Raw genomic sequence first — 111610 nt, 5'->3', positions numbered from 1 at the left:
AGATGCTCGCGCACCAGGGCCAGCACGCGGGCGTAGGCGGCGTCGATCAGCGAGCGCACCTCCTCGTCCACCACGCGCGAGGTGTGTTCGCTGGTGGGCAGCGGCTGCGGGCCGCCCCCCAGGTAGCTGCCCTCGTCGGTGGCCAGCGCTACCTTGCCGATGCGCCCGGACATGCCCCACTCGGTCACCATGCGCCGGGCGAGGCCAGTCGCCTGTTGAAAGTCGTTCTGGGCGCCCGTCGTCACCTCGCCGTAGACCACTTCCTCGGCGGCGCGGCCCGCGAGCGCCACCGCAATCATGTCCTCCAGCGCGGCGCGGGTGACGTGCAGCCGGTCGTCGGCGTCGGGGAGCATGTACCCGGCCGCGCGGCCACGCGGCACCACCGTCAATTTGGCGACCCGGTGCGCGTGGGGCAGCAGTTGGGCAGCCAGCGCATGCCCGACCTCGTGGTAGGCGGTCACCTTGCGGTCGGCTTCGCGCACCACCAGCGAGCGCCGCTCCGGTCCCATCAGCACCCGGTCCCGTGCCTCGTCCACGTCCCGCCCGGTAATCCGGTTGCGGCCTTCCCGCGCCGCCAGGAGTGCGGCCTCGTTCAGCAGGTTTTCCAGGTCGGCCCCCACCATCCCGGCGGTCCGGCGGGCAATCACGCCCAGGTCCACCGACACGTCGAGCGGTTTCTTGCGGGCGTGAATGCGCAGAATCTGTTCGCGCCCCCGCACGTCGGGGGCGTCCACCACCACCTGTCTGTCGAATCTGCCGGGACGCAGCAGCGCGGCGTCCAGCACGTCGGGGCGGTTGGTGGCCGCGAGGACAATCACGTCCTGCCCGCTGCCGAAGCCGTCCATTTCCACGAGCAGCTGGTTGAGCGTCTGTTCGCGCTCGTCGTTGCCGCCTTGCAGGTTCATGCCGCGTTTGCGGCCCACGGCGTCGATTTCGTCGATGAAAACGATGCAGGGCGAGGCTTTCCTCGCCTGCTCGAACAGGTCACGGACGCGGGCGGCACCGACGCCGACGAACATTTCCACGAAGTCGGAGCCGGAGATGGAGAAGTAGGGAACCCGGGCTTCACCGGCGACGGCTTTGGCGAGGAGGGTCTTGCCGGAGCCGGGGGGACCGACGAGGAGGACGCCGTGGGGGATGCGGGCGCCGAGGAGGTGGTATTTGTCGGGCTGGCGCAGGAAGTCGACGACTTCCTGCAGGTCCTGCTTGGCCTCGTCGCAGCCCGCGACATCGGTGAAGTTGAGCTTGATCTGGCCTTCGCTGACGACCGCCGCCTTCGACTTGGCGAAGGTGCCCGCGCCGCTCCCGGTTCCGCTGGCCCGCAGGGAGCGCCACAGCACCGCCAGAATCAGCCCGGTGAGCAGCAGCGGCAGCACCTGTCCCACCCAGGCGAAGCGTGAGCCACCCGGCGTGACCTGCACGGGCACGCCGCTCTCACGCAGCCGGGCCAGGGTGTTCGCGTCCGGGGGGAGCAGCAGCCAGCGCGGGTTCGGCTCGCCGGGAAGGTTATTCAAAAACACCTGGGTGTTGCCGCTCCCGTCGAGCTTGACCCGCTGGACCTTGCCGGCCCGCAGGTCCGCAAAAAAGCGGTTGACGGTGTAGGGTTCGTTCGTCGGGCGCGGATTGCCCGCAGGGGCAGAGGCCGCCGGACCCGACGGCTGGGCAGGCGAAGCGGTGCCCGCACGTTCGCCCACGTTCTGTGCCAGAGCAGGCGGCGACAGGGGCGGCAACGTCAGCAGGCCCAGAGCCAGTAGAGCAGGGGTCAGCAGGGCGGGGGACAGCAGGCGGGCGGTCCAGAGGCCACCTCTCCGGTCGCTCCTGACCTCGAAAAACCAGCGGCGGGCGGGGGCGCGGCGGTTCATGGCCGTCATGCTAGCGCCGCGCTCGCCGGGCAAATGGGAACCCGTGCGGGCTGCCGGGACAGGCGACTGAGCGGTGCATGGCCGAAGTGTGAAGTTTTTGGCCCTGACGCGGCGCACCTGCGCTGTTTACACTGCCTTCATGCGTCCCACTCCTTTGTCGGCCCTACTGCTCGGCGGCCTCGCTCTCGGCCTGAGCGCCTGCACGGTGACGGTGCGTCCCAACACCGGTCTGGCGGGCAGCTCGAACAACCTGATTTCGACCTTCGTTCCCACCAAGGGCGAGGGCGCGACCTACGTGGTCGGGGAAGCCGTGCAGTTTCGCCTGACCACCCGCGACGCGGGCTACGCGACCTTGCTGGCCCTCAACCCCGACGGCTCGGCCAACGTGCTCACCCGCAACGCTTATGTCAGCGCGGGCACCACCGTGTTCCCCCGGCCCCAGGACGGCGTGACCTACAACGTGGCGCCGCAACGCGGGTTGCAGAAGGTCCGCGCCATTTTCCTGCGTGTGCGTCCGACCACCGACCTGGTGCTGGGCGGCGTCTACGACGACGGGCGCTGGAACACCGTGACCACCGAGTACCTGACCCCCTACGCCTACGCCGACCGCGACGTGCAGGAAACCTACCTGTACATTCGCTGAGCGCCCCGCCCGGGCGACCCGGCCCGTCCCTGACCTCGCCGCAGCTTGCGGGGTCGGGGCTTTTTCACGGGCGCTTTCGCCTATCCTGGGCGGCAGGAGACATCATGACCACCCCAACCTTCTCGCGGCAGGCCTTTGAAGACGTCGCCTCGTTCCTGCCCATCTTTGAGGCCAGCGGGTTCGATTTCGGCACCTGGGTCGTGCGCCAGGGGTCTTTTCCCTTCGTGACCTATCACCCCGAGGTGGGGCGGTTCGTGCGGACCCTGGAGCGGCACGGCTGGGTCTACGAATCGCCCGATTTTCTGTGGGGACCGTGGCTGCGCACCCCCGAAGCGGCGAAGCTCCTCAGCGGCGAAACCCTGCCTGCGGCCACGCCCGAGCAGCTTGCCCGGCTGCTGACCGTCTTTGCCCGTCAGGAACGGATCGTGGACGGCTCGCGGCTGGAGACGTACCAGTCGGGGCTGCTGCTCGCCGCGCTGCGCCGGGTCCAGAGCTGGCTGGAGTGGCTGCCGGCGGGCGACCCCGACCCCACCGTCCTGGCTGCCGACTCCGCCGTGCCCCTGCCTCCCAGCGTGCGCCAGGACTGGGCGCTGCCGGGAACGCCCCTGGGCCTACAGGCGGGGCCTTCTCCGAGGCAGTCGCGGCCTTTCGGTGAATCGGCCCGTTCGCGCCCCGCCGCGCCCTTTCAGCCGCCGCACCCGAGTTCCAGCCTCACCTTTTCCGAGGCCGCCCAGCGCGTACACGCCTTTATCTCGCAGTTCGAGGAAGGCTATTTCCCGCCGCTGCTGATGCTCGCCCGCCTGACCGAGGAAACCGGCGAAATCGCCCGTGTGCTGGCCCACCAGAACGGCAAAACGCCCAAGCCCGGCGAGGACGTGGGCGACCTGGAAATGGAACTGGCCGACCTGCTGTTCGTCACCCTCTGCCTCGCCAACGAGCAGGGGCTGAGCCTGGAACGCGGCTTTGCCCGCATGATGGACAAAATCGAGCGCCGTGACCGTGACCGCTGGACCCGCAAGGTGGACCTGTCCTGGGACGTGGCCGAGCCTATGGGCGCCGACCCTGTGAGTGCTGACCCTGTGAGCGCCGACCCTGTAAGCGCAGACGGGGAGGCGGCGAACACCGCACCCGTTCCCGCCGGGGCGCCCGAAGTCATCGGGAACGCGCCGCCGGAGCAGGAGGCAGAGGCTTTCCCGGTCGACCTACCGCCGGGCGACACGTTGGTCATCTCGGCCCACACGGGCGAGGTGCAGGTGCCGCAGGAGGAGTCGCAGGAAGACGAGAGCGGGTTGATGCTGTCCCCCGACGACGGGCTGACGGTGGCGCACGCCCCAGCGCAACCGGTCCCGGCGGAGCAGGCCCTCACCGCTCAGCCGACCCTGCCCGCCGACGCTGACCCGGCTGCCGAGTTGTCTGCCCGTACGCGCAGGGGCAAGGCGGGCGGCGAGATCGCCAAGCCGGTCAAGGCCCTGGCCCGCAAGAGGAACCCCCGCAAATGACCGACCCGCGCTATCCGCTGGGGCCGATGCCGCAGCCCCTCGCCCTGAGTGCAGCGGAACGGGCGGCGGCCCTGAGCGCCATTCGCGCCCTGCCCGCCGAGTTGCGCCTCGCCGTCGCCGGGCTGACCGACACGCAACTGGACACCCCGTACCGCGAGGGCGGCTGGACGGTGCGGCAGGTCGTCCACCATGTCGCCGACAGTCACCTCAACGCCTACGCCCGCACCAAGCTGGCGCTGACCGAAGACAACCCGACCGTCAAGCCCTACCACGAACAACTCTGGGCCGAGCTGCCCGATTCGGCGCTGGCGACCGAACTCAGCCTGTTGATGCTCGAACAGCTGCACGGCCGCTGGGACGCGGTGCTGTCGAACGTAAACGCGTGGGACCGGCCCTGGACCCACCCCCAGACCGGACAGTGGACGCTCGACACCCTGCTGGGCATGTACGCCTGGCACGGCCAGCACCATGCGGCCCACATCACCGGCCTGCGGAAGCGCGAAGGCTGGTAGCGCGTGCAGTGGGACGAGACGTTCCATGTGCCTGTCGCGCAGCGGGCGGCGGGCGTGGTCATTCTGAATGGGCAGGGCGACATTCTGCTGGTCCGGGAAAAGGGCGATGGCAAACAGCGAAAAGCTGGCTTGTGGCACATCCCCTCGGGCACTGTGGAAGAAGGCGAGAACCCGCAAGACACCGCCCTGCGCGAAGCCTACGAGGAAACGGGGCTGCGGGTGCGGCTCCTCAAGTTTCTGGGCGCGTATCTGGGCCGTTTCCCCGACGGCGACTTGATTCTGCGCCACGTCTGGCTGGCCGAGCCGGAGCCGGGGCAAAGTATCGCCCCAATCCTGACCGACGAAATTGCCGAGGCCCGTTATGTCACTCAAACCGAATTCGACGCCCTGTACGCGGCGGGCCAGATTCGTATGTACCACACCCGTCTCTGCTACGAAGACGCCCGGCGTGAAGTGGCTGCCCAGGCTGCCCGGAGAGACCATCGCCGCGCCCAGGAAAGCTAAAATTTCTCCCATCTGATACGGATTCCGATTGAATCTGGTCGTTTCAGATTCAATCCGAGCGGATGCGAGTAGGAAAAAATACGGATTCCGCGATATGGATGCACAGGGGGCGCTTTCCCGACTGTGCAGGAATTAAGCGGAATCCGTATGACACATGTTGTGGGAAGGCCGCTCAGCCCGGCACTTTCCCCGGAGGACCCATGAACAAGACCACTCGCTTTTCCCTGACGCTGCTCGCGGCTCTGGCCACTGCCCAGGCCAGCGCCGCCAGCACCGTCAAAATCGCCACCCTCAGCCCGCTTTCGGGATCGTCGAGCAACATGGGCGTGCAGGTCAAGAACGGGGCGCAGCTCGCCGTGAACGAAATGAAGGCCGAGTTCGCCAAGGCGGGCCTGACCCTCTCGCTGGTGGCCTACGACGACCAGGCCGACCCCGCCACCGGCACCGCCGCCGCCCGCCGCATGGCCGCCGACAGGTCCATCCTGGGCATGGTGGGCACCGTCAACTCCGGCGTGGTGCTGCCGGTCAGTCAGGCCCTCGCGCCCAGTCACCTCGCCATCGTCAGCCCGCTGAACGTCAACGAGCAGGTGACCGACCGGGGCCTGAAGAACGTCAGCCGCATCTGCGCCCGCAACGACGACCAGGGACCCGCCGCCGGAAACTTCGTGGCGGGCACGTTGAAGGCCAAAAAGGTCTACGTCCTCAACGACAAGACCGCCTACGGTCAGGCCCTCGCCGACGAAGCCGCCAAGACCATGCAGGCCGCCGGGGTCAAAATCGTGCAGAACGAGGGGGTGGCCGAGAGCGAGCGCGACTTTTCCGCCATCATCACCAAGATTCAGACCCTCAGGCCCGACGCGATTTACTTCGGGGCCATGTACGGTCAGGCGGCAGCGTTCGCCCAGCAGCTCCGGGCCAGGGGCATCAAGACGCCCATCGTGGGCGGTGACGGCTACGACAGCGAGGACCTCGAAAAACTGGCGGGCAAGGGCGCCGACAACCTCTACTTCACCACCGTCGCCCCGCCCCTGAACGCCGTGCCGGGAGCGAAAACCGTTGCCGCCAGCTATAAAAAGGCCTTCGGCAGCGACCTTCAGGGCTTCGGCATCATGAGCTACGACGCGACCAAGGTGCTGCTGCGCGGCATCCTGAACGCGGCGAAGGCGAACGGCAACAAGGCGCCCACCCGTATACAGGTGGAACAAGCCGTGCGCGGCGGCACCTACAAGGGCCTGATCACCGGCGACGTGAAGTTCAACGCCAAGGGCGACCGCACCAGCGCCAGGCTGTACATGATTGCCGTGAAGGGCGGCAAACGCAGCACCGCGCTGACCATGACCATCAGCCGCAAGTAGAGCGGGCGGGGCGGAGCAGGCCCGGCGACCGGATGCGGAGTGCTCCGGTCGCTGGGCCGCTCGCTTGCCGGGAAAGCCGTGAGTCTGTTCGGAGAACTGCTCTACACTGCCGCATGACCATCAAGGCCCTGTTCTGGGATATCGGCGGCGTGCTGCTCACCAACGGCTGGGACCGCGAGCAGCGTTCGGACGTGGTGCGGCGCTTCGGCCTGAGCGCCGAGGCCGAGGAACTGCACGAACGTCACAAGCTGGCCGCCCCCGAGCTGGAAGTGGGCCGCATGACGCTCGACGAATATCTGGAGCAGGTGGTGTTCTACGCGCCCCGCAACTTCACGCCCGCCGACTTTCGCGCCGCGATGGAAGCGGAGAGCCGCCCCAACGAGGCAGGTCTGGCCCTGGCCCGCGACCTGGGGCAGCGCTGGCGCATGTACTCGCTCAACAACGAGGGCCGTGACCTCAACGAGTACCGCATCCGCACCTACGGCCTGCGCGACTTCCTGCAAGGCTTTTTCTCGTCGTGTTACCTGGGCGTGATGAAACCCAGCCCGGCCATCTACCGCCTGGGTCTGTCGCTCGCGCAGGTGTCGCCCGCCGAAGCGGTGATGATCGACGACCGCCTTCAGAACGTGCAGGCGGCCCGTTACGTGGGCCTGCACGCCATTCAGTTCGTGAGCGCCGAGCAGTTGCGGGAGGAGCTGGCGGGGCTGGGGGTGGAGTAGCGGGTCGAGGGCTGGGGGTGGAGGGGCCGAGAAGCTCAGGCTTGACCTCTCTCTCGCTGACCCCCCGCCCCTCTTGGCCTGCCAGCCCTAGCCCGCCCGCCTCTGCGCCTTGCCCAGAAGCTTTAGCCTCGGCGCATGACAGGCGCCCCTGACTTCTCCCGACTGACGTTTCCGCAAGGCTTCCGCGCCGCCGCGATGGCCGCCGGCATCAAACAGAGCGGCAACCCCGACCTGAGCTGCGTGGTGAGTGACCACGGCTGCGCCTGGGCGTTCGCGGGCACCCGGTCCACCACCGCCGCCGCCTGTGTGACCCGCAACCGCGAACTGTACGCGGGCGGCGCTCCGCTGCGGGCGCTGATGGTCAACGCGGGCGTGGCGAACGCCGCCACCGGGCAAAAGGGAGCCAGGGACAACCTCGACATGGCCGACGCGCTGGCGAGCGTGCTGGCGGTGGGCGAGCAGGAGGTCATCACCGCGTCCACCGGCATCATCGGTCACCTGCTGCCGATGGACCGGGTGCTGAGCGGCGCAGAGCACCTGCCCGAAGAACTGGGGGACGCAGCGCTGCCCTTCGCGGCGGCCATCATGACCACCGACACCCGGCCCAAGCTGGCGCAGGCGGTCCTGAGCAACGGCGCCCGCATCGTGGGCACGGCGAAGGGCAGCGGCATGATTCACCCCGACATGGCGACCATGTTCGCCTTCGCCTTCACCGACGCGGCGGTGGAGCAGACGGCGCTGCGAGAGGCGTTTCCCGGCATCGTGGCCCGCACCTTCAACGCGGTGACGGTGGACGGCGACACCTCCACCAACGACATGGCGGCGGTCCTCGCCAACGGCGCGGCGGGAGAAACCGACCTGACCGAGTTCCTGACCGCCCTGGAGAGCGTGATGCGCGACCTCGCCCGCCAGATTGCCGCCGACGGAGAGGGAGCCTCGCGCCTGCTCACCGTGCGCGTGACCGGCGCGGCCAGCGAAGCCGAGGCCCTGGCCGCCGCCCGCACCTGCTGCGTCAGCCCGCTGCTCAAGAGTGCCGTTCACGGCGCCGACCCCAACTGGGGACGCGTGATTATGGCGGTGGGCCGCAGCGGAGCGCAGGTGGACGTGGAAAAACTGAAAGTCAGCGTGCAGGGCGTGCCCGTCTTTGCCGCTGGCCCGCTGAACTACGACGCGGCGGCGGTCAGTCAGAGCATGAAGACCGACGAGGTGGTGTTCGACGTGGACCTCGGCGTCGGCACCGCGCAGGGCGAGGCGTGGGGCTGCGACCTCAGCGCGGAGTATGTGAGCATCAACGCGGATTACACGACCTGAGGGGCAGAGAAGGGCGTCACGTCGGGTAAACTGTCGGCATGTCAACGCTGAAGCCGCTGCAATGGGGACTGCTTCTCCTGATAGCTGGGGCTGGGTTATATACCCTGTTCGGTCAGCCGTCTGCCTCTGTCCGGGCAGGCATTCTGGCAGCGATTTATGGTGCAGCGGCGTGTGCATACGCTGTAATGGCCTGGCAAAAGCAGGAAAACCGGGGGCTGAACGTGCTGTTTGCGACAGTTTTCCTGCTGCTCGCCGTTGGGCAGGCCAACATGCTGTGGGGCGGCTGAACCCGAGTTTCCCCTATCCTCCCCCCATGTCCTACGTCCTTGAACTCGAAACCGTCACCCGTCTCGCCCGTGAGGCGGGTGCGTTGCTGCTGCGTCACCGCGCCGCCGGGCTGACGGTGGAACACAAGACCAGCGCCGACGACCCGGTGACGGCGGCGGACCGCGAGGCCTCGGCGCTCATCGTCGCGGGCCTGCGCTCGGCGTTTCCTGCCGACGGCCTGCTCAGCGAGGAGGAAGTGGACTCGCCCGAGCGCCTGAATCACGAACGGGTCTGGATCATTGACCCGATTGACGGTACCCGGGAATTCACGACGGGCAGCCCCGACTTCTGCGTGAGCATCGGGCTGGCGGTGCGCGGGGAGGCCGTGCTGGGCGTGGTCTACGCCCCGGCCACGGGCGAACTGTTCAGCGGCGCGGTGGGGGAGGGCGTGCAGAAAAACGGCGTGGCGGTCACGCAGGCTCGGCCCGCCGCCTTTCGCCTGAGCGTGTCCGACACCGAGCATGGGCGCGAACTGCACCGCCACGACATCCCCGGCATGTTCCCGAGCGGGTCCATCGCCCTCAAGCTGGCACGGATGGCGGCGGGCGAGGCCGACGTGACCTTTTCCATGTCGCCGCGCTCCGAGTGGGACATTTGCGCCGGGCACGCCCTGCTGCGCTCTGCAGGGGGCGAGCTGCGGCGGCGCGACGGGCGGCCCATCGTCTACAACTCGCCGCGCCCCAGTCTGGAACAGGGCATCATCGGCGGCACCCCGGCGGCGCTGGTGTGGCTGGAAACCGAACTGCTCGCCCGCAAGCTGCCCACCGCCCACCTCGGCCTGACCTCGCAGGACCCCGCCTGGGCCGTGCTGAGTGAAGCCGACCGTGCCGCGCTGGCCGGGCATTCCGGCGTCTGCGTGCGCTACGCCGGGTCCGACCTGCTGGCCTTGCTGGTCGTGGACCCACAGACACGCGCGGTCCAGCGGGCCGAGGGCGACGCCTTCCACCTCGAGCGCCTGACCAGGGACGTGGTGCGGGCTGGACTAGGGAGTGGATGACCAAGGGCATGGATAGTTTTATTGAGTTCACTTGGTTGCCCCCCCTCCCGTTGCTTCGCAACGCCCTCTGCAAGCAGCTCTAACGAGTCCCCCGCAAGGGGAGAGGGTCAAATAACTGTACTTATAGCCTTGGCGCCCCACTAGGGGCTAAGACCGACAGAAAGCACGCTTTCGCCCTGGCCCCCTTCAACATTCCCCCAACCTATCGCGAAAGACAGAACGCCAGGGTTGTCGGGCGTATCAGCGCACGGGCCTCGCGTCCGCAGAACTCACCGGTATCCAGGCCGCCCAGAACATCGAGGAACACCGTGAGCCAAGCGAAATGACCGTCCGCCTCCTCAGCGGAGCGTTAGAGCCGCCTGTCCCGCCTGGGGAGAGGGGGTTGGGGTTGGGGCATAAAGCTGAAGCCAACGCTCCAACCTCCCACACGACCATGCCCCCCTTGACTTCTCCCCTCGCAGGCCGTTTGCTGTCCCTCACCGCATTATGACCCCCCACGTCACCCTCAAACCCGTCCTCGACTTCACCCCCGCCGAGTGGCGCACCCTGCACTCCTTTTTCCGTGACCGCGAACTCGCCGCCTGGAACGACGCCAAACCCATCCGCATGCCCGAGTGGCTCTTTCGCCGCGTGATGCAGGAGGAGGAAAAGACCGGCGAACGCGCGGGTTTCGGCCTGCTCGACGGGGAAGGCCGCCTCATCGGCAACGCTGAACTGTACGACTTTCGCCCCTCGCCGCCGCTGCAAGCGACGACGGCCACCCTGGGTATCATGGTTGGCTACCCGGCCCTGTGGGGCCAGGGCTACGGGCGGGCGGGGGTGCGGGCGCTGCTGCACTGGGCCTTCGCGGTCCACGAACCGGCCCTGCAACGCGTGCGCCTGACCACCTTCGGGCACAACCGCCGCGCCCAGCGGGCCTTCGCCGCCTGCGGCTTTCGCGAGGTGGCCCGCCGCACCCATCCCGAACGGGTGGACGTGCATATGGAAATCACGCGGGAGGAGTGGCAGCGAGGCGCAGAGGGCTGAGGGGAGAGAGTGAAGGGAAAAAAGCTCTTGACCCTCTCCTCTCCACCCTTCCCCCACTGCGCTATCACTGTCCCATGCGCGTTCTTGTTCCCGACCTGCCTGCCTTTCGTGCCCTGGCCCGACCCGGCGACACCTCTTTGCCCGGCGCGGACCTCGCGTTCTATTCCAACGAAACCGGGGTGCCGCAGGGCGAGGCCCAGGGCGCGGTGCTGTGGCTGGCGAACGCGGCGACCCGCGACGCTCTGCTGGGCACGGCGGGCCTGAAGTGGGTGCTGACGCTCACGGCCGGCATCGACCACGTGCAGGGCAAGCTGCCGCCCGGGGTGCGCCTTTACAACGCCCACCGCCTGCATGACCGCGCCGTGGCGGTGCATGTGGTGGCCGGAATCCTGGCGGCCAGCCGGGGCCTGCACCGCTTTCGTGACGCCCAGCGGGGAGGCGAGTGGACCAGGACGTCCATTCCCGACTCGGGCCTGAGCACGCTCGGCGGCAAAAGGGTCGTCATCTGGGGCTACGGGCACATCGGCAAACTGGTGGAGGAACGGCTGACCCCGTTCGGGGCGCAGGTCTACGGCCTGACCTCGAAAACCGAAGCCGACCTGGTGGACTACCGCCTGGCCGAAGCCGACTGGGTGGTGCTGCTGCTGCCGAGTACCGACCGCACGCGGGGCCTGGTGAACGCTGAGCGGCTGGCCGCGCTCAAGCCCGGCGTCTGGATTTCCAACCAGGGGCGCGGCGACCTCATCGTGACTGGTGACCTGCTGGCCGCGCTCGACACCGGGCAGGTGGGCGGCGCGGTGCTCGACGTGACCGACCCCGAACCGCTCCCTGCCGGGCATCCGCTGTGGGAGCGGAAGAACGTCGTCATCACCCCGCATGTCGCCAGCACCACCACCGACCTGCTGGAGCGCGGCGCCGCCTACGCCCGCAGCGTGATTCTCGACCTGCTGTAAGGCCGCGAACCGGAAGGCGAAGTCGCGCCGGGGGACGCTTACTGACATGTCTTGGAAAAAGAGATAATACGGATTCCGCTTAATTCCTGCACAGTCGGGAAAGCGCCGACTGTGCATCCATATCGCGTAACCCGTATTTTTTCCTACTCGCATCCGCTCTGCTGAGCAGCTTTGCAAGTCGGATTGAATCTGAAACTACCAGATTCAATCGGAATCCGTATAAGGCATGCCAGCTCTTTTTCCGAGCAGAGCGAGTACAAGAAAATACGGGACGGAATGGAGCGAAGGAGATGGCGGCGCTTTTCCGACATCTCCGAAGAAGAATTCCGTCCCGTATGAGCCGTGAACTCTGAGAGGCGGGCCTCCCCAAAGCTGTACGCGGCTTGGCCTGGGCCTCATGAAACCGTGACAAGTCTGTGACATCCGGCTGGGTACTCTGGTCTCACCGCGCAATTCAGAAACAGGCGGGCCGGGTGAAGTCCGCCGCGCCAGAAGGCCGGCTCTCTCGGGGGTCGGCCCTTCTTCTTGCTTCGGTGGGGCTTGTTCCCTTCGGTCATGCCTGCGTCCCTTTCACCCTGCTGCCCTGTTTCACCCTGCTGCCCTGTTTCCGGTCCAGGGTGCAGTCGTGCGGGCGTTCGCTGTTTATCGTGGAGCCATGAACACGCAGCAGACAGCAGACTCCCTGGCCGGGCGCCACATCCTCGTGACGGGCGCGACCGGGGGCATCGGGTTCGAGACGGCGCGGGGGCTGGCCCGGCGCGGGGCGCAGGTGGTCATCGTGGGCCGCGACCCACAGCGCACGGCGCGGGTGGCCGCCGAGGTGGGGGCCGCCGGGACCGTGCTGGCCGACCTGAGCGAACTCGCGCAGGTGGAGCGGGCCGCCGCCGAGTACCGCGAACGCTTCGGCGAACTCGACGTGCTGGTCAACAACGCCGGGGCGCTGCACCGCCAGCGGGAAGAAAGCCGCGAAGGCATCGAGCTGACCTGGGCACTCAACCATCTCGCGCCGTTTCTGCTGACCCGTGAGCTGCTGCCCCTGCTGCGCCAGAGTGCCGAGCGGCGCGGCGAACTGGCGCGGGTGGTCACGGTGGCGTCGGCGGCGCACGTGATCGGGCGCATTCGCTTTGCCGACCCCGAGTTTCGCCGGGGCTACGCGGCCTGGCCCGCCTACGCGCAGAGCAAGCTCGCCAATATCCTCTTTGCGCGGGAACTGGCGCGGCGGGAACCCGAACTGCTCAGCGTCTCGCTGCACCCCGGCATGGTCGCCAGCGGCTTCGGCAAAAACGGCGGCGGGCGCTTCGCCCAGGCGTACGGCCTGCTCGACCGCTTCTCGCTGACCCCGGAGCAGGGCGCACAGACCAGCCTGTACGCGGTGACGGCCCCGGTGGACACGGGCGGCTACTACGCCGACTCGCGCCGGGCCACGCCCGCGCCCCAGGCCCTCGACGACGGCGCGGCGGCGCGGTTGTGGGCGCTGAGCGAGCGGTCTCTGGAGCGCTGAGCCGCCCGGTCTCACGACTCAAAGTTCCCCCTCATGCGCGGCGCCTAAGATGCGGCGTATGGCCCACGCTTTCCCCAAGACCCTTGCGGCGTTGCTCGCCGCTTCCCTGCTTCCCGGTGCCCTGGCCCAGACAGCGGCTCCTGCGCCGGCCCCGGCCAAGGCGTCGCCTGCCCCTGTTGCCGCCGTTTCACCCGTCACCGACCGCACGGTGAGCGGCGTGGCGATTGCGGTCAGCCGCGCCGTCGGCGGTCAGCTCGTGTCGTGCCCGAGCAAGCTCAAGGTCAGCCGCCAGGCCGTGTGCCTCTACACCAAGCGGGCGCCGGCTCAGGCCCGCACCCAGATTCGTACCGCGCTGGGGTCGCAGGCCCTGGGCGACTGGAAGCTGAGTGGTCCGGCGGCAAATCCGCAGTCGGGCAGCCTGCTGGTCAAGGACACGGCGGGCAAGGCGGGCGCCTACGTGCTCAGCGCCCCCCTCGGCGCCGCCGAAACCCTGCTGGTGGTGGACGCCGTGAGTGCGCCCGCAGTCAGCAAACCCGCCGCGCCCGCTGGCGTGGTGAGGGGCCAGCCCTACCTGCTGGGCAAGGACCTCGTCGGCGTGGTCAACGTGGTCGGCCTGGGCGGTGGCAAGTTCCGCATGAACGTGGCGGGTCAGACGCCCCTGACCGTGACCGCCGGGCAAAAGACCGCGCAGCGCGGCACGGGCAACGTGGACCTGCCCCTGGCCCCCGCCACCGACGGCAAGAACCTGATTTTCCCGCTCTCCGGCCTGCGGGCGCTGGGCTGCACCGTGTCCGACGCGCCCAAAGGCGTGACGGTGGACTGCGGCGGCGACAGCGTGGGCGTGCTGCCCATCGTGTTCTGACGCCGGACGCAAAACGAAAAAGCAAAGCCCCGCCGACCCTGGCGGGGTTTTTTATACGGATTCACCTCGGGTGCGGCGCAAGAAGGGGCGAAAAAAGCGAAGCTGGGGTTATGCGAACCAGCCAGCTTCTGGAATATTTTAGCCTGCCCGACCTCTTCACACTGGCCTACGTCCTTGTCGACGACCATCTCCAACTGCTCAGCGCTATGGGAAGCTACCAGCTTCCCATGGCCCGCAACCGTCAGGCCACTCCTTCTGAACTGATCACTATCGCCCTCGTGGGCGACCTTCTTGGTCAGAAGAACAGCGAGACCTGGTTCGCCCTCGTTCGTCAGCTTTACGCCGACCTCTTCCCACACCTCCCCGAACGCAGTCGCTACCACCGCCATTTACTCGCAGCCAGGCATCTCATCGCATCTTTCGGGCTGTCCCTCAGCCCGAAAGATGCAGACATCCTCATTATCGACAGTAAACCCCTCCCCATTGCTCAGGGTGCCCGAATGAAGCGGCCCAGACAGCAGTCAGAAGCAAAAATAGGCCCAGGGAGTATGGGCTGGGTGATGGGCTACAAGCTTCACGGCGTCGTCGACACGCAGGGCTACTTCACGAAGTTTGCCATTGTCGCTGCCAACGAATCCGAGCAGGGCGTGGCCCGTGAGCTGCTCTCTGAATACGAACGCAGCCGCACGCTTGGGGACAAAGGCTACGTCGGGAGTGGCGTGTACGCCAAGTCACGGGAGAACGCGAAGACACCGGTGGCATGGCCACCGGTGCTGGGGAAACTAAGAAAGCGCATAGAATCGGTCTTTTCCAGGTTAGCGAGATGCTGCTCTCTGGGTGAGGTGCAGCTGAATTCCTTCCAGGCCGTCGTAGCCCGCACGTGCCGTGCGGTTGCGGCCCACAACCTGATGCTGCACCTAGAGCGCTACGTGCGTTCAGCAGCTTAGATTCCGCCGCACCCGAGGTGAATCCGTATTTTTTCCTACTCGCATCCGCTCTGCTGCGCAGCTTTGCAAGTCGGATTGAATCTGGTAGTTTCAGATTCAATCGGAATCCGTATTAGGCTCTGGCGTCCAGTACGTCCTCGGGCACCCCGGCCAGGGCCGCCCGCACCACGTCCAACCCCGCGCCCGGTTTGTGGCCCTGCTCGCTCAGTGTCCGTTTCCAGTGCCGCGCGCCCGGTTGCCCGGCGAACAGGCCCAGGGCATGCTTCATCATGCGGTTCAGCGGCTGCCCGGCTTCCAACTGCGCGGCCACGTAGGGCAGATAGGCTTCGATGGCCTCGCGGCGGCTGACCGTCCGGGCGTCCTCCCCGAAGATGTCCCGGTCGGCGGCGGCGAGCAGGTACGGCTCCTGGTAGGCGGCGCGGCCCACCATCACGCCGTCGGCCCAGGTCAGGGCCTCCTGAGCTTCGGCCAGCGAGCGCACGCCCCCGTTGAGCACGATGGTCAGGTGCGGAAAGTCCCGCTTGAGCTGCCCCACCACCTCGTAACGCAGCGGCGGAATCTCGCGGTTTTCCTTGGGTGAGAGGCCCGAGAGCCACGCTTTGCGGGCGTGGACGATGAACTGCTCGCACCCCGCCGCCGCCACCGTCCGCACGAAGCCCGTCAGGTGCTCATAGCTGTCGAGGTCGTCAATCCCGATGCGGTGCTTGACGGTGACCGGCAGCCGGGTCGCGCCCCGCATGGCCTCCACCGCCCGCGCCACCACGTCGGGGGTGCCCATTAGACACGCGCCGAACGAGCCGCTGCTCACCCGGTCGGACGGGCAACCGCAGTTGAGGTTGACCTCGTCGTAGCCCCAGTCCTCGGCCAGCCGGGAGCACTCGGCCAGCGCCGCCGCGTCGCTGCCGCCGAGTTGCAGGGCGACGGGGTGTTCGGCGGGGCTGAAGTCGAGGTGCCTGGCCCGGTCCCCGTGCAGCACGGCGCCCGTCGTGACCATTTCGGTGTACAGCAGCGTCCGGCGGGTCAGCGTGCGGTGAAACATGCGGCAGTGCCGGTCCGTCCAGTCCATCATCGGGGCCACGGATAGGGTATGCGGGGGGCGGGGCGCGGCGGTCACAGCCGGTCAGTGTAGGGCAAAGCGGGGCAGCAAAACAGCACGCCGGTCCCGAAATGGGTCAGCGTGCCGCAGGTGGAGAAACGCTCAGACGAGCTTGTCGTCTTCGGGGGTCGTGCCGAAGCTGGTGCCGGTCTGGTGCATGCCCCGGTCGTCGCCGGTCACGGTGGGCACCGCGCCGGGCGAGGTCGTGTCGGTGGAGGGGCGGCCCACCGGGGTTTCGGTTTCGCCGCTGGGAGACTCGTCGTAGTAGCCGGCGCGCTCGCTCATCTCGTTGCCTATGTCGCTAGGAAGGCCGCCTTGTTCGTTCTTGGGATCAGTCATGGGGCTGTTCATAGCGTCTGCGGCGTGTCAGGCGGGTGAAGCCCAGTTTGGGCAAAGGTTGACTCTCCTGCGCCGAGCGGTGTTCTCCCCTCAAGCCACGCTGTCCCGCCCCCGCGCCACGTCGCGCACGCCGCGCCGTCCGAAGGCGTGGGCGAGGTCGCGCTCGGACAGCCGCAGCACGGTGGGCCGCCCGTGCGGACAGGCCCAGGGCTGCTCGCACTCGCGCAGCGCGGCCAGGACGAGGGCGCCGCGCTCGGGGTCGAGCATCCCGGCCTTGAGCGCAGGCAGGCACGCCAGCCGCGCCAGCACCTCGCGCCGGGGGTCGGGGCCACCGGAAAGGGCCGTGTCGACCACCAGTTCGTGCAGCCGGGGCACCGGCAGGGCCGCCAGCGCCGCCGGAAGCGTTCTGAGCCGTGCCAGCCCCGGCCCGAAGTTCTCGATGGTCAGGCCCCAGCCGCGCAGTTCGGCGCCGCGCTCGTGCAACTGGGCGGTCTGTTCGGGGGTCAGGTGCAGCAGTTCGGGCGCAGGCAATTCCAGCGGGGCCGCTTCCCCGAGTTCGCGGCTCAGCCGCTCGTAGAGGGTCCGTTCGTGGGCGGCGTGGGCGTCCACCACCCACAGGTCGCCTTCCCCCTGAGCCAGCAGGTACAGTTCCTGATACACGCCGAGCAGCGTCAGGTCGGGAAAGTGGCCCGCTGTGGGCGTCGGCAGCGGCTCGGGGGGCGCGATGAGGGCCGGGGCCGCCCGCACCAGCGGATGCCCGGCAAGCGCCTGCGCCACCGCCGCCCGCACCCGCGCCGCCACGTCCGGCAGGTCGGCCAGCGCGACCACCTGTTTGGCCGGGTGGATATTGGGGTCGTGGTCTTCCGGCGCCACCGTCAGGTCGAGCACACACAGCGGCGCGGTTCCTGCGGGCAGCAGTTCGGCGTAGGCGTCGATGACGGCGCGTTCGAGTTCCGGCGGCGCCGTGACAGGCCGCCCGTTGACCGCGAAGTGCATCCGGTCCCGCCGCGCCCGCGTGAGTTCGGGCCGCGAGACGACCCCGCGCACAGTTCCCGTATCCAGCGTCAGCACCCGGTTGGCACTCAGCGGGCCGTAGACCGTCGCCACCGCGCCCCGGTGGTCGGCGGGGGCGTGGGTCAGCCGGGGGTCGCTGTCCACCGTCAGCCGCCAGTGCAGGCCGGGGTGGTGCAGCACGTAGCGCCCGAGAAGCGCGGTGATGTCGCGCACCTCGGCCCCCGCGCTCGCCTGCGTTCGCAACCGGGCCGGCAGGTGGGCAAAGAGCCGCGACACGGTGACGGTCGTTCCCGCCGGGGCCGACGTGCGGCTGACCTGCACCTCGTCGCCCTGGGCGTAGAGCCGCGCCGCCCCCACCTGCGCCGCCGGGCGGGTCATCAGTTCGAGCGTTCCCGCCTGCGCCGCCGCCCACAGCGCCTCACCCCGGAAACCGAGGGTGGTCACCTCCAGGCCGCCCGCGCCGACAGGTTCGGCTGCCGTCAGCTTGCTCGTCGCGTGACGGGCAGGGGCCAGGGGCACCGACTCCGCCGGGATGCCGCACCCGTTGTCACGCACCTGAACACGTTCCAGGCCGCCGCCGTCCACCTCGATGTCGATGCGGCTCGCCCCGGCGTCCAGCGCGTTTTCCACCAGCTCGCGCACCACATCCAGGGGCCGTGACACCACTTCCCCCGCAGCAATCAGGCGGGCGACGTGGGGGGGGAGAATGTGAATGGGGCTGGGCATTCTGTTCTGAGCATATCAGGGGGGTAGGGGAGGGAAATGGGAGTTTGGCCGCTTGCAGGTGGTTGAGAGGCGTGGTGGCTTGGGCTTTAGCTTTTGGCCCCAACCCCCGGCCCCTATGCCCACAGGGGACAGGGGAGTTGACGTTGGCACTGGGCAAATGGTGGTGATGGCGCTTGGCGGGCGGTGTTTCGCCGTTGGGTGGGTTGGTCTGGACGCTCGTGAGTTCTACGTACGCGAGGCCCGTGCGCTTTCAGCGCCCGACGGCCCTGGCGTTCTGCGTTGCACAATTTTTCGTGGGATAGCGCAGAGAGAGGCTTGAAGCCGAAGCATTTTCTGACCCTCTACCAGGGGGAGAAGGCCTGCCAAAGGCAGGGGTGAGGGGTCCCTTTCTTTCAAATACTCTCATCCCCTTCGAGCAACTCCACCTGCCGCCCGTCGGGGTCGAGCACGAAGGCCATGTCGCGCCCGCCGGGGCTGGGTTGCAGGTCGCGGGTTACGGTGACGCCCGCTGCCTTCAGTAGGGGGAGCAGGTCACGCAGCCCGCGCACATGCAGCGCGACGTGTTCGGCCCAGTGGGGGTGTGGCGCAGGCGCTTCGCCCTGCACCTGAAAGAACTGCAAGCGGCCCTCGCCCAGCCGCACCACGCCCCGGCGGTGGCCTTCGTGGGTGGTCAGGTCTTTTTCGACGATGCCGCCCAGCTGGGTGTAGAAGGCCAGGACCGCGCCGAGGTCACGGGTCAGAAAGGAAACGTGCTTGAGCATCTGTGCCCCCCTTCAGCCCTGTTTGCGCAGCAGAATGCTCTTGAGGTACAGGCTTTCGGGCACGCTCAGCAGGTGGGGGTGGTCGGCGGGCTGGTAGGTGATGTCCACCACCTCGGCGTCGCACTCCGCCGCGCCCGCCGCCACCCGCGCCGCGTCGAGCAGGTCGTCCACCCGGATGTAATGGGCGCAGGTGCTGACCAGCACGTGTCCGCCGGGGGTCAGCATCCGCAGCAGCGCGGCGGTGCCGTCGGTGAAAATCCGCTTGGCACGGGGCACGTCGTCACGGCGCTTGGCGAGGGTGGGTGGGTCGAAGACGGCGGCGTGGAAGGACTTCTTTTCCTTTTCCAGCGCGGCGAGTTGCTCGATGGCGTCGCCCCAGCGCAGGTTCACGCCCACGCCGTTTTCGCGGGCCTCGCGCTCCAGCACCCCCAGCGCCACGCTGTCCTTGTCGATGGCGGTGCTCTGCGCTCCTGCCTTCGCCGCGTGCAGCGAAAAGCCCCCGGTGTAGGAGTACACGTCGAGAAACGGCTGCCCCGGCCCGACCAGCCGCGCCATCATGCGGCGGTTGTCGCGCTGGTCGAGGAAAAAGCCGGTCTTCTGCGCGTCGAGCGGCGCGAAGTGCAGCCGCAGGTCGTCCTCATAGAACTCCACCCGCTCCGGCAGCTCACCCCACAGCGGGCCGCTCACGAGGTCCAGCCCTTCCTTGCGCCGCTCGCCCGTGTCGCTGCGCTCGAAGGCGGAGGTCGCCCCGGTTTCCTCGCGCAGCGCCCGCAGAATCAGGTCGCGGTGCTTTTCCACGCCCGCGTTTCGCAGCTGCACGCTCAGCACGTCACCGAAGCGGTCGGCCACCACGCCCGGCAGCCCGTCGGCCTCGGCGTGCAGCACCCGCAGGGCGTTCGTGCCGGTGATGCGGCCTTCGCGCCGGGCCAGCGCCGCCCGCACCCGCTCGCGGTAGAAGTTCAGGTCGATGTCCCGCGCTTCCCAGGTCAGCATCCGCAGCGGGGTGGCACCTTCCGGGTTGAAGTACCCGCGCCCGACCAGTTTTCCGCCCTCGTCGCGCACGTCCACCACGTCACCCGGCCCTATACCGGCGTCGGCACGGGCGATGTCGCCCGAGTGTCCGAACGGGTAGCGCCCGGCGATGCGGCGCACGGCGGCGTCTTTGAGGGTCACGGCGGGGCCGCGCGAGGTGCGGCTGGCTTTGGCGGGAACAGACGGGCGACTCACGCCCTGGAGGGTAGCAGGGGAGAGGGGCGCAAAAGGAAAGGAGGGAGCCGCCCGCAAAAGGAAAGGAGGGAGCCGCCCGCGCCGCCCCCTCTTACAACTTCAGCCTTACCAGCCCAGCTTGCCGCCCTTCTGAAACTGCGCCAGCTTCTCGGGGGTCCACAGTTCGTACGTGTACATCGGGTACTGGCGCTTGAAGCGGCCCACCCGGTCCCAGACCTCGCGCGACTCGTGCGGCACGACCAGAATCAGTCGGATGACGCTGCCTTCGGGGTCGTAGATGTAGAAGTCGAAGTGAAAGCTCTGCTCGTGGCCCTTGTCGGTAAACAGGGGAAAGGCGAAGGGCCGGAAGCGCCAGGGCTTGTGCCGCTCGGCCAGCACGCGGGCGGCCACCCGGCGCAGGTTGCTCTCCGGGAACGAGACCTTTTCGCCGTCGAGGTCACGAAACACCGTCTCGGGCGCCGGGGCGTCGAGCTGCACGCGCTTGAGTTCGGGCAGGGCTTTCTTGGCGCCGAGTTTGGGCGGGGCCTTGCGCGGGCCGCCGCTGGTGAAGCGGAAGTCCGACCCGCGCAGGCCGATCTTGCCCTGGCCACCGCTGCTGCTTTGGCTGCCGCTGCGGGCAGGCCGGGACGCCGCCTTGTTCTCGCCGGGCTTGAAGCCGGGGTCGCGCTGCACCCGGCCCTCGCTGCGGGCCTGACGGTCTTCGGGGGTTTCGCGCACCGGGCGCACGCTGTCACGGCTCTCGCCGCCGCGTCCCACCGGCACGTTGCGGCGGCTTTGCTGGTTGCGGCCCTTGGAGCCTTTGATAGGGCCGGCGCCGCGTTTGGGGGGTCTGGTCATGTGGGGCAGGATACGGCAGGAGCGGGCCGGTCAAGGGGAGAAACGGAAAATCCCCCAGCCGCAGCCGGGGGACACGGAGAAGGGTAAAGGCTCAGGCCGACTTGTCCGCCTTTTCCTTTTCCAGCCGCTCGCGGGCTTCGGCGGCCAGCTGGCGGCGCAGGGTCTTGCCGACCGCCGTCTTGGGCAGTTCGTCGCGGAATTCCACGCTGCGCGGCGCCTTGTAGGGGCTGAGCAGCTGGCGGCAGTGCGCGATGATTTCCTTCTCGGTGGCCTGCATGCCGGGCTTGAGGGCGACCACGGCGTGCACGCTCTCGCCCCGGTAGGCGTCAGGCACGCCCACGGCGGCGGCTTCCAGCACGGCGGGGTGCGCGGTCAGCGCCTCCTCCACCTCGCGGGGGTAGATGTTGTGGCCGCCCGCGATAATCAGCTCCTTCTTGCGGTCCACGATGCGGAAAAAGCCCTGCTCGTCCATCGTCGCCATGTCGCCGGTCAGCAGCCAGGTCTTGCCCGCGTACTCGCGCAGCACCTTGGCGGTTTCCTCGGGCATGTTCCAGTAGCCCTTCATGACCATCGGTCCGGCGACCCACAGCTCACCGACTTCGCCGGTGGGCACCGGCTGCCCCGCGTCGTCCATGACCAGCGCGTCCACGCCCGGCAGCGGCAGGCCGATGGAGCCGTCTTTCTGCTCGCCGGTGATCGGGTTGACGTGCGTGACCGGGCTGCTTTCGGTCAGGCCGTAGCCCTCCACCAGATTGGCCCCGTGGGTGATCTCGCGGAAGGCGCGGGCCGTTTCCTGCATCAGGGGGGCCGAGCCGCTGATGCACGCCCGGATGGTGGTCAGGTCGTGCGCGGCGGTGTCGGGGTGGTTGTTGATGGCGTTGTACAGGGTGGGTACGCCGGGAAGCAAGGTGGCGCGGGTGCGCGAAATCTCGCCCAGCACCATCTTGATGTCGCGGGCGTTGGGCACCAGCACGATGGTCGCGCCAATCAGCACACTCATATTCATGGCGGTGGTCATGCCGTACACGTGGAAAAACGGAATCGCCGCCAGCGTGATCTCGCGCCCTTCCTGAAGGCCGACCATCCAGGCGCGGCTCTGCTCGGCGTTGGCGACGAGGTTGCGCTGGGTCAACATCGCGCCTTTGGGCACGCCGGTGGTGCCGCCGGTGTACTGCAGCAGCGCCACGTCGTCCGCCCCGACCGTCACCGGGACCGGGTCGGCGTCTTGCAGCTTCAGCACGAAGCGCAGCGGCACGGCCTTGGGGTCGCGCTTGAAGCTGTCGCTCGCCAGCGTGCCCTCGCGCATGGCCTTGATGGGGTAGAGCAGGTTTTTGGGAAAGGGAAGCTCATCCTGAATACGGGTCACGAAGACGCGCTTGACCGGCACCCTGTCCGCAATTTCGGCGTAGCGGGGGTACATGCTGTCCAGAATGACCAGGGTTTCGCTGCCCGAATCGATGAGCTGGTGCTCCAGTTCGCTGGGCGTATAAAGCGGGCTGGTGTTGGCGACGACGCCCCCGGCCAGCAGCGTGCCGTAAAAGGAAACCACGAACTGCGGGCAGTTGGGCAGCATGATCGCCACCCGGTCACCGGGCTTCACGCCCGAGCGTTGCAGCGCCCTGGCGAAGCGCTTGACCCGCTTGACCAGCTCCTTGTACGACGTGTTCTGTCCCAGAAAATGCAGCGCCGTGCGCTGGGGAAACCGGTTGGCCGTGTCTTCGAGCAGCTGAAAGAGGGTGCGGCCACTGGGCGTGAAGTCGTGCGGCACGCCCGCCTCGTACGAGGCGAGCCAGGGCTTGGACAGGGGGGTGGGCAGGGCGGAAGAGGCAGAGGACGCGGTCATGACAACACTCCTGAAAGAAAAGGGCGGGGCGAAAGCTGCTTCCAGCGGCGACAGTCGTGCGCGAAGCCGTCTGGCGTGCTGGGGCAGCAGCGCAACAGTCGGGCAGGGGGACCAATGTTCTTGAACCCAGTATAAACCTGCTCTGGCTCTGCGGACCTCCCCGGCGGTGTCACTTCCTTCGTGGCCGGAAGGCGGTTCCCTGTGTCCGGCCCCTTGGGGGGCTCTTTTTGCGGCCTCCTTGGCAGCGGCTCTGGCAGCAGCCTCGTCTGGGCCCGGTGCGGATGCCGCTCCGTTTCAGCCCGGTCGGCCAACACGGTCGGCCACTACCGCCGCAACCCACTACAGCCGCAGCCCACTACAGCCGCAACGCCGCCTGCGCTCGTCCGTCCTGACGGCGCGACCGCAAGCGGCTCCTGGGTCGCTGGGCGGTTCCATACCGCGAGGGTCCGCAAATTTTCTTCCTCGGCCTCGCCGCTTTGCAAGTCCTTCCCGTCGGCGTCCGGCCTTCCTGCTGCGGGCCTTGATCGGCACCCGTCTCATACGGATTCCGCTTCATTCCTGCACAGTCGGGCCTATACAGTTGGGAAGGCGCCGCCTGTGCATCCATATCGCGGAATCCGTATTTTTTCCTACTCGCATCCGCTCTGCTGCGCAGCTTTGCAAGTCGGATTGAATCTGAAACTACTAGATTCAATCGGAATCCGTATCAGCCGTTGCCGGGTGCCGGGTGAGCGGTCACGTCGATGGTGGGGTGCAGTTTCTCGAAGCGCACTGTCAGGACGCCGCCCACCAGAGTCGCGTCGCCCGACTCGGGGCGCACCGGCTCGGGAAAAGACAGCAAGCGGCTGAAGCGGCCACTGGGACGTTCGCGGCTGAGCAGGGGGCGGCCTTCCCCGGCGGCGTCCTGCCGCTCGCCGCTGACGGTGAGTTGCCCGCCGTCCTCTTCGAGCGCGAGGCTCGCCGGGTCCACGCCGGGCACGTCCAGCAGCAGTTCGAGGTGGGTGCCGGCGTCGCGCCAGTCGGCGGCGGGGGTCCAGGGGCCGCCGTGCGCCAGGGTTTCGACTTCCTCGCGCAGCGTCATCAGGTGTTGCAGCCTCGCCAGGACGGGTTTGCCTGCTTCGTTGTTGCTCTGCGACATGGTCGGAGGGTAGCAGCTTCGCCGCCCGCGCCGCGCCCGGACGCGCCCGGACGCGCCCGGTGCCCAGGCCTGCCCTACACTGTCCGGCGCCATGTCTGCCCCGGTGATTCCCATGCTGACCGCCCCCACCGCTGCGGGCAAAACGGCGCTCGCGCTGCGGCTGGCGCAGGAGGCCGGACTGGAAATCGTCGCCGCCGACGCCTTGACCGTCTACCGGGGGCTGGACATCGGCACCGCCAAGCCCACCCCGGAGGAGCGGGCGAGCGCGGCGCACCACCTGATCGACGTGGTGGACGTGACGCAGAGCTATGACGTGGCGCAGTACGTCGCGCAGGCCGAGGCCGCCGTCTCGGACATCCTGGCGCGGGGCCGCTTGCCTCTGGTGGTGGGGGGCACCGGGTTTTACCTCAGTGCGCTGATGCGGGGGCTGCCGCTCACGCCGCCGAGCGACCCGCAGGCCCGCGCTGGCCTGGAAGCCGAGTTGCGTGAGCGCGGGCTGGACGCGCTGCTGGCCGACATCGAGCGCGTCAGCCCTGCCGAGGCCGCCCGCATGGAGCGCAACCCCCGCCGGGTGGTCCGGGCGCTGGAGGTCTGGCGGGCCACCGGGCGCTTTCCCGGCGAGTTCGGCCATTCGCCGCCCGCCTTTCGCTACGAGGTCTTCGCCTTCTCGCCCCCTGCCGACGAACTGGAAGGGCGGGTGCAGCGCCGCACCGAGGCCATGCTGCGCGGGGGCTGGCCGCAGGAGGCGCAGTGGCTCGCCGGGCAGGTGCCGCCCGAGCAGACGCCGCGCCCGACGGTGTGGCAGGCGCTGGGCTACGCCGAGGCGCTGGCGGTGGCACGGGGCCACCTGAGCCGGGCGGACGCGCAGGCGGCCATTGCCCTGGCGACCCGGCAGTACGGCAAGCGGCAGCTCACCTGGATGCGCCGCCAACTCGGGGCCGAGGTGCAGGCGCCGGAGGAAGCGGAGCAGAACTTGCGGGCCTTTTTAGGCCTCACCTGAGACCGCACGGGTCTTTTGCAATGGTTCGGACAGTTTTGAGAACCTGGCTTCTGATACGGATTCCGATTGAATCCAGCAGATTTCTGGATTCAATCCGACTGAAAGGAGTAGGAAAAGATACGGATTTCGCGATATGGATGCACAGGCGGTGTAGTTCCGACTGTGCAGGAATTTAGCGGAATCCGTATGACTTGCGATGAATGCGGCGTTTTTAGCTCCTCCCCCCTTGCGGGGGAGGCTGGGAGGGGGGTGAGGCAAACGGCGTCCCAGACAACTAAATCCCAATTTCTTCAGCCGAAAATGATGAATCTGTCCGAATCATTGCTTTTGACCGGTCTTGCGAAAAAATTGAGACTTGACTGGTGGCAAAAGTGAAGAACGGCTCTGGGAGGCCAAAAAACGCTGTGGCCCCGGCGCCGCCCGCCTAAAGTTGTCGCCTTGCTCCTGCTGTCGCCCTGCAGGTCCGGAGCTAGAGTGATGTCGACAGATTGGCTGCAGGTGTTCTCTGTGGAGGGGTCCGGCAACCCTCGCTCTTTCTTTTGCCGTCTTCTTTTTGGGGGAAACCATGAAACCACGTATTCTCGGCATGATTCTCGCTGGCGGTCAGGGGTCGCGTCTGGCCCCGCTGACCCAGAAGCGTTCCAAGCCCGCCGTGCCGTTCGGCAGCAAGTACCGCATCATCGACTTCGCCATCAACAACTTCATCAACTCGGGCATGTTCTCGGTCTACGTGCTGACCCAGTACAAGGCGCAGAGCCTCACCGAGCACATCCAGCGCGGCTGGCGCTTCGGCACGTTCCTGAGCGACTACTTCATCACGCTCGTTCCGGCGCAGATGTACCGCTTTGAAGAACTCGGCAACGCGTGGTACCGGGGCACCGCCGACGCCGTGTACCAGAACATGCACCTCATCGAGAACTACGAAGCCGACTACGTGGCGATTTTTTCCGGTGACCACATCTACAAGATGAACGTGGAGCACATGCTGGGAAAACACATCGAGGCGCGGGCCGATATCACCATCGCCGCTTACCCGATGCCCCGCGCTCAGGCGCACCAGTTCGGCGTGATGCAGGTGGACGAACGCTGGCGCGTGACCGAGTTCCACGAGAAGGTGCCCGACCCGCCCGCCATTCCCGGTGACCCCGACACCAGCCTGACCAGCATGGGCAACTACATCTTCAGCCGCCGGGCGCTTGAAGAACTGCTCGAGGCCAGCATCAGCGGGCAGGAAACCGGCTACGACTTCGGCCACAACGTGATTCCCCGCGCCCTGTCCGACGGTTACCACGTGCAGGCCTACGACTTTCACAAAAACCCGATTCCCGGTCAGGACCGCCCCAACACCTACTGGCGCGACGTGGGCACGCTCGACGCCTATTTCGAGGCCAACATGGACCTGGTGTCGGTCAACCCCGAGTTCGACATCTACAACCCCGAGTGGCCGCTGCGCACCAGCAGCGAGTTCTCGCCGCCCGCCAAATTCGTCCACGAGTCCGAGGGGCGCAAGGGGCAGGCGTTCAACTCCATCATGGCCGGGGGCACCATCATCAGCGGCGGCACCGTGCGCGACAGCGTGCTCGGGCGCGGCGTCCGCACCCACTCCTACTCGCTGGTCGAGAGCTGCGTGCTGTTCGACGAGGTGCAGGTGGGCCGGCACTCGCACCTGCACCGGGTCATCGTGGACAAGGACGTGGTGATTCCGCCCGGCACCACCATCGGCCTGAACCCCGACCAGGACGCCGAACGCGGCTTTACCGTGACCGAAAGCGGCGTGGTCGTGGTGCCCAAGGGCTACGTGTTCTGAGTGTAGGCCTGGGGCGCTGCGCTGTCCCCCGTCTCATCTGCCCGGCCCCTACACTCGGGGGCATGTCTCCGACGCGTCTGTGGCCCGCCCTGTTTCTGCTGTGTTCGCTGGCCTCCGCACAGGTTTCCGGGCTGAGCGCGGCGGCGCCGGGAGCAGTGCCCCCCGCACCTGTCTCCCCGGCACTTGTGTCTCCAGCAACCGTCTCTCCAGCAACCGTGTCCCCTGAATCCGTCACCGGGGTCGCGGCCCTGCCGGGGGGCACGCGGCTGGTGTGCGCGGATACGTCGCTGTGGAAGCTCGGCGCCGGAAAGCCCGTGCGGTTCACGCTGCCCGAATCCTGCCAGGGCCTGCGCGTGAGTCCTTCGGGGCAACTGGCGCTGGTCGCCGGGGCGAAGGCGGCAAGCGTGTGGCACCTGGGCGACGGCAAAATGCTCACCCAGATTCAGTGGTCCGACCCGGCGCGGCGGGCAGCGTTTCTGGGCGACGCCGCGCTGCTGCTGGCCGGGGCGAACGGGCTGGAACGGCTCGACCTCGGCACGCAGGCCCGCACGTCGCTGCGGCCCGGTGCAGCAACTGGCGCAGTGACCGGAGTGGTGGCGGCGCCGGACGGCCAGCGGGCGGTGGTGGGCGACGGCACACGGGTTCAGCTCGTCAACCTCGCCGACGGGCAGGTGCTCTCCGGGGTGCGCTGTGAAGCCGCCTGCCCGGTGCAGGACGCGCAGTTCGGCGCGGGTCGCCGCGTGGCTGTGGTCCGCGCCGGAGACACGCTGTACGCCCTGCGCGAAGGCCACCCGGCGACGGTGGTGCTGCGCGGGGCGCAGGGCAGCGCCGGGTTTCCTCTGGCCGACGGCGGGACATGGGTGCTGACCGCAGGCCGCATCGAGCGCCGCGACGCGCAGACCGGGCGCCGCGAAGGGGTGGTCCGCCCGGAAGGGGTGAGCGGCCCGGCGGCCTGGACCCCGCAGGGCGGCCTGCTGTTCGTCTCTGGCCGGGAACTGGTCGAACTGGACGCAGCGGGCCGGGAAGTGGGGCGCACGGCGCTGCCCTGAAGCTCAGGCGCGGGCCTACCGGGCCAGCACCTGCCGGGACAGCACCGCCGCCCAGAGGGGCAACAACTCGGTGGCCGTGACTTCCTGGGGCACGGCCTGAAACTCGGGCCAGGGCAGGGACCGGGCAAGGTCGGCGAGCACCCGCCCCGGCGCCTCGCCGCGCTCCCGCCACTCGCTGAGCGGGGGTGCGCCGCCCCGTTTGGCGAGGCGTTCGCCCCGGTAGTCGGTCAGCAGCGGCACGTGCAGAAAGCGGGGCGGGGTGAACCCCAGCGCCCGGTGCAGCGCGGCCTGCCGGGGACTGGCGGTCCACAGGTCGGCGCCGCGCAGCACGTCGGTCACCCCCATCAGCGCGTCGTCCACCACCACGGCGAGGTGGTAGGCGTATACCCCGTCGTTGCGGCGCAGCACGAAGTCGCCCACGTCACGCGGCAGCCACTGACACAGCGTCTTGCCGGTCAGGGCGTCGGTCACACAGCTTTCGGCGTCCGGCACCCGCCAGCGCCGGGCCGCCGGGCGCTGCGGATGAACGCTGCCCGCGCGGCAGGTGCCGGGGTACACCGCTTCCTCGCCGTGCGGCGCCCCCGCGCTGTCCTGGATGGCCGCCAGCACTTCCTTGCGGGTGCAGGTGCAGGGGTAGGTGTCCAGCCGTGAGAGCGCCGCCGCGTAGAGGTCCAGGCGCCCGGACTGCCGGAATTCCTCGTCCCAGTCCAGCCCCAGCCACGCCAGGTCGCGCCGGGTCAGGTCGTAGGCCCAGGGACGCACCCGCCCGGCATCGAGGTCCTCGAAGCGCAGCAGGTGCCGCCCGCCGTGCGCGCGCGAATGCAGCCACGCCAGCAGCGCCGTGCGGGCGTTGCCCAGGTGCATGGCCCCGGTGGGACTCGGCGCGAAGCGGCCCGTGACGGTCATGGCAGGGGATTGTACCGGCCCCGCGTCGGTCCCGACCCTGGACGCGACGTTCAGGCCCGCTCGCGCAGCCAGCGCAGCAGCAGGTCCTCGACCAGTTCGCTCACGCTCTCGCCGCCTTCTTTTTTGACCTCACGCCACACCGCCCGCACCGTTTCCTTGCGGACGTAGACGGCTTCCACGCGCTCCTCGCTCTTGCCCCGGCTTTCGTCGGGGGCGGGGGTCTTTTTGGCCTTTTTGCCTGGCTTCCCCGACTTTTTTCCGCTGTCCTTCTTCTCGGCTGTCAGGTACTCGAACCGCGCCACTTCAGAGCACCTCTCGGGCGAGGCGGCGCACGTCGTCCCAGGCCTGTGCCGCGCGGGGATCACGCACGTCGCGGCACAGCACGCCGAGTTCGGCGGCCTTCTGGTAGGCGGCGTAGGTGCGCAGCATGGTGTTGCACACGGTCCAGCCGTCCTCGCGCAGGTCGTCGCGGGCGGCGTCGGCGGCCTGTCCGGTGGGCGGCACACGGGTCAGCACCACCCGGACCCGGCGGGCGGCGTCCTCGTCCTCGAAAAAGTCGAGCAGTTCGCGGGTGGATTCGAGTTCCAGCGCCGTGACCCCGCTGGGAATGAGAATCAGGTCGGCCCGCTCTGCCAGCTCACGCAGGTCCTTGCGCCTGGGCCGCCCCTCGGTGTCGATGACGACGGCGTCGAGGTCGGCCAGCTTCTTGGGCTTGACCTCCTCGGCTTCTACGACCGGGAACCCCAGGCCCTCTTCACGGCGGCGTGCCCAGCGCAGCGAACTGCCCACCCGCCCGTCCTCGTCGATGAGGGTCACGGCGAGGCCGCGCTCGGCCAGGGCGCCGCTGAGGTGGACTGCCAGCGTGCTTTTGCCCACGCCGCCTTTCTCTGACGTGATGGCAATGACTTTCGGCATACCCGGCCAGCGTAACAGAAGGCCCCGCGCGAATGGTCAGGCGGTTTCGGCAGACGTGGACAGTTCGGGGGGCGCCGGCGCGAGCAGCCGCAGGGGAGCGCCGCTGCGCGGGTGCGTCAGCGTGAGCTGCCAGGCGTGCAGCCGGTAGCCCAGGTCGCCCGGCAGCGCCTCCGGGCGGGGCAGGCCGCCGCTGAGGTACAGCGGGTCGCCCGCCAGCGGCAGCCCCGCCGAGGCGAGGTGAATGCGAATCTGGTGGGGCCGTCCGGTGAAAATCTCGACTTCGAGCAGCGTCGTGTCACTTCGCCGTTCCAGCACCCGCGCCCGGGAGTGCGACGCTTTGCCCGCCCGACTCGCCGCGAACACTTCTCCCAGGCGTGGATGCGGCACCGGGCCGATGGGCGCGGTGAGGTCGTACTCGTCCTGCCCGGCCACGCCCGCGCTCAGCGCCCGGTAGACCTTCCGCACCCGGCCCCCGCGCCAGTCGCGCAGCAGCGCCGCGCCTGCCTGCGGCGTCAGCGAAAACAGCACCAGCCCCGAAGTCCCGCGCCCGAGGCGGTGCAGCGGCGAGGCCCCCGGCCAGTCCCGGCGCACCCGGTGGAGAAGCGTGTGTTCCAGAAACCCGCCGCCCGGCACCGTCGGCAGGCCGGAGGGCTTGGAGACGGCGAGCAGGTCGGCGTCCTGATACGGCACGTCGAAGTGCAGCGGCACCTCGGGTTCGTCCCAGGGCGGGCGGTGCCAGACGAGCGTTTGCCCGGGCCGCAGCGTTTCGTCGCCTCCTGCGGTCACGCCGTCCACCTCCACCTCGCCCGCCGCCAGCCGCGCTGCCCACGTCGCGCGGTCCGAGTGGCGGAACTCGCCCGCCAGGAAGTCGAGCACGGTCACGCCGCCGCGCTGGATGGGGGAGACATAGGCATAACCGGCGTTCAGGGGCACGGGCGCAGTATGCCGGGAGAGGGGACGCCGGGGGCAGGTTTCCTGTGCGCTTTCCCTCTCCGGGCCGTTTGCCGCCGTCAACTCCTCTACACTCCTCCCCGATGACCCAAGGCCCTCCCATCTTTGGCCCCCTCTCGCCCCGCAGCCAGCCGCAGCCGGGGCACCTGTACGACGTGGCGGTGGTCGGCGCGGGCCTCAGCGGCACCGAACTCGCCTGGCGGCTGGCCCACGCGGGCCGGGACGTGCTGCTGGTGTCGCAGGCACTCGACTCGCTCGGCAACCTGTACCAGCCCACTGTTGCGGGCGCCGATTTTCCGCCCGGCAGCGTGTTCGCGCAGGTGGCGTCGCAGATGGCCCCCGACGTGGACGGCTGGACTTTTCACCGGCGGCTCAAGGCCGAAATCGAGGGCACCAGCGGCATTCACCTGCTGCAAAGCTGCGTGACCGCGCTGGATGAAACCGAGGAGCAGGTCACGCTGTCCACCTGGGAAGGCCCGCAGCTCCGCGCCCGGACGGTGGTGCTGGCGGTGGGGTCGTTCCTGAAGGGCCGGCTGCTCATCGGCGAGACGATGGAGGACGCGGGCCGCCTGTCCGAAGTCGCCTACGATGGGCTGGCCGACGACCTGATTCTGAGCGGCGTGTGGCTGGTCGGGGCCGAGGCGACGGCGCGGGGCGTGGAGGGCGCGCCCGATTACGACGTGCGTTTTCTGACCCCCGCCCCCTCGGAACTGGACGGCTTTCGCGTGGGTCGCCTGGACCGGGTGCGGATGCTGGGGCAGTGTACGCCCGGCACCCACACCTACCGCAGCGTGCTGGAAGACGCGGCGCGACTGGCAGAGGAACTCTCGGGCGAATGGACACAGGAGGGCGGCGCATGATTTTCCGACTGGGTGACTTCCATTTTCCCGACGACCCCGCCCGCCTCTACCCCGACACCCCGGACCGGCCCTGGGTGCTGGAAGTGGGGTTCGGCGACGGGCGCTTCTGGCCGCACTATGCCCGGACCTTCCCTGAGCCGCCGAATTACCTCGGCGTGGAAATCAGCGGGGTGTCGCTGCTCAAGGCCCACCGCCGCCTCAAGGACGCGGGGCTGAAGAACGCCGTGCTGACCAAGCTGCCCGCCGAGGTGCTGGTCGCCGGGGTGATTCCGCACGGCAGCCTCGACGCCATCGTGGTCAATTTCCCGGACCCCTGGCCCAAAGCCGGACACGAGGAACACCGCCTGCTGCGCGTGCCGTTTTTTCAGGTGGCCGCCAGTCGCCTGAAACCCGGCGGCGCGGTGCTGCTGACCACCGACCACGACGAATATTTCGAGTTCGCCTGCGCCCAGGCCGAGGCCAGCGGCGTCATGCGGGTCGAACGCGCGGGGCCGCCCCCCGCCGCGCTGGAAACCAAGTACGCCCTCAAGTGGCGCGACCTGGGGCTGGGCGCCCAGCACGCCCGCTTCGTGCCCACCCGCCACGACCCTGTTCCCAACGGTGCCATTTCTGGTGGCACCCTCGTCCCTTACTCGGAGGAAGACCCCACTGTGCCCCACGCTGTCCTGACCCTGCCCGCCGATTTTTCGCCTCAAGCCTTCGACAAGCAGACCGCGCGCGGCGGGACGTGGACGGTGGTCCTGCTCGACCTCTACGCCACCTTGCGGCGCGGCGGCTGGGTGGCGCTGGCGCACGTGGTGGAAGGCGACCTGACCCAGGAAGTGCTGGTCGGCATCACCGAGCGCGAGGACGGCACGCACCTCGTCCGGCTCGCCAAATTCGGCGGCCCCATCATCACCCCGGGCGTCAAGGCGGCGGTGGGCGCGGTGACGCAGTGGCTGGAAGGCCAGGGCGCGGTCGTCAAGCACCGGGGGTACTGAGCGGATGACCTGATCCCCTTTGACGAGCGCCTGGGCCTGAGCCGGGCACACGCGATGGTGCGGCGCCACTACGACGCTCAATCCGGGCAACCGCTGGAATAACCCTTTTCATGGGGCTGTCCGCTACAGTCGGGACCATGTTCAAGCGATTGGCCGTGCTGACTGTGCTGGCGCTGGGTGCTCCGGCACCGGGGACTCTGGCGCTGGGCAATCTGGCGCTGGGCAATCTGGCGCTGGCGGCGTCCTCTCCGGCACTCAACCACGGCCTCTCGGAACCGCAGCGCCGCGCGGTGTGGACCCACGCCATGCGCGGGCAACTCGCCATCGCCCAGCAGACGCAGGACATGGGGCTGACCCGGCTGCTCGCCGCCGAGACGAGGGGCCAGCCGCGAACGGCCCACTCTGCCTCGCTCTCCTGCGCGGTGATGGACCGCCTGGACGCCCAGGCCGCCCGGCAGCAACCGCTGGTGGACGCGCTGCACCGCCGTCTGCGCGGGGCGTATGGCCTGAGCGCCGCTGCCCTCGACGCCATCCTGCGTGAAGGCGAGACGAAGGGCTGGCCGCTGCCCTGAGCGTGCCGACCTTTCCTGACGTGACCTTTCCCGACCTGACCATCACCGACGCGCCGCTGTCCGACATTCTCCCCGCTGTGCGCCGCTTGCTCATCGACGGGGGCGAAGCCGTGCTGGACGTGCCCGACCCCGACCTGGGCCTGGGCCTCTACGCCGGGGAACGCTCGCCAGCAGGCCGTTACCGTTCCTGGCAGACCTGGGCCGACCTCGCCGAGTTGCTGGGGGCGCACCTGCTCACGCCCGAGCGCTTGCCGGGGGGCCGCGTGCGGGTGCGGCTGCGGGCGCACACGCCCCGGCCCGACCCCGACGCGCAGGGCTACGGCGCGGGCGAGTGGGCGCGGGTGGACAAGCTCGAAGACCCGGTGTTCGTGTTCACGCTGGTGGAGGCGCTGCGCCGGGTGGGACCGCCGCCGGGAGGCCGGGTGCTGGCCCTCGGCGTGGGCGGCGGGCACGAACTGGACGTGCTGGCGCTGGCGTTTCCGGGGCGGGACTTTGCGGTGCTGGGCGCAGACATCGAGCCGCAGGCGCTGGACCGGGCGCGGGCACGGCATCCGGCGGGGGACTTTCGCGTGCTGGACGTGAACACGCTGCCCCGTCCCGACCTGGGCCGCTTCGACCTCGTGCTGAGTCTGAGCCTGCTGCAAAGTCCGGGGGTCAGGACCGACGCGCTGCTCGCCGCCCTCGTCCGGCACCACCTGACGCCGGGCGGCGGGCTGGTGCTCGGCTTTCCGAACGCCCGCTACCGCGACGGGACGCTCAGTTACGGCGCGAGGGTGCGCAATTTCGTCCGGCCCGACCTCAGCCTGCTGATGGCGGACGTGACCGACGCCCGGCGCAGGCTCCAGAAGTACGGCTTCAAGGTCTTCGTGACCGGCAAATACGAGGTGCTGGTGACGGCGATTCTGGCGGGCAGCAAGACACCGGAGGGCCTGGAGCTTTGAGGCGGCGGCCCCGAGGCTGGGTGGGAGTGGGGGTCCAAACGAAAACCCCCGCCGAAGCGGGAGCCTGAAGCCTGTTTGGGTTTACGCCAGCGCCTGGATGACGGCGTCGGTGAATTCCTTCGTACCGGCGGTGCCGCCGAGGTCACGGGTGCGCGGACCTTCGGCCAGGACCTTGTTGATGGCGTGGTCGAGGCGGCGGGCCGTTTCATGGTCGCCGAGGTGGTCGAGCATGATGACAGCGGCCAGGATGGTGGCGGTGGGGTTGGACACGCCCTGACCGGCGATGTCGGGGGCCGAGCCGTGGACCGACTCGAAGATGCCGAACTTGTCGCCCACGTTGCCCGAAGCGGCGATGCCCAGCCCGCCCACCAGCCCGGCGGCGAGGTCGGAGAGGATGTCGCCGAACATGTTGGTCATGACCATCACGTCGAACTGCTGCGGGTTGCGCACCAGTTGCATGGCGGCGTTGTCCACGATCATGGTGTTCGTGGTCAGGCCCTCCACCGTCTTGGCGTGGTCCAGAATCGTGTTCATGAACAGGCCCTGCGTGACGGGCAGCACGTTGGACTTGTGAACGACGGTCAGGCGCTTGCCGCGCTTCATGGCAAGCTCGGCGGCGAACTTGCCGATGCGGTCGCTGGCCCCGCGTGTGATCACGGTGTCGGCAATCGCGGTGTCACCGTAGATGCGCTCCTGCTCCACATAGAGGCCCTGGGTGTTTTCGCGCACGATGACGAGGTCCACGTTTTCGTAGGAGTGCGGCACCGGGCGGGTGCGGGTGGGCCTGACGTTGGCGTACAGGTTGTACTTCTGGCGCAGGTGGCGAATCGCCCCGAAGAACCCGGCGGGCTTTTCTCCGCTGGGGCTGGTCGCCGCCCCGAACAGGGTCGCGTCGGTGGATTCCACCGCGTCGTACGTGGCCTGGGGCACGCTGGTGCCGTGGTCGAGGAAGTATTCGTAGCCCGCCTCGGCGTGGACATACTCGGCGTCGAAGCCTGCCGCGTCCAGCACGCGCTTGGCGGCAGGAATGACCTCGTGGCCGATGCCGTCGCCTTCAATCAAACAAATGCGGTATTTCGCCATGAGAGACAGTCTAAGGGAGATGAAGGCGGCGGTGCGGCAACGTCGGCGTTACCGGAAGTGTGACGGGGTGGGGGCGGAAGGGGGAAGGGGCTTGTGATTTTATTCCCGGGCGGAGAGGAGTTGCCCGGCCAGTTCGCGGGCCAGCAGCGGCCCCAGCAAAAAGCCCTTGCTGCCCAGGCCGCTCAGGTGCCATGCGCCCGCTTCGTCCCGGCCCACCTTCAGCCCGCTCAGGCGCGAGCCGGTCCAGTGGCCCGTGACGCGCAGGCCGGACAGGCCGCACAGCGCCGCGCCCTTGCCCAGCAGCCAGTTCAGCGAGGCCAGCGGGAGCGCAGTCTCCTGCCAGTGCGGGGAAGGCGCTTCGAAGGTGCCGCCGAGCGCCCCGCCCCGCGCCGTGGGCGAGAGGTAGGCCCCGAAACTGAGGGGAAAGGAGGTGGGAGCGCGGTCGAGCAGCAGCATCGTGCCCATGCGGTGCGTGCGCCGCTCGCCCGCCCAGGTCGAGCCGAGGGAACCGCCGCACAGGACGACGGTCGAAGGCTGAGGGGTGAGAGGAAAAAGACGCTCGCCGTCCTGCACGAACCATTCCCCCGCCCGCTGAACGGCGCGGCCCCGCAGCACTTCGGCCCCGCTTGCCCGTTGCAGCGCCGCGCAAAATGCCCGCCCGTCCACCCAGCCCCCGGTCGGCAGCCACAGCGCCGAGTGCCAGCCGGGAGCGATGGGAAACTCGCCCACGTCGCGCCATTCGTGGGGCAGTTCGGGAGGCAGGTGGCCCACGAACTTGCGCCGGGTCTTCTCGTCGGGCAGCGGGCGCAGGATGCCTTCCCGCCCGTGCGGGACGACGAAGCCCGCCGCCGAGAGGTCGCCCAGCAGCGCCCAGGTGGTCGCCAGTCCTTCCAGCGCCCGCCCGTCCACCTGCCCCGACTGCCCGCGCACCGGGTTGAGCAGCGCGGCGGGAACGTGGCTGGCAGCGTGCGTTGCGGCGTCTACCAGCGTCACCCGCGCTCCGGCCCGGCTCAGAAAATAGGCGAGGCTGCTTCCGGCAATCCCCCCGCCGATGACGGTCACCCTCACGCTGGCTTCACCGCCCGCAGACACTCGCGCTTGCCGGGGGCGCCGGGCCGCCGCTCCACGTGCAGGCCCGCCGCTTGCAGGCTGCGGCGAACGTGCCCCGCTGCCGAGTAGGTGCTCAGCACCCCGCCCGGTGCCAGCGCCCCCGCCAGCCGCGCCACGAAGTCGGGCGTCCAGACTTCCGGGTTGCGCGTGGGCGAAAAGCCGTCCAGATACAGCGCGGTGGCCCACCCCTGCGGCAACCCGGCCTCTGTTCCCTCCGCCGTGGTCACGTCGCAGAAGTCCACCCGCAGCCGCGCCCCGCCTGCCGCCTCGTTCAGCCCTTCAGGGCGCCCCCAGCCCCCCAGCACCCGCGCCCAGAGGGGGTGGTCGGCCCCTTCGCCCCCGGCGGCCACCTCGCGCAGCAGGTCGGCGGGGGCGGGGTCGAACTCGTAGGCGTGGTAGTGGAGCAAAACGCCCCGCGCCGCCGCATTCGCCAGCGTCGCCCGGAAATTGACGCCCAGCCCGAAGCCGATTTCCAGCACGCGGGGGGCCGGATGCGTGTCCGTGCCGCTGCCCTCCAGAAACACGTGGTGCGCCTGCGCCCGCGCCCCGTGCCGCGACCCGTACGCCTCCCCGAAGCGGGCATTGTGGGCGGTGCGCGAGCCGTCGGGGGTGAGCAGGACCGGGGAGTCGGAATCGGGGCTGGGGGCGGTCATCGGGGAGAGTGTAGAAGGTTCGCGCGGAAAAAAGCGGAAAGGACCGCAGAGATTGGTTTCCCTGCGGCCCCTTCAAGAGCGGTTCATTCCGAAGTGCTGTGTCGCGGCGTCGTTATACGGATTCCGATTGAATCTGGTAGTTTCAGATTCAATCCGACTTGCAAAGCTGCTCAGCAGAGCGGATGCGAGTAGGAAAAAATACGGATTCTGCGATATGGATGCACAGGCGGCGCCTTCCCAACTGTATAGGCCCGACTGTGCAGGAATTAAGCGGAATCCGTATTACACCTGCTCGACGCGCTGCGGGTGGTTGATTTCCTCCAGTGTGACTTCTTCGCCCTGGCCCTCGAACTCGCGCAGGGTGTCGGTGATGATGCGGATGCCGCGTTCCAGGTCGGCTTCGCTGATGACCAGCGGGGGCGCGAAGCGGATGATGTTGCCGTGCGTGGGCTTGGCGAGCAGGCCGCGCTCGGCCATCTTCAGGCAGATGTTCCAGGCCGTGTCGCTGTCCTCGTGGTCGTTGATGACCACCGCGTTGAGCAGGCCCTTGCCGCGCACCAGCTTGGCGACCCGGCTCTGCGCGACGTACTCGCTCAGGGCGCTGCGGAACTTCTGGCCCAGGGCTTCGGCGCGTTCGGCCAGTCCCTCATCCTCGGCCACCGTCAGCGCGGCCACTGCCACCGCGCCCGCCACCGGGTTGCCGCCAAAAGTGGAGCCGTGCTGACCGGGCCGAATCACGTTCATCACGGCGTCGTCGGCCAGCACCGCGCTGACGGGGTAGGCCCCGCCCGAGAGCGCCTTGCCCAGAATCAGGATGTCGGGCTTGACGTTTTCATGGTCCACCGCCAGCCGCTTTCCGGTGCGGGCAATCCCGGTCTGCACCTCGTCGGCGATGAACAGGGCGCCGTGCTGCTCACACAGGGCCTTGGCGCCGCTGAGGTAGCCCTCCTGGGGGACATACACGCCCGCCTCGCCCTGAATCGGCTCGACCAGGAAGCCCGCCACCCGGCCCGCGTGGGCGTTGAGCGCGGCTTCGAGCGCCCCGAGGTCGTCGTAGGGAATCCGCAGGAAGCCGCCGGTGTAGGGGCCGAAAGAGCGGCGGGCGTTCTCGTCGTTGGAAAAGGAGATGATGGTAGTCGTGCGCCCGTGAAAGTTGTTCTCGCAGACGATAATCAGGGCTTCGTTTTCGGGAATCCCTTTGACTTCGTAGGCGTACTTGCGGGCCAGCTTGAGCGCGGTTTCGACGGCCTCAGCGCCCGTGTTCATGGGCAACACCTTGTCGAAGCCGAAGTAGCGGGTCACGAACTCCTCATAGGGTCCGAGCTTGTCGTTGTAAAAGGCGCGGCTGGTCAGCGTCAGCGTCTGGGCCTGCTCGACCATCGCCCCCACGATTTTGGGGTGGCAGTGGCCCTGGTTGACGGCGGAGTAGGCCGAAAGAAAATCGAGATATTCCTTGCCGTCGGTGTCCCAGACCTTCGCGCCCTGGCCGCGCGCCAGAACGACGGGGAGGGGATGGTAGTTGTGGGCGCCGTAGCGGTCTTCGAGGTTGATGTAGTCCTGCTGGGTCGTGGGCTGGTTGACTGTGGGGTGGGTCATGGTCAGGTGCTCCTTTGCGGCGGAGTGGGGGAGAAACGGGCAGAGCGTTTGCCGCCCGCGGGCATTGGCCTTTCATGCTAGGGATTTCGGGATGTATGCACCACCCCGCGCAGGCGCATAAAGTTGCAGGCCAGGCCGCTTTGTCGGGCGGTTGTGCCGGACCACGCTGAAGGTCACGGGGGCAGTAGAAGGGGCAGCCGTTCTCCCCCAGTCGGTTCCTGCACGCGCCGGGTGCGGCCCGCTGGCATCTGCTATCTTTCCCCCATGTTCGCCCTGTGTTGCCCCCTGACGCGGTAAGCAGCACTTTTGCCCTGCCGCGCCCCTTTCCCCTTGTGGACAGAGGCGCGGTTTTTTCGTTTCCCGAACGAGGACTCCATGACCCAGCAGCCCGACCCCAATATCCACCTCTACGACACCATGCAGCGCCGGAAGGTGCCGTTCGTGCCGAGTACGCCCGGTCACGTCGGCATGTACCTGTGCGGCCCCACCGTGTACTCGGACGCGCACCTGGGCCACGCCAAGAAAGAAGTGGCGTTCGACGTGATTCGCCGCGCCCTGATGCACTTCGGCTACCGGGTGCGCTACGTCGCCAACATCACCGACGTGGGTCACCTGCTGGGCGACGCCGACGAGGGCGAAGACAAGTTGCAGGCCCGCGCCCGGCTGGAGCAGCTCGAACCGATGGAAGTGGCCGACAAGTACTTCTGGTCGTTTTTCAAGGACATGGACGCCCTGAACGTGCTGCGCCCCTCCATCAACCCCCGCGCCACCGGGCACATTCAGGAGCAGATCAAGCTGATCGAGGAACTCATCGCACGCGGCCACGCCTACGAATCGGCGGGCAGCGTCTACTTCGACGTGCGCAGCTGGCCCGACTACGGCAAGCTCTCGGGCCGCAAGCTGGACGACCAGGAGGAGGGCGTGCGCGAGGCCGTGCGCGAGGAAAAGCGCGACCCCCGCGACTTCGCGCTGTGGAAAAAGGCCGAGCCGGAACACCTGATGCGCTGGGACTCGCCCTGGAGCGTGGGCTTTCCCGGCTGGCACATCGAATGCTCGGCCATGAGCCTGAAGTACCTCGGCGAAGGTTTCGACATTCACGGCGGCGGCCTGGACCTGCAATTTCCCCACCACGAAGCCGAAATCGCGCAGGCGGAAGCGGCGGGCCACCACTTCGCCCGCTACTGGATGCACAACAACATGCTGACCATCGGCGGCGAGAAGATGTCCAAGAGCAAGGGCAACTTCACGACCATTCAGGACATCCTCCAAAAACACGAGCCGATGGTGGTGCGCTTTCTGCTGGTGTCGAGCCACTACCGCAGCGTGACCGAGATGAACGAGGAAGCCTTCGCCAGTGCGCAGGGGGGCTACCGCCGACTGAGCGAAACGCTGCATGAGGTGGAGCGGCGCCTGAAAGACGCCCCGGCTGGCTCAGACGCTGCGCTGGACGCCAAAATCGCCGCCCGCGTGCAGGAATTCGAGGACGCCATGCGCGACGACTTCAACACGCCCAAAGCGGTGGCGGCGCTGTTCGGCCTGACTGCGGAGGTCAACACCGCCCTGAACGCTGGCCCGGTGGGGCGCGACACGCTGGAACGGGCGCAGGCCGCCTACCGCACCCTGGGCGGCGACGTGCTGGGCCTGTTTGCCGAAGGGAGCGGCGCGGCCCCCGCGCAGGACGACGCGCCCGTGGTGGACGCCCTGATGGAACTGGTGCTCAAGGCCCGCCAGAACTACCGCCTGCAAAAGCAGTACGCCGAGGCCGACGAACTGCGCGACACCCTGACCAGAGCCGGAATCACCGTCGAGGACACCAAGGACGGGCCGAGGTGGAAACGCTGAGTCCCGCAGCGTGGCCCCCTGGCCCGATGTGAACACCGTGAGACAAACGCCCCGCCTCACGTGGTCGAGCTGTCATAGGTTTGTCACGGACGGCGACTAAACTGTGGTCAACGACTTCGAGAACAGAACTGAAAAAAGCGCACTCGGCCAGGGGTGCGCTTCTTCTGCTTGTCGGTTCAGCCGCGCTTGTGCAGCAAATAAGCCTTGGGGTGGTGCCCGCCGCTGTAGACCTGAAACAGTTCCTTGGCTTCCCAGTCGTCCTGCTCGCGCATCACGCGCTCGAACAGCCGCAGTTCGTGGGTGAGCAGGCACAGCCTTCCCCGGCGGCTGGTCAGGCGGTGCATTTCCTTCAGGAAGGCCGGGTACAGCGTTTCGTTGCTCTGGTGGGAGCCGATGGCGTCGCCCCAGGGCAGGTCGGTGATGACCAGGTCGAAGGAGCGGGCGGGCAGGCCGGTGTGCAGCGCGTCCACCTGCGCCACTTCCACTTCCTTGCCCGCTGCCCGCAGGTTGGTGCGGGCGCAGGCCACCGCGCCCTCGCTGATGTCCACGCCGACCATTGCGGCGTAAGGACCGAGCAGCGCCCGCTCGATGAGGAGGGTGCCGCTGCCACTCATGGGGTTGAAGATGCGGTCCTCGTCGCGCTGCCCGGCCAGTTTGTGCATGGCGTAGGCGATGGTGGCGTTCAGGCCGCCGCCCATGTTGCACTCGCGCCACGCCCGCGCCGAGAGGGGCCGGGGCGTAATCCGGGCCAGCACGTCCCAGCCCTGCCCGCTTGCAGAGGGGCGCAGCCGCAGCAGCAGTTCGCCCTCCTCCGGGTCGTGGGGCAGCCCCAGGGCCGCGCTCAGTTCCTCGGCGAGGCGCTGCATGGTGGGCGACTCCTTGCCCGCCGCGCCGATTCGGAAGGAGCGGTGCCCGCCGACCTCGACCACCTCGCGCACGTAGCCGACCAGTTCACCGAGTTGCTGGTGCCCCAGCAGACCACGTGGGCGCGGCACGTCCCAGGACTGGATGCGGTAGGCCGCCACCGCCGCCCTGAGCCGGGTCAGCCGCTCGGGGCTGCCGGGGTACCAGAAGCGCAGGCCCCGGATGTCACGGGCGAGCGGCACCCCGGCCAGTTCGGTGGCCGCCACCTCCTCCAGCCCCGGCAGCGCCTCCAGCTCGTACTCGTGGGCAGGCTGCCGGGCGCGGTGGTCCCCCTTGGGGCGGCCCTTGCCAGTTTTCCCGGCAGACGGGCGGCGGGCATAGGCGGGGTTGCTGTTGGAACGGGGGCGCGGCATAGCAGAGCACTATAGCCTGACCTGACCCCCCGCTGGCCGGTGACTCGCGCGGCGCGGTGCTACAATCCGCCCCGTCTTATGACCCCTCCTGGCCCTGCCCCGCGTAATCTGGCCCTCCTGAGTGCTGACAAGACCGCGCCGGGCAGCGGGCGCCCGCCGGGGCTGCGCCGCTCGTGGTCCTCGCGGCTGCGTCCCCCGCAACTGATCGCGCTGACCTTCGCCGCCGCCATCCTGATCGGGGCGCTGCTGCTGTGGTCGCCGCTGGCGCACGAACCGGGCAAGTCCATCACGTTCGTTCAGGCGCTGTTCATGGCGACGAGTGCCGTGTGTGTCACCGGGCTGGCGGTGGTAGACCCCGGCAGCACCTTCAACCTGTTCGGGGAAGTGGTCATGCTGGTGCTGATTCAGGTGGGCGGCCTGGGGCTCATCACGCTGGGGACCCTCTTCGCGCTGGCGCTGCGGCGGCGGCTGGGCGTGAGCGGGCGCATCAACGCGCAGCAGCAGGTGAGTGCGACCACGCTCGGCGGGGCGACCTCGCTGGTGCGGGCCATCGTGCTGTCCTCGCTGCTCATCGAGGCCGTCGGGGCGCTGCTGCTGCTGCCCGCCTTTATCCCGCGTGAGGGGGTGGGGCGCGGCATCTACTACTCCATCTTTCACGCGGTCAGTTCATTCAACAACGCGGGCTTCAGCCTCTATCCCAACAGCCTGATGAATTTCGTGTCCGACCCGCTGGTCAATCTGGTGGTCACCGGCCTGATTATCCTCGGCGGTCTGGGGTTTCTGGTGCAGCTCAACGTGCTGGCGTGGCTGCGCGACCGCCGCCGCAATCGCCTGAGCACCAACACCCGGCTTTCGCTGACGATGATGGCGCTGCTGCTGGGGGTGGGCACGGTCTTTTTCGCGCTGACCGAGTGGAACAACCCCAAGACGCTCGGCGCCCTGCCGCTGCACGGCAAGCTGCTCGCGTCGTGGTTTCAGGGGGTAACGCCGCGCACGGCGGGCTTCAACACCCTCGACTACGGGCTGATGGGCTTTCCGGCGCTGTTCATGACCGTCGTGTGGATGTTCATCGGGGCCAACCCCGGCTCCACCGGCGGCGGCATCAAGACCAACACCTTTTACGTGATCGTCGCTTCGGCCTGGAGCATGGTGCGCGGGCGGCGCGACACCACGCTCTTTGGCCGCCGCATCGACACCGAGACGGTCCTGCGGGCGATGACGGTGGGCCTGCTGAGTATGGCGCTGGTCACGCTGGGATTCATGGCGCTGCTGCTGCTCAACACCAACAGGGACGTGCTCTTTTTGCAACTGTTCTTCGAGACGGTCAGTGCTTTCGGCACGGTGGGGCTGAGCATGAACGCCACGCCGCTGCTCAACACCCCCCAGGAAATCGTCCTGATTTTCCTGATGTTCTTGGGGCGCATCGGGCCGCTCACCTTCGCGGTGGCGTTCAGCCGCCCGTCCCCCGAAAAGGCGCTGGTCCGGTATCCGGCAGCCCGCGATATCCTGATCGGCTGATGGCGAGCGGGGCGATGGGGGCGTGACCAGGGACGCCGCGCTGCTGAGCAGTGGTCCCCGGCGGCGCTCGCGGTTGACCCCGCCGCAACTGCTCGCGCTGGTCTACGCGGCGGGCATCCTCATCGGCGCGGGGCTGCTGCACCTGCCCGGCGTTCAGCGGCCCGGCGCGGCACTGAGCAGCACCGACCTGCTGTTTACCGCCACCTCCGCCATCTGCATCACCGGGCTGACGGTGGCCGACACCGGCGAGGCGTTTACCCGCTTCGGGCAGCTGCTGATTCTGCTGCTGGTGCAGGTGGGCGGGCTGGGCATCCTGACCTTCGGCACGGTGTTCGCCTTCGTGACCGGGCGGCGGCTGAACTTCACCGAGCGCCAGCACCTCGTCGCGCAGCTCAACGCGCTGGACGTGGGCAGCGTGCTGGGGCTGGTGCGCACCATTCTGCTCTACACCTTCGTCACCGAGGCTATCGGCGCCGCGCTGCTCGCCCTGCGCTTCGTGCCGCAGTTCGGCTGGAGCGAGGGGCTGTACCAGTCGGTGTTCCATTCGGTCAGCGCCTACAACAACGGCGGCTTCGTGGTGCTCTCCGGGGGGCTGGCGCCCTACGCGCAGGACCCGCTGGTGTGCCTGACCCTGGCGGGGCTGGCGATTCTGGGCGGGCTGGGGTTTCTGGTGCAGCTCAACGTGGTGGCGCATCTGCGCGACCGGCGGCGCAGTCGGCTGCTGGTGTACTCCAAACTGACGCTGCTCACCACCGCCGCGCTGCTTGTGCTGGGAACACTGGTGCTGCTCGCGCTGGAGTGGCACAACCCGCGCACACTGGCAGACCTGAGCGCTCCCGGCAAGCTGCTCGCCGCCTTTTTCCAGAGCATGACGCCGCGCTCGGCGGGGTTTTCCACCGTGAATATCGAGGCGCTGCACACCGCCAGCCTCTTTACCCTGATCGCTCTCATGTACATCGGCGCGGGCAGCGGCTCCACCGGGGGCGGCATCAAGACCTCCACCTTCGCCATTCTGGTCGGCAGCGCGTGGAACATGGTGCGCGGGCGCGGCGAACTGATCCTGTTTCAGCGCCGGGTCCTGAACGAAAATCTGGTGCGGGCCGGGGCCATCACCACGCTCTATACCCTGCTGGTGGCGACGGCCTTTTTCGCCATGCTCGCCACCAACCCGGACCTGGGCTTCACGCACCTGCTGTTCGAGACCGTGAGCGCGGCGGCCACCGTCGGCCTGAGCATGAACACCACCCACAAGCTCAACGACGCCGGGCTGCTCATCCTGACCGCGCTGATGTACCTGGGGCGCATCGGGCCGCTGACGTTCGCCGTCGCGTTCAATCTGCGCCCCACCCGCAGCCGCTGGGTGAAGTACCCGCCCGAGCATGACATTCTGGTGGGGTGAAAGAAGGTCAGCCATGAAAACCAAACAATGCCTGGTGATCGGCCTGGGACGCTTCGGCACCGCCGTCGCCACGACCCTGTACGAGATGGGGCACGAGGTCGTCGCCATCGACCACACCGAGGAAAACGTGGAACGGGTGATGAACCTCGTCACCCACGCCGCCATCGTGGACGCCACCGAGGAACGGGCGCTGCGCTCCATCGGCGTGGGCGATTTCGACGTGGTGGTCGTCGCCATCGGTTCGGACGTGCAGGCCAACATCCTGGCGACCATGAACGCCAAGAGCCTGGGGGCGCCCTACGTCGTCACCAAAGCCATCGACGAAATGGCCCGGCGCGTGCTGGAGCGCATCGGGGCCGATCTGGTCATCCGGCCCGAACACGACATGGGCGTGCGCCTCGCCCGGCAGATCGCCACCCCCAACATCGTGGACACGCTGGACCTCGGCGGCGACCACGCCATCGTGGAAATCGAGGCCAACGAGCGGCTGCGCGGCACCCTGCGCGAACTCAACCTCACGGGCCGCTTCGGGGTGCAGGTCATCGCGGTGAGCCGGGGCGGCAAGGTCGAAGTCACCCCCCGCGCCGAGGACGAGCTGCGGCCCCACGACAAGCTGGTGGTCATCGGCACCGGGCACTCGCTGGACGAGCTGCGGCGGTATCTGGGGGAATAGGGGTCGCCTCGAAAACAGCTTGGGCAACCGAACTGTTTTCCGAGCGGGGGGGAGTCGAAGAAGAGACGGGACGAAATGAAGTGCAGGAGATGTCGGCGCTTGTCTGACATCCCCCTTCTGCCATCTCCGGAGAAGAATTCAGCCCCGTATTATACGGATTCCGATTGAATCCAGCAGATTTCTGGATTCAATCCGACTGAAAGGAGTAGGAAAAAATACGGATTCCGCGATATGGATGCACAGGCGGCGCTTTCCCGACTGTGCAGGAATTAAGCGGAATCCGTATTACTTCGTCTGCTCCACGTGCCGGAACTCGGGGCAGGCGAGCTGGCCGCGCACGCTCAGGGCTTCCACCTGGGCCTGGGTGGGCAGTTCGCCGGTGACCTTGAAGCCGGAGCGCAGGGGAATGGGGTCGCGTCCTTCTCCCAGAACGAGGTCGGCGTCGGTGCGCAGCCGCCGGGAGCGTTCGAGGCAGGCGGCTTGCCCGGCGGTCAGGACCGCGTCGTACTCCTGGCCCCCGGTGGTGATGACCACCGCCGCGCTCTGGGGGCGGTAGGTCTTCAGGGTCACCTCGGCCCGCGCCTGACTGCCCAGGGCCACGCTCAGGGCGACGAGCAGCGGCAGCAGCGCGGTCAGGCCCCACACCGTCATGGGCCGCGCCAGCCCCCCGCGCACCAGCAGGACGAGCAGCAGCAGGGCGGCCAGAGCGGTGATGACCAGATAGACGAGAGGCAGCGACATCACCCCAGAGTCTAACCGCTGTCAGCGGGCGCGAAAGGCGAAAGCGCCCCGGCGCTTGGCAACCCGTTCCCGGCGTGCCACCCTGCGCCCATGTCTTCCGGCTTCCCCCTGCCCAGTGCCCTGCCGGGCCGCGTGCTCATTGTCGTCGCCACCGCTGCCGAGGCGGAGCGCCTGCGCGACCTGCCTGCGCGGGTGGTGGTCAGCGGGGTGGGACCCGTCGCGGCGGCCCTGGCGACGGCGGCGGCGCTGCGGAGCGGGGCCTACGACCTCGCCGTGAGCGCCGGAATCGCCGGGGCGTATCCGGGCAGCGGCCTGGCGCCGGGCGACCTCGCCGTGTCCAGCCGGATGATTCACGCCGACCTGGGCACGCAGGACGGTGAACGCTGGCTGGGGCTGGAGCACCTGGGCCTGAGCGTGTGCCCGGACACCTCCCACTTCGGGCACTTTGCGGCCTGGGACGGAGCCGCCGACCTCGCCCAGCGTGCGGGCGCCGCCCTCGGTCCCCTGCTCACCCTGTCCACCGTGAGCGCCAGCACTGCCGAGGCCGCCGCCTGGGAAACCCGCTTTCCCGGAGCACTGACCGAGGGCATGGAAGGGGCCGGGGTCGCCCACGCCGCGCTGCTCGCCGGGGTGCCTGCCCTGGAACTGCGCGGGGTCAGCAACCCGGTGGGGCCACGTGACCGGGCGTCCTGGCGCATCGGGGAGGCGCTGGCCGCGACCCGGCGCGGGCTGGAGACCCTGCTGGGGGCCGCCACACAATAAAAAACCGCCCACGGCTGGGGCGGTCGGTGTTCCACTGGACCGGAATCAGTTGTTGAGTTGGAGGTTCTGGCTGGTGGTGGGCTGGTTGTCGGGGAAGTTGACGTTGACGTTGACGGTGGTGCCGGGCAGCGTTTCGGGGTCCACGTTGATCCAGTGGCTCGCCAGGACCGGGGGGTTGGGCTGGGGGTCGAGTGCGCGCACCAGCACGCGGCCCTGCGCGGGAACGAACACGCACCAGCCGGCGCCCTCTTCCTTGGCGGTGTTGAAGGCGCGAATCGGCAGCACGCTCTGAAGGGTCAGGTCGTTGGGGGTGGCCCAGTACTCGATCAGCAGGCAGCCGTGCTCGCGCTTCAGGTCGCCCGCGTCCACATCGAACTGAATCTCGATGGTGTCGGGCTTGCCGGGCACCAGGCCGGTCCAGCCGGGCACCACAAAGCGGTTGCTCTGGACGCTCTTGAACTGCTGGGGCTGCTGGGGAGGATTCGTCATGAAGCACACCTTAGCGCACCCGCCTGCCGCGAGACAGAGCCATGAAGCGCGGCCCGCTTCGGTAGGAAACGGGCCGCCAGCAAGCTGGGCTGCAAAGGGCTTCAGCCGAGCTTGCGCACGCTGCCGAGCAGCGCCTTCATGGCGACGTAGCCCACCGCAAAAAACATCAGCGGGGTCAGGTTGAGGCTGATTTCGGCGTCCTTCTCGGGTTCCAGGGCGTTTTGCTTGCGGTACTTGATCATGCGCTCAGCCTAAACGTTCGGCAGAGAGCGTGGGCGCGGGGCAGCTTATGGAAGTGTTCAAGTCCCACGTTTGCGGCTGGGCCGGGCAAGGCTGCCTGGGTGTCCATCCGGTCCGGACTCCGGAGTGCTTGCAGACGGCAGTTGGGCAGCGTACAACGTGGAGTCGTGACCTTTCCCTCTCCTGAAACGGCCCCCACCCGCATGCGTGCCCTGAGCAAGCAGCGCCCCGCCGAGGGCATCTGGCTGGTCGAAACCGAGGTGCCCACCCCCGGCCCCAACGACCTGCTCATCCGGGTACGCAAAGGCAGCATCTGCGGGACCGACGTGCATATCTATAAATGGGACGACTGGGCCAGCAAGACGGTGCCGGTGCCGATGGTGGTCGGCCACGAGTACGTGGGCGTGGTGGCGGGCATGGGGTCGGAAGTGCGCGGCTTTGCCATCGGGGACCGGGTGAGCGGAGAGGGCCACGTCACCTGCGGGCACTGCCGCAACTGCCGCGCCGGGCGCCGCCACCTGTGCCGCAACACGCTGGGGGTGGGGGTCAATCGCCCCGGTTCGTTTGCCGAGTATCTGGTGTTGCCCGCGTTCAACGCCTTCAAGCTGCCCGACGACATTCCCGACGACATCGCCGCCATTTTCGACCCTTTTGGCAACGCGGTCCACACGGCGCTGAGCTTCGATCTGGTGGGCGAGGACGTGCTGATTACCGGGGCCGGGCCGATTGGCTGCATGGCCGCCGCCGTCGCCCGGCATGTGGGCGCCCGCAACGTGGTGATTACCGACGTCAACGACTACCGCCTCGACCTCGCCCGCAAGATGGGCGTGACCCGCGCCGTCAACGTCTCGCGCGAGGACCTCTGGACGGTGGCGACGGAGGAACTCGGCATGCACGAGGGCTTCGACGTGGGCCTGGAAATGAGCGGCTCCGGCCCCGCCTTCGCGCAGATGGTCGGCGTGATGAACAACGGCGGTAAGGTCGCGCTGCTGGGCATTCCGTCGGGCGACGTGAAGATCGACTGGAACGCCGTCATCTTCAAGATGCTGACCATCAAGGGCATCTATGGCCGCGAGATGTTCGAAACCTGGTACAAGATGGCCGCCCTGATTCAGTCGGGCCTGGACCTCACCCCCGTCATTACCCACCATTACGGCATCGCGGACTTTCAGAAGGGCTTCGACGCCATGCTGAGCGGGCAAAGCGGCAAGGTGATTCTGGACTGGGAAAGCGCCTGACCGTTGGCGGCAGGATGCCCGGAGGCCGCAGCTTAAGCCGCCTCCGGGCACCCCTTATACGGATTCCGATTGAATCTGGTAGTTTCAGATTCAATCCGACTTGCAAAGCTGCGCAGCAGAGCGGATGCGAGTAGGAAAAAATACGGATTCCGCGATATGGATGCACAGGCGGCGCTTTCCCGACTGTGCAGGAATTAAGCGGAATCCGTATTACGTCACCCGTTACTGCACGTCTGCGAGGCGGTAGGCGTACACGCCGAATCTCATGGCGGTGCGCTCCTCCTGCTCGACTTCGAGCTTGACGAAGGAAGGCTGGGCGCTGAGGTCGAGGCCGTCCTCGGTGAGGTAGCCCCGGGCGATGGCGAGCGCCTTGACCGCCTGGTTGACCGCCGCCGGGCCGATGGCCTGGACCTCCACCCGCCCCTGACTGCGCAGCAGCGCGGCGATGGCACCGGCCACCGAGTTGGGACGCGAATCGGCAGAGACTTTCAGGGTTTCGGGAACAGGGGGTTGCAAGGTCGCCTCCACAGGCTGCCCATCAGTGTAGGCCGGGGCAGGTCGGCTGCCTACCACCCACCGGGGGAGGGTTACAATCCGGTTGCTCTTAACCTTTTTCTGGTAGTCATACGGATTCCGCTAAATTCCTGCACAGTCGGAACTACACCGCCTGTGCATCCATATCGCGAAATCCGTATCTTTTCCTACTCCTTTCAGTCGGATTGAATCCAGAAATCTGCTGGATTCAATCGGAATCCGTATCACACTTCGCGCCGCAGGGTCAGCGTCGCTTGCTCCCGCACGAAGCCCAGCGCCGCGTTGATGGCGAGCATGGGCCGGTTGACGCTGTGGTTGCCGGTTCGGGCGTGGGTAAACCCGCGTTCCAGCGCGGCGCGGGCGGCGGCGAGCTTGAGCGCGTAGGCAATCCCTTGGCCGCGCCAGGCCGGAAGCACCCCCGTCAGCCCGTTCTGAAGCATGTGCGGCTGACTGCTGACCGGCAGGTGAAGTTCGTTCACGCCCACCCACTCGCCGTTCGGGGCCACCGCCAGCCACAGTCCCTCGGGGTGCTTGATATGGCCGAAGCGAAACTGCCAGTCCCGAAAAGGCAGCACAGCGACGGGCGAGGCGCTCGGCACGTCGCGCAGCAGGGCGGCAATCAGGTCGTAGAGCTTGCGTTGCTGCGCTTCGTCGTAGTCGCCCAGTTCGGAAAGCGGGTGCAGCGTCACGCCCGAGGCCCTCGCTCTGGCTTCCTGGGGGGCGAAGGTGCCAAAGGCCAGCGTGGTCAGGTCCAGCACGCTGGTCCACATGCGGTCATGTTCGGCGTAGCCCGCCGCCCCGAACGCCTCCCTTTCCCACCAGTTTTCCTTGACACGGGTCACGAGGGTCCGGGCCTGATGCTGCGCGGCGGTGGCTTCGGCCCAGGCCAGCAGCGGCCCGAACAGGGGGCGTTCCAGCGTCACCACTTCCAGATTCAGCCAGCCGGGGTGCCCGTCCATACGTGGCCGGCTGACTTCGGCCATCCCGACAGGTTCGCCGCCGCGCCGCGCCAGCACCCGCTCAAAGACTTCGCCTGCCAGCCGCATTTCGTCGAAGCGGTCGAGGTCGGCGGCGGTTCTGGCCCAGTCGGGGTGGGCACGCGTCATCAGGTCGGCCACCACCGGATTGTCGGCGGGCTTGGTGGGCGTCAGGGTCAGGCCAGCGGGAAAGGGAGGCGGCTCCATGCGTCAGCAAAGCGTAGGTCAGGGGTGCGGGCATCCGCCACTTGGCTTACGGCGGGCTGAGGACAGCGGCCTATACTCGCGGGTGATGACACAATCTGTTGCCCAGAGCAGCAACCCGCTGCTGAACGTCGGCTTTCGCATTCCCTTCGACCAGATTCGCCCCGAACACGCCGAAAGCGCCGTGGACGAACTGCTGAGCGCCGCCCGCGAGCGGGTGGAGACGCTGGCCCGTTCCGGTGAACGTGATTTCGAGAACTTCATGCACGACCTCGACGTGCTGACCGAGCAGCTCGGCACCGTCGGCACCATCGTCCACCACCTCAACAGCGTGATGAGCAGCGACGAGTGGAAGGCCGCCGTCGAGGCCATCATTCCCAAAACCACGCAGTTCTACACCGAACTCAGCCTGCACCCGGGCCTGTGGGCGGCGCTCAAGGCGTTTGGTGAGACCGACGCGGCAAGGAGCCTCGACCCCGTCCGCGCCCGGCACCTCAAGCTGACCACCGACGAGTTCCGCCGGGGCGGGGCCGACCTGCCCGAGGACCAGAAGGCGCGGCTGCTGGAGGTCAACACGAAGCTGGCCCAGACGACCAACCAGTTCGCCAAGAACGTGCTCGACGCCACCGCCGCCTATGAGCTGTACGTGCCCACTGAGCGCCTGAAGGGAGTGCCGCAGCGCGTGGTGGACGCCACCCGTAAGGCCGCCGAGGAGAAAGGGAAAGACGGCCACCGCCTGACGCTGCACGCACCCACCCTGCAACCCGTCCTGACCTACGCCGACGACCGCGAACTGCGCCGCGAACTGTGGGAAGCGAGCGGACAACTGGGCCAGCAGGAAGGCCGCGACAACCGCCCCCTCATCCGTGAGATTCTGAAACTGCGCCGCGAACAGGCCGAAATCCTGGGCTTCAGGAACTTTGCCGACTACGTGCTCGAAGACCGCATGGCGAAGTCGGGCGACACGGCGCTGAAGTTCGAGCGCGACCTCGAAACCAAAACCCGCCCCGCCTTCGAGCGTGAAAACGCCGAGCTGGAGACCTACTACCGTGAAAAAGCCGGAGCGGACGCGCCCGCGCTGGCGCCCTGGGACATCGCTTACTGGGCCGAAAAGCAGCGCCAGGACAAGTACGACTTCGACGAGGAAGCCCTGCGGCCCTACTTCGAGATGGACAGCGTGCTCTCGGGCCTGTTCGAGATTTGCCGCCGGGTGTTCGGCATCACCGTGACCGAGGCGCAGGCTCCCGGCTGGCACAGTGAAGTCAAGTTCTACGAGATTCACGACGAGCAGGGGCAGCACCTCGCTTCCTTCTACACTGACTGGTTCCCGCGCGACACCAAGCGCGGCGGCGCGTGGATGAACGCCTTCATCACGGGCGGGCCGCGTGAGGGTGGCGTGGACCCCCACCTTGGCCTGATGTGCGGCAACATGACGCCCCCGAGTGGCGACACGCCCAGCCTGCTGAGTATCCGCGAGGTCGAAACGGTCTTCCACGAGTTCGGGCACCTGCTGCACCACGCCATGAGCCGCGTGCCGGTCAAATCGCTCTCCGGCACCAACGTGCCCTGGGACTTCGTGGAGCTGCCTTCCCAGATCATGGAAAACTGGGTGATGGAGCGAGAAGCCCTCGACCTGTTCGCCAAGCACTACCAGACCGGCGAAAAGCTGCCCGAAGACCTCTTCCAGAAGCTCGTCAAGGCCCAGAACTACCGCGCTGCGAACACGGCCATGCGCCAGTACTCCTTCGGCCTGACCGACCTGACGCTGCATGTCGAGTTCGACCCGAACGGCGCAGAGGACCCGGTGGCGGTGGCCCGCGAGGTGATGGCCCGCTTCTACCCCACGGAACTGCCGGGGAATTACGCGCAGGTCGCCAGCTTCGGTCACCTGTTCAGCTCGCCGGTGGGTTACGGGGCCGGGTACTACTCCTACAAGTGGGCCGAAGTCCTCGACGCCGACGCCTTTTCCCGGTTCGCCAACGAAGGCATCTTCAACCGCGAAACGGGCCGCGCCTTCGTGGACAGCGTGCTCGCCCGGGGCAACAGCGACGACCCCGCCCAGCTCTACCGCGATTTCATGGGCCGCGACCCCGACGCCGACGCGCTGCTGCGCCGGAGTGGACTGCTGTAAAGTTTGCGCCACCCGCCCCCTTCCTGTCCGGAGGGGGGTTTTTACAGGCGTTCTTGAGGCTCCCCGACAGCCGCTTTTTTGTCGTTCCAGACGCCGAAAATGGAAGCATCAAAACGCCTCTCACCTCCGCAGCAGCCTCGCTTTCTCCATCAACCATCAGCGCAGCGGAACCATCAACCATCGACCCTCTACACCAACTCCCTCGGCCTATACGTCACCGCCTCGGCCAGATGCGCTTCCCGAATGTCGTCACTTCCCGCGAGGTCGGCCACCGTGCGGGCCACCCGCACCACCCGGTCATAACCCCGCCCGGTCAGGCCGAGTTGCCGCGCCGCTGCCTGAGCGAAGGCGAGCGGGCCAGCCGCCAGCGCCGCGTGTTCTCGCAGGGCCGCGCCCGTCAGGTCGCTGTTGCGGCTGCCCTGGCGGGCGTGCATCCGCTCCCGCGCCGCCGCGATGCGCTGCCGAACGGGTTCAGACTTCTCCGGTTCCGGAGCGCGGGTGAGTTCGTCCACCGTCAACCTGGGCACTTTGACAATCAGGTCTATACGGTCAAGCAGCGGGCCGCTCAGCCTTGCCGCGTAACGGGTGCGCTCGTTGGGCGTGCAGGTACAGGGCTTTTCAGGGTCACCGAAATGCCCACAGGGACACGGATTCATCGCAGAAATGAGTTGGAAACGGGCCGGATATTCCACTGTGGCACGGGCGCGGGAAATCACCACCCGGCCGTCTTCCAGCGGTTGCCGCAGCGTTTCCAGAGCCTTGCGCGAAAATTCGGGGAATTCGTCGAGGAAGAGGAGTCCCCGATGCGCCAGCGACACTTCCCCCGGCTTGGGCATGCTGCCCCCGCCGATGAGTCCTGCGTCCGAAACGGTGTGATGGGGCGCTCTGAACGGCGCGAATCGGCTGAAACTCCCCCGGCTGGTCAGCAATCCTGCCGCCGAGTGAATACGCGTGACTTCCAGCGCCTCCGTGCGGGTCAGGGGCGGCAGTAGCCCCGGCGCCCGCCGCGCCAGCATGGTTTTGCCGCTGCCGGGACTACCGACCATCAACAGGTTGTGACCGCCCGCCAGCGCCACTTCCAGCGCCCGCCGCGCCGCCGTTTGCCCCTTCAGGTCGCCCAGGTCGGGAAACAGTGTGGGGTCGTCGGCTGGTGGGGCTGCCTCGGTCTGGGGCAGGCGCTTTTGCCCGCTGAGGTGCAGCACCGCTTCTTGCAGGGTCGCCGCGCCGTATACGCTCGCGCCCTCTATCAGCGCGGCTTCCTGGGCATTGGCTTCGGGCAGCAGGGCTTCGAGGTCGTGCGCCGCCGCCAGCAGCGACAGATTTATAGCCCCCGCAATAGGCCGCAAGCTGCCGTCCAGCGCCAGTTCACCCGCCACAATCGTTTCTTCCAGTGCCTCGCGCGGCAGCATCTCCTGCGCGGCGAGCAGCCCCAGCGCAATCGGCAGGTCGTACAGCGGCCCTTCTTTTCGTAGGTCGGCGGGGGCGAGATTGACCGTGATTCGCGCCGCCGGAAAGGGCAGGCCCGAATTGCGAATGGCGGCCCGTACCCGTTCCCGCGCCTCGCTCACCGCCTGGTCGGGAAGGCCGACGACGGTAAAGGCGGGCAAACCCGGCGACACGTCCACCTCGACCTCGACTGGCACCGCGTCTACACCAATCAGGGCCACGCTGCGGGCGCGGGCTAGCACGTCAGCCTCATGAGGGCAGGAAAAATCACGCTTCCATTGTAGGAAAGCGTGATTGACAGAGAGCTGACTTGCTTACTTCGCCAGCGACTTCACCACGTTCAGGTTCACGAACTTGTTGAGGTCGGGCACGGCGCGGGCAAATCCGGCTTCCTTGTTGAGCTGCGCGTACTCGGCCAGCGTTTTGAGGTTGATGTCCCAGGTGACCTTGGTGCGGGCCAGCGCCTTGAACAGTTCAGCCGAGTTGGGCCGCTTGCCCGTGAAGGCGTAAATCTGGTCGGAAATGGCCTTTTGCGCCCCGGCATTGCTCTTTTTGATCAGGTTGATGGCGGCGAGGTGCCCACGCAGCAGGTCTTTGACGTTTTCCGGGTTGGCGGCGGCGTACTTGGTGTTCACGACCAGCACGGTGGAGGTGTAGTTGCCGCCTTCCCAGATGCCTTTTTCGTTCACGATGAGTTTGGCCCCCTGGCCCTCCATCACGGCGCCCCAGGGTTCCTGCACCAGCGCGGCGTCCACCTGTTTCCCGGCAAATGCGGCGGGCATGTTGGCCGGGTCAATCGGCACGATGGTCACGTTGCCGCCCTCGTCACTGGCTTTCAGGCCGTTTTCGTGCAGCAGGTGGCGCAGACTGATGTCCTGGGTCGAGCCGCGCGTGGGCACGGCGACCTTTTTCCCGGCGAGGCCCTTGACGTTGCGAATTCCGCTGTCCTTGCGCCCCACGAGCACCGCGCCCGCGTTGGCCGCGCCCGCGTAGACCTGAATCGGCACGCCGCGCATAAACGCGTTCATGGCCGGGCCAGGACCGACATACGCCGCGTCAATCGCGCCCGCCGCGAACGCTTCGTTCACCTGCGACCCGTTGGCGAATTCCTTGACCACCAGCTTGACGCCGCTGCCGAGTTCCTTCTGAATCAGTCCCTTGTTGACGCCCACCAGCCCCGCCGCGTGGGTCACGTTGGGAAAGATGCCCAGCCGCAGTTCTTTGGCCTGTTGCGCCTGGGCACTGGCGGCGAGGGTCAGGGTCAGGAGGGAGAGGAGAGCGCGTTTCATGACATGACCCTAGCAGATAAGTTGAGTTCTTTTATCAATAATAGATTAGACAGGCCGAGGACAAAAAAGAGCCTCCCGGTGAGGGGAAGCTCTTGTCCATGCTCGCGGATGTTATCCAGCGGTGCAGTCCACAACCGGAATTGCGCCGCTTTCGATGATGTTGGTGGCGCGGCCCTGCGTGTCCAGGCCCTGAGCGCGCAGGTACGTGTAGCCCTTGATATCAACAGTGCGCGGGTTGACCACGATGGCCTGAGCACCGAGGTTCAGGGGGGCGAGGCCCTTGGGGACAGTGATATTCACCGGAACGGTGCCAGAGGTGAGGCCACCACGATTCACATCGTTGGTTCCGAGATTGTCATAATCCCCGGTCTTGACGCCTTTAAGCTGCAGACCGAGCTTATTCAGGTCGCCCGTAAAATCGACGCCGCCCGTAATCTCGGTGGTGACATTGTCACAGATGATGCTCTTGCCCTTCTTGAGGGTGTTGCCGTTCTGGTCGAGCACGTCGGCGCTGAGCTGGTAGTTGGTCGAGTAGTTGCTGATTTTGCTGAGTTGGGCGCTGCTGGTCTGCGGAGCGCCGAAGTAACCGGGGATGGTCACGGTCACGTCGCCACAACTCGCCAGCAGACCGGCGCCGGCCACACTTGCCAGAAGAATCTTTTTCATGTCTCTCACTGTGCCCCCCGAACCTGACCCCCAAGTGATGATGCCTTCAGGAAACGTGAGGGCAACACAAATGCGCCCACTTTCACCGGGAAAGGGGCGCATTGAGGACGGGAAGCTCAGGCGGCGGCGCTGAGCGGCGCGGGCGGCTCGCTGCGGCTGCCCGCCTTTTGCCAGAAGTACACGGCGGCAATCAGGGCGAGTGCGCCGAGGTTCCAGATGATTTGGGTGGGGATAATCAGGACGAAGGAGGCCACGAGCAGCAGCAGCATCTGCAGCGGGTTGGTCTTGCGGTGCAGGAAGCGCAGGGTGGCGGCGCTGAAGGCGACCAGACCGATGAAGGCGAAGATGACCATCGGAATGGCCTCGGCCAGCGGCAGCCCGCCGAGCTGGTTGTTGGCGATCAGCAGCAGTTGCGGGTTGAAGAACATCATGTAGGCCAGCAGCGCGGTGCGCAGTTCGTACTGGAAGGCCTGCACACCCGTCTTGACCGGGTCGCCGCCCGAGATGGCCGCCGCAGCGAAGGCGGCGAGCGCCACCGGGGGCGTCGAGTCGGCCATGATGCCGAAGTAGAAGACGAACATGTGCGCCGGGAGCATCTGCGCGGGGTTGCCGGTGTCCAGCCCGGCGACGCGGGCGATGATGGGCACGATCAGCGCACTCATCAGGATGTAGTTGGCGGTGGTCGGCAGGCCCATGCCCAGAATCAGGGCGATGAGCTGACCCATGACCAGCACGGCCAGAATCTTGAGAAACGGCGTCTGAAACAGGTTCGTGACGCCTTCCACCACGTCCGCGAGGCCGAAGCCCAGACCCGTGATGGTCACGATGCCCACGATGATGCCCGCCGCAGCGGTGGCGATGGCGATGCCGACCATAGAGCGTGCGCCGCCCTCGAAGGCTTCGAGCAGTTTGCGCCCACCGTCTTTCAGGCCCTGCGCGAGGCCGCGTCCGTCGCGGCTGGCAAAAAAGCCTTCCTGCACGAACATCATCACGATCATCATCAGAATGGTGTTCAGGGCGATGCGTTCGGGGTTGGCTTCGGGGTTGGAAGTCAGCACCCCGATGAGGTAGCCCAGCGGGAGGATGTAATACCAGCCTTCGAGCACGGTCTTTTTCAGGGGCGGCAGTTCGGAGCGCGGCAGCCCGCGCAGGTTCAGCTTGAGCGCCTCGATGTGGGCCACCGCCAGCAGCGCGGCGTAACACAGGAAGGCCGGAATCGCCGCCGCCAGAATCAGCGAGCGGTACTCGATGTTCAGGTTCTGCGCCATGATGAACGCCGCCGCGCCCATCACCGGGGGCATCAGTTGCCCGTTGCTCGAACTGGCGACCTCGATGGCCCCGGCTTTTTCGCGGCTGTAGCCGGTGCGAATCATGGTGCCGATGGTGATGTTGCCGCCCGTGACCACGTTGGACACGGCAGACCCGGAAATGATGCCGTTCAGTCCGCTCGACAGGATGCTGGCTTTGGCTGCGCCGCCCCGGAAGCCGCCGAGGATACTCTGGGCCACGCGCATGAACCAGTCGCCCGCGCCGAGTTTGTCGAACACGGCCCCGAACAGCACGAACAGAAAGACGATTTGCGCCGACACGCCCAGCGCCGTGCCGAAGATGCCTTCGGTGTTGGTCGCCAGTTGGCCCATCAGTTGCGGCCAGGTGTAGCCGCCGTGAAAGGGCGTCTGAATGGCCTTAATCAGCCCCTTGGCCCCCATGAAGGCGAACAGGATAAAGGCCAGCGAAATCAGCGGCATGGCAATCCCGATGGTGCGCCACGCCGCCAGCAGCAGCATCACGACCAGCGCACTGCCGGCCCACAGGTCGGCGGGCACCCCGTCCCGAATGCCCCCGTTGGCGGCGATGTTGGCGTACTGAACCACGAAATAGGCCGCGCTGCCCGTCGCCAGCAGGCCCAGCAGCCAGTCGCTCCAGGGAATCCCGACCTGCGGCTTGCCCGGCGTCTTGCGAAAGGGAAAGACCAGAAAGGCCAGCGCAAAGGCGAAGCCCAGGTGAATGGCCCGCAGCGTGGTTGGCACCAGCGTCCCGTTCCAGGCGGCGTACATCTGAAACAGGCACCACGCCACCGCGACGAGGGTGACCAGTCCCGCCTGCCAGCCGCCCAGTTTGCGCCCGCCCGTCTCGGCGGCTTCGACCATCTCCAGGGCGCGGCGCTCGCCCTCGGTCATGTCATGGCCCGGCGGCGTGAGCACCGGGTCGGAAGAAATCGGTCTTGTGGGGTCACTCATAGTCTGCTCATGCTCCTGAGAGGAAAAAGGGGCCAGTGTGGGGGCTGGCCCGGTGGGGGGGAAGGTCAAACAGTTAAGCCGTCAAACCGTCGAACTGTCAAACCGTCGAACCGCTTGGGCCAAAGGTTCTGACCCTTCAGCTTTTAGACGGTTTGCCCGTTTGACCTTCCGCCTTTACTTGACGTTCAGGCCCTGCTCTTTCCAGAACTTGACGGCTCCGGGGTGCAGGGGAGCGGGCAGGCCCTTGACCGCCTTGGCGTCGGCGTAGTTGTTGGCGAGGGCCGGGTGCAGGGCCTTGAGCGCCTTTTCGTTGGAGAAGGCGGCCTTCATGGCCTTGTACACGGTGTCGGTGTCCACGCTGCTGCTGGTGACCAGGGTCGCCTGCACCGCCACGCCGGGCACAGTGGCACCCTGACCCTTGTAGCTCTTGGCGGGGATGTTGTAGCGCACGTAGAAGGGGTACTTCTTGAGCAGCGCGGTGGCCTGGTTGCCGCTGACGGGAATCAGCTTCACGTCGGTGGTCTGGGCAATCTGGGCAATGGCGCTGGCACCCACGCCCACCGTGTAGAACAGGGCGTCGGCGCGCTTGTCCTGCATCAGGCTGATGCCCTGGGCGGGGGAGACGCGAAGCTGCTGGCCGAGGTCCTTGAAATCTAGGCCGTAGGCTTCGAGCACTTGCAGGGCGGTCTGCTCCGAGCCGGAGCCGAGGTCGCCCGTCACCACGCGCTTGCCCTTGAGGTCGGCGATGGTGTTGATGCCCGCGTCCTTGCGCACGATGACGTGCAGGACTTCGGGGTACAGCACGGCCATGGAGCGCACGTTGGGGTTGGCCTTGCCCTTGAAGGCGTCGATGCCGGTGCCCTTGTAGGCGTAGTAGGCCACGTCGTTCTGGACAATCGCCATGTCGAGTTCGCCGGACTTGATGCCGTTCATATTGAACACGCTGCCGCCGGTGGAGCGGGCGTTGGCGCGGATGCCGCCCGCGTCGTTCATCATCTTCGCCATGCCGGTGGCGACGGGGAAGTAGACCCCCGTGGTGCTGCCCGAGCCGATGGTGATGAAGGCGTTCTGGGCGAAGGCGACGGTGGCGGTGCCCGCCAGCACGAGGGCGCTGAGGGAAAGCATCTTTTTCATGGGTTCCTCCGTTGGGGACAGGTCACGCTCAAGGCACTCGGAGCGGCGATGGGCCGAAAGTCGGATGCGCGGAGTCGTGTCCTGGGATGTGGTCGCGCCGATGCTAGCACAGCTCCCTATACAGGTCGGAAGCGTTACAGGTCGGAAGCGTTGCTGGCCATAGCTTTGCGTTTGAAAAGTACGCATGATGCGAGTGCCCGCGCCGCGCCGACCCTTTAGAATCCCGCCCATGACCGCTCCCTTTTCTCCTGACCCCGCTTCCGCTCCGGCAGCCGCTCCGGTCGCCCGCACGGTGGGCGAGCCGGTGATCGTCGCCCAGGATGTCCACAAGCACTTCGGCGCCTTCCACGCCCTGCGCGGCGTCAACCTCAGCGTGCGACAGGGCGAGGTGGTCGTCATCATCGGGCCGTCGGGCAGCGGCAAAAGCACCTTCATCCGCACCATCAACGCGCTCGACCCCCACGACGGCGGCTCCATCACGGTGGACGGCATTCCGCTTCAGGGCGCGAGGAACCTCGACGCCATTCGCCGCGAGGTCGGCATGGTGTTTCAGTCGTTCAACCTGTTTCCGCACCTGACGGTGCTCGACAACATCACCCTGGCCCCCACCCGTGTGCGCGGCGCGAGCAAGGCCGAGGCTCAGGCACGCGGCCTGGAGTTGCTGCGGCGCGTGGGCATCGAGGAGCAGGCCCACAAGTTCCCGGCCCAGCTCTCGGGCGGGCAGCAGCAGCGCGTCGCCATCGCCCGCGCCCTGGCGATGGACCCCAAAATCATGCTGTTCGACGAGCCGACCTCGGCGCTCGACCCCGAGATGATCAAAGAGGTGCTCGACGTGATGAAGGAACTCGCCCGCTCCGGCATGACCATGCTGGTGGTCACGCACGAAATGGGCTTTGCCCGCGAAGTGGCCGACCGCATCCTGTTTTTCGACCAGGGCAACATCGTGGAAGACACCACGCCCGAGGCCTTTTACCAGAACCCGCAGCACGAGCGGGCCAAGCAGTTTCTGAGCAAGATTCTGGGGCACTGAAGGCGGATGGCAGAAGGCAGATGGCAGATGGCTAAGAGCTGATGGCTTAGCTGAGGCTGAAGCTCAAGCGGGCCATCTGCCTTTCGCCTTCAGCCATCTGCCCCCTTACGAAATCTCCACCTCTCCCACGAACCCCGCGTCCAGGGCCAGCAGTTGCCTGAGCGGGGTTTCGCCGTGTTTGAGCAGGTAGGTCAGGAAGTTCATCTCGCGTTCCTGGGGGACGCCGTTTGGCAGCAGGTGCTTGTTCAGGCGGGTCAGTTGCCCGCTGCGTTCGTCCTCGGCGCGGGCCAGGGCGGAGGCGGCCTGCCGTTGCAGGTGCGCCACGCGGGGCAGGGTGCGGCGGCGGGTGCGTTCGGCGGCGCCGACCAGCGTGGGGTCGAGCTGCGCGAGGTCGGTGATGAGCTGTTCCAGTTCGGCTTCGAGGGCTTGCAAGCGCCCGGCGGCCACCGCGCCCGCGCCCCTCTCACGGGCCAGGGCGCGGCCCAGCACCCCTTCCGGATCGGCCTGCACCTCGGCGGCGGTGGCGTGCAGGCGGCGGAGCAACCGGGCGACGTTCGGTTCCAGCCACGTCACGCTCAGGCGCGGCCACAGCAGCGGTTGCTGGAGGCCGTGCAGCGGGTAGACGTCTTTCAGCTGCGCCCCGTACGCGATTTCGCCGGGGCCGACCACGAAGGCCAGCGTGGGCAGCAGCGCGTCCTGCACGGCGGGGCGCAGGCCAGCGGCGGGGGTCAGGCGGGTCGGGTCGGCGCCGAGCTGTGCCTGCAGCTCGGTGCGGGTATACGCGCGGGTATCGGTGCTGAAAGTCTGCCCGTCGAATTTCAGCAGTCGGCGCTGGCCGTCCTGCTCCTCGACAAAGAGGTTGGTCGCCCCCGCCGGGCGGCGCAGTTGCGGCGTGAATCCGGCGGTGCTCAGGCGCTCGGCGGCGGCCTCGATGCGCTCCGAGGACGTGAGGGGCTGCTCCAGCTCACGGGCGAGCGCGGGGGCCATCAGGCGGGCGAGCGCGGGGTGCATGGGGTCGAGCACCAGCAGACCGGCGGGCGCGAGCAGCCCGTGAATCAGCCGGGCGAACACGTCGGCGTACCCGGTGTGTGGCGACCCATTGCCCGAGATGGCCCGCTCTATCCGGGCGCGGACAGCGGCCCTGTGTTCGGCGGGGGCCTCGAAACGCTCGAGCAGGGCCAGTACCTCGGCGGTCCACTCGTCGCGCCACGCCACCCGGCCCACCGGCACGCCAGCCGGCACGTCGAGGGTCAGGCGGTGCAGGGTTTCGTTCAGGTCGAGCAGCGTTGCGCTGGCGACTTCCTCGGCGTCGTGGTCCTGGCTGGCGACCCAGTACACGGCGACGACCGGGGCGTCGTCCGTGTTCAGCTTCTGGGCGAGGAGTGCCGCGCCCGCGCCCTTGTGGACGCTGTAGGCCGGGCCGGTGAGCAGGCCCGCTTGCTGCCCGGTGACGACCACCCGCGATTCGGGGTGGCTCAGACGGGTGAGCAGCGCCTCGACGTTCGCGTCCAGGGTGCCCAGATCGCGGTGGTACTCGCGCAGCGCAGCGGCCAGCGCCTCCCGGTCGAGTTTCGGGCGCCGCTCGGCCCGTGCCCGCTCGAGGTCTTGCGGCGAGAGGCGGAGAAACTCGCCCAGGGTGCCTTTGCTGTATTCCGCCGCTACGTTCCGCGCCATTCGGGGGCTACCCTAATGCATTTCGGAGCGCGAAACGTAGTTTGGGCTTTCGTTCGGGCTTCAGGGACGTTGGGGCTTCAGGGACCCTGCGGCCGCTCAGGAGTCCAGCGGCCCCAGGGGTTGCCGCGCCGCCTGTTCGAGTCCGGCGCGGTCGGTCAGCACGATGCGGCGGTAGCCCAGGTCGAGCAGCCCGCGTGCCCGGAAGTCGCCGAGCAGCTTGGTGATGGTTTCGCGGGTGCTGCCCACCGCGTGCGCGAGGTCCTGGTGCGAGATGCGGTCACGCAGGGCCAGCGCCGGGCCGTCCCAGCCGCCTTCGCGCTCGGCCAGAGCGAGCAGGGCCAGGGCGAGGCGCTGCGACACCTCCAGAAAGACCAGGCCGGAAAGCCGCTCCTGCACGCCCCGCGTCTGCCGGGTGAGCTGCTCGGTCAGGGCCAGCAGCGCGGCGGGCTGCTGCCCAAAGAGGCGGTGCAGGGCGCCCTGGCCGAGTTGCAGCGTTTCCACCTCGTCCATCGCTTCGGCGTACATGCCGTAGGTGGCGCTCTGCCCGGAGCCGGGAAGCAGGGCCGGGGCGCCGAGCAGGGCGCCGGGAACATGCACGTCCAGCGTGACTTCCCGGGCGCCGCTGCCCAGGCGATACAGCCGCACCGTGCCGCGTGTGAGCAGGTGCAGGGTCTCGGCGGGGTCGTCGGGATGAAAAATCAGCCCGCCCCGACCCCAGCGCCCGCTGCGCCCCGCCGCCGTGAGCTGCGCCTGCACCTCGGCAGGCAGGGAAGCGAACGCACCCGGCAACATGCTCCAGAGTATGCCGCATCACACTTGCTCGCGTCCCTCCGGGGGGTGGGCGGGCAGGTGCGGCGCGGCACCCCCCGGCAGAGGCGGCAGACCCTGCGGGCTACAATCGCGCCAGCATGAGTCCTACGAGTTCGCCCGAACGCCTGGTTCTTTTCGACCTGCCGCTGGACCCGGTCACGCTGGACACCGCGCTCGACCGGCTGAGTGGCTGGCTGTTCGAGTCGCCGGCGACCCCGCACACCGTGGTGACCCTCAACCCCGAGTTCATCGTGCAGTCGCGCACCCAGCCCGAGTTCGTGCGGGTGATGCAGCAGGCCGACCTGGTCACCGCCGACGGCGTGGGCATCGTCTACGCGGCGCGGCAACTGCTCGGCGCCGAGGTGCCCCGCGCCCCCGGCTTCGACCTGGTCACGGGCCTGATGAAGCGGCACGGCCCCGAACTGCGCGTGTTTTTCCTCGGCTCCAAGCCGGGCGTGGCCGAGCAGGCCGCCCAGAACGCGGTGCGCGACTACGGCATCGGGGTGGCGGGCGTCCATCACGGCTATTTCAAGCCCGACGAGGACCAGCGGGTGGCCGAACTCGTCGGGGCCAGCGGCGCGCACCTGCTGCTCACCGGCATGGGGGCGGGGCGACAGGAAATCTTCAACGACTACTGGAAACAGCTCCACCGCGCCCCCGTCGCCATCGGTTGTGGGGGCGTCATCGACGTGCTGGCGGGCGCCGCGCAGCTCGCCCCCGACTGGACGCGCAAGCTGGGCGTGGAGTGGATCTGGCGCGTGGCTGGCGACCGCAAACGCTGGGGCCGCGCCCCCCGCCTGGCGCAGTTCGTGGCGATGGTGCAGGCCGAAAAGCGCAGAGGGTAAAAGGGCAGAGGGTGGAGGGCCGAGTTTCATCTCTTTGCCCTCCACTCTCTGCCCTCTACCCTTAGCGGCCCGTCAGGGCCTCACCACGTGTCGCCCCCCCCGGCAGGCGGCCACGCGCCGAGGGCTTGGCGCACGCTGATGATCTGGCCGAAGTGGTGGGCCGTGTGCAGCGCGAAGTCGGCAAGCAGTTCCCCGATGGTTTCCTCGTGGTTGACCGGGCTGGCGAGGTCGGGCCGCGAGGCGTGGGTGTCGATGCGGGCAAGCAGTTCGTAAAACTCGTTCTTGGTGCGGCTCCAGTCGCCCGCGCCCACGGCGGGCCAGGTGTCGGCGGCGTGCGGCGGGTAGGGAAGGGCCTGCCCCATCTCGATGATGTCGAGCATCCAGCGGTTCCACCAGTTCACGTGCGCCACCAGTTCGGCCACGCTGTGCGGCAGCCCCCCGGCACGCTGCGCCGCCTGCTCGTCCGTGAGGTCGCTGAGGGTGGCTTCGACGCCCACGTAAGCCTGTCCCCCCCGGAACAGACGGGGAAGCAATCGGGCAAACGCGAGCTGTGAACGGTCGGGGCGGTCGGTCATGGGCGTCAGTTTGGCAGATGATACGGATTCCGATTGAATCTGGTCGTTTCAGATTCAATCCGACTTGCAAAGCTGCTCAGCAGAGCGGATGCGAGTAGGAAAAAATACGGATTCCGCGATATGGATGCACAGGCGGCGCCTTCCCAACTGTACAGGCCCGACTGTGCAGGAATTAAGCGGAATCCGTATGAGGCGGAACAGGGGGGAGAACCGGACTCTGCCCGCGACTCAAAACAGGGACACGCCCAGCAGGGCCAGCAGGCACAGCCCCAGCCCGAGCAGCAGCCACGCCCGCCGCCGGGCCGGCCGCTCTGCCCGTGCCGGTTGTCCCGCGCCCGGCAGCAGGTTGGTCTGCGGCACGTCCGAGCGCCGCAGCTCGCCGGGCCGGAAGCGTAAATCTCTAGGGCGCAGGCCCTTCACGCCCGCTGCTCCCGCGCCCACAGCGCCGCGCCGATCAGCCCGGCGTCGGCCCCCAGCGCGGCGGGGACCACTTCGGGGGTGTGGCGGGTGGGCATTTCCGACAAAGCCCACTCCACCTGCTCGCGGTAGCCGGGGCGCAGACCCACGCTGCCGCCCAGGGCCACCCGCGTGACGCCCAGCAGCGCACCCACGTCGGCCAGTTTCCAGGCGAGCAGGAACGCCGAGCGCGAGTGCGCCGCCTGCGCCTGTGGGTGCCCGGTTTCGGCGGCGTCACACAGTTCGCGGCTGCCCGCAAAGCCCAGGGCGCGGGCCTGCTCGTCCAGCGCCCGGCCACTGGCTTCCCGTTCCAGAAACCGCAGGCCGCTGGCAGGCGCGGCGCGGGGGGCCAGGGTCAGGCCCAGTTCGGCGTCCAGACCATTGCCCGCCTGATGCAGCCGCCCGTCCAGCACCAGCCCCGCGCCGATGCCGGTGCTGACGGTCACGAACATGAATTCGCGCACGCCCTGACCCAAGCCGAGTCGCGCTTCTCCCCAGGCGGCGGCGCGGGCGTCGTTCAGGACGGCAGCGGGCAGGCCCAGTTCGGCGCTCAGCCGCTCGGCCAGCGGTGTGCCTGCCCAGCCGGGAAAAATGTGTTCGGAGGTCGAGAGGACCACGCCGCCGTGCAGGGCGCCGGCACACGCCACGCCCAGGCCCGACGCCTGCCCGATCAGCGGGCGGGCGAGGTCGGCAGCGGCGGCCAGCACCGCGTCCGGGGTCGCCGGGTGCGGGGTGGGCGCCTGCCGCCGCTCGCGCACCTGCCTGCCCTGCACCAGCGCCGCCCGGAGGGACGTGCCGCCGATGTCGAGGGCCAGGGTGAGCGGGGTCGGGGGCACGGGGGGCACGCCGCCCATTGTGTCACCCGGCGGCACTTACCGCCGCTTTTTCACGGTCCAGGCTTCTTCGCTCAGCCCACTGCGGGCATTGACGGCGCGGGCCATGATGAACAGCAGGTCGGAAACGCGGTTGAGGTAGACCTGCACCTGCGCGTTCGCCTCCTCGGTGTCGAGCAGCCGGATCACGTCCCGTTCGGCGCGGCGGGCCACGGCGCGGGCGAGTTGCAGCGCCGCCGCCGCCGGAGTACCCCCCGGATGCACGAAGCCGGTAAAGGGGGGCGCGGCCTCCTGGTAGCGGTCGATCATCGCTTCCAGGTAGGCCACGTCCTCGGCGTCCATGCGAACGAGGTTTTTCTCGTAGGACGTGCCGGGGCGGGTCGCCAGGTCCGCGCCCACGTCGAACAGTGCATTTTGCAGGTACTCGAGGTCGGTGTCGAGCGCGGCGTCCGTGCTGTGCGCCCGCGCCAGCCCCAGCGCCGAGTTGAGTTCGTCCACGGTGCCGTAGGCCTCCACGCGGGGGTGGGCCTTGCTCACGCGGTCTGCGCCGTAAAGGCCGGTCTGTCCCTGGTCGCCGGTGCGGGTGTAGAGCTTCATGAGGCAGAGGGTAGAGGGTCGAGGGGGGAGGGTAAAGGGGGCTCCGTGTGTCCCGGCCCCTGCACGGCGTTTATGCGCTGCGCCCCGTCCGCTCGGTCAGTTCGCGCAGTTGCGCCGCGAGCGAGGGCAGCAGCGCCGCCGGGTCGAGGCGCCACGTCCAGTTGTGGTCGCCGGTCGTGCCGGGCAGGTTCATGCGGTCCTCGCTGCCGAGGTTGAGCAGGTCCTGCAGCGGCACCACCGCCAGCACCGCGCGGGTACTGAAAGCCAGCTCGGTCAGTTGCCAGGCGAAGGTGTCCTCGCCGGGGTCGCTGCTGGTGTACACCCGGAAGTTGTGGCGCTCGCTCTCGTCGGCGTTTACCCACCAGCCGCGTGTGGTGTCGTTGTCGTGGGTGCCGGTGTAGACCACCCGGTTTTCCTTGATGTTGCCGGGCAGGAAGTCGTTCACGGCGAAGTCGCCGCCCCCGAAAGCGAATTGCAGCACCGCCATGCCGGGAAAGCCGAAGTCGTCGCGCAGCTTTTCCACGTCCGGGGTAATTACCCCGAGGTCCTCGGCGATGATGGGCAGGCTTCCGAGCGCCGCCCGCACCGCTTCGAACATCTCGTGCCCCAGCGCCGGCACCCAGCGCCCGTTCATGGCGGTTTCGGCGGGGTAGGGAATTTCCCAGTACCCGGCAAAGCCCCGGAAATGGTCCACGCGGATGATGTCGTAGAGCTTCAGGCTGCCCTGAAAGCGCTTGATCCACCATGCGAAGCCGTCTTCCTTCATCCGGGGCCAGTTGTAGAGGGGATTGCCCCACAGTTGCCCGGTTTCCGAGAAGTAGTCCGGCGGCACGCCCGCCACCACCGTGGGCTGGCCCTGGTCGTCGAAATAAAACTGGTCGCGGTTTGCCCAGGCGTCGCTGGAATCCATCGCCACGAAAATGGGAATGTCCCCGATGATTTGCACGCCGCGCTCACGGGCGTACTCGCGCAGGGCCGTCCACTGGCGGAAAAACAGGAACTGCACGAACTGCACGCGGTCGATGGCCCCGGCGAGCCGCTCGCGGGCCGAGGCCAGGGCGCCCGGCTCGCGGTCACGCAGCGCCGCTTCCCAGGCGTTCCAGGGCAGGCCGCCGTGCGCGGTCTTGAGGGCCATGAACAGCGCGTAGTCGCCCAGCCAGTCCGCTTCTTCCTGCTTGAACGCCTCGAACGCCGCCGTCAGTTCGGCGTGCTCACCATAAATAAAGTGCGCGTAGGCCCGGTCGAGCATCTGGTTGCGCCACACGAACTGCGTGCCGAAATCCACCCGGCGCGGGTTGAAGGCGGGCATGGCCTCGAAGTCGGCGTCGTGGAGCAGGCCTTCTTCTCTCAGCGTCGTCAGGTCGATGAGGTAAGGGTTGCCCGCGAAGGCCGAAAACGCCTGGTAGGGGCTGTCGCCGTAGCCGGTGGGGCCGAGCGGCATGACCTGCCAGGAGCGCTGCCCGGCCTGCGCGAGCCAGTCCACGAAGTGCCGCGCCGACGCGCCGAGTTCACCGATGCCGTAGGGACCGGGCAGGCTGGTGGGGTGCAGCAGGACGCCGCTGGAACGTTGAAGTGTCATCTGGGGTGCCTCCCTGTGGGGGTATGTGGAAGTGATTCCACGTCTGGCCGAGTGTAGCGGATGGCCGCGCTGGGCAGCCCCTCCCGCCGGGAACCCTGTCCGGTTACAGTCACCCCATGACGGCACCTGTTCTCGAAATCGCCATGCTTCAGGTGCGGCCCGGCCAGACCGCCGACTTCGAGGCCGCCTTTGCCGAAGCGCGGCGCATCATCGCCGCCATGCCGGGATATCAGCGCCACGAACTGCAAAAGTGCATAGAAGACGACCACAAATACACCCTGCTGGTCTGGTGGGACAGCCTCGAAGCCCACACCGTCGGGTTTCGGGGCAGTGCCGAATACCAGCACTGGCGGGCGCTGCTGCACCATTTCTATGACCCCTTCCCGACGGTGGAACACTTCGTCGGCGTGCATGGATGAGCTGACGGGGCTGGAAGCCTCAGCCGCCCTTTTCCTCCACCTCGGCCTGCTTTGCGCCCCACAGCGCCATTTTTTCTTCCAGCCGCATTTCCAGTTCGTGCGCGGCCTGCCCCAGCGCGGTGAAATCGGCGTCCACCGGGGCTTCGGCCAGGGCTTGCTGCGCCGCTTCCAGTTCGGCTTCGAGGGCGGCAATGTCGGCTTCGATGGCCTCCACCTCGCGTTTCAGGTGCCACAGGCCCTTGGCTTTGGGCGCGGGCGCGGGTTTGGGGGCCGCCGCCACCGCCCGGGCAGCCTCGGCCTCGATGTCGGCGGCGCTGCGGTGCCCGGCGCGGTAGTCCTCCCAGCCGGGGTACTCGTAAAACCGCCCGTCCTCGATGAGCCAGATGCGGTCGGCCAGCCCCTCGATAAAGGCGCGGTCGTGGCTGACCATCACCAGCGTGCCGGTGTAGGCCGCGAGCGCGTCTTCGAGCGCCTCGACCATTTCCATGTCGAGGTGGTTGGTCGGTTCGTCGAGCACGAGCAGGTTGTGGTCTTCCTGGGCCAGCCGCAACAGCGCCAGCCGCGCCCGCTCGCCGCCCGACAGAATCCGGGCGGGCTTGTCGTGGTGGTCGAAGGGAAACATGAAGGTGCCGAGCAGCGTATGGGCTTCGTGGTCCTTTTGCACGTACTCGCGGGCCACGTCGTAGAGGGTCTGCGAGGGGTCCACGCCGCGCAGCGCCTGGTCGTAGTAGCCCACGCTCACCCGCGCCCCCGTCAGCACCCGCCCGCGTGGGTCGTCGCTGGGGTCGAGGCCGAGCAGGGCGCGCAGCAGCGTGGTTTTGCCCGCCCCGTTGCGCCCGATGATGGCCACGCGCTCGCCCCGGCGAATCTGAAGGTCGAGGTTGGCGAACAGCGTGCGCTCGCCCATCTTGCGGGTGATGTGCCGGGCGTCGAGCACCACTTCGCCCGATTCCGGCGCGTGGAAGGTGATGCGGGTGGTGCGCTCCTCGGGCGGCGGAGCGGCGACGGCTCCCTTCTGCATGCGGTCCACACGGGCCTGCATCGCCTTGGCGCGCCGGGCGAGTTTGGACATGCCCAGGCCCCAGATTTTCATGCGGTCGGCGCTCGATTGCAGGTCGGCGATCTGCTTGGACTGCTGGGCATGCAGCGCGGCCTGCTGCTCCAGTTCGAGGTCGAGCTGCTCGCGGAACTTGGTGTAGCCCCCGGCATAGACCTTCAGCGTCCCGCCGCGCAGGTAGGCGGTTTCCTTGGTCACGTTGTCCAGAAACTGCCGGTCGTGGCTGATGACCAGCACCGCGCCGGGGTAGCGCCCCAGAAACCCTTCCAGCCACTCCACCATCACGATGTCGAGGTGGTTGGTCGGTTCGTCGAGCAGCAGCACGTCGGGGTTTTCGACCAGCAGCGCGGCGAGGCCCAGCCGGGTGCGCTCGCCGCCCGACAGCCCCGAAACCGGGTCGTGCTCGCGCCCCCGGAACCCGAAGGCCAGCGTGACCTGCTCCTTGCGGCTGCGCCTTTCATAGCCCCCGCGCCGGGCGAACTGCTCCAGCAGCGCCTCGTGATGGAGAATGGCGGCTTCGCTGCCGCTGCTCATGGCGTCGGCGGCGGCCCCCAGTTCGGCTTCCAGGGCGTCCAGATCACGAAAGGCGCTGTTGAGCACGCTGTCGATGGTCGCCCCCACGGGAAAGCTGGGGTCCTGCTCCAGGGCGCGGACCCGCACGCCCGGCCCCCAGCGCACCTCACCCCCATCCGGGGGGGTCTGGCCCGTCAGCAGCCGCAACAGGGTGCTTTTGCCCGCACCGTTGCGGCCCACCAACCCCACGCGGTCGCCCGGCTGCACGGCAAAATGAACGTCCTCCAGGACCGTGAGGGGACCATATTCTTTGGTGGCGTGAACAGCGGCGACAAGCACAAAGCCGAGTATACCCAGAGGCCGGAACCGACACGAAAATGAAAGAAAGTTCTCGTAGACTGGACCGGATGAGCCAGCGTCCCCGTTTTTTCCGTGCCGTGGCCTGGCCGCTTTGCCTCTTTGCCCTCCTGGTTCCGGCGGCTGTGCCGGTGCTGCCCGCTCAGGCCCAGGTGGCCGCCCGCCCGGCTTCCCTGATCGTCACCGCTGCCCAGGGCCGCGCCGAGGTGCAGGGCGCGGGAGGCACCTGGGTGCCGCTGCAACAGACCCGCGAGGTGTACACCGCCCTGCGAACCGGCGCCGGGCGCGTCACGCTGGGGCGCGCAGGCGGGCAGGTCACGGTGGGCAGCGCCTCGCGCCTGCGTGTCTACCGCGACGAACCCGATTTGCAGGAGGGCCAGTTCTTCTTTGCGGGCCAGGGCGGACTGTACGCGCTGGGCTGGCACCTGAACGTGGAAAGCGGGCAACTGCGCGCCGACCTGCTTCCCGGCAGCCCGCAGCCCCGGGTGGCCGTGATCGCCGGGCGGGTCCGGCTGTCGAGCGGCACCCGCACCGTGTCCCTCGGGCCGGGCGAGCAGCTTTCGCTGCGTACCGGGCGCAAGTCGGCCTTTGCCGAAACCGACCCCTGGTACCACGCCCAGTTCGTCGGTCCTGGCACGGCCACCATCGAGGCGCTGCGCGGGGCGGTGACCTATTACAGCGGCGAAAAGGGGCGCGGCGCGGCGGTGGGTCAGGTGCTGGGCACCGGCGACCGCGTGAGCACCGGCAGCGGCGCCTGGGCCGAAATCGGCTTTGCCGGCGGCGGCTACCTGCGCCTGACCGAGGAAAGCGAACTGGGCGTGCTGGCGGTGGACAAGACGGCGCGGGGCCGCAAGGTCACGCTGCGGCTGCTGCGCGGCAGTGCCTGGAACGTGGTGCAAAAGGGGCAGGGTGGCTACCGCATCACCACCCCGGTGGTGAGCACGGCGGTGCGCGGCACGACCTTCCGGGTGGACGCCCAGGGTCTGGTCAAGGTGTTCGAAGGTCAGGTCGAGTTGCCCAGCGAGCCGGGCATCAGCCTGACTCAGGGCCAGGAAAAGGCGGCGGGGCAGGCCGTACGCCCCCTGACGCTCGACGCCCTCGACCGGCTCAACCTCGCCCTCGACCAGGAGCGGGCCGCGCCGCTGCGGCCACAGTTCACCCTGCCGGGCACTGCCGCCCGGCCCTGGGCGCAGAAGGCGCTCGCCCTGCAGGTGACGGCTCCCCAGGGCAGCGAGGTGCAGGTGAGCCTGGGAGGGCACAGTGTCCATCTCACCGAGAGCGCGGAGGGGGTCTTCGCCCTCCCCACCGACCTGCCGACGGTGCCCGACGGTCGCCATGACGTGACGCTCACCGTGCGCCGCGCCGCGCAGGTCTGGCAGCGCCGCTTTCCGCTGGTGCTCGACCGGACGGCGCCGGTGCTGGAGGCCCTGGAGCGCCGGACGGCGGGGCGCACGGTGCTCCTGACCGGCGAGCTGAACGAGGGTCCGGGCGCGGGGCACGGGCGGGTCGAACTGCGAATCGAGGGCGCCGGTGCGCCGCAGGTGCGCTCGCTGCCGCCCGGACCGTTCCGGGTGCTGCTGCCCGCGCCCGCGTTCCCCGGCGAACTGCGGCTGACGGTGCGTGACGCCGCAGGAAACGAGTCTGATGTCACGCTCCCTTGACCGCCCCCTGCGCCGGCTGACCCTGCCCCTGGCGGCGGTGCTGGGGCTGGCGCTGGGGCTGGCGCTGCCGCACAACTTCGCCCTGCAAAACTCGCTCAACCGCGCCTTGCCTTCGCCCCTCGACCAGCGGCTGCTGCTCGTCGGCATCGACGACGCCACCCTGGGCGACTACGGCCCCCTGTCGCAGTGGCCGCGTTCGCTCTACCTCCAGGCCTTCGACACGCTGGAGCAGGCCGGGGCCAGCGTGATCGGATTGGACGTGGTGCTGGACCGTGACCCCGGACCCGAGCTGCGAGCGGCGTTCGACCGCCCGCGCCTCGTGCTCGCCACTGCACCCGGTGACCCGGTGCTCGACTGGGTGCCCACCAGACACACGGTGACGGGGGTCAGCGCCCTGAACAGCGGCGGCGGCACGGTCCGCGAGGTGCAGACCGCCTACCCGGCAGGCAGTGGCCCCGGCGCGGCGCTCGTGCCCAGCTTTGCCCGGCAGGTGGTGGCCCAGGCCGGTTTGCCCCTTCCGCTGGACACGCAGCCGCGCCTGCTGCGCTACTCCCCCCCGGCGCAGGTGGCCGCGCAGACCCTTTCGTTTCGTGACCTCGTGAGCGGCAACGTGCGTTACGCCGACCTGCAGGGCCGGGTGGTCCTGATCGGTCAGAACGCCAGCGGCGTGCCAGGGCTGAACCTCCCCGACATCGACGGGCGGCTGACCTCCGGCCTGGAATGGCAGGCGCGGGCGGTGTCCAGCCTGCTGGCGGGGCCGCTGACACCTTTGCCGGTCTGGGCCACCGCGCTGCTGTGCGCCGCCTGTGCCGCCCTCGCCGTGCTGTTCGGCGGGCTGTGGGGCTACGCGCTGGCGGCCCTGACCCTGCTCGTCGCCCCCCTGCTGTGGCCTCTGGGCGTGGTGTTTCCCGGGGTTTCGGTGTCGCTGGCCGCCATTCTGGGAAGCGGGCTGGTGGCCTTCGAGCGCTGGTGGCAGCTCAAGACCCTGCGGCTGCGCGACCCGCTGACCGGGCTGGGCAACCGCCTGAGCCTGACCCGCACCGTGACCCGGCGCTGGTCGCGGCGGCTGGAGCAGCCCTTCGGACTGGTGATTCTCGACGTGGGCACCCTCAGCCGCGTCAACGCCTTGCAGGGCCGGGCGGCAGGCGACGCCCTGCTGCGGGAGGTCGCCGCCCGGTTGCAACGCACGCGGCGCCGGGGCGACACCGTGTTCCGCTCGGGTCCCGACGAATTCGCCGTGCTGCTCGAAGAAGCTGGGGCCGCCGACGTGCCGCTGCTCGCCCAGGCCCTGGAGCGGGGTGTGGGGCCGCTGAGCGTGGGCGACCTGACCGTGCCGCTCACCACCGGCGCCGCCAGCAGTGCCCAGGACCTGGCCTCACCGACCGACCTGATCGAGGTGGCCAGCCGCGAACGCTACCGCGCCAAGTACCAGCGCGTGCAGGAGAGCTGAGCCTCGTATCCCCCGGAGCCTTGTGGAAGCCGTGGGGACCGCCCTCAGCGGCCCTGCGTCTGGGCGGCATAAAACTGCGCGATTCCGGCAGCCACCGCCTGCGCCAGCTTCTCCTGACCGTCCGGACTGTGCATCACGCGCACGTTGCCCGCGTCGGTCAGGTAGGCCAGCTCGACCAGCAGGCTGATCTGGGTGCTGGGCCGCGTCAGGGCGAGGTTGGCGCCCGGCTTGAGGCCCGCGCCGGGGCCGAGTTCGGGCAGGCGGGTCCGCAGCGCATTCAGCAGGTGTCCAGCCAGGGCCTCGGCCTGCGGCCAGGTGTAGTACATTTCCGGGCCGCGAATCCCGCGTGGGTCACGCCCGTCGGGCAGGGCGTTGTGGTGCAGGCTGACCAGCAGGTCGGCGCGGGTCTCCTCGGCCAGCAGACCCCGCTCGGTCAGCCCCACGAACTCGTCGCGCTCGCGGGTCAGGTGGACGACGGCGCCCTGCGCCCGCAGCAACTCGGCGGCCCGCCGCGCCACCGGCAGGGTGAGCAGCTTTTCGGGCAGGCCCAGCAGTCCGGCGCCGCCCAGATTGCTGCCGCCGTGTCCTGGGTCCAGAACGATCACCCGGCCTGCCAGGGGCCGCGCCGGGTCGAGCGCAGGCGGGCGGCGCACCGTCAGCACCAGGTCGTCGCCCTCGTAGCCAGCGTGAAAGCCCCAGCCCTGGGCCGCGCTCAGCCGCAAGGTCAGCCGCTGGATGTTCGGGCCGGGCGACGTGACTTCGGCCCCCGCCAGCAGCGGGTCGCGCAGCCCGTCAGGGGCAGGCAGGAAGGAAGCGCCGTACAGCGTCAGGTCGAGCCGTCCCGCGCCCTGCTCCAGCGCGAACGGCAGGCGTACTCCGCCCAGCGGCAGGCGCACCCGCACGTCACCGCTGGTGCCCGTGGCCCCGAGTGGCGCGGCCTCTCCCAGCCCCGGCTCCGAATCGAGAACCGCAGGTCCGGGCTGGGCACCCGGCGGCAGACCCCGGGTCAGCGTCACCTGTTTGGCTGTGACCAGGGCGCTCAGGCCCGGAGCGAGGCGCACCCGCAGGTCGTCTCCCTGTCGGCCCACCGCGACAAAGGTCATGCCCTCACGCGGATAGAGCAGCGGCTGCCCGTCCAGCGTGGTCAGGGCCAGCTCGGCCTCGTTGATGCCCAGTCCGCGCACCGCACCGGTTTGCGTCGCGGTGGCCGGGCCGGTGCCGGTGCTGACGCGGCCCGGCGCTGTGGCAGTCACGGTTTTGCCGTCCTGTCCCGTCAGGCTGACGGCCACAGGTGCCTGCTCAAGGACGCGCTCAGGCGGCAGGATGAAGGCAGCGCGGTAGGTTCCGGGACGAATCTCGCGCAGGGGCAGGGCACTTCCCCCGCCCACCCGGAAACTGGCGCGGCCTCCCGGCGATCCCTCGAAGCCCACCTCGAACTGGCGTTCGGCGGGCGAGTCGTGGGCGGCGTCCCAGAATTCCAGCCGCCCGGCGGGAATCACGCTGCCGGGCCGGATGGCGGCAGGCCGTGCGGGGAGCGGCGCCGCGACCGTGCGCGTCACCCGGACCGTGCGGGTGCTGGACAGGCCGCCCAGCGTGCTGACCAGCCGCAGGGTGTTGACCCCGGGACTCAGCGGCCACCACAGCGTGTACAGCCCGTCGGGAGCGACCTCGGCGGCGCGGCCCCCCACGGTCAGCCGGGCGCCGGGACTCACGCTGCCTTCCAGAATCACGTGATCGTGGGCGACGCGGTGCCCGTCGGGTGGGTAGGCCACGATCAGACGCGGCGCGGCGGCGGCGGTGCCCAGCGGGGCAGAAAAAAGCAGCGCGGCGGCGGCAAGCAGCGAGCGGCGAAGGGGGGGCATGGCCTCTGCTGTAGCACGGCCAACCGCTGAACCGGGTGAGATGGGCCGGGTAAGCGGGGACAGGTGAGCTGGGCCGGAACCACGCAGGCGGACCCCCCCGCTGACAGCTTGACAGGCTGTCCTCGGTGGCCGGGCGCAGGGCCTATCATGCGGGCCGCCATGCCTTCTCCCGTGCCCTTTTCTCCCTCGGCTCTGGTGGCCGAGTATGTCGCGCAGCTCGGCGAGTACGAGGTGCTGCGCTCGGCGGCGGTGGCCCACATGACCCGGCTGCTTCAGGACGCGGGGCTGAACATTCATCACATCACCGGGCGGCTGAAAAAACCCGCCAGCCTTGCGGACAAACTGCGGCGCAAGGTGGGGCGGTATCAGACGCTCGCAGACGTGACCGACCTGGTCGGCGTGCGCGTCATCACCTATTTCGAGTCGGACGTGGCGGCGGTGTCGCGGCTGGTCGAGAGCTGCTGGGACGTGGACTGGGACCACTCCATCGACAAGTCGAAGATGCACGACCCCGACCGCTTCGGGTACATGGGCGTGCACTACGTGGTTCGCCCCAGTGCGGGGCAGCCCGAGTTCGCGGCCCTGCTCGGCGCCCCCGACCTGCCCGACCTGCGCTTCGAGATTCAGATTCGCTCGATTCTTCAGCACGCCTGGGCCGAAATCGAGCACGACCTGGGCTACAAGAACCGCGAGGCGGTCCCGCGTGAGGTCCGGCGCCGCTTTTACCGCCTTGCCGGGCTGCTGGAAATGGCCGACGAGGAGTTCATGGCCCTCGCCCGCATGAGCCGCGACTACGCCGCCACGCTGCCTGAGCGCGTGCAGGACGAACCCGAGAGCGTCTTTATCGACGTGCAGAGCGTGGCTTACCTGCTGGGCCAGCCTCCGGTGCGCCCGCTCGACATGGAGGTGGCCGAGGCGCTGGGGGTCACGCTGCTGACCGACTGGCCCGACCCCGAGCGCCCGGTGCGGCTGACCAGCCTGCTGCATTACGTGGGGGTGCGCTCGGTGGGGCAACTGCAAAAGGAACTCGCCCGCCTCGCCCCCGACATCGTCCGCTTCGCCGCCGCGCTGATGCCGCAACTGCGTGAGGCCTGGACTCCGGCGGGCGGGGCGCGGCCCGGCACCAGCCTGGTCCACTACGCCCTGCTGCGGGCCTGCGCCAACCCGTCGCTGGAGGCGCGGGAAGTCGTCAGGATGCTCGACCTCTCCGGCACCCAGAGCGAGCGTCAGATGGTCCGCACCGTCCGCGAAATCTACCGCGAGATGATGGAGACGGCCCCCGAAACCTGACCCGGCGGGGGCCGCCCAGCCGCGTTTGTCATCGCGGGTTGACAAAACAGACCTTCCGACCTATTCTCTTTGAGCGCGAAAGGAAGCCCCGGAGCGCAAAGCAAAAAGAGGTAACGCAGGGTAGAGCAGTCTGGTAGCTCGTCGGGCTCATAACCCGGAGGTCGCAGGTTCAAATCCTGTCCCTGCAACCAAAGTCCCCCGTCCAAGTGGCGGGGGTTTTTCATGTTTGTCCTGTTGTGGGCCGCGCTGTGTATGCCGCCCGTGCCGCCGCTGCGACAGGCCGCGCTACAGTCGGCGCTACACATGAGCCTGTTCTCGCAACTGTCCGGCACCTTCATCAATGTCGCCGCCGTGCTGCTCGGCACCTTCATCGGCCTGGCGGTGGGCGGACGGCTCCCGGAGCGCACCCAGCGCGCGCTGCTGCAGACCCTGAGCCTGGTCACGCTGTTTATCGCGCTCGACATGGCGGGCAGCCTGAACCGGGTGAGCGGCGGGCAGATTCCCGGTGTGCTGCTCGCGCTGCTCAGCCTCGCGGCGGGCGTGGTTGTGGGGGAAGCGCTCGGCATCGAAGAAGCCCTGTCGCGGCTGGGTGACGACCTCAAGCGGCGTTTCAAGGGGGGAGGCCGCTTCACGGAAGGTTTCGTCGCGGCCAGTCTGCTGTTCTGCATCGGCCCCATGACCGTCATCGGCGGGCTGCAAAACGGACTGACGGGCGACAGTTCGACCTACGTCCTCAAGAGCACGCTGGACGCGATTGCCGCGCTGGCGCTGGCGGGGGCCTACGGCGTCGGCGTGGGGTTCAGTGCGCTGACCATTTTGCTGGTGCAGGGCGGACTCAGCCTCGCGGCAGGCACCTTCGCGGCGGGGCTGCTGGGCGGGGCCGACCCCGAACTTCTCAAGACCAATCCTTACGTGCTGCTGCTGACCGGCGTGGGCGGCCTGATGATTGTCGGCATCAGCTGGAACCTGATGCTGGGTGGCCTCGGCCTTGAAAAAGTGGAGGGGGAAGACAAGCGGGTGCGGGTGGGCAGCATGATGCCCGCGCTGGTGCTGGCGCCTCTGGTGCTGTGGCTGGCGGGGAAATTGGGGTGACGGGTCTAAGGGTCGAGGAGTCTAAGGGTCTAAGGCTCATCCTTTCTTGGACTCTTATACGGATTCCGCTAAATTCCTGCACAGTCGGAACTACACCGCCTGTGCATCCATATCGCGAAATCCGTATCTTTTCCTACTCCTTTCAGTCGGATTGAATCCAGAAATCTGCTGGATTCAATCGGAATCCGTATTAGACCTTTCGACTTTTAGACGGCGCACAGCGCCTCTTGACCCTCACGCCGCGTCAGGCCTCAAGCTGCGTGGCAGGAGGTGAACGGACATGTCACAGCGTTGGACCGTCGGCGAGGTCGCTGAACTCACGCGGGTCAGTGTGCGAACCCTGCACCATTACGACGCGATTGGGCTGCTCGTGCCGTCGGAACGCAGCGAGGCCGGATACCGGCTTTATACCCCCGCTGACCTGACGCGGCTGCAGCGCATCCTGACGTTTCGGGAGTTGGGGTTCGCGCTGGCCGACATTCTGAAGCTGTTACAGGCCGATGAAAGCGCGCAGCGGCGGGCGCTGGAGCTTCAGGCGGCGCGGCTGCGGGCCGAATTGCAGGCCACCCAGCGCCGGTTGCGGGCCGTCACCTCACTGTTACAGGAGGAAATGCCCATGACCCAAGAAGACATCAAGCAGATATTCGAGCAGTTCGACCCCCGCGAGCACGAGGCCGAAGTGAAGGAACGCTGGGGCGACACCGAGGCCTACCGCCAGAGCGCCGAGCGGATGAAGCGTTACACCCCCGCCGACCGCGAGCGCATGAACAGCGAAGGCGCCGAACTGCACGCCCGCTACGTCGCCCTGATGGACGCGGGCGTCCCCGCCGAGAGCCCACAGGCGGCGGCAGTGGCCGAAGCCCACCGCGCCTACTTTCACGAGTGGTTCTACGACTGCACGCCCGAAATGCTGAGGCTGGTGTCGCAGAGCTGGGTGCATGACCCGCGCTTTACCGCCAACATCGACCAGATTCGTCCGGGGCTTGCCGCCTATCAGTACGCGGCAGTGCAGGCGTGGGCGGAGGCTCAGAGCTGAGAATTTCACAGAAGAACGCCGCGTTTCTGTCAAATGCTCTAGAGCAGTTCTCCGAATTACGTGATGCGCGGAACGGCACCCCGCATCACTCCATTCTCCGTCCTGCTCAGTGTTTTGCACTCGCTCCGCTCGCCAAAAAGACGTTGCGTCTTTTTGTCAAATGCTCTGAACAGCGTCGCTTATTGACGCGGCTTTCAATGTGAAATGGAAATTCGTTCCCTCCGGTGTCCTCTCAGCCCAGATTCTTCCGCCATGGTGCTTGACAATGTGCGCAGCGATAGGGAGGCCCATCCCGGTACCTTCGTACTGCTCACGAGCATTCAACCGCTTGAACATCTGGAAAATCTGTTCGAGGTACGCCTCTTCAATCCCAATCCCATTGTCGCTCAACGTGAAATGCCACTCCCCATTTTCCTGTCGTGTGGTCAGGTGCACACATGGCTTGACCCCACGACGGGTGAACTTCAGCGCATTGCTGATGAGGTTCTGAAGGACTTGGGCCAGCTGTGCCCCATCACCCAGGACGGTTGGCAACGGGTCATACGTGAATTCTGCTTCCGTTTCGCGCATTCTGCCTTTCAGGCGGAGCAAAGCTTCCCGCAATGGGATTTCCAAGGAGATGGGCTGTAATGGAGGTTGTTCGTGCCTCAAGCGTGAATAGGACAAGAGGTCGTTCACTTGGACCTTCATGCGGGTTGCCCCCGACTGAATCAAATCCAGGTATTTCCTTCCACGCTCATCTATCTGCTCTGCGTAACGCTTTCCCAGCAGCTCAGAGAAACTCTGAACCGTGCGAAGGGGTTCTTGGAGGTCGTGGGCGGCCACATAGGCAAACCGTTCCAACTCCTCATTGCTTCTCTGAAGTTCCTGAGTCCGCTGAAGAATGCGCTCTTCGAGCGTCGAGTTCAAAGCCTTCAGTTCTTCCTGGAACTCGTGACGCTGGGTAATGTCACGGCTGGTCGAAAGAAGATTGATCACTTCTCCATCCTGATTACGAATCGGGCTGAGGGTCACTTCCCACCATTTCGGTGTGCCTTTCATGGTGGGACAGAAGCCCTCAAAGATACCGACACGTCCCTGCCTGGCTTCATCCAGAGCATGATCTGCAAGCTCACGCGTTTCACCTTGCCAGAACGTGGGCCATACGGCGTTCAGGCAGGCCTGGAAGTCGTCAACTTCCATCACCCTCATTCCCCCGACATTCATGCTGAGGAGAAGGCCATCCAGACTGAGCACCTTAATGCAGTCAGCATTGGCATCAATGATGGTCTGTAGCTTGTGGCATTCTCGCTGTAGATCAAGTTCTTCCTGAACCTGATCATGAACATCGGTACAGGTCACCAGCCACTGACCTGCGGGTATTGGGCTGGCGTGCAGACGCTGAATTCTTCCTGTTGGTGCTCGAACGAGCAGTTGAAATGGGGCCTGTGCGGCTACGTCTGCCAGCCACCGGCCTTTAAAGTCCTGACCGTGCATGCCGCTGAAAGTACTGGTGAGGTCACTTGATTGCTCTGAAGCGTTGAGGTCGGCCCAGGCGCGGTTTGCCCAGATCAGGGTGCCATTGGCGTGAATGCGGGCGGTAGGCAATGGAAGGAACTCGGCCCAACTGTTGAACCCCTCTGACGGCTCTGGCTCGGCTCTTGGAGTCAACGTCATGCGTCTTATTTTAATGACTTGTCAGGCGGCACGCTTCTTCGATCTCGGTCACTGGAATTGAGTGCTGTCATACGGATTCCGCTTAATTCCTGCACAGTCGGGCCTGTACAGTTGGGAAGGCGCCGCCTGTGCATCCATATCGCGTAACCCGTATTTTTTCCTACTCGCATCCGCTCTGCTGCGCAGCTTTGCAAGTCGGATTGAATCTGAAACGACCAGATTCAATCGGAATCCGTATCAGCTCTATGCCAGAGTGGCGTGGAGGGGCATTTTGCTCATTCCATTTCTGGAAGCGTTCGTGGCAGGTCGAGTTGGGTGGACATTCTCCCTGCGGCAACTCGATCCATTGCGTATCAGCACGCAGAATCCAGAGGATTCCTTCGAGGACTTCACGGTCATCGCGTACTGGACGACCACGTGCCGTTCGTTTCACCGGCTGCGGAATCAGCGGAGCAAGGACACCCCATTGCTCGTCAGTCAAATGCACGACATAAATGAATTTGCCGCCCCAGTTCGAAGGGCGGCTGGCTTATCTCGAAAAGGTGTTTATCTCTTTGGCAGGGAGATTTGTTTGAGGGGTACGCGGCCCAACCCCTCTCCATCACCCATCAGCCGCGCCGCTGCGCCAGCAACTCCTCCAGCCGCGCCACGTAGCCTTCCAGCGTGCGGAAAGTCGCTTGCACGGGGGCGGGGCTGAGCATGTCCACGCCCGCTTCCTTCAGAGCGTCAATCGGGTCGAGGCTGCCGCCCGACTTGAGGAACTTCAGGTAGGTTTCGCGGGCGCCCCCCGGGTCGGCGCTGAACTGTTCGAGGAGCTGATGCGCCGCGCTGATGCCGGTGGCGTACTGGTAGGCGTAGAAGTTGGCGTACAGGTGCGTGGAAAACTGCGCCCACAGGATGCCGCTGCGTTCTCTGTCCATCGTGACGCCGTCGCCGTAGCCTTCGCTCAGCAGGTCGGCGGTGAGTTTGATCAGGTCGGGGGCGCTCAGCGTGCCGCCCGCCTCGATGCGGCGGTAAGATTCCAGCTCGAACGCCGCCAGCGTCGGCATGATGAAGAAGTAGCGGTGAAAGTTGCTCAGCGCTTCCTCGATGATCTGCACTTCCAGGTCGGTGTCGCCTGCCGCCCGCGCCCTGGCGAGCAGGTTCTGGCGGCTCATGGCCTGATTGAAGTTGCTGGCGACTTCAGCGTGAAACAGCGTGTAGCGCGGCACCGAGGCGGCGTGTTCCTTCGCGGCCAGGAAGGAGTGCATGGAGTGGCCGATTTCGTGCGCAAGGGTGGAATAGCTGCCCACCGTGTTGTTCCACGTCATGAAAATGTAGGGCTTGACGCGCCCGCCGCCGTTGGAGTACGCGCCCTGACGCTTGCCGTCGTTCTCGGCGTAATCCACCCAGCGCTCGGTGGTCAGCCCCTTGCGCATCTCGCTGACATATTCCTCGCCCAGCGGGGCCATCCCCTCGGCAATCCAGTCCACGGCCTCGGCGTAGCTGACGGTGCGGGGAGGCACCAGCGAGGCTTTCACGTCGTACTCGCGCAGTTCCTGGAGGCCCAGCCAGTCGCGCCGCACCTTCCAGTAACGGTGCCAGATGGGGGTGTTGGCGCGGTAGGTCTCCAGCAGCGTGGTGACGACCCCCACGGGGATGTTGTCGGGGGAGAGGCTGGCCGTAATCGCGTCGGGGTAGCGCCGGGCGCGGGCCAGAAAGACGTTCTGGCGCACGTTGGTGGCGTACATGGCGGCCTGCGCGTGCTTGGCGGCGAGGTGCGCGTCGGCGTAGTTCTCCCAGGCTTCACGGCGAATCTCGCGGTCGGGGTCGGAGGTCAGGCGGTCTACGTTCCCCTGCGTGATTTTCTGGCCCACAGCGGTGCCAAAATCCATATCCATGTTCGCCAGCGCGGGGTGAATGCCGCGCTCGCTGGCGAAGGGAGCCTGCACCGCCCCCAGCAGTTCCTCGACTTCCGCCGAGCGCACATGCGGCTTCACGCGCAGCAGCCGCTCCAGCTTGACGCGGAAATCGGCAAAGTCCTCGCGGGCGAGCCACTCGCGCAGCTGCCCTTCGTCCAGCGCCAGCAGTTCGGGCCGCGCAAAAGCCGCCGCGCTGCCGTACTGTGCGCCGATGCCGCTCGCCCGGTCACGCCATGCGGCAGCCGTCGCGTCGCGCCCGTCCACGCTGGCGCTCATGCTGGCGTAGGACATGAAGCGGGCCAGGCGCAGCTCCAGCGCGTCGGCGGCCTTCAGGTACGCGAGCAGCTTTTCGGGCGACTCGCCCAGCGTGCCTGCGGAGCTGCCCAGTCCGGCAATGTCAGCGGTGAGCGCCTCGGCTTCGGCTTCCCAGGCGGCGGGGGTGGCGTAGAGGGCTTCGATGTCCCAGGTCTGTTCGCGGGGCACGTCGGCCCGTGAGGGCAGCAGTTTGGTTGTGGTCACGGGGGGAGGATAGCTGATGGCAGATGGCTGATGGCAGAAGGCCAAAAAGAAAGGGCCGAAGCGTTTGCCTCAGCCCCCTCTGCTTTTTGCTTAGGCCGAAGGCTAGAGAGCCATCTGCCATCTGCCTTCAGCCTTCTGCCCCCTCCACCTTCACAATCCACCCCTCCGGCGCTTCCTTGTCCCCGTACTGAATGCCCACCAGTTCGTCGTACAGGCGGCGGGTGACCGGCCCCGGCTCGGTTTCGGAGTGAAAGACGTGGAAGGTGTCGCCGTGCTGGATGCCGCCGATGGGCGTGATGACCGCCGCCGTGCCGCACGCGCCCGCTTCGCTGAACTCGCCCAGTTGTTCGATGTGGATGTCGCCTTCTTCCACTTCCAGGCCCAGGCGGTGCTCGGCGAGCCACAGCAGGCTGTACTTGGTGATGCTCGGCAGGATGGAGGGCGACTTGGGCGTGACGAACTTTTTGCCGTCCCCCGTAATCGCGAAGAAGTTGGCCGCGCCCGCCTCCTCGATTTTGGTGTGGGTGGCGGGGTCGAGGTACACCACGTCGGCGAAGTCGCGCTTCTTGGCCTCGTAGCCGGGCAGCAGGCTCGCCGCGTAGTTGCCGCCCACCTTGGCCGCCCCGGTGCCGTTGGGCGCGGCGCGGTCGAAGTCGGAGGTGATGAAGTTGGTGGGGGTCAGCCCGCCCTTGAAGTAGGGTCCGACCGGCACGCAGAACACGCTGAACAGAAACTCGGGGGCCGTCCGCACGCCGATGTTGTCGCCCACGCCAATCACGAAGGGGCGCAGGTAGAGGCTGCCGCCCGTGCCGTAGGGCGGCAGAAAGTGCTCGTTGGCCTGCACGACCTGTTTGCAGGCGTCGATGAACATTTCGTCGCTGATTTCGGGCATGAGGAGGCGGCGGCAGCTTGAGCGCATCCGGGCCGCGTTCTGGTCGGGGCGAAACAGGTTGACGGAGCCGTCGGCGCAGCGGTACGCCTTGAGGCCCTCGAAGCACTGCTGGCCGTAGTGAAGGGCCGTCGAGCCTTCGGCCAGATGAATCATGTTGTCTTCGGTCAGCGTGCCCGCGTCCCATTCGCCGTCTTTCCAGTGCGACAGGTAACGCAGGTCGGTCCTGATGTACGAAAAACCCAGGTTGTTCCAGTCGATGTCGGCCAGTTTCTTGGCCTGTTCGGGCCGGGTGTCGTGCGTCATGGGCACAGGGTAGAGGGTGGAGGGCGGGGAGTCGAGAGCAGGGGAGGTCGAGACTGGGCCGCCCTCTCGACTTCTCGAAATCCTTGACCCCTGGCCTTACGGCGCCCGTTCCGGCGGAAACTTCACGCCGCCGAGTTCCCGGTTCAGCCCCGCCGCGAGGGAAAGCAGCCGTCCGTCGCTGCCCGCCGGACCGACGAGCAGCACGCCGCCCGGTTTGCCCCCTGCGCCCGTTTCCGTGGGGACCGGGAGCGCCACGCTGGGATAGCCCGCCGCCGCCGCGAGGTCGCAGCCGTGAATGCCGGGAAACAGGGCGGCGTCGTGTCCCCGCGCGAACAGTTCGTCGAGGCCGCGTGTGCGGGCGAGTCGCAGGTCGCGTTCACGGGCGCGGGCGTAGGCGGGTTCGGACAGGTCGCCGCGCGTGGCCTGCGCCGCCAGCAGCAGGTGCTGGCCGTAGCGCAGGCAGGTGTCGGGGTCGGCGTCGTTCTGCTCGACGACCTGCGCCAGCGACTTCGGCCCCTGCGTGACCGTGCTCAGGTAAGCGTTCAGGTCCGGCTTGAACTCGTACACCAGCACGTCGAGCCGCCAGCCCGCCGCTTCCAGTTCGGCGCGGGTGGGAAAGTCGGCGCTGTGCAGCTCGGCCCCCGCCGCGCTCAGCAGATTCTCGGCGCGGGCGAGCGCGGCGCCTTCGGCCTCGCTCATGTTCGGCTCGTCGCGAATGACGACGAGGTCGGCCCCGGTCAGTGCGCTTTCGCTCAGGGTCAGGTCGGGCACCGGCAGGCGGCGGCTCGCCTCGTCGTCCGCGTCCGGCCCGGCCATCACGGACATCAGCAGCGCCGCGTCACGCACGCTGCGGGTCAGCGGCCCGGCGGTGTCCTGGCTGTGGCTGATGGGAACGATGCCGGTGCGCGGAATCAGCCCCAGCGTGGGCTTGAGGCCGATGACGCCGCTGGCGTGCGCGGGACTCACGATGCTGCCGCTCGTTTCGGTGCCGATGGCCGCCGCGCACAGCCGCGCCGCCACCGCCACGCCGCTGCCCGACGAACTGCCGCCGGTATCGTGCTCCGGCCCCCAGGGGTTGACCGTTTGCCCGCCGAGCGACGAGTATCCGTTCTTCATCCCCAGCGTCATGAAGTTGGCCCACTCGGTCATGTTCGCCTTGCCTAGAATCACCGCGCCCGCCGCCCGCAGCCGCGCCACCAGGGGAGCGTCACCTGCCGGAACATGGCCTTTCATCAGCACGCTGCCCGCTGTGGTCGGCAGGCCCGCCACGTCGATGTTGTCCTTGATGAGCAGCGGGACCCCGTGCAGGGCGCCGCGCTGCGCCTCCGGCACGTCGTCGAGGGCGTCGGCGGTGGCCTGCGCGTGCGGGTTGACCGTGATGACCGCCCGCAATTCGGGGTTGAGGGCGCCCAGGCGGGCCAGATAGGTCCGCGTGATTTCGGACGGGGTGAGGTCGCCGCGCCGGGTCGCTCCGGCCAGGGCGCACACGTCGAGGTCGAGAATGGGGTCGGGCAGCGGCAGGGTCATGCGGCGAGTGTAGGCCGTCGGGCCGCCCGAAGAAGGAGCGCAGCGGCGGGCAAGGGTGCGGCAGGCGCAGGGCTTGCTTTTTATTCGGTTCGCGTGTAATCTGCTCTCTTGTACGCCGCTCGCAGCATCAAGGCTGGGGCGGCTGGAGAGTTTCCCTTTTTCCAACTGACTTTGAGTGACGGGCAATCAGGCGAAAGCTGTGCTACAGGAGCGTTTGCTGGTCACCAGGGGACTTCTCCCGAAAGGACCACAAATGAACTTTGCAGAACTGATTGCGCCCGAACTCGCGGCGCGTCTTGCCGAGCGCGGCATCACCGAAGCCAGCCCCATCCAGGCCGAGAGCCTTCCCCACACCCTCCAGGGCCGTGACCTGATCGGCCGCGCCCGCACCGGCACCGGCAAGACGCTGGCGTTCGCGCTGCCCATCATCATGAAGCTCGAACCCAGCCGCGAGCGCAGCCGCCTGCCCCGCGCCATCGTGGTGGCCCCCACCCGCGAACTCGCCAAGCAGGTCGCCGACGAGTTTTCCAAGAGTGCGCCCGGTCTGAGCACCGTGACCGTCTACGGCGGCGCGGCCTACGCCCCGCAGGAAAACGCCCTGCGCCGTGGCGTAGACGTGGTGGTGGGCACCCCCGGGCGCCTCATCGATCACCTCGAACGCGGCAACCTCGACCTGAGCGCGGTGCAGTTCGCGGTGCTCGACGAGGCCGACGAGATGCTCAGCGTGGGCTTTGCCGACGCCATCGAAACCATCCTCCAGAAGACGCCTGAGGAGCGCCAGACCATGCTGTTCAGCGCCACCTTGAACAACGACATCAAGCGCCTGAGCCGCAACTACCTCAAGGACCCCCTCGTCGTGGACATGGTGGGCGAGGGCAAGTCGCAGGCCGCGCAGACCGTCGAGCACCTCAAGGTGCGCGTGGGCCGCAGCCGCACCCGCGTGCTGGCCGACCTGCTCACCGTCTACAACCCCGAAAAGGCCATCGTCTTTACCCGCACCAAGCGCGAAGCCGACGAACTCGCCAACGAGCTGATTCACCGGGGCCTGGAATCCGAGGCGCTGCACGGCGACCTCGCCCAGACCCAGCGTGAACGTGCCCTGGGTGCTTTCCGCAGCGGGCGCGTGGGCGTGCTGGTCGCCACCGACGTGGCGGCGCGTGGCCTCGACATTCCCGAAGTGGACCTCGTCGTGCAGTACCACCTGCCGCAGGACCCCGAAAGCTACGTGCACCGCTCGGGCCGCACGGGCCGCGCCGGGCGCACCGGCACCGCCATCATCATGTACGGCGACCGCGACAACCGGGAAATGATGGGTCTGGAACGCATCACCGGCGTGCGCTTTAAGGAGCGCGCCCTGCCCACGCCCGCCGAAGTCGCTCAGGCCAGCGCCCGTGCCAGCAGCGAAATGGTGCGCCGCGTGGACTCCGGCGCCGCACAGGGCTTCCAGGCCGAAGCCGAGAAGCTGTTCAGCGAACTGGGCCTCGAAGCCCTGGCCCGTGCGCTCGCTAAAATCAGCGGCGTGACCGAGCCGGCCAAGGCCGCCAGCCTCCTGAGCGGTGAAGAGGGCCTGACCACCCTGATCCTGCACGGCGAGCGCCTGAGCGTGCCGCGCACGGTGGCTCTGCTCGCCCGCGCCGTGGACGTGGACACCCGCCGCCTCGGCAAGGTGCGCCAGTGGCGTGGCGGCACCGTGGCCGACGTGCCCAGCGAGTTTGTCGAGAAGCTGATGAGCGCCGCGCCGCTCGACGGTCAGGTGGAAGTGCAGATCGCCCAGGAACTGCCCGAACTGTTCGAGCAGCCCACCCGCGAGCGCCGTGACGCCGGCGGCTATCAGGGCGGACGCGGCTACCGTGACCGCGACGAAGGCGGACGCGGCGGCTATGGCCGGGGCAACTCCGGCGGCGGACGCGGCGGCTCCGGCAACCGCAGTGGTGGCCGTGGTGAAGGTGGTAACGCTGGCGGTGGCCGCTGGAGCCGTGACCGTGACGAACGCGGCCCCCGCCGCGAGGACTTCGCAGACCGCGAGTTCGTGCCGAACCGCTGAGTCTGGCCGCTGAGCCTGGCCGCTGAAACCGACTTCATGAATCCCCCTGCCCTCCGGTGGGGGGATTTTTCCTGGCCTGCGGAAAAGGCCGCCCGGTTCGTCCTGATACGGATTCCGATTGAATCTGGTAGTTTCAGATTCAATCCGAGCGGATGCGAGTAGGAAAAAATACGGATTCTGCGATATGGATGCACAGGCGGCGCTTTCCCGACTGTGCAGGAATTAAGCGGAATCCGTATGACAACCGGGCGGCCTCTTGGTCCTCCTGACGCTTACTGCGGAAACGGGCGCCCGCTCTGGTCGGTCACATTCACGCTGCTGAAGGTGCCGCCCACCCGCACGATGACCCAGGGACTGGTGAGGGCCTGGGTGGTGATGCTGCCCGCGCCGGGGGCGGTCAGTTCGACGCGCAGGTTCAGGGTGTTGCCCTGCACCCCCGCGCCGGTGGCCCGCACGCCGTAGCCGCCCGTACTGCGCTGACCGATGAACACACCGACCAGGGCCTCACCCGGGGCCAGACCGGGAAGTGCCGGAGTGCCGCCCTGCCGCCCGTAGGCGACGGCGTAGAGCGAACGGACTTCGCTGGCGCTGCGGGCCACGATGACGCTGGGGCTTTCGGCACTGGCGTTGGTGCCCCGGGCCACTTCGCCCAGGCGGACGGTCCCGCTGTTCATGGTCTGGCCTCCGTTGGCAGGTGCAGGGGTGGACGTGCGGACAATCTGCGAGCTGCTGAGCACGTACAGGGCGGTGCGGCGCTGCTCCTGCGGGCGCGGCTCGGCGGCGATGCGGGCGTCGGGGGCACTCGCCTCGTCCAGCACGGCCACCGCCAGCGGTCCCTGGCCGGAGAGGGCGCGGGTCAGGGCGTCGGCTTCGGCGTCGGTCAGTTGCCCGGCGCCGCGCAGACCGCTCACGGCGCTGCCGGTGGCGAGGCCCGAAGTCGCGCTCAGTTTCTGCCAGCGGGCGCCGTCGGTGTGGTAGACGGCCTGCACCCGGTTGCCCGCCAGCGGCGTGACGGTGAAACGTCCCCCGGCGTCCTGCCCCAGCGTCAGGCGCACCGCCACGTTATCGATGCGGCCCACGTACGCAGCCTTGCCGTCGACACTGAGCGACCCCGGCGTGGCGAGCGGGTCGCTGACCTGTGCCCGCAGCGTCACGGTGTCCTGACCGAGCTTGAGCGAGCTGCTCGGGCCGCTGCCGAGGTCGCCGTACACCCACACGATGCGCTGCGCTCCGGCGCCGTAGAGGGTCGCCTCATGCACGCGCAACTGGCCGGGGCCGGACACGGCGCACCCCGCCAGCAACCCCGCGCCGAGGGTGAGCAGCGGCCACTTTGCCAAACGTCGAGTCGTCATGGGGCCAGCTTAGGCCCCCCGGCTGACCTCGCGCTGAAGGTCGCCTTCAGGAAAGGTCAGGAGTCGCCTGCAGGGGCGGGTGCCAGCAGCCCGGCTTCTTCCAGTGCCCGGCGCACCCCGGCGTGGGAGGTCAGCACGCGGGCGGCCCCCAGCCGCTCCAGCGCCGCCGCGCCGTCCGGGTGGGGGTGTCCCGGCACCAGCAGGCCCCAGAGGGTCGCGCCCGCCGCCAGTCCCGCCGCGCCGCCGACCACACTGTCCTCGATGACCACGCAGCGCTCCGGCACGGTGCCGAGCTGCCGCGCCGCGAAGGCGTAGAGGTCGGGCCTGGGCTTGCCGCGCCCGCCCACCCAGGAGGGGTCGTAGGCGTGTTCGCCTGCCAGCTCGGTCAGCCCGGCGAAGCGCAGCTTGAGGTGCAGCCGTTCGCGCTCGCTGTTGCTGCCGATGGCGAAGGGCACGCCCGAGTCGCGCAGCGCCCGCAGCGTTTCGGCGGCGCCCTCGATGGCGGTCACGCCCGGCATGGCGGCGTTGAAGCGCGTTTCCAGCGTGTCCAGAAATCCGGGCGGAGGCACGAACGCGTGCTGCGTGCCGAGGTAGGCCAGCACCCCCTCGAAGCGCTGCCCGGTAAACTGCCCGGCGATTTCGGCGAGGTCCAGCCGCAGGCCATACTCTGCCAGCACACTCTGCCAGACCTGCGCGATGAGGCCTTCGCTTTCCACCAGCACGCCGTCGAGGTCAAGCAGCACGGCGTCGAAAGGCACTTCGGGCCGCATCAGGTGTCGCTGTCCGGGCCGTCCTTCCAGCCTGCCAGGATGTGAATGTGGGTGTGAAAGACCATTTGCCCGCCGCCCGCGCCGCAGTTGACGACCAGGCGGTAATCGGCGGCGTGCTCGCGGGCGATCTCGGTCGCCTTGAGCCACAGTCGGCCCATTTCCAGCGGGTCGGTGATGTCGTCCACCCGCGCCGTCACGCGCTTGGGGATCACCAGCAGGTGAATGGGCGCTTTGGGGGCGATGTCCTTGATGGCGATGTAGTTCTCGTCCTCGTAGACGACCTGGCTGGGAATCTCGCGGGCGATGATGCGCTCGAACAGGGTGCGCTGCGCGGCGGGAGCGGGCTTGTCCATGCCTTCACTCTAAACGGCGCCGCGCCACACGCCGCGCCACACTGTGAGGATGCGTCTTCCCAAACGTCTGCTGCTGGCCGCTGGCATCGCCGCTCTGGCGGGCCGCCGCGCCTTCCCTGCGCCCTACGACCTGCGCGGCAAACATGTGCTGCTCACGGGAGGTTCCCGGGGGCTGGGCCTCGCGCTGGGGCGTGAACTCGCGGCGCGGGGAGCGCGGCTGACCCTGGTCGCCCGCACCGAGCGCGACCTGCGCCTCGCCGCCGAGGACCTGCGCGGGCGCGGCGCCGAGGTCCAGACCGTCAGCGCCGACGTGACGGACCCGGACGCCCTGGCCGCCGTCATGAGCGCCGCGCACGCCTTCGGAGACGTGGACGTGCTGCTGCACTGCGCCGGACTCATTCAGTCGGGGCCGCTCGCCAACATGACCGAGCAGGATTTCCGCGACGTGATGGAGATTCACGCCTTCGCGCCGCTGCGGCTGGTGCGGGCACTGCTGCCGCAGCTCAGCCGCCGCCGGGGGCGGGTGCTGCTGGTGACTTCGGTGGGCGGCAAGGTGGCGGTGCCGCATCTGGTGCCGTATTCCATGAGCAAGTTCGCGGCGGTGGGACTGGGCCAGGGCCTGCGCTCCGAACTCGCCGCGCAGGGCGTGACCGTCACCACCGTCTGCCCCGGCCTGATGCGCACCGGCAGCGCCCGGCAGGCGACGGTCAAGGGCCGCTACGAGCAGGAGTACGCCCTGTTCGCCACCCTCGACAACCTGCCGCTGCTCTCACTGGGCGCCGCGCCCGCCGCCCACCGCATCGTGGACGCCCTGGTGCGCGGCGACGCCGAGGTGATGGTGGGCGGCCCCGCGCTGCTGCTGCGGTACGCGCAGGCCCTGGCGCCGCAGCTCACCGCCGACGCCCTGGCGCTGGGCCACCGCCTGCTGCCCGGTTCCGGCGAAAGTGACCAGCCCCGGCTGGGTGTGGAGGTCGAAACGCCACTGACCCGCAACAACCCCCTCAAGCGGGCTGCCGAGGAGGACCTCAACGGGTAGAGCGGGTGCGGGCACAGAACCCGACCCGGCGTCATGACCCGTCCATTTTTTCACTTTCCTGCGGGTTTTTTGCATACACTGGAAAGTGATGACGCGAGCGACGAAAACTGCACTCCTGGGCCTGGGTGCTGTGGGAGTACTGGGAGGCGCCCTGGCCCTGGGGGTTTCGGCGCAGGCCGACAAGCTGGCGCCGGGACTGCGGGTGGGCGGCGTAAATGTGGGCGGCCTCTCACCGGACGCGGCCCTGGCTGCCGTGCGCGGGCAGGCGCAGGCCCAGGCCCCGCAGGTCGAAGTGAAGGCCGGGGGCAAAAGCTGGACCCTGAGTGCCGAAAAGCTCGGGTATCAGGTGGACCCGCAGGCGAGCCTCGACGCCGCCCGGAAACTCAGCGACGCCCGCCCCTGGAGCGAACGGGCGCTGGGCGTGCTGGGACAGAGCAAGGTGCAGGACGTTCCCCTGGTGACGAAGGTGGACCCTGCCGTGGCGCAGGCGACCATCGGCAAGCTGACGGCGGGTCTGGCGACGCAGCCGGTGAACGCCACGGTGGGCTTTGACCCGGGGACGCGCCGCTACGCCGTCCTGACCCCCGACACGCCGGGCCGCAAGGCGAACGCACAGGCGGCGGCCAAAGGCTTTGCCGCCGACCCCACCAAGCGCGTCCTGAACGTGCCGATGACCGAGTGGCCCGCCCAGTACACGGCGGCGGCGCTCGCCAAACACGCCGAACTCGGCAACCGGCTGATGCGCGGCGTGACCTTCAAGCTCGAAGGCTCGAACCGCTCGGGGTCGCTCGCGCCGCTTCAGGTCGCCAACCTGTACTGGGTCAAGCCCGAGGGCATCGTCCTCGACGACAAGACCATCAAGGGCGCCTTCGAGAGCCTGAGCTACCAGCTCGACCAGCCCGCCCAGAACGCCCGCTACGCCTGGCGGGGCGGCGCCTGGGGCAAGGTGGGCGAAAAGCCCGGGCGCGTGACCGACCCGAAAAAGGGCCTCGAAGCGTTTCGCAAGGGCCTGCTCGACCCGGCCAGGACCACCATCACCTTCCCGTCGGTGCAGCAGCAGCCGACCCTCAAGCTGGCGGACCTGCCCAACCCGGCCAAGCTGGAGCTGATTGCCAGCGGCACCAGCACCTATTACGGCAGCTCCGCCGAGCGGCGCACCAACATCGCCAACGCGGCAGGCAAGATCGACGGCACCGTGGTCGCGGCGGGCGAGGACTTCAGCTTTCTGCAGGCGCTGGGCAGCATCAGCCCCGAAAACGGGTTCGTGGGCGGCCTGATCATCAGCGGCGGGCGCACGGTGGACGGCCTCGGCGGGGGCGTGTGTCAGGTCAGCACCACCGCGTTCCGGGCGCTGTATCAGGCGGGCCTGCCCATCGTGGAGCGCAACCAGCACTCGTACCGCGTGAAGTACTACGAGCCGCAGGTGGGCTTCGAGGCCGCCGTGTACGACCCCGGCGTGGACCTCAAGATGAAGAACGACACCGGGGCGCCCATCCTGGTTCGTTCGGTGAACAACGACGCCGCCAGCCGCCTGGAAATCCAGATCTGGGGCACCAAGCCGCAGCGCACGGTGAGCGTTTCGCCCGCCGTCATCCTCTCGCGCACGCCGCACCCCGCGCCGCAGTACGTCTTCAACCCCAAGCTGCCCGCCGGGACCAGCAAGCAGGTGGACTGGGCGCAGGACGGCTACAACCTCTACATCACCCGCACCATCAAGGACGCTCAGGGAACCCGCACCGACCGCGTGGACACCCGCTACAAGCCCTGGCAGGCGGTGTACGAGTACGGCCCCCGGCTGAACTGATCGCCTAGACTTTCCCCCATGCAGTCACTGGTCGAGGCGATCCGGCGCGAGGGCAAGGTGTTGCCGGGCGGGTTTCTCAAGGTGGACGGTCTGGTCAACCACCAGCTTCTTCCCGCGCTGACCCGTGAGATGGGGGAGACGTTCGCCCGCCACTTCGCGCCGCTCTCGCCCACCAAGGTCCTGACCATCGAGGTCAGCGGCATCGCCCCGGCCATCATGACCGCCGCCGAACTCGGTGTGCCGATGGTCTATGCCCGCAAGAAAAAACCGCTGACCATGAGCGAGCAGGTCTATACGGCGCAGTCGGTCAGCCGCACCAAGGGCGGCGCGGTGGACCTGTTCGTGAGTTCCGAGTACCTGGGGCCGGGGGACCGCGTGGTGGTCATCGACGACTTTCTGGCCTCGGGCGGCACCCTGCGTTCCCTGAGCCACATCATCGCCGACAGCGGCGCCACTTTGCTGGGCCTGGGCTGCGTCATCGAAAAGGAATTCGAGGGTGGCCGCACTCACCTCGCGGACCTGAACGTGCCGATTCACACCCTCGCCAACATCGTGCGGATGAGCGAGGAAGAAGGCATCGTGGTGGAAGCCGGGCGCTGAGCCGGGGATAAAGGGGACAAGGGAGAGAGGGACGGGTACCTTGCAGCGGCCCGTCCCTCTCTCCGCGTTCGCTTACAGCTTGGTCAGCTTGGGGTATTTCACGATGGCGTCGTCCTCGCTGAGGAATTCGCCTTCGGTGTCGGGACTCCAGATGACCTCGGCGCGGATCAGGTCGCCTTCGGTCACGCCGCTGATGGCGAGCAGCGCGGCGCGGGCCTCGGCCGCAGTGGTGGCCCCGGCGGGAGGCAGGTTGCCCAGGGTGTGCGCCGCGACGGCGATGGTCACGGCGAGGTAGAGGTCTGCCACTTCCTTGTCGTAGCTGTAGTTGGTGCGGCGCTGAAAGCCGCTGCTCGGGTCATTGTTCTGGTAGTTGCTGGTGGTCTGCTCCTGAAAGGCGGCGCGGGCCTCGGTGGCCCAGGCGCCCACCTGGTTGCCTGCCGCGCTCGCCGCCCCCTGCGCCCGCTCCACGTTGCCGTACACCCAGCGCTCGGGGTGACGCAGCGCCACCAGCGCGGCTTCCTGCACCATCCGGGCCAGTCCGGCGTTGGTGTCGGGGTCCCCCTGCTGCGCGATGCGTTGCAGGGCGCTTTTGACCTCGTCGCCCTCGGCGAGCAGCAGTTGCACGCTGACCGCCTGTGCGGTGCCGCTGGCGCTGCCCAGGCTGCCCAGGCCGCGTGCGCCGCCCCCGCCGAGGTTGCGGCGCATCATGGCGACCACCCCGAAAATCACCACCCCGAAGATGATCAGGGGAAGCAGGCCCATGCCTCCCCCGTAGCCCATACCGCCGCCGTAGTACCCGCCCCCGATGATGATCGGCCCGCTGTAGCCGCCGCCGGAGTACCCGCCCCCGGAGTAGCCCCCACCACCACTGTATCCCCCACCGCTGTATCCGCCGCCCGAGCTGCTGCCGCCAAAGCCCCCGCCGGACTGGGCGATGGCCTGTCCGGGGCTGAGCAGGTCCGGCCCGGAGGCGAGGGGCAGAGAAAAGCCCCCCAGCGCCAGGGTGCCGCAGGCGGCCAGGGCCAGCAGGCGCCGTGACCGGGGGCGGCGTGACTGGGGGCGGCGTGACCGGGGGCAGCGAGGGTCGGGGGCTAAAACTTGAGTCGGGCGTCCCATCATGCTTCAGTCTACGGGCCGGGCCGGGCACGAGTTCCCGTCCGGGTGAGCAGACGGCTTTAGACATTCGTGCGGTTCGGCAGAAGGAAGCGGGCAGCGGGACAGGCCGGTACACTGCTCGCCATGACCGACCTGCCCGCCGACCTGACGCTCACCCTGCCCGAGTGGGACGCCTTTCTGGCCCGGCTCTACGAACGCGACGACCGCCTGGACCTGCGGGCCGGGGACGCGACGTACCCCGAGAGCGAAACGGTGGACGCCTACGTGCTGAGCGGGCACGCCGAGGCCCTGCAAAGTGCCGAGGTGGACGGCGACCTGTGGGGCACGCTGGAAGACATAGAGGAGGAAGCGGGCAGTGAGGCGCAGGCCTGGGCCAAAATCTGCGCCTTCTACCGTGACCGGGGCTGCGTGCTGCTGCGCGTGACCGGCACCGAGGAACCCGAGGAGTGGATTTTTTCTGCCGCGCTGCTGCGGCGGCTGGGTCTGCTCGACTGAGTCTGCTCGACAGAACCTATTCGACAGAACCTCTTCGGCAGAACCTATTCAGCAGGGCTTATACGGATTCCGCTTAATTCCTGCACAGTCGGGCCTATACAGTTAGGAAGGCGCCGCCTGTGTATCCATATCGCGGAATCCGTATTTTTTCCTACTCGCATCCGCTCTGCTGAGCAGCTTTGCAAGTCGGATTGAATCTGAAACGACCAGATTCAATCGGAATCCGTATTACTTGGCGGAGCTGACTTTCTCGCCGGGGAACCGCCCGTGCTTCTTGAAAAAGTCCAGAATGCTGCCTTCCCTGAGCGCCTCGCGCAGAAACTCGGGTGGGGGGGGCAGCTGCACGGTGCCGCCCGCGTGGGTCAGCAGGCCGGTCTGGGCGTCGAGCGTCACCTCGTCGCCGTCCTCCAGCAGGGTCGTCAGGTCGTACTCGAAGGCGGGAATGCCCAGGTTGAGCAGGTTGCGGTAATGAATGCGGGCAAAGCTCGGCGCGACGATGCCGCCGATTCGCAGCTTCTTGAGGGCTTGCGGCGCGTACTCGCGGCTGGACCCCAGGCCCCAGTTGCGGCCCCCGATCAGCACGTCTCCGGGCCGAACCTCGGCGGCGAACTCGGGGCGGACATAGTGGAAGGCGAAGGTCTGAAACACGTCCTCACCCGCCATGAAGGGGGCGAACTTGCCGGGCAGGATGTCGTCGGTGTTGACGCTGTCGCCGAATTTCCAGATTCTGGGCATGAAAACCTCTGTGGGTGGGAAAGAGAGTAGGACAGGCGGAAGTCGGGCGGGCGAAAGTCGAGCAGGAAGGTGGCCCGTGTGACCGCTCAGGGTTCACGAAGTCTGGCCGCTGATCGCTTCAGGCCGGGGCCAAGTCCCGCGTCAGGTCCTCCGGCAACGCCACGCGGCCCATCACGGCGGTCGCGGCGGCCACGGCAGGCGAGGCGAGGTAGATGCGGGCGTCCTTGTCGCCCATGCGCCCGATGAAGTTGCGGTTGGAAGTGCTTACGCAGACCTCGCCGGGGGCCAGCACCCCCTGGTGACGCCCCATGCAGGGACCGCAGCCCGGCGTGCCCAGCACCGCCCCCGCCCGTTGCAGGGTCAGCAGCGTGCCGTCCTCCAGCGCCTGCTCCATCACCCGGCTGCTGGCGGGAATCACCAGCAGCCGGGTGCCGGGGCTGACCCGCTGCCCGCGCAGCACCTCGGCGGCGGCGTGCAGGTCCTCGATGCGCCCGTTGGTGCAGGTGCCGATAAAGACCTGGTCCACCTTCAGGCCGCGCAGCTCGGCCACGTCGTGAACGTTGTCCACCTCGCTCGGGGCACTCATGCGGGGCCGCAGCGCCGAGAGGTCGAGTTCGACGTCTCGCACGTAGGTGGCGCCCGCGTCGGGGTAGACCCATTCGGGCACGTCGTAGCCGTAGTCGGTCAGGATGTCGCCGCCGGGCACGACCAGACCGGCTTTGGCCCCCGCTTCCACACACAGGTTCGCCAGCGTCATGCGCTCGCCGCGCGTGAAGCGGTCCCCGGCGTGAATCTCGACACTCTGGTAGGTCGCGCCGTCGGCCCCCAGCACGCGAATCATTTCGAGGGCCACGTCCTTGGCGCTCACGCCGGGGCGCAACTCGCCGCTCAGGGTGACCTTGACACTCTCGGGCACCCGCAGCCAGGTCTTGCCGCTCGCGGCGGCCAGGGCGATGTCGGTGGCCCCCATGCCCGACCCGAAGGCCGCCACCGCGCCGTAGGTGGTGGAGTGGCTGTCCGACCCCAGCACGATCCAGCCGGGCTGCGCCAGCCCCTCTTCCATCAGCACCTGATGGCAGATGCCGCGCCCCACGTCGAACAGCCGCACGCCCGTTTTCGCCGCGTACTCCCGCGCTTCCTTCTGCGCCTGCGCCACGCTGACGGTGCTGGCCGGGGCCACGTGGTCCACCACGATGCTCACCCGCTCCGGGTATTTCGGCGCGGCGCCGAGGTCGCGTTCCATCCGCTCGATAAAGCTCTGGGCGATGGAGTCCACCACCATCACCTGGTCCACCTCCACCACCGCGAGGTCGCCCGCGTACACGTCGGCGTCGCCTCGGCGGGAAAGGATTTTCTCGGCCATCGTCTGGGGCCGGGGCCGACCCGTCTGGGGAGAGGCCGCTGCGTAAGGAGGAACGCTGGTCGTCATGCCTTCCATTGTGGCTGTTCTGGCGGCCCGCAGCGTGAACTTGACTGGAATTGCTCCCTGAAAGACATCAGAGGTGCGAAAAAACGGCTCCCTGACTTTTCAAATGCTAGGCGTGGTCTGGCGGGATCGCCCGCCCGCTATGCTCGGTTCATGCGGATCGTTCGTGTGCAGCAGGAGGGCGGCCCCCGCTGGGGCGTGCTCGAAGACGACACCATTCACCTGACCGGGGGGCTGACCGGCCCGCGCACGGGGGAGACGCTGGCGCTCACGCAGGCGCAGCTCCTCGCGCCCGCCGAGCCGAGCAAAATCGTGTGTGTGGGCCGCAATTACCTCGACCACATCCGCGAACTCGGCAACGATACGGGCGACCTGCCGAGCGAACCGGGCATCTTTCTCAAGGGGCCGAACGCGCTGGCCGAACCCGGCGGCACGGTGGAGTACCCGAGCTGGACCGAGAACTTTCATTTCGAGGGCGAACTCGCGCTGGTCATCGGGCAGCGGGCCAGCCAGCTGAAGCCGGACGAGGCGCTGGGGGCGGTCCTGGGCTACACCTGTGCCCTGGACCTGACCGCCCGTGACCGGCAAAAGACCGACCTGCAATGGTTCCGTGCCAAGGCCGCCGACCGCTTTTGCCCGCTCGGTCCCTGGCTGGTCACGGACCTTGACCCGCGTGACGTGCGCGTGCAGACCCGCGTGAACGGCGAAATCCGCCAGGACGGGCGCACCAGCCACATGATTTTCGACGTGGTGCAGATTCTGACCTACGTGACCCGCTTCGTGACCCTCGAACCCGGCGACGTGGTGCTGACCGGCACCCCCGAGGGCGTGGGGCCGCTGCAGCGCGGGGACCGGGTGGAAGTGGAAGTGGAAGGCGTGGGCGTGCTCGAGACGCACATCGGCTGAGTGCAGCGGCTTCAGGCCTTAGACTGCCCGTATGACTGCCCCCCTTCAGGACCCTGCCATGCTCGCCTTCGTCGGTGCCACGCCCGCCGAGGTGGGGGAGCGCCTCAAGCGTGAACTCGACCTGTTCTGGCAGCACGTCCAGACCCGCCAGGGCGACTGGCAGCAGGTCCAGCCGGGCCGCGAGTGGTCGCCCGCGCAGGAAGTGGAACACGTGATGCTCATCAGCGGCGCCGTGACCGGCGTGACCCGCCTGCTGCTCTCGGACCGCCCGCTGCGTGCGGTGCCGCAGGAACCCGGCGTGCTCAAGGACGGCAAGCGGCAGGCCCCGGCGTCCGCGCTGCCGAGCGAGCAGGGCGTCGCCTGGGACGAGGTGGCGGAAAAGTGGGCGCAGAGCCGCGCCGCCGCCGAGGAAGTCTCTGCGCAGGTGCGCGCCACGCCCGACCGGACCTTCTGGCACCCCTTTTTCGGCGAGCTCGACGCCCTCGACTGGCAGCGGATGCTGGCCTCGCACGTCATGAGCCACCGCCTGCTGCTCGAACGCAGCGCCGGGCAGGGGCGGCAGGCATGACCCAGCCGTCCTCCACGACGGAAAAAGGGGTCCGCGGCTTCGAACTTGACATCCACGTCGCGTTCGTGGACCGCCTGCCCGAGGCGCAAGCGGTCACCACCCTGCGCGTGCTCGACGGCTTCCGGGTGGACCTCTACCGCCCGCACGCACAGGCCCTCCACCGTGAGCCGCTGCCGGAGCAGGGGGCCGAACTTCTCGGGGGCGGCGTGCCCTCGGCCCGGCTGACCGGCCCGCTGCGTGACGCCGACGCGGTGCGGGCGGGCCTGGCTGCCCTGCTCGGTGGCCCGGCCCGCTATGTGGAAGTCGGCGTGCGCGGCTTTCTGCGCAGCGCGGGCGGTCAGACTGAGTGGATGCCCTGGCGCCGCAACCGGGTGCTGGGGCGCGGCGACACGGCGCAGGTCGGCTTTGAAGAAGGCGTGCGCTACGTGCTGGAGTAAGGGAAAAGACAAGCAGGCCGCTGTCCCGATGGTTGGTGGATGGCGGCCTACTGCTTGGTGGGATCCAAACTATTTTTCAAAGTGGTATGAGTGGCGCGTACCGCCGCAACAGATGCTCGAGCGGTTCCAGATTGCGCCCCACCTGAATGACGTACTCGCCCTGACGGCGTGAGGCGACCAGCACGTCCCCTACCCGCTCCACGTCCCGCGCTGCATGAAGGGACGCTTGCCCACCGTTCCCCCGAGTGAGGGCGCCGCTGAGGCGATAATGACCGCGTGAGTAGCCCGACTTTTTCGCCGCATTCAGAGCAGCACAACACCGAGCGCATCGGCTGGCTGCGGGCCGCCGTACTGGGGGCCAACGACGGCGTGGTGTCGGTGTCGAGCATCGTGGTGGGCGTGGCGGCGGCCAGCGGCGTGAGCGCCGGCACCATCCTGCTCGCGGGCGTGGCGGCGCTGGTGGCGGGGGCCACGTCTATGGCCGCCGGGGAGTACGTCTCGGTGCAGTCGCAGGCCGACACCGAACAGGCCAACCTCGCCCTGGAAGCGCGCGAACTGCGCGAGCAGCCCGAGTACGAGTTGCAGGAACTCACCGACATCTACGTGGCGCGCGGTGTGGACCCAGTGGTGGCGCGGCAGGTCGCCGAGCAGCTCACCGCTGCCGACGCCCTCGGCACCCACGCCCGCGAGGAACTGGGCATCACCGAGCAGCTTCGGGCGCGGCCTTTTCAGGCGGCGCTGGCTTCGGCGCTGGCGTTCATCACCGGGGGCATTCTTCCGGTGATCGCGGCGGCGCTGCTTCCTCACCACCTCGTCAGTGTGGGTGTCACCGTGGTCACCCTGCTCGCCCTGCTGCTGCTCGGCGCCCTGGCCGCCTACGCGGGCGGCGCCAGCCTGTGGAAAGGGGCGCTGCGCGTGACGCTCTGGGGCGCGGCAGCGATGGCCCTGAGCGCTCTGGTGGGCAGCCTGTTCGGAATTAAGGCCTGATAAGATTTTAATCCGATTCCCGAACATCCGGAAAGGCGCCGGATGCCCGTCCATCTCCTTAAAACCGTATTTTTTCCATGCGCTCCGCGCAAAATTGCGCCCGGACATGTCCTGGACTCAATTTGAATCCGTATTTTTTCCTACTCGCATCTGCTCGGATTGAATCTGAAACTACCAGATTCAATCGGAATCCGTATGAGCCGAGCGCCGCGCCAAGGCGCAAAAAAAGCACGTCCGGGGAGAGTGCCGGACGCGCTCCGCTGCGTTGTCGGCAAAGGGTGCCCGGAGCTTTCCTAGCGCCCCAGCCCTTCCTCGAAGGCGATCTCCTCGGCCCACTCGGGGTGGTCGATCAGCGGGTTGCGGTTGCCCTGGCGCTCGAAAATCGCGGCGTTGCGGTGGCGTTCCCAGTCGCCGGGCGGGTCGGCGCGGTGCCAGCCGAGCAGGGTCTGCAGGTGCCGCTCGCTGTAGGTGCGAATCACGCCGGGATACCGCAGCAGGAAATACAGCGTGGCGCGGGCCACCGCTCCCTTGCCGTTCGCGGGTTCGAACTCGCCCGGCTCACGCTTGCCGCAGTCGGTCCGCAGCGCCTCGCCGTAGTCGGGAAAGTCGAAATAGGGCGTGTTGCCCCGGAACGAGTTGCAGTTCGGTTCGCAGGAAAACAGGTGGTGCAGGTCGCCGCGCATCGGCTCGCGCTTGGCGTACCAGCTCTGCGGCACCACGTGCTCGCAGTTGTAGGGCACGGCGTCTTCGAGGGTGTCCACGTCCAGCCCTTCTTGCGCGGCCAGCCGTTCGCGGCGTTCCTGCGCGGCGAGGTCGGCGGCGATGAACTCCTGCGGGTCGTGCTCGCTGGCCGAGTAGATGGACCGCAGCTTGCCGTCGGGCCACACGTCCACCCAGGGATAGACCTCGCCCGACGGGTTGTAGCGCGGCTGAGCCTTGTGGGTGCGCGTGAGCAGTTGCGAGAGGGCCAGAAAGCGGGCCTGTGGGGAGCGGGCCTGGGGGGTCTGCGCCGTGACGCCCGCGTAGTACCGCTCGGCCTGCTGCGCGTCGTCGGCGGGCAGGTAGGGGCGCTCACCGCCGGGCTGCGGGGTGTGCGGGGGGGGAGGGGTGAGCGGGCCGCTGTCCGTTCCCGTATCTGGCCCGTCGTCGGGAAGGGGTTCGGGTTGGGGGGCAGGTTCAGGGCGGGGCGCGGGCTTCGTCTCGGGGGCCTGCACCTGAAACTTCAGCGTGACCGGCACTGTCAGCGCCCCGTCCGCTCCGGCGCTCAGCGTGCCGAGGTCGATGACCCGCGCCGCCTGCGCCTCGCTGGGGTCGGCCTGCGCCGCCGTCGCCGGGGCATGGGCCAGCACCGGCCCGCGCGGGCTGACCTGGGGACTGCCGATGAGCGGTGGGCGCACTGGCGAGAGGATGTCTTGCACCAGCGCCTTGCCCTGGGCGTCGGTGCGGGACTGGAGGTCTTCGAGCAGGCGGCTGACGCGCACGCCTTCGTTCGCCACCCAGGCGATCTGGTCGCCCGAATCGCCCGTCCGCAGCGGCTGACCGTTGCGCTTGAGCACCTGCCCTTGGTCGTTGCGCCGGGGCACGCCGCTGTGGTGCAGCGCCACCACTTCCCAGGCGTCGTTGAACACTGGGCTGCCGCTGCTGCCGGGCGCGGTGTCGGTTTCGTAGTGCAGGAAGTCGGGCAGGCGGTCCACCAGCCGGTTTTCGCGCAGCGCGACCTGCTTGGGTTCGCCGCTGGGGTGCTGAATGATGCTCAGCGCCTCGCCCAGCACGTTCTTGTCGGCGCTGCCGTAGAGCGGAAGCCAGCCGAAGCCCGACGGGTCGCCCTGCACCGCCACGAAGGTGTAGTCCAGTTCTTCCGAGGTCAGAAACAGCCGCTCGGGGTCCAGCGCGAACGTCGTGCGCTCCAGCAGCGTGCCGTCGCCGCGCAGTTCGTAGTCGAACTCGATGACCGATTGCCGCGCCGTCTGCGTGTCCCCCAGCACGTGGTTGTTCGTCACCATCACCTGCGGGCTGCACAGCCAGCCGGTCCCGAAGCCCTGGGTGCGGCCCCGGCTGTCCCGGATGACCACCCGGCACACCGCCCGCGAGCACGAGCGGGCCTGGTCCAGATAGCCCACGTTCACGAGGTCGTTGGCCCCCAGCACCCGCTCGGCGGTCAGGCGAATGTCTTCGGGCAGGTGCTGCGCCACGCTTTTCACGTCGGCTTCGCCCTGCGCCACCGCCTGCGCCTCGGGCTGCGGCACGCCCAGCCGGGTCAGCCGCGCTTCCACCCGTTCGGGCGACTCGGCGGCCAGCGGGCCACCCACGTTCAGCCGTTGCAGGCACGCTTCGCGCTCGGGGTCACGCCGAATGAAGCGGGCCTGCGTTTCCTGCAAAACTGCGCTGGGAACGTCCATACCGGGGGTGGTGGGGTCCATGCGGCGAGTCTAGAGCAGTTCTCCGAATTACGTGATGCGCGGAACGGCACCCCGCATCACTCCATTCTCCGCCCTGCTCCGTGTTTTGCACTCGCTCTCTGCGAGCTGTCCCAGTCCGCTCGCCAAAAAGACATTGCGTCTTTTTGTCAAATGCTCTAGAGGCTCAGTCCTCATGCCGGAACAGGGAAGCATGAACAAACGCCTCCCCGTCCGTGTGGAGGGAAGGCGCCGCAGGGGTGAATTTCAGAGACGGGTGAGCTTCAGATGCTCGCCGCAGGTCGCCTGGACAGGTCCGCCGCCGCCGTGAACAGCACGTCGGTGGAGGAGTTGAGCGCCGTTTCGCACGAGTCCTGCACCACGCCGATGATGAAGCCCACGCCCACCATCTTCATGGCGATTTCGGCAGGAATCCCGAACAGGCTGCACGCCACCGGAATCAGGAGCAGCGAGCCGCCCGCCACGCCCGAGGCGCCCGCCGCGCTGACCGCCCCCACCACGGCGAGCAGCAGCGCGGTGGGCAGGTCCACCTGAATACCCAGCGTGTGCGCCGCCGCCAGCGCCATCACGTTGATGGTGGTCGCCGCGCCCGCCATGTTGATGGTCGCGCCCAGCGGAATGGACACCGAGTAGGTGTCTTCTTCCAGCCCCAGGCGCTCACACAGCGCGAGGTTGACCGGGATGTTGGCCGCCGAACTGCGGGTGAAAAAGGCGGTCAGGCCGCTCTGGGCCAGGCAGGTGAAGACCAGCGGGTAGGGATTGCGCCGCAGCTTCCACCACACGATGAGCGGGTTGAGCACCAGCGCGATAAACAGCATGCAGCCCACCAGCACCAGCATCAGGCGGCCATAGGTGGCGAGCGCGGACAGGCCCGTTTCCGCGACGGTGGAGGCCACCAGCCCCAGGATGCCCAGCGGCGCGAAGGCGATAATCCAGCGCACCAGCGAGGACACGGCGTCGGCGGCGTCGGCAAAAAAGCGCTTGGTGGTGTCCGACGCGGAGTTGCGCAGCGCCAGCCCCAGCAGTGCGGCCCAGAACAGCACGCCGATGTAGTTGCCTTCCAGCAGCGCCCTGAGCGGGTTGGCGACAAAGTTGAGCAGCAGGTTTTGCAGCACTTCCAGCACGCCCGAGGGCGGTTTGATGTCACTCGCGGCGGCGGCGGTCAGCCCCGGAATGGTGGTCGGAAACAGGAAGCTGAACACTACGGCGCTCAGCGCGGCGGCGAACGTGCCCAGGGCGTAGAGCGCCAGCACGTCGCGCGTGTTGTTCTGCTCGCCCTGGCGCTGGTTGACGAGGGCAGCGATGACCAGCACCAGCACCAGCAGCGGCGCGATGGCTTTGAGCGCCCCCACGAACAGCGTGCCCATCAGCCCGGCGGCGCGGCCCGCCTCGGGCGAAATCAGGGAAATGACGACGCCCAGCACCAGGCCGATCAGAATTTGCGCCACCAGATTCAAACGGCGCAAAGCGGAAAATATACCCATGTTGCCTCTTTTCTTTCAAAAGTCCGGGCGCACGGGCTGGCGGAGAGGGAATTTGCCAGGGGCGCCGCTGACCGCGCCCTGCCCGGCACGCCTGGGGCGGGACAGGAACGGGCGCGAACACTTGGACCGGCCCACTCACTGTGACACACCGGGCGCCGGAGCGTCACTGAACCCGGTTCAAGCGTCGGGCCTGGCGTCCGTCATCTCTGGCCGTGCCTACGGCGGGCGTTCGCCACGAAATATGCCTGAAAAGCTTACGTTCAGTCGGCCAGTTCTCTTGTGTGATTTCGGAAGAATGGGCATGACAAGAAACCTATTTTTCAAGCCCCGTCAGATGCCCGGCCTGCGCGACCTCGGCGCTCAGCACCTCGCGACTTACCGGGTCCACCGTCAGCAGCGAGTACGCCGTGTTGACGTGCAGGTAACGCCTGGACCGGAACTCGGCCTGATAGTCCAGCCCCAGCAGCCGCGTGAGCAGCGCACTGATGGCGATGCCGTGCGACACGAGCACCAGGGTCTGACCGGGCGCAGGCCAGTGGGCGAGCGCATGGGCGTACATCCGTTCGCCTGCCGCCTGCGGGGTTTCGCCGCCCGGAGCGCAGCACTGCGGGTCGCCGCCCCAGAACTGGGCGTGCAGTTCGGGGTGGCTGAGGGCGAGGTCGTCCAGCCGCTGCCCTTCCCAGTCGCCCATGAAAATCTCGCGCAGGTCGGTGAAGGTGTGCAGCGTGCCGCCGAGTTCACGGTGCAGCGCCTCGGCGGTGGCGTGGGCGCGGCGCAGGTCGCTGCTGTGGAGGGTGGGGGCGCGGATGCCCAGGCCCAGCAGGTGCGCGGCGAGGCGGCGGGCCTGTTCGTGCCCGGTGTCGTCCAGCGGGGTGTCGGCGTGGCCCTGCAAGCGGCCTTCGTGGTTGTGCGTGGTCTGCCCGTGGCGCACCAGAATCAGCCGGGCCGGTTGCGCTGGGTGTCGTGCCGTGCCCTCTCCTGTGCCCCCTCTTGCGCCCGTCACCGTTGACCCGTCTCGTAGGCCCGTTGCCGGTCCCGGAAGGCGGCCTTCTGCGCGTCGGTGGTCCGGTGGAAGCAGTGTTCGCAGCTCACGCCTTCCTCGAAGTGCGGGTGCTGCCGCTCCTCGGTGGTCAGCGGCCAGCCGCACGAGTGGCACATGACCGCGCCGCCTTCCCGTAGCCCGTGCCCCACCGTCACTCGCCCGTCGAACACGAAGCATTCGCCGTCCCAGCGGCTTTCGCTCTCGGGCACGTCCTCCAGGTACTTCAGGATGCCGCCCCGCAGGTGGAACACGTCCCGGAAGCCCTTTTGCAGCAGCAGGCTGGTGCTTTTCTCACAGCGGATGCCGCCCGTGCAGAACATGGCGATTTTTTTGCCCTCGGCGCCGCTGAGGTGCTCGTCCACCCACGCCGGAAACTCGCGGAAGGAGTCGATTTCGGGGTCCACCGCGCCCTGAAACGTCCCGGCTTTGACCTCGTAGCGGTTGCGGGTGTCCACCACCAGTACGTCGGGGTCGGCCAGCAGCGCGTTCCACTCGTGCGGGTCGAGGTAGGTGCCGACCCTTTCACGCGGCGCCACCGGCACCCCGAGGGTCACGATTTCCTTTTTCAGCCGCACCTTGAAGCGTTTGAAGGGCTGTTCGCTCGCCTGCGACTCCTTGTATTCCATCTGCTCGAACCCGGCGGCGAGCAGGAAGGCGCGCAGTTCGGCCACCGCCGCCGCGCTTCCCGCCACCGTGCCGTTGATGCCTTCCGGCGCCACGATCAGCGTGCCGCACAGCCCCAACTGCTCCCCGAGCGCCCGCAACTCCTCCCGCAGCGCGGCGGGGTCGGGCAGGGCGCGAAACTGGTAGAGGGCGGCGACGGTATACGGCTCGGCGGGGTGAGGCTCTGGCACGGGAGGGATGATAGCGGGCGGTATTCTGACCCGTGTCCACCGTCCACAACCCCTTCGCCACCGCCGACGCTGCGGAGCGTTACGCCGCCGGGCGCCCCGCCTTTCATCCGCTGGTGCTCTCCCGGCTCGCTCCGCACCTGAAGGGCCGCGACCTGGGGGCGGACGTGGCGTGTGGCACGGGCCTGTCCAGCGTCTCGCTGGCCGAGCTGGTGGCCGAGGTCCGGGCCTTCGATGCCTCCGCCGCCATGCTCGTGCAGGCCGCGCCGCACCCCCGCGTGACCTACGCGCAGGCGCCCGCCGAAGCGCTGCCGCTGGAGGGCGACGTGCTGGACGTAATGACCGTCGCGCAGGCGTTTCACTGGTTTGACCGCGCCGCTTTTCTGGCTGAGGCGCGGCGCACCCTGAAACCGGGCGGCGTGCTGGCGCTCTACGACGACTTTTTTCTGGGGGAAATGGAAGGGCAGCCGGACTTCGGTGCGTTCGCCAAAGCCTACATCGCCCGCTACCCCACCCCGCCGCGTCACCGCGAGCCGTTCGGCGAGGCCCAGGCGCAGGCCGCCGGATTCACCTTCCATGAGGAGCGCTGGAAGCACCCCCTGGCGCTCACGCAGTCGCAACTTGTCGCCTACCTGTTGACCCATTCCAACACGCTGGCGGCGACAGAAAGCGGCGCGGCCACCCTGAACGAGATTGCGGCGTGGCTCGGCGGGCAACTCGCGCCTTTCTACGCGGGAAGTGGGACGCGGAACGTGGTGTACGGGGCAGTGCTGACGGTGCTCAGGCGGCAATAGGTCCGCGCTCTGCTACCCTCCTCCCCGATGTCCACCCTGCTCAGTGCCGAGGAACTGACCGTCGTCTACGGCGAGCGGGCGGTGCTGGCGGGCGTGTCCCTGAGTGTCGGGCGCGGCGAGCGCGTGGCCCTGCTCGGGCGCAACGGTGCCGGAAAAACAACGCTGCTGCGGGTGCTGACCGGCGAACAAAGGGCAGACGAGGGCGAGGTCTGGCGGGCCGAGGGGCTGCGCGTCGCCGTTCTCGCGCAGCACCACGCCTGGCCGCCGGGCCGGACGGTGCGGGAACTGGTGGACGCCGCGCATCCCTACCGCGAAGCCGAGGCAGAGCTGCTGTCGCTGGAAGCCGACCTGGGCAACCCCGACGCTCTGGCCGCCTGGACCGAGCTGCACGCCCGCCTGGACGCCGCCGAAGCCTTCGCGTGGCCGTCGCGGGTGCGGCGGATTCTGGGGATGCTCGACCTGACGCGCTTTCTTTCCCGTGAGGCGGCCACCCTCTCGGGCGGCGAACGGACGCGGCTGGCACTGGCCCTGGCGCTGGCCCGCGAACCCGACCTGCTGCTGCTCGACGAACCGACCAACCACCTCGATATCCGCATGCGCGAGTGGCTGGAAGGCTGGCTGCTCGCCTTTCGCGGCGGGGTGCTGCTGACCAGCCACGACCGCGATTTTCTGGACGCCGTCGCCACGCGGTCCCTGTGGCTGGAAGAGGGCGAGGCGCAGGAATACGCCGGGGGCTACAGCCGGGCGCGGGCGCAGCGTGACCTCGAGCGGCGCACCCGGACCCGCGCCGCGCGGCTGAGCGAACAGGAGGCCGGGCGCCTGCGCGACAGCGTGGAGTGGCTCGACCAGCGCGGCAAACGCTCGGGCGCTCTCAAGACGCGGGCCGGGCGCGTGCCGGTCACCGAAGCGCCACTTCCCGAACGTCAACTCCGGATGCGCCTGCTGGCGGGCACGGCGCGGGCGCGGGTGGTGGCCTGGGGCGAACACCTGAGCAAAAGCTACGGCGAGCGCGTCATCCTTCGGGACGCCGCCTTCAGGCTCCGGCAGGGTGACCGTGTGGCGCTGATGGGCGCGAACGGCACCGGCAAAACCACGCTGATGCGCCTGCTGGCGGGCGAAACCTTTCCCGACGAGGCCTTTCCCGACCAGACGCAGCCGCCCCCGGTCCTGCGGGTGGCGAGCGGGGTCACGGTGGCCAGCCTCGACCAGACCTGGCACGGCCTGACCCCGGGAGAGGGCCTCCACGCGCAGTTCGAGCGCCGTTTCGGGCGGCAGACGAATGCGCTGCTGGGCCGCGCCGGATTCACCCAGGCCGACTGGCCGAAAACCCCCGAGCAGCTTTCCGGGGGTGAACGGGCGCGGGCGGGGCTGGCGCTGGTCAGCGGGCTGCGGGCCGACCTGCTGCTGCTCGACGAACCGACCAACCACCTCGACGTGGAGGCCCTCGCTGCGCTCGAAGCTGCCGTGCACGCCTACGCCGGGGCGGTGGTCATCGTCACCCACGACCGCCGCTTTGCCCGCGAGGTCGCCAACCGCCTGTGGGTCATCGAGGACACCGAACTGCGCGAGGTGTCCGGCTGGGGCAGCCGCGAGTACCGCGACCCGGCCCGCCTGCTGGAGGGCGACCCCCCGCCCCCCCCGCCGCCGCCCACGCCCCGGCAGCGCCTCGCTCACCTCGAAACCCGGCTGGCCGACGTGCGACGCGCCCTCGACGCGCCCCCCGGCACGCTGACAGGCCGCGAGGAAGCCCGGCTGCGCTCGCAGGCGCACCAGCTCGGGCACGCGCTCTACGACCTCTACGCCGAAGTCTTCGGCGCCCCGCAGTGGGACGCCCAGGTCCGTGAGCCGCCTCTGACCGTCCGCGCCCAGCGGCTCGGGGAGCGCGGCGGCATGTTCTGGGCCGCCCGTGACGAGGGCTGCCCCCACCTCGCCTGGGACGGCGAAACCCTGCGCTTCTCGGCTCCGGCCCCCGCCTGGTACGGCGCGGCGCTGCTCGGCGGGGCGCTGCGGATTCTGTTCGAGCACTGGAACGTCGGCAAGGCCCGGCTGGGCGAAGGTGGCCCAGTCATGAGGCGGCGCGAATGGTTCGAGCGTATAGGACTGGTGCGGGAGTAATACGGATTCCGATTGAATCTGGTAGTTTCAGATTCAATCCGACTTGCAAAGCTGCGCAGCAGAGCGGATGCGAGTAGGAAAAAATACGGATTCCGCGATATGGATGCACAGGCGGCGCCTTCCCAACTGTACAGGCCCGACTGTGCAGGAATGAAGCGGAATCCGTATAAGAAGACCCCTGCCCCAAATCGTGCCCCCAGGTTCGCCCCCGGCAGACCCCCTCCGCTATCCTCTGCCCATGACCAAGTCCATCCACGACTTTCAGGACGAGTTCGGGCGCATCACCACCTGGCCCAGTGACCGCCGCCGCGCCCACCAGCTCGCCATTCTCGACCACCTCAAGAACCTGTTCGAGTCCGGCGCGGGCTACAGCCGTGAGCAGGCCACCCAGCTCCTGAACGACCACACCACCCTGGAAGACCCGGCGCTGCTGCTGCGCGAACTGATCGAGGGCGATTACCTCGCTTCCGACGGCGACGTGTTCTGGCGGGCCGATGGCCGCCCGGCTGCGGGCCGGGGCAGCTGAGGGTGGCGAAACTCAAAACCAACTATGTCTGCACCTCCTGCGGCTACCAGTCGGCCAAACCGCTGGGCCGCTGCCCGAACTGTCAGGCCTGGAATTCTTTTGAAGAGGAAGTGCCCACCGCCTCCACCTCCGGCAAAAGCGGGCGCGGGGGCCTGGGCGGATACGGCGGCGTCAAGGGTGGCAAGCTCACCCCGCTGTCCGGCGTCGGACGGCGTGAGGAACCCCGCACCTCCTCGGGCATTCCCGAACTCGACCGGGTGCTCGGCGGCGGGCTGGTCGCGGGCGGCGTGACCCTGATCGGCGGCGAACCCGGCATCGGCAAAAGCACGCTGCTGCTGCAAGTCGCGGACAAGGTGGCCGCGCGTGCCGCTGAACGGGGGGGCGGCACCGTGCTGTATGTGGCGGGCGAGGAGTCGCTCGAACAGATTCGCCTGCGGGCCGACCGCCTCGGCGTCACGTCCGACCTTCAGATGACCCGTGACACCCGCGCCGAACACATCGCCGCGCTGCTCGAAGAACACAAACCCGCGCTGTGCATCGTGGATTCCATCCAGACGGTGACGGTGGAGGGCGAAGGCGCGCCCGGCGGCGTGGCGCAGGTCCGTGACGGCACCGCCATGCTCACGCGGGCGGCGAAGGAAACCGGCACGGCGACGGTGCTGGTCGGTCACGTCACCAAAGACGGCACGGTGGCGGGGCCGAAGGTCATGGAACACATCGTGGACACCACCGTCTTTCTGGAAACGGTGGGCGCGTTCCGGCTGCTGCGGAGCGTAAAAAACCGGTTCGGGCAGGCGGGCGAACTCGGGGTGTTCGAGATGAGGGGCGAGGGGCTGATTGCGGTGGACAACCCCTCGGCGGCCTTTCTCGCCGAGCGGCCCCTGGACGTGCCCGGCAGCGTGGTCGCGGCGACGGTGGACGGCCAGCGCCCTATGCTGCTCGAAGTGCAGGCGCTCGCCTCCAAGACGCCGTACCCCAACGCCCGGCGCGTGGTCGTCGGCCTCGACCCCCGGCGCGTGGACGTGGTGCTGGCGGTGCTGGAGCGGCGGCTGGACCTCACCCTCGGCGGGCTGGACGTGTACGTCAACCTCGCGGGTGGCCTCAAGGTGCCCGACCCGGGCCTCGACCTCGCGGTGGCGCTCGCCGTGTACTCGGCGGTGGTGGGCCGCGCCCTGCCGCAGAACGTGGCGGTCTTCGGTGAGGTCGGGCTGGCGGGCGAAGTCCGCTCCACCCAGATGGCCCTGCGCCGCGCCGAGGAAGCGGGCCGCGCCGGATACGAACGCCTGGTGGTCCCGCCGGGCCTCGACGGGCAAGCGGGCGTAAAAAGTGTCGAAGAAGCCGTGAAAGCCGTCTGGCGCTGAAACGGCTCAACGAAAAGCCCCCGGTGCTGGCCGGGGGTTCTTTTTGCCTTTACCAGATGGGACTTTATACGGATTCCGATTGAATCTGGTAGTTTCAGATTCAATCCGAGCGGATGCGAGTAGGAAAAAATACGGGTTACGCGATATGGATGCACAGGCGGCGCTTTCCCGACTGTGCAGGAATTAAGCGGAATCCGTATTACGCCCGCTGGAACGCCACTTTCCCGTCCACCACCGTCAGCAGCGGGAAGCCGCGCAGCTTCTGCCCCTGCCAGGGCGTGAATTTGGCCTTGCTCTTGAACTCGGCGGGGTTGACTTCGCGCTCGGTGTTGAGGTCCAGCACCACCAGGTCGGCGTTCTCGCCTTCGTCCAGCGTCGGCACGGGCCAGCCCATCACGCGGGCGGGGCCAGCGGTCATCAGGTCAATCAGTTTGGGCAGCCCCAGCTTCTCGCCAAAGCGCGTCCACATCACCGGAAAAGCGACTTCGATGTAGGCGATGCCGAACGGGGCGTCCAGCAGGTCGCGCTCCTTTTCAGCACGGGTGTGCGGCGCGTGGTCGGTGCTGATGCAGTCCACCGAGCCGTCGAGCAGCCCTTCCAGCAGGTGGTCGGCGTCGGCCTGGGTCCGCAGCGGCGGCGCGACCTTGTACATCGCGTCGAACTCGCGCAGTTTTTCGTCGGTCAGGTCAAGGTGATGCGGGCAGACTTCGCAGGTGACGGGCAGCCCGCGCCCCTTCGCCTCCCGCACGATGTCCAGGCCGCGTGCGGTGGAGAGGTGCTGAACGTGCAGCCGCGCTCCGGTCTGGGCGACCAGTTCCATGTCGCGGGCAATGCGGGCGGCCTCGGCAGCGGCGGGGTTGCCGGGCAGTCCCAGCGCTTCGGAGACTGGCCCCTCGTTCATCACCCCGTCGGCCCGCAGCGTGGCGTCCTCGGCGTGAACCGAAACCACCATGCCCAGGCTTTTGGCGTATTCCAGCCCCAGCCGCAGCACCCGCGCATTTTCGTTGGTGCGCCCGTCGTCGGTAAACATGACCGCGCCCGCATCACGCAGGTAGGTCAGTTCGGCCAGCGCCTCACCTTTTTGCCCCTTCGTCAGCGCGGCGGAGGGCCTCAGGCGGGCCAGACCCAGCCCGTTCGCCTTCTCGATGAGGCTGCGGACCAGCGCCGGGTCGTCAATCACGGGCGAGGTGTTGGGCATGCAGACCACCGTGCCGTAGCCGCCCGCCGCCGCCGCC

The 111610-nt window shown here is 68.1% G+C and carries 100 protein-coding genes, 1 tRNA gene and 3 pseudogenes (2 of these 104 running past the window's edge); 51 read left to right on the top strand and 53 right to left on the bottom strand.

Annotation, left to right across the window (positions count from 1 at the left end):
• On the bottom strand, positions 1-1862 hold the 5' portion of the coding sequence (gene ftsH, locus G6R31_RS06975; RefSeq protein ID WP_225984292.1) for an ATP-dependent zinc metalloprotease FtsH. The gene continues 136 nt to the left of window position 1, outside the view; the window shows 1862 of its 1998 coding nt (coding positions 1-1862); its start codon is at positions 1860-1862; the stop codon falls past the left edge of the window.
• Between the two features lie 139 nt (positions 1863-2001).
• On the opposite strand from ftsH, the gene G6R31_RS06970 reads away from it, so the two are divergent.
• The 15 genes and pseudogenes from G6R31_RS06970 to G6R31_RS06905 all read left to right on the top strand — a co-directional run bounded on the left by G6R31_RS06970 (position 2002) and on the right by G6R31_RS06905 (position 15018).
• On the top strand, positions 2002-2505 hold the full coding sequence (locus G6R31_RS06970; protein WP_026138804.1) for a DUF4384 domain-containing protein: 504 nt from the start codon (positions 2002-2004) through the stop codon (positions 2503-2505).
• 104 nt (positions 2506-2609) lie between these two features.
• Positions 2610-2993, top strand: a pseudogene (locus G6R31_RS16850) (DUF6508 domain-containing protein); the annotation flags it as partial.
• 261 nt (positions 2994-3254) lie between these two features.
• Positions 3255-3524, top strand: a pseudogene (locus G6R31_RS06965) (nucleotide pyrophosphohydrolase); the annotation flags it as partial.
• A 476-nt stretch (positions 3525-4000) separates the two neighbouring features.
• Positions 4001-4516, top strand: a complete 516-nt coding sequence (locus G6R31_RS06960; protein WP_017871765.1) for a YfiT family bacillithiol transferase — start codon at positions 4001-4003, stop codon at positions 4514-4516.
• Positions 4517-4519: 3 nt separating this feature from the next.
• Complete coding sequence (locus G6R31_RS06955) at positions 4520-5020, top strand: Nudix hydrolase (protein WP_017871766.1); 501 nt, start codon at positions 4520-4522, stop codon at positions 5018-5020.
• 200 nt (positions 5021-5220) lie between these two features.
• On the top strand, positions 5221-6375 hold the full coding sequence (locus tag G6R31_RS06950) for a branched-chain amino acid ABC transporter substrate-binding protein (protein WP_017871767.1): 1155 nt from the start codon (positions 5221-5223) through the stop codon (positions 6373-6375).
• 113 nt (positions 6376-6488) lie between these two features.
• A complete protein-coding gene (locus G6R31_RS06945; protein ID WP_017871768.1) occupies positions 6489-7094 on the top strand; it encodes an HAD family hydrolase in 606 nt (201 codons plus the stop codon).
• A gap of 135 nt (positions 7095-7229) precedes the next feature.
• Positions 7230-8405 carry a bifunctional glutamate N-acetyltransferase/amino-acid acetyltransferase ArgJ gene (argJ, locus tag G6R31_RS06940; RefSeq protein WP_017871769.1) on the top strand — a complete coding sequence of 392 codons (1176 nt, stop codon included), beginning with the start codon at positions 7230-7232 and terminating at the stop codon, positions 8403-8405.
• Between the two features lie 38 nt (positions 8406-8443).
• On the top strand, positions 8444-8692 hold the full coding sequence (locus G6R31_RS06935; protein ID WP_152423804.1) for a hypothetical protein: 249 nt from the start codon (positions 8444-8446) through the stop codon (positions 8690-8692).
• A gap of 26 nt (positions 8693-8718) precedes the next feature.
• Positions 8719-9729, top strand: coding sequence for a 3'(2'),5'-bisphosphate nucleotidase CysQ (locus G6R31_RS06930; protein ID WP_017871771.1), 1011 nt, complete (start codon positions 8719-8721; stop codon positions 9727-9729).
• Between the two features lie 486 nt (positions 9730-10215).
• Positions 10216-10755 carry a GNAT family N-acetyltransferase gene (locus G6R31_RS06925; RefSeq protein ID WP_017871772.1) on the top strand — a complete coding sequence of 180 codons (540 nt, stop codon included), beginning with the start codon at positions 10216-10218 and terminating at the stop codon, positions 10753-10755.
• A gap of 74 nt (positions 10756-10829) precedes the next feature.
• The gene (locus G6R31_RS06920) at positions 10830-11708 is read left to right on the top strand and encodes an NAD(P)-dependent oxidoreductase (protein WP_017871773.1); all 879 of its coding nucleotides are present in this window, start codon (positions 10830-10832) and stop codon (positions 11706-11708) included.
• A gap of 655 nt (positions 11709-12363) precedes the next feature.
• Complete coding sequence (locus G6R31_RS06915) at positions 12364-13209, top strand: SDR family oxidoreductase (RefSeq protein WP_017871774.1); 846 nt, start codon at positions 12364-12366, stop codon at positions 13207-13209.
• 58 nt (positions 13210-13267) lie between these two features.
• Entirely contained in the window at positions 13268-14071 is an 804-nt protein-coding gene (locus G6R31_RS06910; RefSeq protein ID WP_017871775.1) for a hypothetical protein, read from the top strand.
• Positions 14072-14181: 110 nt separating this feature from the next.
• Positions 14182-15018: a transposase gene (locus G6R31_RS06905; protein WP_114671024.1), complete on the top strand. Its 837-nt coding sequence runs from the start codon at positions 14182-14184 to the stop codon at positions 15016-15018.
• Between the two features lie 112 nt (positions 15019-15130).
• On the opposite strand, the gene dusA is transcribed toward G6R31_RS06905, so the two are convergent.
• The 8 genes from dusA to G6R31_RS06865 all read right to left on the bottom strand — a co-directional run bounded on the left by dusA (position 15131) and on the right by G6R31_RS06865 (position 23999).
• Positions 15131-16087, bottom strand: coding sequence for a tRNA dihydrouridine(20/20a) synthase DusA (gene dusA / locus G6R31_RS06900; RefSeq protein ID WP_051056465.1), 957 nt, complete (start codon positions 16085-16087; stop codon positions 15131-15133).
• Positions 16088-16216: 129 nt separating this feature from the next.
• The gene (locus G6R31_RS06895; RefSeq protein WP_017869594.1) at positions 16217-16453 is read right to left on the bottom strand and encodes a hypothetical protein; all 237 of its coding nucleotides are present in this window, start codon (positions 16451-16453) and stop codon (positions 16217-16219) included.
• A gap of 90 nt (positions 16454-16543) precedes the next feature.
• Positions 16544-18193: a DNA mismatch repair endonuclease MutL gene (gene mutL / locus G6R31_RS06890; RefSeq protein WP_017869593.1), complete on the bottom strand. Its 1650-nt coding sequence runs from the start codon at positions 18191-18193 to the stop codon at positions 16544-16546.
• A gap of 392 nt (positions 18194-18585) precedes the next feature.
• The gene (locus G6R31_RS06885; protein ID WP_017869592.1) at positions 18586-18954 is read right to left on the bottom strand and encodes a VOC family protein; all 369 of its coding nucleotides are present in this window, start codon (positions 18952-18954) and stop codon (positions 18586-18588) included.
• Positions 18955-18966: 12 nt separating this feature from the next.
• Complete coding sequence (locus G6R31_RS06880; protein WP_017869591.1) at positions 18967-20127, bottom strand: class I SAM-dependent rRNA methyltransferase; 1161 nt, start codon at positions 20125-20127, stop codon at positions 18967-18969.
• 159 nt (positions 20128-20286) lie between these two features.
• The gene (locus tag G6R31_RS06875) at positions 20287-21018 is read right to left on the bottom strand and encodes a hypothetical protein (protein WP_017869590.1); all 732 of its coding nucleotides are present in this window, start codon (positions 21016-21018) and stop codon (positions 20287-20289) included.
• 91 nt (positions 21019-21109) lie between these two features.
• Positions 21110-22861 (bottom strand): long-chain-fatty-acid--CoA ligase, encoded by a 1752-nt coding sequence (locus tag G6R31_RS06870; RefSeq protein WP_017869589.1) that lies wholly within the window; start codon positions 22859-22861, stop codon positions 21110-21112.
• Positions 22862-23567: 706 nt separating this feature from the next.
• A complete protein-coding gene (locus tag G6R31_RS06865) occupies positions 23568-23999 on the bottom strand; it encodes an Hsp20/alpha crystallin family protein (RefSeq protein ID WP_017869588.1) in 432 nt (143 codons plus the stop codon).
• Between the two features lie 91 nt (positions 24000-24090).
• On the opposite strand from G6R31_RS06865, the gene miaA reads away from it, so the two are divergent.
• From miaA to G6R31_RS06850, 3 genes are all read left to right on the top strand, one after another.
• Entirely contained in the window at positions 24091-24999 is a 909-nt protein-coding gene (miaA, locus tag G6R31_RS06860; RefSeq protein ID WP_017869587.1) for a tRNA (adenosine(37)-N6)-dimethylallyltransferase MiaA, read from the top strand.
• 565 nt (positions 25000-25564) lie between these two features.
• The gene (glgC, locus tag G6R31_RS06855; RefSeq protein WP_025567482.1) at positions 25565-26806 is read left to right on the top strand and encodes a glucose-1-phosphate adenylyltransferase; all 1242 of its coding nucleotides are present in this window, start codon (positions 25565-25567) and stop codon (positions 26804-26806) included.
• Positions 26807-26868: 62 nt separating this feature from the next.
• On the top strand, positions 26869-27855 hold the full coding sequence (locus tag G6R31_RS06850) for a WD40 repeat domain-containing protein (protein ID WP_081608198.1): 987 nt from the start codon (positions 26869-26871) through the stop codon (positions 27853-27855).
• Positions 27856-27870: 15 nt separating this feature from the next.
• Here the strand turns inward: G6R31_RS06850 and gluQRS are convergent, their stop codons facing one another.
• Genes gluQRS through G6R31_RS06830 form a run of 4 tightly spaced genes read right to left on the bottom strand, consistent with a single transcriptional unit; the run spans position 27871 to position 30609 of the window.
• Complete coding sequence (gene gluQRS / locus G6R31_RS06845; RefSeq protein WP_017869584.1) at positions 27871-28761, bottom strand: tRNA glutamyl-Q(34) synthetase GluQRS; 891 nt, start codon at positions 28759-28761, stop codon at positions 27871-27873.
• 50 nt (positions 28762-28811) lie between these two features.
• The gene (locus G6R31_RS06840) at positions 28812-29063 is read right to left on the bottom strand and encodes a hypothetical protein (protein ID WP_017869583.1); all 252 of its coding nucleotides are present in this window, start codon (positions 29061-29063) and stop codon (positions 28812-28814) included.
• Between the two features lies 1 nt (position 29064).
• Positions 29065-29676 carry a ParA family protein gene (locus G6R31_RS06835; protein ID WP_017869582.1) on the bottom strand — a complete coding sequence of 204 codons (612 nt, stop codon included), beginning with the start codon at positions 29674-29676 and terminating at the stop codon, positions 29065-29067.
• Between the two features lie 36 nt (positions 29677-29712).
• Complete coding sequence (locus G6R31_RS06830; protein ID WP_017869581.1) at positions 29713-30609, bottom strand: RluA family pseudouridine synthase; 897 nt, start codon at positions 30607-30609, stop codon at positions 29713-29715.
• A gap of 101 nt (positions 30610-30710) precedes the next feature.
• On the opposite strand from G6R31_RS06830, the gene G6R31_RS06825 reads away from it, so the two are divergent.
• From G6R31_RS06825 to G6R31_RS06810, 4 genes are all read left to right on the top strand, one after another.
• The gene (locus G6R31_RS06825) at positions 30711-31487 is read left to right on the top strand and encodes an FAD-dependent oxidoreductase (protein WP_017869580.1); all 777 of its coding nucleotides are present in this window, start codon (positions 30711-30713) and stop codon (positions 31485-31487) included.
• Positions 31484-32467, top strand: coding sequence for a tRNA (guanine(46)-N(7))-methyltransferase TrmB (gene trmB / locus G6R31_RS06820; protein WP_017869579.1), 984 nt, complete (start codon positions 31484-31486; stop codon positions 32465-32467). The genes G6R31_RS06825 and trmB overlap by 4 nt, the downstream gene beginning before the upstream one ends.
• A gap of 137 nt (positions 32468-32604) precedes the next feature.
• Complete coding sequence (locus G6R31_RS06815) at positions 32605-33039, top strand: hypothetical protein (protein ID WP_017869578.1); 435 nt, start codon at positions 32605-32607, stop codon at positions 33037-33039.
• A gap of 2 nt (positions 33040-33041) precedes the next feature.
• On the top strand, positions 33042-33980 hold the full coding sequence (locus tag G6R31_RS06810; protein ID WP_017869577.1) for a class I SAM-dependent methyltransferase: 939 nt from the start codon (positions 33042-33044) through the stop codon (positions 33978-33980).
• Between the two features lie 81 nt (positions 33981-34061).
• Here the strand turns inward: G6R31_RS06810 and G6R31_RS06805 are convergent, their stop codons facing one another.
• The 4 genes from G6R31_RS06805 to rocD all read right to left on the bottom strand — a co-directional run bounded on the left by G6R31_RS06805 (position 34062) and on the right by rocD (position 38422).
• Positions 34062-35063 (bottom strand): isocitrate/isopropylmalate dehydrogenase family protein, encoded by a 1002-nt coding sequence (locus tag G6R31_RS06805; protein ID WP_017869576.1) that lies wholly within the window; start codon positions 35061-35063, stop codon positions 34062-34064.
• Positions 35064-35162: 99 nt separating this feature from the next.
• Positions 35163-36155: an NAD(P)/FAD-dependent oxidoreductase gene (locus G6R31_RS06800; protein WP_017869575.1), complete on the bottom strand. Its 993-nt coding sequence runs from the start codon at positions 36153-36155 to the stop codon at positions 35163-35165.
• Positions 36128-36826: a tRNA (5-methylaminomethyl-2-thiouridine)(34)-methyltransferase MnmC2 gene (mnmC2, locus tag G6R31_RS06795; protein WP_017869574.1), complete on the bottom strand. Its 699-nt coding sequence runs from the start codon at positions 36824-36826 to the stop codon at positions 36128-36130. Before mnmC2 ends, G6R31_RS06800 begins: the two co-directional genes overlap by 28 nt.
• Before the next feature lie 282 nt (positions 36827-37108).
• A complete protein-coding gene (rocD, locus tag G6R31_RS06790; RefSeq protein WP_017869573.1) occupies positions 37109-38422 on the bottom strand; it encodes an ornithine--oxo-acid transaminase in 1314 nt (437 codons plus the stop codon).
• Between the two features lie 375 nt (positions 38423-38797).
• On the opposite strand from rocD, the gene cysS reads away from it, so the two are divergent.
• Complete coding sequence (cysS, locus tag G6R31_RS06785; protein ID WP_025567629.1) at positions 38798-40264, top strand: cysteine--tRNA ligase; 1467 nt, start codon at positions 38798-38800, stop codon at positions 40262-40264.
• Positions 40265-40440: 176 nt separating this feature from the next.
• Here the strand turns inward: cysS and G6R31_RS06780 are convergent, their stop codons facing one another.
• Positions 40441-41541 (bottom strand): methyltransferase domain-containing protein, encoded by a 1101-nt coding sequence (locus tag G6R31_RS06780; protein WP_017869570.1) that lies wholly within the window; start codon positions 41539-41541, stop codon positions 40441-40443.
• Positions 41542-41619: 78 nt separating this feature from the next.
• Between G6R31_RS06780 and G6R31_RS06775 the strand changes: the two genes are divergently transcribed.
• Genes G6R31_RS06775 through G6R31_RS06765 form a run of 3 tightly spaced genes read left to right on the top strand, consistent with a single transcriptional unit; the run spans position 41620 to position 45131 of the window.
• A complete protein-coding gene (locus G6R31_RS06775; protein ID WP_017869569.1) occupies positions 41620-43059 on the top strand; it encodes a TrkH family potassium uptake protein in 1440 nt (479 codons plus the stop codon).
• A 22-nt stretch (positions 43060-43081) separates the two neighbouring features.
• The gene (locus tag G6R31_RS06770; RefSeq protein ID WP_017869568.1) at positions 43082-44458 is read left to right on the top strand and encodes a TrkH family potassium uptake protein; all 1377 of its coding nucleotides are present in this window, start codon (positions 43082-43084) and stop codon (positions 44456-44458) included.
• 13 nt (positions 44459-44471) lie between these two features.
• Positions 44472-45131, top strand: coding sequence for a potassium channel family protein (locus G6R31_RS06765; RefSeq protein WP_017869567.1), 660 nt, complete (start codon positions 44472-44474; stop codon positions 45129-45131).
• Between the two features lie 285 nt (positions 45132-45416).
• Here the strand turns inward: G6R31_RS06765 and G6R31_RS06760 are convergent, their stop codons facing one another.
• On the bottom strand, positions 45417-45872 hold the full coding sequence (locus G6R31_RS06760) for a hypothetical protein (RefSeq protein WP_017869566.1): 456 nt from the start codon (positions 45870-45872) through the stop codon (positions 45417-45419).
• A 90-nt stretch (positions 45873-45962) separates the two neighbouring features.
• On the opposite strand from G6R31_RS06760, the gene mqnB reads away from it, so the two are divergent.
• The gene (gene mqnB / locus G6R31_RS06755; RefSeq protein ID WP_017869565.1) at positions 45963-46634 is read left to right on the top strand and encodes a futalosine hydrolase; all 672 of its coding nucleotides are present in this window, start codon (positions 45963-45965) and stop codon (positions 46632-46634) included.
• A gap of 45 nt (positions 46635-46679) precedes the next feature.
• Here the strand turns inward: mqnB and G6R31_RS06750 are convergent, their stop codons facing one another.
• A complete protein-coding gene (locus G6R31_RS06750) occupies positions 46680-47123 on the bottom strand; it encodes a hypothetical protein (protein WP_017869564.1) in 444 nt (147 codons plus the stop codon).
• 101 nt (positions 47124-47224) lie between these two features.
• Positions 47225-47365 carry a hypothetical protein gene (locus tag G6R31_RS06745; protein ID WP_017869563.1) on the bottom strand — a complete coding sequence of 47 codons (141 nt, stop codon included), beginning with the start codon at positions 47363-47365 and terminating at the stop codon, positions 47225-47227.
• Positions 47366-47566: 201 nt separating this feature from the next.
• Between G6R31_RS06745 and tdh the strand changes: the two genes are divergently transcribed.
• Positions 47567-48601 (top strand): L-threonine 3-dehydrogenase, encoded by a 1035-nt coding sequence (gene tdh / locus G6R31_RS06740; protein WP_017869562.1) that lies wholly within the window; start codon positions 47567-47569, stop codon positions 48599-48601.
• Positions 48602-48823: 222 nt separating this feature from the next.
• Here tdh and G6R31_RS06735 read toward each other — a convergent pair whose 3' ends face one another.
• Together G6R31_RS06735 and G6R31_RS06730 are read right to left on the bottom strand one after the other, a co-directional pair.
• The gene (locus G6R31_RS06735; protein ID WP_017869561.1) at positions 48824-49129 is read right to left on the bottom strand and encodes a stage V sporulation protein S; all 306 of its coding nucleotides are present in this window, start codon (positions 49127-49129) and stop codon (positions 48824-48826) included.
• Positions 49130-49359: 230 nt separating this feature from the next.
• Complete coding sequence (locus G6R31_RS06730; RefSeq protein ID WP_017869560.1) at positions 49360-50319, bottom strand: GNAT family N-acetyltransferase; 960 nt, start codon at positions 50317-50319, stop codon at positions 49360-49362.
• Between the two features lie 85 nt (positions 50320-50404).
• On the opposite strand from G6R31_RS06730, the gene G6R31_RS06725 reads away from it, so the two are divergent.
• Positions 50405-52447 carry a M3 family metallopeptidase gene (locus tag G6R31_RS06725; RefSeq protein ID WP_017869559.1) on the top strand — a complete coding sequence of 681 codons (2043 nt, stop codon included), beginning with the start codon at positions 50405-50407 and terminating at the stop codon, positions 52445-52447.
• A gap of 188 nt (positions 52448-52635) precedes the next feature.
• Here the strand turns inward: G6R31_RS06725 and G6R31_RS06720 are convergent, their stop codons facing one another.
• From G6R31_RS06720 to G6R31_RS06700, 5 genes are all read right to left on the bottom strand, one after another.
• Positions 52636-54135, bottom strand: coding sequence for a YifB family Mg chelatase-like AAA ATPase (locus G6R31_RS06720; protein ID WP_017869558.1), 1500 nt, complete (start codon positions 54133-54135; stop codon positions 52636-52638).
• Positions 54136-54207: 72 nt separating this feature from the next.
• Positions 54208-55182 (bottom strand): ABC transporter substrate-binding protein, encoded by a 975-nt coding sequence (locus G6R31_RS06715; protein WP_017869557.1) that lies wholly within the window; start codon positions 55180-55182, stop codon positions 54208-54210.
• Between the two features lie 111 nt (positions 55183-55293).
• The gene (locus G6R31_RS06710; RefSeq protein ID WP_017869556.1) at positions 55294-55848 is read right to left on the bottom strand and encodes a hypothetical protein; all 555 of its coding nucleotides are present in this window, start codon (positions 55846-55848) and stop codon (positions 55294-55296) included.
• Between the two features lie 116 nt (positions 55849-55964).
• Positions 55965-58088, bottom strand: a complete 2124-nt coding sequence (locus G6R31_RS06705; protein WP_025567356.1) for a TRAP transporter permease — start codon at positions 58086-58088, stop codon at positions 55965-55967.
• 174 nt (positions 58089-58262) lie between these two features.
• Complete coding sequence (locus G6R31_RS06700) at positions 58263-59222, bottom strand: TAXI family TRAP transporter solute-binding subunit (RefSeq protein ID WP_017869554.1); 960 nt, start codon at positions 59220-59222, stop codon at positions 58263-58265.
• A gap of 229 nt (positions 59223-59451) precedes the next feature.
• Between G6R31_RS06700 and G6R31_RS06695 the strand changes: the two genes are divergently transcribed.
• Positions 59452-60252, top strand: coding sequence for an amino acid ABC transporter ATP-binding protein (locus tag G6R31_RS06695; protein WP_025567358.1), 801 nt, complete (start codon positions 59452-59454; stop codon positions 60250-60252).
• Positions 60253-60357: 105 nt separating this feature from the next.
• On the opposite strand, the gene bshC is transcribed toward G6R31_RS06695, so the two are convergent.
• Positions 60358-61926, bottom strand: a complete 1569-nt coding sequence (gene bshC, locus G6R31_RS06690; protein ID WP_017869552.1) for a bacillithiol biosynthesis cysteine-adding enzyme BshC — start codon at positions 61924-61926, stop codon at positions 60358-60360.
• Between the two features lie 96 nt (positions 61927-62022).
• Positions 62023-62718 (bottom strand): Crp/Fnr family transcriptional regulator, encoded by a 696-nt coding sequence (locus G6R31_RS06685; protein ID WP_017869551.1) that lies wholly within the window; start codon positions 62716-62718, stop codon positions 62023-62025.
• A 116-nt stretch (positions 62719-62834) separates the two neighbouring features.
• Between G6R31_RS06685 and G6R31_RS06680 the strand changes: the two genes are divergently transcribed.
• Entirely contained in the window at positions 62835-63581 is a 747-nt protein-coding gene (locus G6R31_RS06680; RefSeq protein ID WP_017869550.1) for a WecB/TagA/CpsF family glycosyltransferase, read from the top strand.
• Between the two features lie 80 nt (positions 63582-63661).
• On the opposite strand, the gene G6R31_RS06675 is transcribed toward G6R31_RS06680, so the two are convergent.
• From G6R31_RS06675 to malQ, 5 genes are all read right to left on the bottom strand, one after another.
• Positions 63662-64156 carry a DinB family protein gene (locus G6R31_RS06675; RefSeq protein WP_017869549.1) on the bottom strand — a complete coding sequence of 165 codons (495 nt, stop codon included), beginning with the start codon at positions 64154-64156 and terminating at the stop codon, positions 63662-63664.
• 228 nt (positions 64157-64384) lie between these two features.
• Positions 64385-64576 (bottom strand): hypothetical protein, encoded by a 192-nt coding sequence (locus G6R31_RS06670; RefSeq protein ID WP_152423488.1) that lies wholly within the window; start codon positions 64574-64576, stop codon positions 64385-64387.
• Positions 64573-65466 (bottom strand): ROK family protein, encoded by an 894-nt coding sequence (locus tag G6R31_RS06665; protein ID WP_017869547.1) that lies wholly within the window; start codon positions 65464-65466, stop codon positions 64573-64575. The genes G6R31_RS06670 and G6R31_RS06665 overlap by 4 nt, the downstream gene beginning before the upstream one ends.
• Positions 65467-65484: 18 nt before the next feature.
• On the bottom strand, positions 65485-66042 hold the full coding sequence (locus G6R31_RS06660) for a cob(I)yrinic acid a,c-diamide adenosyltransferase (protein WP_017869546.1): 558 nt from the start codon (positions 66040-66042) through the stop codon (positions 65485-65487).
• 70 nt (positions 66043-66112) lie between these two features.
• Entirely contained in the window at positions 66113-67621 is a 1509-nt protein-coding gene (gene malQ / locus G6R31_RS06655) for a 4-alpha-glucanotransferase (protein ID WP_017869545.1), read from the bottom strand.
• Between the two features lie 116 nt (positions 67622-67737).
• Here malQ and G6R31_RS06650 point away from each other — a divergent pair, with 116 nt between their 5' ends.
• Entirely contained in the window at positions 67738-68040 is a 303-nt protein-coding gene (locus G6R31_RS06650; protein ID WP_029732761.1) for an antibiotic biosynthesis monooxygenase family protein, read from the top strand.
• A 19-nt stretch (positions 68041-68059) separates the two neighbouring features.
• Here the strand turns inward: G6R31_RS06650 and abc-f are convergent, their stop codons facing one another.
• Positions 68060-69949, bottom strand: a complete 1890-nt coding sequence (abc-f, locus tag G6R31_RS06645; RefSeq protein ID WP_025567324.1) for a ribosomal protection-like ABC-F family protein — start codon at positions 69947-69949, stop codon at positions 68060-68062.
• Between the two features lie 68 nt (positions 69950-70017).
• Between abc-f and G6R31_RS06640 the strand changes: the two genes are divergently transcribed.
• Both G6R31_RS06640 and G6R31_RS06635 read left to right on the top strand, forming a co-directional pair.
• Positions 70018-71628: a FecR domain-containing protein gene (locus tag G6R31_RS06640; protein WP_017869542.1), complete on the top strand. Its 1611-nt coding sequence runs from the start codon at positions 70018-70020 to the stop codon at positions 71626-71628.
• Positions 71612-73078 (top strand): CHASE2 domain-containing protein, encoded by a 1467-nt coding sequence (locus G6R31_RS06635; RefSeq protein WP_017869541.1) that lies wholly within the window; start codon positions 71612-71614, stop codon positions 73076-73078. Before G6R31_RS06640 ends, G6R31_RS06635 begins: the two co-directional genes overlap by 17 nt.
• A gap of 44 nt (positions 73079-73122) precedes the next feature.
• On the opposite strand, the gene G6R31_RS06630 is transcribed toward G6R31_RS06635, so the two are convergent.
• Positions 73123-74940: an N-acetylmuramoyl-L-alanine amidase gene (locus G6R31_RS06630; protein ID WP_017869540.1), complete on the bottom strand. Its 1818-nt coding sequence runs from the start codon at positions 74938-74940 to the stop codon at positions 73123-73125.
• A gap of 159 nt (positions 74941-75099) precedes the next feature.
• On the opposite strand from G6R31_RS06630, the gene G6R31_RS06625 reads away from it, so the two are divergent.
• From G6R31_RS06625 to G6R31_RS06610, 4 genes are all read left to right on the top strand, one after another.
• Entirely contained in the window at positions 75100-76230 is a 1131-nt protein-coding gene (locus tag G6R31_RS06625; RefSeq protein WP_017869539.1) for a GTP pyrophosphokinase, read from the top strand.
• Between the two features lie 114 nt (positions 76231-76344).
• Positions 76345-76421: transfer RNA gene (locus G6R31_RS06620), tRNA-Met, on the top strand.
• 112 nt (positions 76422-76533) lie between these two features.
• Entirely contained in the window at positions 76534-77322 is a 789-nt protein-coding gene (locus G6R31_RS06615) for a DUF554 domain-containing protein (protein WP_017869538.1), read from the top strand.
• Positions 77323-77602: 280 nt separating this feature from the next.
• Complete coding sequence (locus tag G6R31_RS06610) at positions 77603-78358, top strand: MerR family transcriptional regulator (protein ID WP_017869537.1); 756 nt, start codon at positions 77603-77605, stop codon at positions 78356-78358.
• Between the two features lie 156 nt (positions 78359-78514).
• Here the strand turns inward: G6R31_RS06610 and G6R31_RS06605 are convergent, their stop codons facing one another.
• The 5 genes and pseudogenes from G6R31_RS06605 to G6R31_RS06585 form a co-directional block, all read right to left on the bottom strand.
• Positions 78515-80014, bottom strand: coding sequence for a sensor histidine kinase (locus G6R31_RS06605; RefSeq protein ID WP_081608196.1), 1500 nt, complete (start codon positions 80012-80014; stop codon positions 78515-78517).
• Between the two features lie 259 nt (positions 80015-80273).
• Positions 80274-80510: pseudogene (locus G6R31_RS06600) on the bottom strand (transposase); the annotation flags it as partial.
• Between the two features lie 112 nt (positions 80511-80622).
• Positions 80623-82434 (bottom strand): oligoendopeptidase F, encoded by a 1812-nt coding sequence (gene pepF, locus G6R31_RS06595; RefSeq protein WP_017869535.1) that lies wholly within the window; start codon positions 82432-82434, stop codon positions 80623-80625.
• A 127-nt stretch (positions 82435-82561) separates the two neighbouring features.
• Entirely contained in the window at positions 82562-83629 is a 1068-nt protein-coding gene (locus G6R31_RS06590) for a branched-chain amino acid aminotransferase (protein WP_017869534.1), read from the bottom strand.
• A gap of 96 nt (positions 83630-83725) precedes the next feature.
• Positions 83726-85156 (bottom strand): amidase family protein, encoded by a 1431-nt coding sequence (locus tag G6R31_RS06585; RefSeq protein WP_017869533.1) that lies wholly within the window; start codon positions 85154-85156, stop codon positions 83726-83728.
• 253 nt (positions 85157-85409) lie between these two features.
• Between G6R31_RS06585 and G6R31_RS06580 the strand changes: the two genes are divergently transcribed.
• Entirely contained in the window at positions 85410-87200 is a 1791-nt protein-coding gene (locus G6R31_RS06580; RefSeq protein ID WP_017869532.1) for a DEAD/DEAH box helicase, read from the top strand.
• Positions 87201-87472: 272 nt separating this feature from the next.
• Here the strand turns inward: G6R31_RS06580 and G6R31_RS06575 are convergent, their stop codons facing one another.
• Genes G6R31_RS06575 through G6R31_RS06565 form a run of 3 tightly spaced genes read right to left on the bottom strand, consistent with a single transcriptional unit; the run spans position 87473 to position 89675 of the window.
• Complete coding sequence (locus G6R31_RS06575) at positions 87473-88552, bottom strand: protease complex subunit PrcB family protein (protein ID WP_026138684.1); 1080 nt, start codon at positions 88550-88552, stop codon at positions 87473-87475.
• Positions 88553-88608: 56 nt separating this feature from the next.
• A complete protein-coding gene (locus tag G6R31_RS06570; protein ID WP_017869530.1) occupies positions 88609-89322 on the bottom strand; it encodes an HAD family hydrolase in 714 nt (237 codons plus the stop codon).
• Complete coding sequence (locus G6R31_RS06565; RefSeq protein ID WP_017869529.1) at positions 89322-89675, bottom strand: histidine triad nucleotide-binding protein; 354 nt, start codon at positions 89673-89675, stop codon at positions 89322-89324. The genes G6R31_RS06570 and G6R31_RS06565 overlap by 1 nt, the downstream gene beginning before the upstream one ends.
• Positions 89676-89724: 49 nt before the next feature.
• Between G6R31_RS06565 and G6R31_RS06560 the strand changes: the two genes are divergently transcribed.
• The 3 genes from G6R31_RS06560 to xpt all read left to right on the top strand — a co-directional run bounded on the left by G6R31_RS06560 (position 89725) and on the right by xpt (position 93115).
• Positions 89725-90711 carry an SDR family NAD(P)-dependent oxidoreductase gene (locus G6R31_RS06560; protein WP_017869528.1) on the top strand — a complete coding sequence of 329 codons (987 nt, stop codon included), beginning with the start codon at positions 89725-89727 and terminating at the stop codon, positions 90709-90711.
• An 88-nt stretch (positions 90712-90799) separates the two neighbouring features.
• A complete protein-coding gene (locus G6R31_RS06555; RefSeq protein ID WP_017869527.1) occupies positions 90800-92515 on the top strand; it encodes a VanW family protein in 1716 nt (571 codons plus the stop codon).
• An 18-nt stretch (positions 92516-92533) separates the two neighbouring features.
• Positions 92534-93115, top strand: coding sequence for a xanthine phosphoribosyltransferase (xpt, locus tag G6R31_RS06550; protein WP_017869526.1), 582 nt, complete (start codon positions 92534-92536; stop codon positions 93113-93115).
• 72 nt (positions 93116-93187) lie between these two features.
• Here the strand turns inward: xpt and G6R31_RS06545 are convergent, their stop codons facing one another.
• Complete coding sequence (locus tag G6R31_RS06545) at positions 93188-94231, bottom strand: DUF1517 domain-containing protein (protein WP_025567566.1); 1044 nt, start codon at positions 94229-94231, stop codon at positions 93188-93190.
• A gap of 123 nt (positions 94232-94354) precedes the next feature.
• On the opposite strand from G6R31_RS06545, the gene G6R31_RS06540 reads away from it, so the two are divergent.
• The gene (locus G6R31_RS06540; RefSeq protein WP_017869524.1) at positions 94355-94726 is read left to right on the top strand and encodes a hypothetical protein; all 372 of its coding nucleotides are present in this window, start codon (positions 94355-94357) and stop codon (positions 94724-94726) included.
• Positions 94727-94954: 228 nt separating this feature from the next.
• Here the strand turns inward: G6R31_RS06540 and G6R31_RS06535 are convergent, their stop codons facing one another.
• Positions 94955-95461: a LeuD/DmdB family oxidoreductase small subunit gene (locus G6R31_RS06535; RefSeq protein WP_017869523.1), complete on the bottom strand. Its 507-nt coding sequence runs from the start codon at positions 95459-95461 to the stop codon at positions 94955-94957.
• 118 nt (positions 95462-95579) lie between these two features.
• Positions 95580-96890, bottom strand: a complete 1311-nt coding sequence (locus G6R31_RS06530) for a homoaconitate hydratase family protein (RefSeq protein ID WP_026138683.1) — start codon at positions 96888-96890, stop codon at positions 95580-95582.
• A 150-nt stretch (positions 96891-97040) separates the two neighbouring features.
• On the opposite strand from G6R31_RS06530, the gene G6R31_RS06525 reads away from it, so the two are divergent.
• The 4 genes from G6R31_RS06525 to G6R31_RS06510 all read left to right on the top strand — a co-directional run bounded on the left by G6R31_RS06525 (position 97041) and on the right by G6R31_RS06510 (position 99785).
• On the top strand, positions 97041-97793 hold the full coding sequence (locus G6R31_RS06525; protein ID WP_025567563.1) for a fumarylacetoacetate hydrolase family protein: 753 nt from the start codon (positions 97041-97043) through the stop codon (positions 97791-97793).
• Between the two features lie 31 nt (positions 97794-97824).
• Entirely contained in the window at positions 97825-98361 is a 537-nt protein-coding gene (locus G6R31_RS06520) for a DinB family protein (RefSeq protein WP_017869520.1), read from the top strand.
• On the top strand, positions 98358-98798 hold the full coding sequence (locus tag G6R31_RS06515) for a hypothetical protein (protein ID WP_017869519.1): 441 nt from the start codon (positions 98358-98360) through the stop codon (positions 98796-98798). The genes G6R31_RS06520 and G6R31_RS06515 overlap by 4 nt, the downstream gene beginning before the upstream one ends.
• Before the next feature lie 276 nt (positions 98799-99074).
• Positions 99075-99785 carry a VIT1/CCC1 transporter family protein gene (locus G6R31_RS06510; RefSeq protein ID WP_017869518.1) on the top strand — a complete coding sequence of 237 codons (711 nt, stop codon included), beginning with the start codon at positions 99075-99077 and terminating at the stop codon, positions 99783-99785.
• 293 nt (positions 99786-100078) lie between these two features.
• Here the strand turns inward: G6R31_RS06510 and G6R31_RS06505 are convergent, their stop codons facing one another.
• From G6R31_RS06505 to trhO, 4 genes are all read right to left on the bottom strand, one after another.
• On the bottom strand, positions 100079-102205 hold the full coding sequence (locus G6R31_RS06505) for an endonuclease (RefSeq protein ID WP_017869517.1): 2127 nt from the start codon (positions 102203-102205) through the stop codon (positions 100079-100081).
• A 260-nt stretch (positions 102206-102465) separates the two neighbouring features.
• Positions 102466-103686 (bottom strand): serine/threonine transporter SstT, encoded by a 1221-nt coding sequence (gene sstT, locus G6R31_RS06500; RefSeq protein WP_026138682.1) that lies wholly within the window; start codon positions 103684-103686, stop codon positions 102466-102468.
• A gap of 313 nt (positions 103687-103999) precedes the next feature.
• On the bottom strand, positions 104000-104689 hold the full coding sequence (locus tag G6R31_RS06495) for a histidine phosphatase family protein (protein WP_152423485.1): 690 nt from the start codon (positions 104687-104689) through the stop codon (positions 104000-104002).
• Entirely contained in the window at positions 104686-105582 is an 897-nt protein-coding gene (gene trhO / locus G6R31_RS06490) for an oxygen-dependent tRNA uridine(34) hydroxylase TrhO (RefSeq protein WP_017869514.1), read from the bottom strand. Before trhO ends, G6R31_RS06495 begins: the two co-directional genes overlap by 4 nt.
• Before the next feature lie 32 nt (positions 105583-105614).
• On the opposite strand from trhO, the gene G6R31_RS06485 reads away from it, so the two are divergent.
• The 4 genes from G6R31_RS06485 (at position 105615) to radA (ending at position 110375) form a co-directional block, all read left to right on the top strand.
• The gene (locus G6R31_RS06485) at positions 105615-106373 is read left to right on the top strand and encodes a class I SAM-dependent methyltransferase (protein WP_017869513.1); all 759 of its coding nucleotides are present in this window, start codon (positions 105615-105617) and stop codon (positions 106371-106373) included.
• A gap of 27 nt (positions 106374-106400) precedes the next feature.
• A complete protein-coding gene (locus tag G6R31_RS06480) occupies positions 106401-108488 on the top strand; it encodes an ABC-F family ATP-binding cassette domain-containing protein (RefSeq protein WP_164993971.1) in 2088 nt (695 codons plus the stop codon).
• A 238-nt stretch (positions 108489-108726) separates the two neighbouring features.
• Complete coding sequence (locus G6R31_RS06475; protein WP_017870812.1) at positions 108727-109014, top strand: DUF2087 domain-containing protein; 288 nt, start codon at positions 108727-108729, stop codon at positions 109012-109014.
• 2 nt (positions 109015-109016) lie between these two features.
• Complete coding sequence (gene radA, locus G6R31_RS06470; protein WP_017870811.1) at positions 109017-110375, top strand: DNA repair protein RadA; 1359 nt, start codon at positions 109017-109019, stop codon at positions 110373-110375.
• A gap of 199 nt (positions 110376-110574) precedes the next feature.
• Here radA and G6R31_RS06465 read toward each other — a convergent pair whose 3' ends face one another.
• On the bottom strand, positions 110575-111610 hold the 3' portion of the coding sequence (locus G6R31_RS06465) for a dihydroorotase (protein ID WP_017870810.1). 215 nt of this gene lie beyond the right edge of the window; the window shows 1036 of its 1251 coding nt (coding positions 216-1251); its start codon lies off the right edge, out of view; its stop codon occupies positions 110575-110577.

It is taken from the genome of Deinococcus wulumuqiensis R12 (genome assembly GCF_011067105.1).
Taxonomy (GTDB): domain Bacteria; phylum Deinococcota; class Deinococci; order Deinococcales; family Deinococcaceae; genus Deinococcus; species Deinococcus wulumuqiensis.
The sequence above is the reverse complement of the archived record's forward strand: the minus strand, read 5'-3'. Positions and strand labels throughout refer to the sequence as shown.

What these genes read in the sequence shown, in the direction of transcription:
- G6R31_RS06545 (WP_025567566.1), bottom strand. Translation starts at nt 94,231, where the DNA reads ATGGGACGCCCGACTCAAGTTTTAGCCCCCGACCCTCGCTGCCCCCGG.
- G6R31_RS06895 (WP_017869594.1), bottom strand. Translation starts at nt 16,453, where the DNA reads ATGACTGATCCCAAGAACGAACAAGGCGGCCTTCCTAGCGACATAGGC.
- G6R31_RS06605 (WP_081608196.1), bottom strand. Translation starts at nt 80,014, where the DNA reads ATGACGTTGACTCCAAGAGCCGAGCCAGAGCCGTCAGAGGGGTTCAAC.
- G6R31_RS06540 (WP_017869524.1), top strand. Translation starts at nt 94,355, where the DNA reads ATGACCGACCTGCCCGCCGACCTGACGCTCACCCTGCCCGAGTGGGAC.
- G6R31_RS06630 (WP_017869540.1), bottom strand. Translation starts at nt 74,940, where the DNA reads ATGCCCCCCCTTCGCCGCTCGCTGCTTGCCGCCGCCGCGCTGCTTTTT.
- G6R31_RS06750 (WP_017869564.1), bottom strand. Translation starts at nt 47,123, where the DNA reads ATGACGAATCCTCCCCAGCAGCCCCAGCAGTTCAAGAGCGTCCAGAGC.
- G6R31_RS06675 (WP_017869549.1), bottom strand. Translation starts at nt 64,156, where the DNA reads ATGACCGACCGCCCCGACCGTTCACAGCTCGCGTTTGCCCGATTGCTT.
- G6R31_RS06615 (WP_017869538.1), top strand. Translation starts at nt 76,534, where the DNA reads ATGAGCCTGTTCTCGCAACTGTCCGGCACCTTCATCAATGTCGCCGCC.
- dusA (WP_051056465.1), bottom strand. Translation starts at nt 16,087, where the DNA reads ATGATGGACTGGACGGACCGGCACTGCCGCATGTTTCACCGCACGCTG.
- G6R31_RS06825 (WP_017869580.1), top strand. Translation starts at nt 30,711, where the DNA reads ATGACCCAAGGCCCTCCCATCTTTGGCCCCCTCTCGCCCCGCAGCCAG.
- G6R31_RS06865 (WP_017869588.1), bottom strand. Translation starts at nt 23,999, where the DNA reads ATGTCGCAGAGCAACAACGAAGCAGGCAAACCCGTCCTGGCGAGGCTG.
- G6R31_RS06525 (WP_025567563.1), top strand. Translation starts at nt 97,041, where the DNA reads ATGCGGATCGTTCGTGTGCAGCAGGAGGGCGGCCCCCGCTGGGGCGTG.
- G6R31_RS06515 (WP_017869519.1), top strand. Translation starts at nt 98,358, where the DNA reads ATGACCCAGCCGTCCTCCACGACGGAAAAAGGGGTCCGCGGCTTCGAA.
- G6R31_RS06885 (WP_017869592.1), bottom strand. Translation starts at nt 18,954, where the DNA reads ATGCTCAAGCACGTTTCCTTTCTGACCCGTGACCTCGGCGCGGTCCTG.
- gluQRS (WP_017869584.1), bottom strand. Translation starts at nt 28,761, where the DNA reads ATGACCGTCACGGGCCGCTTCGCGCCGAGTCCCACCGGGGCCATGCAC.
- G6R31_RS06565 (WP_017869529.1), bottom strand. Translation starts at nt 89,675, where the DNA reads ATGGACAAGCCCGCTCCCGCCGCGCAGCGCACCCTGTTCGAGCGCATC.
- G6R31_RS06700 (WP_017869554.1), bottom strand. Translation starts at nt 59,222, where the DNA reads ATGAAAAAGATGCTTTCCCTCAGCGCCCTCGTGCTGGCGGGCACCGCC.
- rocD (WP_017869573.1), bottom strand. Translation starts at nt 38,422, where the DNA reads ATGACCCACCCCACAGTCAACCAGCCCACGACCCAGCAGGACTACATC.
- G6R31_RS06560 (WP_017869528.1), top strand. Translation starts at nt 89,725, where the DNA reads ATGCGTCTTCCCAAACGTCTGCTGCTGGCCGCTGGCATCGCCGCTCTG.
- G6R31_RS06805 (WP_017869576.1), bottom strand. Translation starts at nt 35,063, where the DNA reads ATGGCGAAATACCGCATTTGTTTGATTGAAGGCGACGGCATCGGCCAC.
- tdh (WP_017869562.1), top strand. Translation starts at nt 47,567, where the DNA reads ATGCGTGCCCTGAGCAAGCAGCGCCCCGCCGAGGGCATCTGGCTGGTC.
- G6R31_RS06650 (WP_029732761.1), top strand. Translation starts at nt 67,738, where the DNA reads ATGACGGCACCTGTTCTCGAAATCGCCATGCTTCAGGTGCGGCCCGGC.
- G6R31_RS06760 (WP_017869566.1), bottom strand. Translation starts at nt 45,872, where the DNA reads ATGTCGCTGCCTCTCGTCTATCTGGTCATCACCGCTCTGGCCGCCCTG.
- G6R31_RS06570 (WP_017869530.1), bottom strand. Translation starts at nt 89,322, where the DNA reads ATGCGGCCCGAAGTGCCTTTCGACGCCGTGCTGCTTGACCTCGACGGC.
- argJ (WP_017871769.1), top strand. Translation starts at nt 7,230, where the DNA reads ATGACAGGCGCCCCTGACTTCTCCCGACTGACGTTTCCGCAAGGCTTC.
- G6R31_RS06925 (WP_017871772.1), top strand. Translation starts at nt 10,216, where the DNA reads ATGACCCCCCACGTCACCCTCAAACCCGTCCTCGACTTCACCCCCGCC.
- G6R31_RS06920 (WP_017871773.1), top strand. Translation starts at nt 10,830, where the DNA reads ATGCGCGTTCTTGTTCCCGACCTGCCTGCCTTTCGTGCCCTGGCCCGA.
- G6R31_RS06780 (WP_017869570.1), bottom strand. Translation starts at nt 41,541, where the DNA reads ATGCCGCGCCCCCGTTCCAACAGCAACCCCGCCTATGCCCGCCGCCCG.
- G6R31_RS06520 (WP_017869520.1), top strand. Translation starts at nt 97,825, where the DNA reads ATGACTGCCCCCCTTCAGGACCCTGCCATGCTCGCCTTCGTCGGTGCC.
- G6R31_RS06835 (WP_017869582.1), bottom strand. Translation starts at nt 29,676, where the DNA reads ATGCCGAAAGTCATTGCCATCACGTCAGAGAAAGGCGGCGTGGGCAAA.
- G6R31_RS06695 (WP_025567358.1), top strand. Translation starts at nt 59,452, where the DNA reads ATGACCGCTCCCTTTTCTCCTGACCCCGCTTCCGCTCCGGCAGCCGCT.
- G6R31_RS06585 (WP_017869533.1), bottom strand. Translation starts at nt 85,156, where the DNA reads ATGACCCTGCCGCTGCCCGACCCCATTCTCGACCTCGACGTGTGCGCC.
- G6R31_RS06660 (WP_017869546.1), bottom strand. Translation starts at nt 66,042, where the DNA reads ATGAAGCTCTACACCCGCACCGGCGACCAGGGACAGACCGGCCTTTAC.
- glgC (WP_025567482.1), top strand. Translation starts at nt 25,565, where the DNA reads ATGAAACCACGTATTCTCGGCATGATTCTCGCTGGCGGTCAGGGGTCG.
- G6R31_RS06850 (WP_081608198.1), top strand. Translation starts at nt 26,869, where the DNA reads ATGTCTCCGACGCGTCTGTGGCCCGCCCTGTTTCTGCTGTGTTCGCTG.
- malQ (WP_017869545.1), bottom strand. Translation starts at nt 67,621, where the DNA reads ATGACACTTCAACGTTCCAGCGGCGTCCTGCTGCACCCCACCAGCCTG.
- G6R31_RS06475 (WP_017870812.1), top strand. Translation starts at nt 108,727, where the DNA reads ATGACCAAGTCCATCCACGACTTTCAGGACGAGTTCGGGCGCATCACC.
- bshC (WP_017869552.1), bottom strand. Translation starts at nt 61,926, where the DNA reads ATGGCGCGGAACGTAGCGGCGGAATACAGCAAAGGCACCCTGGGCGAG.
- trmB (WP_017869579.1), top strand. Translation starts at nt 31,484, where the DNA reads ATGATTTTCCGACTGGGTGACTTCCATTTTCCCGACGACCCCGCCCGC.
- G6R31_RS06625 (WP_017869539.1), top strand. Translation starts at nt 75,100, where the DNA reads ATGCCTTCTCCCGTGCCCTTTTCTCCCTCGGCTCTGGTGGCCGAGTAT.
- G6R31_RS06945 (WP_017871768.1), top strand. Translation starts at nt 6,489, where the DNA reads ATGACCATCAAGGCCCTGTTCTGGGATATCGGCGGCGTGCTGCTCACC.
- G6R31_RS06725 (WP_017869559.1), top strand. Translation starts at nt 50,405, where the DNA reads ATGACACAATCTGTTGCCCAGAGCAGCAACCCGCTGCTGAACGTCGGC.
- G6R31_RS06610 (WP_017869537.1), top strand. Translation starts at nt 77,603, where the DNA reads ATGTCACAGCGTTGGACCGTCGGCGAGGTCGCTGAACTCACGCGGGTC.
- G6R31_RS06575 (WP_026138684.1), bottom strand. Translation starts at nt 88,552, where the DNA reads ATGACGACTCGACGTTTGGCAAAGTGGCCGCTGCTCACCCTCGGCGCG.
- G6R31_RS06815 (WP_017869578.1), top strand. Translation starts at nt 32,605, where the DNA reads ATGTTCAAGCGATTGGCCGTGCTGACTGTGCTGGCGCTGGGTGCTCCG.
- mqnB (WP_017869565.1), top strand. Translation starts at nt 45,963, where the DNA reads ATGTCTTCCGGCTTCCCCCTGCCCAGTGCCCTGCCGGGCCGCGTGCTC.
- G6R31_RS06910 (WP_017871775.1), top strand. Translation starts at nt 13,268, where the DNA reads ATGGCCCACGCTTTCCCCAAGACCCTTGCGGCGTTGCTCGCCGCTTCC.
- G6R31_RS06555 (WP_017869527.1), top strand. Translation starts at nt 90,800, where the DNA reads ATGACGCGAGCGACGAAAACTGCACTCCTGGGCCTGGGTGCTGTGGGA.
- mutL (WP_017869593.1), bottom strand. Translation starts at nt 18,193, where the DNA reads ATGCCCAGCCCCATTCACATTCTCCCCCCCCACGTCGCCCGCCTGATT.
- mnmC2 (WP_017869574.1), bottom strand. Translation starts at nt 36,826, where the DNA reads ATGACCGCCCCCAGCCCCGATTCCGACTCCCCGGTCCTGCTCACCCCC.
- miaA (WP_017869587.1), top strand. Translation starts at nt 24,091, where the DNA reads ATGTCTGCCCCGGTGATTCCCATGCTGACCGCCCCCACCGCTGCGGGC.
- G6R31_RS06580 (WP_017869532.1), top strand. Translation starts at nt 85,410, where the DNA reads ATGAACTTTGCAGAACTGATTGCGCCCGAACTCGCGGCGCGTCTTGCC.
- G6R31_RS06870 (WP_017869589.1), bottom strand. Translation starts at nt 22,861, where the DNA reads ATGACCGCGTCCTCTGCCTCTTCCGCCCTGCCCACCCCCCTGTCCAAG.
- G6R31_RS06935 (WP_152423804.1), top strand. Translation starts at nt 8,444, where the DNA reads ATGTCAACGCTGAAGCCGCTGCAATGGGGACTGCTTCTCCTGATAGCT.
- sstT (WP_026138682.1), bottom strand. Translation starts at nt 103,686, where the DNA reads ATGGGTATATTTTCCGCTTTGCGCCGTTTGAATCTGGTGGCGCAAATT.
- xpt (WP_017869526.1), top strand. Translation starts at nt 92,534, where the DNA reads ATGCAGTCACTGGTCGAGGCGATCCGGCGCGAGGGCAAGGTGTTGCCG.
- G6R31_RS06745 (WP_017869563.1), bottom strand. Translation starts at nt 47,365, where the DNA reads ATGATCAAGTACCGCAAGCAAAACGCCCTGGAACCCGAGAAGGACGCC.
- G6R31_RS06730 (WP_017869560.1), bottom strand. Translation starts at nt 50,319, where the DNA reads ATGGAGCCGCCTCCCTTTCCCGCTGGCCTGACCCTGACGCCCACCAAG.
- G6R31_RS06930 (WP_017871771.1), top strand. Translation starts at nt 8,719, where the DNA reads ATGTCCTACGTCCTTGAACTCGAAACCGTCACCCGTCTCGCCCGTGAG.
- G6R31_RS06875 (WP_017869590.1), bottom strand. Translation starts at nt 21,018, where the DNA reads ATGACCAGACCCCCCAAACGCGGCGCCGGCCCTATCAAAGGCTCCAAG.
- G6R31_RS06715 (WP_017869557.1), bottom strand. Translation starts at nt 55,182, where the DNA reads ATGAAACGCGCTCTCCTCTCCCTCCTGACCCTGACCCTCGCCGCCAGT.
- cysS (WP_025567629.1), top strand. Translation starts at nt 38,798, where the DNA reads ATGACCCAGCAGCCCGACCCCAATATCCACCTCTACGACACCATGCAG.
- G6R31_RS06775 (WP_017869569.1), top strand. Translation starts at nt 41,620, where the DNA reads ATGACCCCTCCTGGCCCTGCCCCGCGTAATCTGGCCCTCCTGAGTGCT.
- G6R31_RS06665 (WP_017869547.1), bottom strand. Translation starts at nt 65,466, where the DNA reads ATGGGCGGCGTGCCCCCCGTGCCCCCGACCCCGCTCACCCTGGCCCTC.
- G6R31_RS06680 (WP_017869550.1), top strand. Translation starts at nt 62,835, where the DNA reads ATGAGTCCTACGAGTTCGCCCGAACGCCTGGTTCTTTTCGACCTGCCG.
- G6R31_RS06765 (WP_017869567.1), top strand. Translation starts at nt 44,472, where the DNA reads ATGAAAACCAAACAATGCCTGGTGATCGGCCTGGGACGCTTCGGCACC.
- G6R31_RS06970 (WP_026138804.1), top strand. Translation starts at nt 2,002, where the DNA reads ATGCGTCCCACTCCTTTGTCGGCCCTACTGCTCGGCGGCCTCGCTCTC.
- G6R31_RS06530 (WP_026138683.1), bottom strand. Translation starts at nt 96,890, where the DNA reads ATGACGACCAGCGTTCCTCCTTACGCAGCGGCCTCTCCCCAGACGGGT.
- G6R31_RS06535 (WP_017869523.1), bottom strand. Translation starts at nt 95,461, where the DNA reads ATGCCCAGAATCTGGAAATTCGGCGACAGCGTCAACACCGACGACATC.
- G6R31_RS06915 (WP_017871774.1), top strand. Translation starts at nt 12,364, where the DNA reads ATGAACACGCAGCAGACAGCAGACTCCCTGGCCGGGCGCCACATCCTC.
- G6R31_RS06710 (WP_017869556.1), bottom strand. Translation starts at nt 55,848, where the DNA reads ATGAAAAAGATTCTTCTGGCAAGTGTGGCCGGCGCCGGTCTGCTGGCG.
- G6R31_RS06960 (WP_017871765.1), top strand. Translation starts at nt 4,001, where the DNA reads ATGACCGACCCGCGCTATCCGCTGGGGCCGATGCCGCAGCCCCTCGCC.
- G6R31_RS06590 (WP_017869534.1), bottom strand. Translation starts at nt 83,629, where the DNA reads ATGACGCACGACACCCGGCCCGAACAGGCCAAGAAACTGGCCGACATC.
- G6R31_RS06640 (WP_017869542.1), top strand. Translation starts at nt 70,018, where the DNA reads ATGAGCCAGCGTCCCCGTTTTTTCCGTGCCGTGGCCTGGCCGCTTTGC.
- G6R31_RS06905 (WP_114671024.1), top strand. Translation starts at nt 14,182, where the DNA reads ATGCGAACCAGCCAGCTTCTGGAATATTTTAGCCTGCCCGACCTCTTC.
- G6R31_RS06685 (WP_017869551.1), bottom strand. Translation starts at nt 62,718, where the DNA reads ATGTTGCCGGGTGCGTTCGCTTCCCTGCCTGCCGAGGTGCAGGCGCAG.
- G6R31_RS06705 (WP_025567356.1), bottom strand. Translation starts at nt 58,088, where the DNA reads ATGAGTGACCCCACAAGACCGATTTCTTCCGACCCGGTGCTCACGCCG.
- G6R31_RS06950 (WP_017871767.1), top strand. Translation starts at nt 5,221, where the DNA reads ATGAACAAGACCACTCGCTTTTCCCTGACGCTGCTCGCGGCTCTGGCC.
- G6R31_RS06635 (WP_017869541.1), top strand. Translation starts at nt 71,612, where the DNA reads ATGTCACGCTCCCTTGACCGCCCCCTGCGCCGGCTGACCCTGCCCCTG.
- G6R31_RS06505 (WP_017869517.1), bottom strand. Translation starts at nt 102,205, where the DNA reads ATGGACCCCACCACCCCCGGTATGGACGTTCCCAGCGCAGTTTTGCAG.
- G6R31_RS06480 (WP_164993971.1), top strand. Translation starts at nt 106,401, where the DNA reads ATGTCCACCCTGCTCAGTGCCGAGGAACTGACCGTCGTCTACGGCGAG.